The sequence below is a fragment of the Curtobacterium sp. JUb34 genome (assembly GCF_003755065.1).
Lineage (GTDB): Bacteria > Actinomycetota > Actinomycetes > Actinomycetales > Microbacteriaceae > Curtobacterium.
In genome coordinates this window covers 572000-684243 of sequence record NZ_RJVH01000001.1, presented here as the reverse complement: position 1 = coordinate 684243, position 112244 = coordinate 572000, and the positions used below count along the sequence as shown (strand labels likewise).

Here is a 112244-nt window from a genome sequence, read left to right as displayed (position 1 = left end):
GGCCCGTCATGCCGGTCGACTACGCCAAGTTCACGCTCAAGCCGTACGGCTTCTTCCGGCGGAACCCGGCCCTCAACGTGCCGGCGGCCATGGGAGCCACCGCGGCGTCGCACTGCTCGCACCACGCGTCCGGTGGTGTCGAGGCGGCGCACGACGCCGTCGCACACGACCACGGGCACGGACACTGACGTGACCGACCTGCTCGGGCTCGCCGCGATCGTGCCGGCGTCCGCCGGAGCCTGCTGCACGGTCGGGGCGTGGCGCCCCGGCCGTGCGGTCGACGTGGTGGCAGCGGTCGTGATGGTGGCCGCGATGGTGGACGGGGCCTTCGCGCCCCGAGTCCTGCCCGGCGTGCTCTGGTTCGTCGTGCTCGCGCTGCTCGCCGTGGTGGTCGCCATGGTGCACCGGTTGCAGAGCGCGTCCGGTGCGTCGGGTGCGTCGGGTGCGTCGGGTGCGTCCGGTGCGTCGGGTGCGTCCGGTTCGGACGGGAGGCCCGGGTCGGCTCCGGTGGTCCGGGTCGCGTCGGCGCACGGTCGGTTCGGGCGGTTGCACGCCGCGCTCGGGCTGCTGGTGATGGGCGCGCTGGGGGTCGGCATGGCGCACGACCCCGGCATGACCGGCATGGCGGGTGTCGGCATGCACGGACACGGTGGCGCGGTCGCCGTGACGTGGCAGGTCGTCCTCGGCGGCCTGACCACCGGCTACCTGCTGCTCACCGCCCACATGGTGCGGGACGGCCTCCGGCGTCGCGCTCGGGCACTCCCCGTCGTCGAGACGCTCGCCATGGGCATCGCGGCGGCGGTCATGGCCGCAGCGATGCTCTGACGCTGCCGGCGGTCGGCTTCACGCACGATGCGAACGATTCGGCGCGCGAAACGTACATTTCCCGAATCGTTCGTTGCGGAGAACGTTCACGTTGTGAAACAGTTCTCACGTCCGCAGGGGACGAACGGCCGCAGAAGGGCGGGATCAGACATGCACAGCACGTACTCCGGGATGCCTCGGGCGGCACGGATCGGTGGCAGCCACACCCGCATCGGTCTGACCGACCCCGCCGTCATCGACGCCTACGTCGAGCGCCGCATCGAGGACCCGTCGCTGCTCGCCGCGCGCGCCGAGCCGGTGTACGCCGACTTCTTCACCGTCCCCGCCGCGTAGCAAGGAGCGCATGATCGCATGCCGTTGACCGTCGTCCGTCGAGAGCACGTCCACCTCTACGCCCGCGAGCCCCGATCCGAGGCCGCGAAGACCGCCGTCGACGCACTGCTGCGCCTGCAGCACGCCGAGGAGCAGCAGGTCGAGTCCGCACGCATCGAGAGCGGCCTGAGCAAGAACGAGTCGCTGGCGATCCGGTACATGCTGCAGGCGCACCGGGATGGCAGGACCATGGGGCCGAAGGACCTCGCCGTCATGCTGACGGTGTCGAACGCCTCGGTCACGAAGCTCGTCGACTCGCTCGTCGACAAGGGACTCCTCGTCCGCACCGCCCACCCGACCGATCGACGAGCGCAGGTCCTCGAACCCACCGACCTCGCCGCCGAGAAGATCGACGCCTCGTACGCCCGCTTCCACGAAGCCGTGGTCGAGGTCCTCGACAACCTGTCCGACGCGGACAACGCCGTCCTCGCGGAGTCGCTGACGAAGATCAGCGACGCCCTCGCCGAGGGGCTGCCCGTTCCGGTGGACGAGTACACGGTCGACGACCGGGGCTGACGCGACCCGGCCACGGGCCTCCAGTCCTGGGGTGGTGCTAAAACCTTCCAGCGGTAAGTTGGGTGCATGACGCACCCCGCCGACGACGACGCGGCCCCGCCGCGACGCGGCGGGTACCGCAAGGGTGCCGAGCGCCGGACCCAGATCCTCGACGAGATGATCCGGATGGTCGCGGAACAGGGTGTCGACGCGTCGTCGCTGCGATCGGTGGCCGAGGCCCTCGGGATCACCCACGCCGCGCTGCGCCACTACTTCCCGAGCCGCGACGAACTGCTGCTCGCCGTCTACCGCGAGCACGAGGTGCGCGAGCAGGGTGCGCCCGACCGCTTGAAGTCGGCGATCGGGGACATGCGCGACAGCGCCTCGCGCAACCGCGCGGTACCGGGGCTCGTGCAGCTGTACACGACGCTCGCGGCCGACGCCGTGCAGGAGGGGCACCCGGCGACCCGCGACTTCATGCGGGAACGGTTCACGCGGCTCCGGGCCGACCTCGCTGCGTTGATCGAGGCGGACCAAGCCGCGGGGCGGATCCGCGCCGACCTGGACCCGGTCGACCTCGCGTCGCTCAGCATCGCGGCGTCCGACGGGCTGCAGGTGCAGTGGCTGCTCGACCCCGAGGCCGTCGACGGTGAGAAGGTGCTGCGGTTGCTCGAGCAGATCGTGCCCGCGCCGCCGGAGTGAGCGATGCGCGCGCTTCGTGCGCGCGTTTCGTGAGCAGAAATGGTCGGGTCCCGTACGGGTACCCGACCATTTCTGCTCACCAAGTGGTGCGCGTGGTGCGCGCCTACGCCGTCAGGACCGCGGCCGCGGGGTCGAAGTCCTCGGGCAGCGGCGGGATGGCGTCCACGGTCGACGTGATGTCGACGGCCGACCCCGACGCGGCGGCGTCCCGGATGCCGAGCAGCACGTCGAGGACGTGCAGCGCGACCGCACCCGAGGCTCGCTCGGGACGGTCCTCGGCGATGGCGCGGGCGAGCTCGACGACGCCGGTGCCGCGACCCCACGTGGAGCCGACCGCCTCGAGCGTCTCGGGCTCGTCCTGCCCGTAACGCCACAGCTGGGACGAACCCTCGAACGTGTTCGGGTCCGGCAGCGAGATCGTGCCGAGCGTGCCGTTGATCTCGACGAAGCCCATGCGGGGCAGCGCGTGCTGGAACGAGAACGTCGACTGGGCGGACTGCCCACCGGCGAACTCGATCAACGCGGCGTGGTGCGTGGGGACCTCGACCGGGAACGTCTCGCCGGCACGGGGGCCGGACGCGATCGTGCGACGGTCGAGCGACTTCGAGGACACGGCCTGCACGCGCGACGCGGTGCCGAACGCGTGCACGAGCGTGGTCACGTAGTACGGACCCATGTCGAACAGCGGACCGGCACCCTGGGCGAACAGGAAGTCCGGGTTCGGGTGCCACGCCTCCGGGCCGGGGACGTGGAACAACGTGGTGGCGGAGAGCGGCTCGCCGATGTCGCCACGGGCGATGGCACGCAGGGCCGTCTGGATGCCCGCACCCAGCACGGTGTCCGGTGCCGTCGCGACGCGCAGGCCCTTCGCCTTCGCGGATTCGAGGACCGCTGCCGCCGACGCGTGGTCGGTCGCGATCGGCTTCTCGCTCCACACGTGCTTGCCGGCGTCGATGATCTGCTGGTCGACCTCGGCGTGCGCCGCCGGGATCGTCAGGTTGATCACGATGCTGACGTCGTCGCGGGCGAGGAGCTCCTCGACCGTGCCGGACGCCGCGACCCCGTACTCCGCGGCCTGGGCGGCTGCGCGGTCGAGCAGGACGTCGGCGACGAAGCGGACCTCGACGTCGGCGAACTTGGTCAGGTTCTCCAGGTACTGCGTGGAGATGTTGCCGGCACCGATGATGCCGAGACCGACACGGCTCACTTGTCGTTGTCCTTCAGCCACGCGAGCGACTCGGTGATGCCCTCGAAGACGTCGCCCGAGTAGGCGTCGAACTCGACGACGCGGATGGCCTGCGGTGCGGCGGCGAGGATGCCGGACACGTTGACGTCGCCCTGACCCGCGGGGGTCTGGTTCTCGAAGGCGCGCTGGAGCGCCTCGGGCACGACGAGCGCGCTCTCGGACGAGGGCAGCGCGGTGAGGATGTCACCGTCGACCTTGCCGTCCTTGACGTGGATGGCGACGACGCGGTCGCCGAGCGCCTTCAGCACGGCGGGGGCGTCGGCACCGCCGACGGTGGCCCAGAAGGTGTCGAGCTCGAGCACCGTCTCCGGGCTGATCTGCGACACGAAGTGGTCGTAGACCGTGCGGCCGTCGACCTTGTTCGTGAACTCCCACTGGTGGTTGTGGTACCCGAACTTCAGGCCGCGCGAGGCTGCCTCGGCGGTCAGGACGTTGACGCGCTCGGCGATCTTCGCGACGTCGTCGGCGGTCTGCCAGCGGTCGGTCGGGATGAACGGGTCGATGACCGTCTGGATGCCGAGGCGCTCCGCGGCGTCCCAGATCGGGGCGGTGTCCTCGGCGTCGATCACGGCGACGTGGCCGGACGGCGCCTTGAGGCCGGTCGCGGCGAAGGCGCGCTCGAGGTCAGCGGCACGCTCGACGAACGCGTAGGGCTCGACGTTCTCGTACCCGATCTCGGCGACGCGGGCGATGGCCTTGTCGAGGTCTTCGGCGATGGCGTCTCGCAGCGAGTACAGCTGCACAGAAGTGGTGGGCATTGCAGAGGCTCCTTCGGTCCTGTCTGGGTGTCGCGACAACCAGGTGTCGCAGTCCGTCGAGGAGCGATGCTCCGCGGCGAGATCGATGACGACGCTACCCCAAAAACCACCCGGTGTGTAGTTTTGCGGCGGCCGGTGACACGGCCCCCGGGCGGAATGACCGAGCCCGCGACGTCGTCGTGGGCGTCACGGGCTCGGCCATCGCGCAGGATCCCTGCGGGATCAGCGGGTCACTTGCCGGTGCAGGTGTGGCTCGTCGACCCGGCCGAGATCCACTGCTGACGACCCACGTCCAACGTGTACATCTCGCCGCGGTAGCTCCAGCGGTACTTGCCGGACGAGATCTTCTTCCGGTCGTTCTTGTAGAACCAGGTGTTCATGGTCAGGCCCGTGGTCTTGATCTGGACCGCCTTGCGGTTGCTGCAGTCGGGCATGAGGCCGATGGGGCCGGCGTGAGCCGGTTCCGCCGTGGCCGTCATGCCGATCCCCGCGATCAGTGCAGCACCCAGCATCAGTGCGACTCGCCGAGTGGACGTCGTCCCTCGACCCTTCTTCGTCATCGTTCCTGCGTCGGACACGAAAACCCCCCTCGAGTTGTTATTCGATACCGCTTCACCCTTTCGTCCGCGCCGAGCCGTGTCAAGGGCTCGCACGTGCACGTCGTGGCCGCGTCCGCCGCGCCCGGTTCGTCGGGTCCGGTCGCGGAACCGACCCGCGATCGGGTCAGCGACCCTCGGTAGCGTGGACGCCATGCTCGACACGACGCCAGCCCCCTTCGACACCCCCGCCGGACGCATCGTCGGGACGGTCGACGGTGACGTCATCCGCGTGCTCGGGATCCCGTACGCACGGGCCGACCGGTTCGCGCCCCCGGAGCCGATGCCGCCCTTCGCCATCGAGCTGCACGCGTCGACACCGTCACCCGTGGCCCCGCAGCCGCACGCGCAGTTCGTCGACCAGCTGCTGGGCGAGGTCGAGGACATCACCGTCGACGAGCACTGCCAGCGCCTGTCGATCACCCTGCCGGCCGACGTCGCACCCGACGAGCGTCTGCCCGTGATGGTCTGGATCCACGGCGGCTCGTACGTCATCGGCGGCGGCGACCTGCCGATCTACGACGCCCGTGACCTCGTGACCGAGCAGCGCGTGATCGTGGTGTCGGTGACCTTCCGGCTCGGGGTGCTCGGGTTCCTGGGCGACGGGAACGCGATCCCGGCGAACCTCGGCCTGCTGGACCTGATCGAGTCGCTCCGCTGGGTGCGGGCGAACATCGCCGCGTTCGGTGGCGACCCCGACCTGGTGACCGTGTTCGGGCAGTCCGCCGGCGGTGACGCAGCTGCTCACCTGATGATCAGCGAGGGCGCTGCCGGCCTGTTCCGCCGCGCGATCATCCAGAGCGCACCGCTCGGGTTGTCCCGCCGCCGATCCCGGATGAACCGCGCGATGATCCGGGCCGTCGGCACCGTGCACGCCGACACCCCGCTCGACGACCTGCTCGAACGACAGGCCCTCGGCACCCGGGCGGCCGCACCGTACGGTCTCGCGGGCGGGATGCCGTTCGGCACCCAGTACGGCTTCGCCCCGTTGCCCGCCGAACGCGACCTCGATGCGGCCTGGAGCCGGGTCGCGCCGGACGTCGACGTCCTGATCGGTTCCGCGACGGACGAGACCGGCATGTACGTGCCGCTGGTCCGCGGTCTGTCGCGGGTCGCTCGGTCGAGGATCCTGCGCCCGGCACTCCGTTGGTGGGTGGTCCGTCCGCTCTCCGACGTCATCTACGGCCGCGACGTCCGACGCCTCACCGCGCGGCACCGTCGAGCCGGTGGGCGAGCGACGTCCTACCGGCTCGTCCGCGGCGTGACGACCGCGCCGACCGGTGCCGTGCACATGAGCGACCTGCCGCTGCTGCTCGGCGGCCGCGAGGCCTGGGCCGGCACCCGCTTCGTGCCCGAGCACGACTGGCCCGAGGTCGAGCGGCGCGGCCGGGCCTTCCGTGCGATCTGGGCGGAGTTCGCCCGGACCGGCGTCGTGCGGGCTCCGGACGACGAGACTCTGACGTTCGACCGGCACTGACGTTCGACCGGCCCTGATCCGGGCTCGCGCCCCCTGAACTGGCGGTCGCGCGGTGTTCCACCTGCCCGGACAATCGTCTGCATGCCCACGCCCGACGCCGAGCTCCGTGCACGCATCGTGTCCGGAGCGATCGAGGCGTACCGCACGACGGACTTCCACCGGGTCGGTCCGGACGAGGTCGCCGAGCACACCGGTGTCCCGGTCGCCGAGGTCAGCCGCGCGTTCCCGATGTGGGAACTGCTCGTCGTCGCGGTGATCGACCGGTGGAACAACGGCAGTCGACTCGCGCTGTGGCCGGTCGCCGAACGGGAGGGTGCCGTCGCGTACCTGCGCGCCCGGCTCGGGGCCGGCATCACGGACCCGGCCCTCGTCCGGCTCCGGATCGCCGTGCTCAGCGCCGCGTCGAACCCCGATCACCCCGCCGCCGGGTGGTTCCGCACCCAGTACACCCGCGCGTTCGAGGACCTCACCCTCGCCCTGGTCCGCGACGTCGTCGCTGCGCGCGAACCGCGCGGCACCTCACCCCGGCACGCCGCCGAGCAGCTCCTGGCGCTGTACGAGGGGCTGCAGCTGCAGGCGATGATCCGCGACGGCGCCGAGCCGCTGAGCGGCTTCGACCGCGCCGTCGCCCGGATGCGCGTCGGTTGGACGGCAGCGCGCGTCGACGCCTGACGACGTGGCCCGGGAGCACGGACGGGAGGCACGGCGCGGCTTGCGTGCGTCGGCTCGCCCACCTGGCATGGTCGGCCCATGGAGTACACCGACTACGACACCCGGCTCGCCGCGTACGGCGTGATCACGGATGGTGACCGGGTGCTCCTGGCGAAGCTGCGTTTCCCCGAGGCCGGCACGTGGACGCTGCCGGGCGGAGGCGTCGAGTTCGACGAGACCGTCGAGCAGGCCGTCGTGCGCGAGGTCCGCGAGGAGACCGGGTACGAGTCCGAGGTCGGCGCCCTGCTGGGTGTCCGGCACCACGTCGTCCCCGCCGAGCGTCGGATCCACGCCAACGGGCGCCCGATGAAGGCCGTGCAGGTCGTGTTCCGCGCGACGGTCGTCGGCGGTGCACTGCGCGACGAGGTCGACGGATCGACGGACGAGTCGCGGTGGCTGCCCATCGCCGAGCTCCCGCACCACCGGCACGGGCTGCTCGTGCCCGTCGCGCTGGCGTGGGCGGGCGCGCTCACCCGCTGACGTGGTCCGTCACTCGGCGACGACGCTGAGGACGTTGCCCGACGGGTCCGTGAACCAGGCGATGAGCGGCCCGCCCCCGCGGTTCACGCCCTTCTCGTCGGTCATGCCCTCGTAGTGCAGGAACGTGACGCCCTTCGCGGTGAGCTCGTCCACCGCGGCGTCGACGTCCGGCACCGGGAAGTTCAGCACCGTGAAGGCGGCCGGTTCGTGGGCAGGGCCCTTCGGGTAGACGAGGACGCCGTGGCCGTCGCCGAGCTGCAGGAAGAGCATGCCGTGGTCCTCGGTGACCTCGACCCCCAGGACGTCCTCGTAGAACGCCTTCGCCTCGGGGACATCGCGCACCGAGAACCCGCTGAACGCCTTCGTCGCATCGACCATGCGGCCAGTGAACCACCGCGGTCCGGTGTCGGCGCGCTCTGCCAGGATGGGGCCGTGAGCCACCAGGACAGCAGCGTCGACGAAGCCGTCGAGCGTGCGGTCGAGCTGGCCGCGGCGGGGCAGCGGACGGTGCTCGGCATCGCGGGTGCTCCCGGTTCGGGCAAGTCGACCCTGGCCCGACGCGTGGTCGCCGCAGTCGACGAGCGACTCGGGGCCGGCACGGCGGTCCAGGTGCCGATGGACGGCTTCCATCTGTCGAACGCCGCGCTCGACGCCCTCGGCCGACACGGTCGCAAGGGGGCCGTCGACACCTTCGACGCCGACGGCTACGTCGCCCTGGTGCGACGACTCGTCGCTGCCGACACCACGGTCTGGGCGCCGGACTTCGACCGTCGCATCGACGAGCCCGTCGCCGGCAGCATCCCCGTCGCGCCGACCACGCGGCTCGTGGTCTCCGAGGGGAACTACCTGCTCGACGACACTGAACCGTGGGCAGCGCTCGGCGACCTGTTCACCGAGACCTGGTTCTGCGCCGTCGACGACGGCGTGCGGGTCGACCGCCTGGTCGGCCGCCACATGCGCCACGGACGCGACCACGACGCCGCGCGCGCGTGGGCGGTGGAGGTCGACGGCGTGAACGCGGCGAGGGTCGCACCCACGGTGATCCGTGCCTCCAGGACGGTGCGGACGTGACCAGCAGACCGACGCGACACCGATCGAAGGAGCGACCATGACCATCGCCATCACCGGAGCGACCGGCAACATCGGAGGCGCCGTCGCACGCGCGCTCGCCGCGGACGGCGTGCCGTTCCGCATGATCGTGCGCGACGCTGCACGCGCCCCGGAGCTGCCCGGCGCCGAGGTCGCCGTCGCGACGTTCGCCGACGCCGAGGCGAGTCGTGCGGCGCTCGAGGGCGTCGACGTCCTCCTGATGGTGTCCGCGGCCGAGGCCGAGGACCGGCTCGACCAGCACCGCACGTTCGTCGCGGCGGCTGCCGCGGCCGGCGTCCGGCACGTCGTCTACACCTCGTTCCTCGGTGCGGCCGAGGACGCGACCTTCACCCTCGGGCGCGATCACTGGGCGACCGAGCAGGCGATCCGCGCGACCGACACGGCACACACGTTCCTGCGGGACAGCTTCTACCTGGACTTCGTCGAGGACCTGGTCGGCGAGGACGGGGTGATCCGTGGGCCGGCAGGGGACGGCGCCATGGCGGCGGTCGCCCGTGCGGACGTCGCACGGGTCGCGACCACCGTGCTGCGGGACCCGGGAGCACACCTGGACCGCACGTACGAGCTGACCGGGCCGGCAGCGATCACGCTGGCAGAGGCGGCTGCCGTGGTGTCCGAGGTCCGCGGCCGCACGGTGACCTACCACCCGGAGACGCTCGACGAGGCGTACGCGTCGCGGGCGCAGTGGAACCCCGAGCCGTGGCAGGCCGACGCGTGGGTGAGCACCTACACGGCGATCGCCGAGGGGGCCCTCGCGCACGTGTCCGGCGACGTCGAGCGGATCACGGGCCGGGCACCGATGACGCTTCGCGAGGTGCTCGCCGGCTGACGGGCACGTGCGGGACGGAGCGCGGCGAGCGGGTCAGGAAACGCGACGCGCGGCGATCGTGCCGACGACCCCGAGCGTCAGGACCGACACGAGCACGATGAGCAGCGGTGCCGTCCAGTCCCCGGTCGCCCCGTGCAGCGCCCCGGCGACGAGCGGCCCGGCCGAGCCGAGCAGGTACCCGCCGCCCTGCACGAACGCGGACATCCGACGGGCATCGGCGTCACTCGAGACGATCCGCACGATCACGATGAAGATCACGGTGATGCCACCGCCCTGGGCTGCGCCGCCGAGCACCGACCACAGCAGCCAGAGCTGCGGGGCGAACAGCAGCCCGAGCGGCATCGCCAGCCACAGGAACCCGACGAGCGCGATGATCACCCGCGGGCGCCACCTCGTCGCGAGCAGCGGCACGCCGAGTGCACCGACCACGGCCAGGATCTGGAACACCGACGAGCTCGCCCCGGAGGACGCCTTCGAGAAACCGATCTCGTCGTGCAGCAGGGTCGGGATCCAGGCGGTCAGGGCGTAGTACGAGAACGCCTGCCCGCCGAACGCCAGCGTGAGACCCCACGTGATCAGCCGTCGCGCCGGGCGGACCGGCTCGGCGGCGGTCGCAGCAGCGGCTGCCGCAGCCCGCTCGGCGCGGATCGTCCGGATCGCGCCGGTGTCGAGCACCTGGTCGATCGGGCCGGTGATCGGCAGGGGCTCGTCGTCGTCGGAGCGCACCGGGCGGCGCCACGCGGCCCGCGCACCCACCGCGTACGTCCAGGCGAACCCGGCGATGACCGCGAAGACGGCCCACACCGCGATGGCGATCGGCCAGCCCCACAGCGCCGCCAGGGGAGCGGTCGCCAGCGAGGTGATCATCGACCCGACGTTGAGCGCCGACGTGTAGACGCCGGTGACCAGTCCGACGCGCTCCGGCGAGGTGTCACGCCGGATGACGACGGGGATCACCACGTTGCCGATCGTGATGCCGATGCCGATCACCGCGGTGCCGACGAGCAGCGCGGCGGACGACGGCATCGAGCGCACCACGGTGCCGGCGAGCACGATGACGAGCGACAGGGACACCGCGCGCTCGGGGTCGGCCTTCGCGATGACCCAGCTGGCGAACGGCGTCGCCAGCGCGAAGCAGAGCACCGGGATCGTCGTCAGCAGCCCGGCGATCGTGGCGGTGAGGCCGAGGTCGGCCCGGACGTCGCCGATGACCGGGGCCGTCGCGACGATCGGGCCGCGGAAGTTCAGGGCGATGAGGACGATGGCGGCGGGCAGCACCCACGCGGCGGCACGCAGTCCCTGCCGCGCCGCGCCGGTCCGGCCAGTGCCGTCGGTCGCGCCCGTCACGGCAGCAGGATCGGGAGCAGGTCGAGCGGGGTGGCAGCGCTTGCGATGGTGCCCTCGGCCTCGGCGGGGGAGCCGTAGCCCCACTCGGCGAAGACCACCGGGACGCCGTGCACCGCGGCGCCCTCGACGTCGTGCACCCGGTCACCGATCAGGACGGGGCGGCTCGTGTCGAACCCGTGGGCGTCGAGGCGCCGCAGCGCTTCCTCGACGACGTCGGCCTTGCTGGACCGGACCTCGTCGTCGCTCGCGCCCGTGATGATGTCGATGTCCCCGGTGAGCCCGTAGTGCTCGAGGATGTACGTCGCCGGCGTCTCCGGCTTGCTCGTCGCGGTCGAGATCGGCAGCCCGGCGTCGTGCAGGGTGCGCAGCACGACGTCGATGCCGGGGAACATCGTCGAGTCGAGGGCGCCGTGCGAGAAGTAGTGCTCCCGGTAGACGGCGAGCGTGTGCTCCGCCTGCTCCTCGTCCATGCCCATCGCGATCCGGAACGTGTCCATGATCGGCGGGCCGACGAACGACATCAGGGTGTCGTGGTCGGGCACCGGGACGCCGACGGTGCGGAAGGTGTGCGTCAGGCTCTCGAGGATGCCCGGCGCGGAGTCGCTGATGGTGCCGTCGAGGTCGAACAGGATGGCGGAGAACGGGCTGGTCATGTCCTGCCCACCCTACCGGCGGCGGTCGACGGGACCACCCTGGTACGGACGCGGCGGGGCGGACGTGCGCCGGGCCTCCCGGTCGGGCGGAACCAGGTTCCGGACACAGCACCACGCGATTCCGCGGTTCCGTGTCCGGAACCTGGTTCCGGCGGGAGCGCTCAGAACAGGCGGGTGTGCCCGCCCTCGATGCCCCGCATCGCGTCGTAGTCGAGCACGAGGACGCGGATGCCGCGGTCCTCGGCGAGGGTGCGCGCCTGCGGCGCCACGGTCTGCGCCGCCAGCACGCCCTGCACCGGACGCAGGTGCGGGTCGCGGTTCATGAGCTCGAGGTACCGCGTGAGCTGCTCGACGGCGTCGATGTTGGCGTTGCGCTTCATCTCGACCGCGACGCTCGCCCCGGCGTCGTCACGAGCGAGGATGTCGACCGGCCCGATGGCGGTCATGTACTCGCGCCGGACCAGCGTGTGGCCGTCGCCGAGCAGTTCGATCTGCTCCGCGAGGAGCTGCTGCAGGTGCGCCTCGACCCCGTCCTTGACCAGGCCCGGGTCGACGCCGAGGTCGTGGGTCTGGTCCGCGATGACCTCGTGGATGGACACGATCAGACGGTCCTGGGTCTTCTTCTGCGTCACCGTCCAGACCTCGGTGATGCCACCGACGGCCTGCTCCTCGTCGGGCTCGCTCATCTCGATCGAGCACGGCGGGCTCATCCAGTTCAGCGGCTTGTAGCTGCCACCGTCGGAGTGCACGAGCAGCGAGCCGTCCGCCTTGAGCATGAGCAGACGGGTCGCGAGCGGCAGGTGGGCTGAGAGCCGTCCGGCGTAGTCGACGGAGCAGCGGGCGATGACGAGACGCACCCGGGAAGCCTAACGGGCGTCGCGTCCCGACCCGGACGGCGCGCTCGTCGCGCTGTCGGCGCTGTCAGCGCTGTCGGCCGGGAGGCGCGGCTCGCCCCCGCCGTGTCCGTCGCCACGCCCGCGGGTCGGCCGGGCGGCGGCGCCGGTCTCACGGGCGGCACCCGACGCGAGTCCCGCCGCGATGATGAACACGAAGACGACCAGGAGCGCACCGAGCAGTCCGACCTGCTCACCGAGGAACCCGATCAGCGGCGGCCCGGCCAGGAACGCCACGTACCCGATGGTGGCGACGGCGCTCACCTTGGCGGCTGCGGTGCGGGGGTCGTCGGCCGCGGCCGACATGCCCATCGGGAAGCCGAGGCTGGCACCGAGGCCCCAGAGCACGACACCGACGATCGCGAGCGGCACGTTGTCGATGAAGATGAGCATGCCGAGGCCGACGACCGCGACGGCAGCGCTGATCCGCAGGATCGGGACCCGACCGAACTTGTCGATCAGGGGGCTGCCGGCCACGCGGCCGACGGTCATCGCGGCGAGGAACACCGTGAGCACTCCGGCACCGGCGGCGTTGTCGAGCCCGTGGCCGTCGATCATCGCGAGCGGCAGCCAGTCGTTCGCGGAGCCCTCGGCCAACGCCATGCCGAGCACGATCACACCGATGAGGATCGTGGAGGGCTGCGCCCAGACCTGCCAGCGGGTGAGCGGCGTCGCGACCGGGCTGGTGTCGGTGGAGACCTGCTCCGCGAACCGGTGCTCGTCCTGGAACTTCGTGACGGCGACGAGCATGGCGGCGCTCGTGATGACGACCAGGACGATGAAGTGCAGGGAGACCGGGATCTCGAGTTTCTCGGCCAGGGCTCCGAGGCCCGCACCGGCGAGCGTGCCGAGGCTGAACGCGGCGTGGAACAGCGGCATGATCGTGCGCCCGCCGGCCTTCTCGGCGGCGGCTCCGGAGACGTTCATCGACACGTCGCACAGGCCGTTGCCGAACCCGAAGGCGATCAGCGCGATCCAGATGGCGGCGAAGCCCCACTCGAGCGTGACCGCGATGCCGGCGAAGACCATGCCGAGTGCCAGGCAGGCGGCGGCCACCTGCACACCACGGCGCGCTCCGAGCTTCGCGACGATGTGGCCGGCGAAGGTCAGACCGGCGATCGAGCCGACGGCCATGCCGAGCACGAGCAGACCCATCTCGAAGGTGCTCGCCCCGAGGGAGTCGCGGACGCTCGGGATCCGGCCGAGCCAGGTCGCGATGTCGAGCCCGGACAGGGTGAACACGACGAACACCGCGATGATCCAGGCCTTCGTGGTCGGGACGGTGCGGGTGGACGGCGTCGTCATGGTGGTCCCATCGTGCTTCGTTGCGTGTTCTGGTGCGTGCGTTGCGTCGATCGAATCGATTCGACCGCTTGTTCCGGCTACGCTAACCGGCGATGGACGAACCGGCAACAGCACCCGGCGCGTCGCCTTCCCGCGGCGGCGTCGCCCGTCCGTCGCGCCCGACGCTGGCCGCGGTCGCCCGCGCCGCCGGTGTCGCGCCGTCGACGGCCTCGCTCGCGTTCAGCGGCAGCGGCCCGGTGTCCGAGGACGCCAAGGCCCGCGTGCTCGCCGCCGCCGCAGAGCTCGGGTACGGCGGTCCCGATCCCCGTGCGCGTTCGCTCCGTCGAGGGCGTTCCGGCGTCATCGGTGTCGTCATGGACGAGCGTCTGAGCGATGCCTTCCGTGACCCCGTCAACGTCCTGACGCTCGACGGCATCGCCGAGGTCGCCGGGGCTGCGGGCGCTTCGCTCTTGCTGGTCCGGAGTCCGCTCGACGACGAACAGGGCGCCGGGCCGCTGGTGGACGCCCCGATGGACGCCGTCGTGCTCGTCGGGTGCAACGTCCGGATCGACCCGGCCGTCGCCGTGCTGCGGCGTCGGCAGATCCCCGTCGTCGCGATCGAGGCGGACGAGATCGAGGGGGCCGTCCCCGTCCAGCTCGACAACCGGGACGCCTCACGCCGTGCCGCTGCGTACCTGCAGGACCTCGGGCACGCAGCGGTCACCGTGGTGACGCTGCCGCTCGATGCTGCACGCCGTCGGGGGCCGATCGACGACGACCGCTTCGCTTCGGGCATCGCGTTCACGACGCTCGAACGGCTCCGCGGTGTGCGCGAGGTCTACCCCTCCGCCGTGGCGATCGAGACTGCCGGCAGCTCGGTGGAAGAAGGACGCCTGGCCGGCGTGGAGCTCTTTGCTGCCGATGGACCTCGCCCCACCGCCGTCATCGCCCAGAGCGACCTGATCGCCGTCGGGGTCATCTCGGCCGCGCTCGACGCCGGACTCCGGGTGCCCGAGGACGTCAGCGTCGTCGGCTTCGACGGCATAACGGTGGACGACAGCCTGCTGCACCGGACCCCGATCCGACACCTGACCACGCTCGTGCAGCCGTTCGTGCAGAAGGGCCAAGCGGCAGCCCGTGCTGCCCTGGCGATGCTCGAGGGGGCGGAGCCGCAGCCGGCGTCGTTCCGCTCGGAGCTGCGCGTGGGTGACACGACAGGGCCGCCGCCGACGCTGCGCTGATCCCACGCCGTCCGGAATCCGCCAGACCGGGGCGGCGGTGCGGGCTGGACTGGCTCCGTGAACAGCACGACGACAGCAGCAGCCACCCGCTTCCATTCGCTCCACCGGAACCGGCACCATCCGCTCGTCCTCGCGAACGCGTGGGACGCCGCGAGCGCTCGACTGATCGAGGCCGCCGGTGCCCCGGCCATCGCGACCACCAGCGCGGGTGTCGCATGGTCGCTGGGGTACCCGGACGGCAATGCCCTCCCGCTCAACGAAGCACTCGGCGCGATCACCCGGATCACCGCCGCGGTCTCCGTCCCCGTCACCGTGGACATCGAGGGTGGCTCCGCGGACGCTGCCGACGGGGTGGAGCGCACGGTGGACGCGGTCCTCGGAGCGGGCGCGGTCGGGATCAACATCGAGGACGGCCTGCTGCCACCGAGCGAGCTCGTCGACCGCATCACCGTGGCCCGCCGTGCCGCCGAGCGCGCCGGAGTCCGGCTGTTCGTCAACGCGCGGACCGATGTGCACCTCGCTGGGCTCGTCGCGCCGGACCGGATGCTCGCGGAGTCGATCGACCGCGCGAACCGGTACGTCGACGCCGGGGCCGACGGCGTGTTCGTCCCGGGGGTCGGCGACGTCGACACGATCCGCGCGCTCGTCGAGGCCGTCGGTGCGCCCCTGAACGTGATGGCCGGGCCGGGATTGCCGATCGTCTCGGAGCTCGCCGCACTCGGCGTCGCGCGGGTCAGCCTCGGCTCCGGGGTCGCGCAGGCCGCGTACGCCGTGGCGCGCCAGGCGGCCACCGAGCTGTTGACCGCGGGGACCTACGACTCCACCGCCCGGGGCGTCGAGTACGGCGAGATGAACGCACTGTCCTGACGAAGCGGGCCGACGATCAGCACCTCGTCTGCCACGATGATGCCCATGAGTGACCTTCACGACGTGGTCCCGGTCGCACCACCGGACCTCGATGCCGCCACCACGATGTGGACGGACTACACATCGACCCGGCCGCGGGAAATCGGTGATTACGACTACACGGTGGAGCACTTCGGTGACACGGCCCGGCTCGCTGACGAACTGCTGCGGATCGTCCTGTCCGGTGGGAAGCGTGCCACCGCCGAGCTCGTCTCCGAGTTCGCGCACCGAGGTGACCCGTTGCCCCGGATCGGGTCGCACTGGATCGCGTGCGACAGCTCGGGCACCCCTCGGATCATCATCCGGAGCACCGCGTTGCGCGTCGGTCGGTTCGACAGTGCCGATGCGGCGTTCGCGGCCGCGGAGGGTGAGGATGATCGCTCCCTCGAGAGTTGGCGACGCGAGCACCGCCGGTACTGGGAGCGCACCTGCGCTGCTCGGGGTGCGGTCTGGTCGGACCGCGACGAGATCGTGTTCGAGTACTTCTCCGTGGTCTGGCCACCCGAGCACGCCGACTGAGTGCGGCGCCGCCCGCCGTTCGGGTTTTCCCCCAGCAGTCAGAGGGCCTGCCCGGTCCCGTGAACGCCTGCGTCCCCCGAAGCTGGGAACCGCGCACCACACTCCCGGTCACCACGAAGAGGTCTCATGTCCCGCACCACCGCCCTGATCCCGCCACACACCACCGTCCCCCGGTTCCGGTTCGTCTCGGGACTGTTCGCCGCGGCGACCTGGCGGCAGTTCGCGTTCCACGCCGCGCACCTGCCGATCGCCATCGGAGCGCTGACGTGGTTCGCCCTGGCGGTCGGCATCGGGGTGCCGTCGGCGGTCACGTGGTTCGGGCTGCTCGTCACGGCGTTCCTCGTCGGCGGTTCCGCGTGGTTCGCCACGGTCACCCGTCGCATGTCCGCGGCGCTCCTGGGACAGGAGGTCGTCGCGCCGACGATCCGCCCGCGTCGCGGAGGTCCCCTGGCCTGGGCGACCACCCGGCTGACGGACGGCTCGACGTGGCGGGCGTTCGCGTACCTGCTGGTCGGCTTCGTCGTGACGACGGCGTCCTTCGCCGTATCGGTCGCGGTGCTCGTCTCGGCGCTCGGCGCGATGACCCACAGCATCTGGGGTCGTTTCCTGCCGGAGCAGACCGGTGCGGACGGGCTGGAGCACCGTGGTGCGCAGTTCCTCGGGGTGTTCGTCGACACCGTTCCGCTCCAGGTCGCGTTCGCCGGGGTCGGCCTGGTCCTGCTCGTCGCGGTCTGGCCCGCCGTCAACCACGGCCTCGGGTCCCTGCAGCGCGCGGTCATCCGTTCGATGCTCGGCGCCGACCTCCGACAGCGTCGCCTCGCCGAAGTCACTGCGTCCCGTGACGCCGCTGTGGTGGATGCGGACAGCACGCTGCGCCGCATCGAGCGAGAGCTGCACGACGGTACGCAGGCGCGTCTGGTCGGCCTGGCGATGACCCTCGGAGACGCCCGTGACCGACTCCAGAGCAGTCAGGACGCCGCCGGGTCCGGAGTGGAGGCGCTCGTCGCCCAGGCACACGCCTCCACGAAGGAAGCACTCGTCGAGTTGCGTGCGCTGGCGCGGGGGATCCACCCGCCGGTCCTCGACGAAGGGCTCGAGGCTGGACTCGCGTCGGCCTGCTCCCGCACCCCGTTCCCCGTGACGCTGCACGTGGACCTGCCCGTCCGCCCGTCGCCGGTCGTGGAGGGCATCGCGTACTTCGGGGTCCTCGAGCTGCTCACGAACGTGTCGAAGCACGCGGGAGCCACCGTGGCCACGGTCGACGTGGCGCTGGACGGGCCCGAACTCGTCGTCACGGTGGCCGACGACGGCGCGGGCGGCGCCCACGTCTCGATGCCGCGGCCCGACGGGCAGGGAACCGGTCTCGCCGGACTGCTCGAACGACTCCGAGCGGTCGACGGCACGCTCGCGGTCCAGAGCCCGACCGGCGGCCCCACCACGGTCCGGATGGCGATGCCCTCCGGGACGGCCACGTGAGGATCGTCATCGCCGACGACAACACGATCGTCCGCGAGGGACTGGCGTCGTTGTTGCAGGGGCGCGGTCACGAGATCGTGGCGGCAGTCGGTGACGGTGCGGCCGTCCTGCCCGCGCTCGCTTCCGAGCACGTCGACGTCGTCGTGATGGACATCCGGATGCCGCCGACCCACACCGACGAGGGTGTCCGGGCCGCGGTCGCCCTCAAGGCGGCGCGACCCGAGGTCGGCGTGTTGCTGTTCTCGCAGTACGCCGAGGTGCGGTGGGCGCGGACCCTGCTCGACGTCGCGAGCGTCGGTGTCGGCTACCTGCTGAAGGACCGGGTCGCCGAGGTCGCCACCTTCATCGAGTCGTTGCAACAGGTCGCGGCCGGCAACGTCGTGCTCGACCCCGAGGTCGCCGCCGCGCTGGTGCAGGCACCACGGCCGCTCCGCGACCGGCTCGACCGGCTCACCGCACGTGAGACCGACGTCCTGCGGCTCATGGCCGAGGGGCGGTCGAACGCGGCGATCGCCGAGATGCTGTTCCTGTCAGGCGGGACGGTCGAGAAGCACGTCACGGCCGTCTTCGCGAAGCTCGGGCTCGAAGCGACCACGGCGGACCACCGACGCGTGCTGGCCGTCCTGCGGTTCCTCTCCGCCTGACGACCGGGACGGGCGCCGTCGGTGGCGCTCGCCCTCATGCGTGCTTCTTGGCCTGGTGCCGCGCGACCCGGTTCCGGTTCCCGCAGCCCGCGGCCGTGCACCAGATCCGGTTGTGACGCGGCGACGTGTCGAGGTAGACCCACCCGCAGGCGTCGTCCCCGCACTGTCGGGCAGCACGGAGGTCCGAGGTGAGCAGCTCGTGTGCCAGCACGGCGATCGCAGCGCGCGGCCCGGTGAGGTCGCTCGGGACCCGCCACGACCACGAGACCCCGGTGTCGTCGTGCGCGAGCACCGACCTGGTGAGTGCGTCGACGTACTCGTGGGCGATCAGTTCCACGGCCGACGGGGACGACTCGAACACGGCCTCGTAGATCGCCTCGCGCAACGCGATGACGGCCGCGTGTTCGCGAGCTGCCGCCTCCGGAGCTCCCGACGCCATGGCCTGCAGCCCGCCGTCGCCGTTCGGCACGACGCCCGTCTGGTTGCACCACCGCACGACGTCGTCGTACGACGAGAGCGTGTCGATCGCGCGGCGGTCGTCGAGACGCCAGTGGACCGTGTCGACGAGGTCGAACCCCGCGTGACCGCCCACCTCGGGGAACGTCGTCGTCGTGCCTGCCGCAACCATGACGCCAGGCTAATGCCTGGATTTGGGTTGCGCCATTAGACCGACCCTGCCACTGTCTAATGCGTGAAAGACAATGAAGCCATTAGCACCGGACGGTACCGGCCGGCACGCCTCGGGGCGGACTTCGCCCGGTTCTGGACCGCACAAGGCGCATCGGCTGTGGGCGGCCAGATCAGCGAACTCGCGGTGCCGCTGCTGGCCGTGCTCGTGCTGCATGCTTCGGCAAGCGAAGTCGGACTGCTCGGTGCGGCCCGATGGGTGCCGTTCCTGGTCCTTGCGCTTCCGCTCGGTGTGCTGGTCGACCGCTGCCGGCGCAGGCCGATCCTGATCGCGTCGGACTTCGCCCGCGCCGTCCTCACCGTCGGAGTCGTCGTCCTCGCGTTCTCCGGTGCGCTCACGCTCCCGGTCCTCGTGCTCCTGGTCTGCCTGCTCGGTGCGTTCACCGTGTCGTTCGAGGTCGGGTACCAGTCGTTCCTCCCGACGGTGGTCGGCCGGGAGCACCTCGAGCGCGCGAACGGGCGGTTGCAGGCGACGGCGTCGGCGGCCGAGGTCGGCGGCCCGGGTCTGGGCGGATTCCTCATCCAGGCACTGTCCGCGCCGTGGGCGCTCCTCGCCCATGCCGTGACCTACCTGGTCTCGGCGTTCTCCTTGCTCGGCATCGCCGCCACCGAGCGTCCGCCCGAGCCGTCGGGCCGCAGCGCCCTCCGCGACCTCGGTGACGGCCTCCGGTTCGTCGGACGCGACCGGTACCTCGTCTCCTTGGTGGGGTTCGCCGGCATCTACAACCTCTTCGCGCAGTGGGTGATGGTCCTGTTCACCGTCCACGCCGTCCGGGAACTCAGCCTGACCGCCGGCCAGCTCGGCCTGGTCTTCAGCCTCGGAGCGATCGGAGCGGTCCTGGGGGCAGCAGCCGCGCCGTCGAGTGTCCGCCGGTTCGGCGGTGGCCCCGTGATGGTCGCCTGCGCTGCGGCCGAGTGCGTCGCCCTCGCCGCCTTGCCGGTGGCCGATGCGTCCTGGCCGGTCCCGGTGCTCATCGCGGTCCTCGTCGCGGTCTTCGCGGTCAACGGCGCGGGCACCTCGCTGTCGAGCGTGGTCGCGCTCACCCTCCGACAGCTGCGGACGCCGGACCACCTGCTCGGCCGCGTGAACGCGACCATGCGGTGGCTCTCCTACGGCGTCATCGCGATCGGCGCCGCACTCGGCGGCATCGTCGGCGAGTCTGTCGGCACCCGTGCCGGCGTCGGGCTCGGCTGCGCGGGCACCCTGCTCACCGTCGTCTGGGTGGTCGCGTCACCGCTTCGACGCGTCGGAGACCCCCGCCTCCTCGCGACCCACGACGCAGCGCCGGCTGCGCTCCACCCGGCACCGGGAAGGTCATCGCCGCCGCACCCCGAGCCCCACCACCGCGACCAGGTTCACCGCACTCCCGACCAGGAACCCCGTGGTTCCACCCGCGACTCCCGCAACGGGCCCGAGCACCGCCATGAGCACCGCCCCCACCACGAACCCGGCGACCGACGCCAGTGCGACCTGCCGTGACCGACCCGATGCGAGCAACAGCGCAGCCGGCACGAGCCCGACGGTGAACACCCACACCGCGACCATCAGGTACCGCAGGTCGGCGACGGCAGCCGTGCCCTCGGCGGGGTAGACGATCGGCAGGAACCACCCGGCGAGCAGCGCCACCAGCCCGAACACGACGGCGGACGCTGCCGCGAACCCGACGACGAGCACCAGCGCCCCGCGTGACCGCAGCGAGCCGCCATCGGTCCGGTGCGCGAACGCCGGCACGAGCACCTGGCCCAGCGCCTGCCCGAGCATCGACGCCGGCGTCGCCAGGGTGAACGCGGCCGCGTAGACCCCGGCGTCGTGTGCTGACGAGGTCACCTGCGCCGAGATCATCGTCAACTGCAGCAGCCCGTTCGAGGTCACCACCGCCAGCACGTTCCACGCCGCGAACCCGAGCACCCCGGCGGCGGGCTCGCGCGAAGCAGGCGCGAAGCCGTTCCCCCGCGGCCAGCACGCGATCGCGAACACCGTGTACCCGATGGCCAGCGGCAGCAGCACGAAGGGCTCGAGCCGGGCGACGCACGCCACCACGAGCAACCCAAGCGCCAGCACGCTCGTCACCGAGTCCCAGAGCGCGACCCGTGGCGCCCGGTCGTAGCCGAGCTGCGCACCGCGGGCGTAGCAGTAGAGGCCGTAGCCGACGACGACCGCGGCACCACCGAGCACCATCCCGGGGCCGTTGCCCCAGGCCAGCGCGATCGGCACGGTGACCGCGGCGAGCACCACGCTCGACACCAACATCGAGACCCCGAGCAGCCGGTTCACCGCGGCGTCCGACCGCCGACCCCGCAGCGCGATCGCCAGGAACCGCGACGCGGTGTTGCCCGCGGCGTTCGGCCAGAGCAGGGCGACGAAGACCGAGAGCGACAGCAGGGCGGTGGTCTGCCCGAGGGTCTCGGTGCCGAACACCCGACCGACGACGACGGTCACGAGCAGCTTCGCGACACCCTGGACCCCGATGCCGACCGTGGCGAGCACGGCCGACGACGCCACAGACGACGACGGAGCCACCGGCGCAGAGGGCGCACCAGGAGAACCAGACGTGCTCACCGCGCCAGCGCCTGTTCCACCCAGCCGCGCCGGTGCGCTCGCACCCCGAGCGTCACCGCCCGGACCCCGATGTACCCGAGGGCGAAGGCCGCCCACAACCCCGCGAGCGTCCCGCCGGCCCACCACAGCAGCTGCAGGTACACGATCAAGTTCACGCCGCCCGCGATCGCCAGGTACCGTGCATCGCCGGCCCCGATCAGTACCCCGTCGAGCACGAAGACGTACCCGGCGACGGGCATCCCGACGGCGATGAGCACCAGCACGACGGGCAGGGCGTCCCGCACCGCCTGTGAATCCGAGAACACCGGCCCGAGCACTCCGCTCACGGCCAGGGTCAGCACCCCGAGCAGCACACCACCGGCGATCCCGAGCAGCACGAGCCGTCGCGTCACCAGTCGCACCCGCTCCGGATCACGTCTGCCGAGTCCGTGCCCCACGAGCGCCTGCCCGGCGATCGCCAGGGCGTCGAGCGCGAACGCCAGCGTCGAGAAGACGGTCAGCCCGACCTGGGCCGTCGCCAGCCCGGTGGTCCCCAGCCCGGCAGCGGCCCCGACGGTCGCGAGCATCGCGATCCGCAGCGAGGCGGTCCGCAGGAACAGCCAGGCGCCCGAGCGCAGCGCCCGAGCGACACCCGAGGCGCCGGGTCGCAGCGGCGCGCCCGACGACCGCGCGGCCCGCACCGCGATGCGCACGTAGACGATGGCCATCGCCCACTGCACGATGACGGTGCCGGCGGCGGACCCCTCGACGCCCCAACCCGCCCCGTAGATCAGCAGGGCGTTGAGCAGTCCGTTCGCGACGAACCCGACGGTCGCGACGACGAGCGGGGTCTTCGTGTCCTGCAGCCCACGCAGCAGCCCGGTCGAGGCAGTGACGACCAGGATCCCGGGCAGCCCGATGAGCGAGACCGTCAGGTAGGCGGTCGCTGCCGCCGAGACCTCGGGCGACGCACCGAACAGGTCGACGAGGGGACCGGCGAGCGGCCACCCGACCAGCGCCAGCACCACTCCCAGCACGAGCGCGAGCCACATCCCGTCGATGCCCGCGTGCACGGCTCCGCGACGGTCGCCACCGCCGAGCGCGCGCGCCACGGCCGGCGTCGTCGAGTACGCCAGGAACACCAGCAGCCCGGTCACGGTCGACAGCACGGCACTCGCGAGCCCGACGGCCGCGAGGGGCGTCGCGCCGAGGTGGCCGACGAGCGCGGTGTCGGTCAGCAGGAACAGCGGCTCGACCACGAGCGCGCCGAGCGCCGGCACCGCCAGGCGCACGATGTCGCGGTCGACCGCGCGCCGCTCGGCGGTCACAGCGGGTCGCGTCGGTCGGTGCACCGACCCATTCTGTCGGCGATGCCGACCCGTCGTGGTCGGCAGGCGGGGTGAGCGCGACCCCGCGACGGACTGGAGGCCCGTGGCGGCGCCGCCACGGGCCTCCAGCCCGGCCGTCCCCGCGTTCGCGACCAGGGGTCGTTATCGTGGGGCGGGTGAAGCCGAGCAGACGCGAACGTCGTCTCCGCAACGTGCAGACGCTGATCCTCGTCGGCTCGATGCTCGGAGTGGTCGCCCTGGCGGGTCTTGCCGGCTGGCTCGGTGCTCCGCAGTGGGCGGTTCTGCCGGTCGTCAGCATCGGTTACCTCCTCTGCTGGCGGGCGACGCTCACGGCGGTGCGGCGTCGTCGAGCGATGTGGAACGACCATGCCGAGCGCTCGCCCACCGGAGCGTCGACCGAGACGGAGGGGTGAACCGATGCGCATCACCGACGACGCCGAAGTGGACGCGGCGGACACCCTCGTCTGCGCCACGGTGTAGGTCCCGCTCGTCTGGTCTCGGGCAGCGTCAGGGGCAGACCCATCCGCCCCCGAACGCCTTGTGCACGCGCCGGAGGGCTTCCGGGTTGCCCCACTCCTGCACGTGCGAGCAGTCTGCGTCCGCCTGAGCCGCGACGAGTCCCCAGTTGCCGACGTTCTGGTACGTGTACTGGTCGCCCGGCCCCGAGGTCGACGCGCCGCCGCCCTGTTGCTCCGGCAGTTGGATCTGCTCGCCGTCGGTCCGCAGCGCCTCGACCTGCACCGGTGCCGCGGTCGGGCAGGCCGACAGGGTGGCCTCGCCCGCGGTCAGCGTGAGGTACCCGTCATCCTGATCCTGGTGGGCGCAGCTCGTGATCGACAGCACAGCGGCGAGGAGCAGCCCGGAGACATCGGGTGTGCGGAGGTTCACGGGGAAGAGCCTGCCGCTGATGTGCCGTGGGCGTCGTCCCCGTTGCCCAGCCCGAGCGGAACGCTGTCCCGGTCGCGGCGTGCACCGTGACGGACAGGAGGCCCGTGGCGGCGCCGCCACGGGCCTCCCGTCCGGTGGTCCCACGTGCTCAGGCGACGGATTTCGTCCAGCCGCCGTCCTGCGTCAGTCGGCGCGCGGCTCGGCGGGGACGCCGCCGGTGGCGGCGTGCGCATCCTCCGAGGCAGCGGGCGTCGCTTCGTCGGTGCCGCGCGCCCGTCCGATCAGGTCCATCAGGTGGTAGACGACGATCGCGGCGATCGTGCCGAGGATGATGCCGCCGAAGCTCGCCTGCCCGAACGCGAACGTGAAGTCCGCGATGCCGATGATGAGCGCGATGCCGGCGGTCAGCTGGTTCTTCGGCTTCGAGAAGTCGACCCGGTTCTCGACCCAGATCCGGATGCCGATGACGCCGATCAGGCCGTACAGGGCGGTGGTCGCACCGCCGAGCACGCCGGCGGGGACCGAGGAGATGACCGCACCGATCTTCGGGGAGAGGCCGAGCAGGACGGCGGCGATCGCGGCGACCCAGTACGCGGCGGTGGAGAAGACGCGGGTCGCGGCCATGACACCGATGTTCTCGCCGTAGGTGGTGGTGGCCGAGCCGCCGCCGACTCCGGCCAGCACGGTGGAGACGCCGTCGGCGAAGAGCGCCCGGCCGGTGAGGGGCGTGAGGTCGCGGCCGGTGAGCTGCCCGACACCCTTCACGTGGCCGACGTTCTCGGCGACGAGCGCCAGGACGACCGGCACGAACGCCAGGTAGATCGCGAGCTGCGACGGGTCGAACGCGGGAGCGGTGAACGTCGGCAGGCCGATCCAGGCGGCCTCGCCGACCTTCGAGTAGTCGACCTGGCCGCCGATGAGTGCTGCCACGTAGCCGACGAGCACGCCGATGACGATCGACAGCCGGCCGATCAGCCCCTTGAACAGGACGGTGACCAGGATGATCGCGGCGAGGGTGATGACCGCGACGACCGGGGCCGCCGTGAAGTTGTCCTTCGCCGCCGGTGCCAGGTTGAACCCGATCAGGGCCACGATCGCACCGGACACCACCGGGGGCATCAGCCGGTCGATCCAGCCGGCGCCGGCCAGGTGCACGACGAGCCCGACGATCGCGAGCAGCGCGCCGACGACGATGATGCCGGAGAGCGCGAGGGGGATGCCGCCGATCTTCGTCGCGGCACCGATCGGCGCGATGAACGCGAACGACGACCCGAGGTAGCTCGGCAAGCGGTTGCCCGTGATGAGCAGGAACAGGATCGTGCCGATGCCGCTGAACAGCAGGGTCGTCGACGGCGGGAAGCCCGTCAGCAGCGGCACCAGGAAGGTGGCACCGAACATCGCGACGACGTGCTGCACGCCGAGACCGATCGTCCGGCCCCAGGTGAGTCGTTCGTCCGGTGCCACGATCGTCGTCGCGGAGACGGTCTTGCCGTCGCCGTGCAGCTTCCACGGAAGTCCCATGCGATGACCGTACCGGCAGCCGTCCACAGGTGACGACGCACACCGACCTGCTGCATGGCGTCGGTGGCTATCGTGGACCGCATGACCGACGTCGCACGTGCCTCCGGCATCCACACTGACGAACTCGACCCCGCGGTGCGCCCCCAGGACGACCTGTACCGCCACGTGAACGGCACCTGGATCGCCGAGACGCCGATCCCCGACGACAAGGCCCGCTACGGCTCCTTCACGGTGCTGGCCGAGGCCGCCGAACTCGCCGTCCGCGAGATCATCGAGCGCTCGCAGCAGGCCGCACCCGGCACCGAGGAACGCAAGGTCGGTGACCTCTTCTCCTCCTTCACCGACGAAGCCCGACTCGAGGAGCTCGCCACGGCGCCGATCGAGCCGCTGCTCGCCGAGATCACGGCCATCGAGTCCGTGCCCGAGCTCATCGCCACCGTCGGACGCTTCGAGCGCCTCGGTCTGCCGAGCTTCCTGCAGCTCTTCGTCGACAACGACCCGGGCGACCCCGAGTCCTACGTCGTGTTCCTCGAGCAGTCCGGTCTCGGGCTGCCCGACGAGTCCTACTACCGCGAAGAGCGGTTCGCCGACATCCGCACGAAGTACCGCGAGTTCGTCGCGGCGATGTTCCCGCTCGCCGGGTTCGAGGACGGCGGCGACCGCACCGAGCACGTCATCGCGCTCGAGACCGCCCTGGCGTCGAAGCACTGGGACAACGTCACAACGCGCGACAGCCAGAAGACCTACAACAAGCTGCCCTGGGCCGAGGTCGCGGCGCTCGCCGAGGGCATCGACCTGCAGGCGTGGTGGCAGGCCATCGACGCCCCGGCCGGCGCGTTCGAGACCGTCGTGGTGCGCGAGCCGTCGTTCATCACCGGCCTGGCCGAGCTCCTGCGCGACCAGCCGCTCGAGGTCTGGAAGGACTGGCTGCGCTGGCAGGTCATCCGCGGCTCGGCCGCGTACCTGACGAGCGCGTTCTCGGCCACGAACTTCTCGTTCTACGGCACCGCCCTCACCGGGGCGCCGAAGCAGCGCGAGCGGTGGAAGCGCGGCGTCTCCCTGGTCGAGGGCGCGATGGGTGAGGCCGTCGGGCGGATCTACGTGCAGGAGCACTTCGACGAGTCCTCGAAGGCGAAGATGGACGACCTCGTCGCCAACCTGGTCGAGGCGTACCGGCAGAGCATCACGGCGCTGGACTGGATGACCGACGAGACCCGTGCACGTGCCCTCGACAAGCTCGACAAGTTCACGCCGAAGATCGGGTACCCGGTCAAGTGGCGCGACTACTCGGCGCTGCCCGTGACGGCCGACGACCTGGTGGCGAACGTCCGCGCCGTGGCCTCGTTCCAGGTCGACCGCGAGCTCGGCAAGATCGGCAAGCCGATCGACCGCGACGAGTGGTTCATGACGCCGCAGACGATCAACGCGTACTACAACCCGGGCTTCAACGAGATCGTGTTCCCCGCGGCGATCCTGCAGTTCCCGTTCTTCGACGCCGACCGCGACGCCGCCGCCAACTACGGTGCGATCGGGGCCGTCATCGGTCACGAGATCGGACACGGCTTCGACGACCAGGGGTCGCAGTACGACGGCGACGGCAAGCTCGAGAACTGGTGGACCGAGGCCGACCGCACGGCGTTCGAGGAGCGCACGAAGGCCCTCATCGCGCAGTACGACGCACTCGTCCCGACCGAGGTCCCGGACGGGCACGTCAACGGCGCCCTGACGATCGGCGAGAACATCGGCGACCTCGGTGGCCTGTCGATCGCGTGGAAGGCGTACCTGCTGTCGCTCGACGGCCAGGAGCCCCCGGTCGTCGACGACCTGACCGGTGCCGAACGGTTCTTCCTGAGCTGGGCGCAGGCGTGGCAGATGGCGATCCGTCCGGAAGAGGCAGCACGCCTGCTGTCGATCGACCCGCACTCGCCGAACGAGTTCCGCTGCAACCAGGTCGTCCGCAACATCGACGTCTGGTACGACACGTTCGGCGTGACCGAGCAGGACGCGATGTACCTCGACCCCGCCGAGCGCGTCGCGATCTGGTGATGGTGGAGCCGGACGCGGCTCGGTCGTCACGCCGTCGGCGGCCGGGGGACCGCTCAGGTGGTGGCGGCCGGGCCCGCGGTCGGCACAGCGGTCGGACGGACGACCGCTTCGGCGCCACGGTCGAGGCCCTCGGTGCGCTCGCCGTCGACGGCGCCGGGGTCAGCGCCTCGGTGATCGACACGTCGTCGGGCAAGGCCCTGCTCGCGGTCGACGACACCCTGGTGCAGCCCGTCGCGAGCCTCGGGCGCGTGCTGCTGCTGATCGAGGTCGCGGCGCAGCTCGAGGACGGCCGTCTGCACGGTGACCGTCTGCAGCGCATGGCGCGGGACACCGCGACCGGTGCCGGCCTGTGGCAGTTCCTGCAGGAGCCGACGATGCAGGTGCCCGACCTGGCGACCCTGGTCGGCGCCACCGGTGACACGTGGGCGATGAACGCGCTGCTGTCGACGGTCGGCATCGACGCCGTCCGTGAGCGTGCGGAGTCGCTCGGCATCGAGCGGACCGCGCTGATCGACCGGGTGCGCGACCGTCGTGGCCCCGACGACGCCCCGGACGCCTCCGTCGCCCCGACGGGCGAGCTCGCGTGGGTGATGCGCGGGCTGGCGCTCGGCGAGGTCGTGGACGAAGCGGTCTCGAACCGGGTGCTCGGGTGGCTGTCACTGGCGAGCGACCTGAACCTGGTCGCGGGCTCGTTCGGCCTCGACCCCCTGGCGCACCGTGCGCTCGACCACGGGTTGCAGGTCGTCGCGGTCACCGGGTCGAGCACGGGCGTCCGCGCCGAGGCGGGGATCCTCCGCGGTCCGGGCTCGTCGGTCAGCTACGCCGTGACGGTGACGTTCGACGACGCCTCGTTGCAGCGGCGTCTCGCGGTCATCGAGGCACTCCGCACCATGGGTACCGAGGTGCTCGAGGCCGTGCACGCTCCCGCCCGCCGCTGACCTCGGCGGGCGCAGTCCAGCGTCGGTCCGGTGTCGTTCCGCTCAGCGGAGCAGGACGAACGACCGCAGCGGCTGCGGCTCGACGTCGTGCACCTCGACGAACCCGCGCGACTCGTAGAACGCACGCTGGCCCGGTTCGGCGTCGGTCAGCAGGACGTTCTGCCGCACGTGGGAGTACCGATGCAGGACCGCGTCGAGCAGTGCGCCGCCGACGCCGGAACGATGCGCTGACGGCACAACGAGCACGTCTTGGACGTACACGATGGTCTGGCCGTCCGAGATCGTCCGCAGCAGACCGAGCAGCTGCCCGTCGTCATCACGGGCGGTCACCACGGTGTGCGACCCCGCGACCGCTGCGCGGAGGGCCTCGGGATCACGGGTGTAAGCGGTCCACCCGACGGCGTCGTACAGCGCCACGAGCTCCGCCGTACCGGGTCGTTCGTCCCTGATCGTGAACGTCACGGCTCCATGGTGCCCGACCCGCCGATGCGTCCGCTACGACGTCGCCTGCCCCTCCGGCACCAGCGCTTGCACGGACAGCAGCGACGCATCGGCGGACGCGCACGCCTGGTAATCGGCGTTCTTCACGAACAGCGACTGCTTCGATCCGGGCGGGTACACGCGGAACCCGTCCGGGGTCTTCGGCGAGCAGTCCGCCTTCGAGTAGTTCCCGGCCTGGACGATCTTGAGCGGTGCCACGGCGGTCTGCCCGGCGGCCAGGGTCACGGTCGGGTGCGGTGAGCTCTTCTCCTGTGTCGCCGCGGCACCGATCTGGGTGCCGTTGCCGCCGCCGACGAACGAGACGCCCGGCCAGCCCTGCAGCGTGCAGGTCGTCGAGCCGGTGTTCCGCAGTGCGAGGTGCACGATGACGCTGCCGGCTGCTCCTCCGCTGCCCGGCTCGATGCTGGCGGCGAGCGACGACGCGGCGCACCTGCTGCTGGCCGCAGAGTCCGAGCCCGAGCCGTCCGACCCGGTACCGGCTGACGCCGAGGCGCCGGACGACGGTGTCGCGGAGGACGACGACGCGGACGAGGACGAGGAAGTGGACGGCGACGGCGCGGGCGCCGTGACCGTCTCGGTGGCGGAGGGGTCCCCGCCGGAGGCACAACCCGCCAGCGCCCCGACTGCGACGAGCCCGGTGACGGCGAGCAGGAACTTCGATCGGCTGCTGCGTTGCATGGTGCACAGGCAACCACCACCGGGAGTTCGAGGTTCGGTCGGCATCCAGGGACCGCGAGCACACTCCGGAGGCAGGAACCCGAGCAGCGGAGGTCGGACATGACGGGCAAGCACGAACAGGCACGTGGCGACGAGGGTCGCGCGGACGGGGTCGAGACCCGCGCAGGCGCCTTCACGGACAGCGACATCCCCGGCGAGGAGCACGTCACGACGACGGAGCCGGTCGGCGAGTTCGTCGCCAGCGACATCCCGGGCGAGGCCCGTCCGGATTCGAGTGGCCCCGACGGTGAGTACGTCGAGTCGGACATCCCCGGCGAGGCCGAACCGACGCAGGACGGCGAGACCGGCCACTACGTCGACAAGGACCAGGCCTGACGACTAGTCGATGCGCTCCGCCGCCACCAGGCGGCGGAGCGTCTCCACGCCCGCCGGCGGGCAGCGACCGGCGTCCGCCGAGGTGACCCACTCGACCTCGTCGACCTCTGCCGAGGCGACGGGCGTGGCGGCGTCCAACGGGCCTCCCGGTCGGACCAGGAACAGGGTCATCGCGACCATGGTGCCGGGCGCCTGCCCGTGGGCGGGTTCGAGGACGACGCCGAACGGGTCGACGTCGTCGGCGGTCACCCGCAACCCGGTCTCCTCGTGGGCTTCACGGATGACGGCTTCGACGTCGGTCTCGTGCGGCTCGGCCTTGCCGCCGGGCAGGTAGAGCACGTCGCGCGATCGCGCGCGCACCATCAGCACACGTCGATCACGGATCAGCAGGAGCGCACTGACACGCAGCGTGGGTGGTTGCGAGCCTGTCTGGAGGCTCAGCTCGCGTCCGCCTGGTCGTCGCGCTCCGAGACGGTCGGGTCCAGGGCGGTGCGGTCCGCGAGCGGGACGACGGGCGCCGGCAGCTCCGCCTCGGGCTCGGGCCGCACGCCGAACAGGGCGTCGATGGCCCCGACGAACTCCTCGCCACGACCGGCGCGGCCGAGCTCACGGGCCCGGACGGAGGGGCGGTGCAGCAGGACGCCGACCAGGTGCCGGAGCGCCCGCTCGGTGTGCTCGGCGGACTCGCCGTCGGCGTCGCCGCGGCGCTTGGCGCGGTCGATCTCGTCGTCGAGGATGTCGAACACGTGCTTGCGGAAGGCGACGAGGGCCGGGGTGGTCGACTGCTCGAGCGCCTGCGCCCGGAAGCGGGACACGGCGTCGTCGACCATCGCGCGGGCCTCGGACTCGGCGTTCAGCTCGGAGATCGGGGCGTGCAGGCTGATGGTCTCGAGGTCGAGCAGCTCGACGCCGTCCACACCGGCGGCGGCCGGGTCGACGTTGCGGGGGAGTCCGAGGTCGATGACGATGCGGCGGATGCCGTCGTCGAGGTCGGCCGGCGCGACGACCGGCACCTCGCTCGACGTGCAGGTGATCACGACGTCGCTGGTACCGATCGCGTGACGCAGGTCGCGGGCGGCTACGAGGTCGTGCTTCGCGGCGAACCAGGCGGCGCGGCCGGAGGGCGAGAACACCTGGATGTGCACGGCGCCGCGGTCGCGCAGGGCCGCGATGGTGGTGGCCGCGTAGCTGCCGGTGCCGATCAGCAGCACCCGGGTGTGCGCCCAGTCGGTGACGCGCGACGAGGCGAGCTGCAGGCCGAGGCGGACGAGCGACCGACCGGCGGCACCGATCCGGGTGCGGGTCTTCACGCCGCGCGAGGTGTGGGCGGCTTCCTGGAACAGCCGCTCGAGGTCCGAGGTGGTGGTGCCGTTGCTCCGGGCGTCCTCGAGCGAGCGGCGGACCTGGCCGGAGATCTCGGTCTCACCGACGACGACGGACTCGAGCCCGCTCGACACGGCGAACAGGTGCTGCACGACGTCCTTGCCGCCGAGCACACTGACCGAATCACGCAGTTCGGTGGCGTCCAGGTCGCTCGCGGCCGCCACGGCCTGCACGGTGGCGGCGACGGCGGAGTCGCGGTCGTCGCCGGCGATGTCGAGGTACGCCTCGAAACGGTTGCACGTGGCCAGCACCACTGCACCGTCCAGGACGTCGGAATCCGTCACGAGGTGGCCTGCTGCGGCCGGGGCAGCGATGCTCAGTCGCTCCAAGAGGTCGAAGCTGGCGTTGCGATGCGACGCCGTGAGACAGATGAGCACGTAGCCAATGGTAACGCGCTCGATGGGACAATCATCCGGTGACCGACGCGACGACCACATCCCTCCCCGACTCCCACCCCCTGGCATCAGGGCGGACGAGTGGTTCCCGCCTGGTGCGGGCCCTGCGGGGTGACCGTCCGGAGACCCTGCCGGTGTGGTTCATGCGGCAGGCCGGCCGGTCGTTGCCCGAGTACCGCGAGCTCCGGGTGGGCACGGCCATGCTCGACGCGTGCCTCGACCCCGAGATGGCGTCGGAGATCACGCTGCAGCCCGTCCGCCGGCACGGAGTCGACGCCGGCATCTTCTTCAGCGACATCGTCGTCCCGATCAAGCTCGCGGGCGTGGACGTCGAGATCGTCCCCGGACGCGGCCCCGTGCTCGGGTCCCCGATCCGCACCGCGGCGGACGTCGACGCGTTGGAGCCGCTCGACCCGGCCGCCCTCGAACCCATCCGGCAGGCGGTCGCCCGCACCGTCGAGCAGCTCGGGGACACCCCGCTGATCGGGTTCGCCGGTGCGCCCTTCACGCTCGCCGCGTACCTGGTCGAGGGCGGTCCCTCGAAGGACCACATCCGCGCCCGCACCCTCATGCACGCCGAGCCGGAGACCTGGTCGCGGCTGCTGGCCTGGGCGGCGGAGGTGTCGGGGGCGTTCCTGCGGGCCCAGGTGCTCGCCGGGGCCTCGGCCGCGCAGCTCTTCGACTCGTGGGTCGGCTCCCTGTCGCGCGCCGACTACGTCCGGTCCGTCGCACCGCACTCGGCGCAGGCGCTCTCCCACGTGACCGACCTGGGTGTGCCGCGCATCCACTTCGGCGTCGGCAGCGGCGAGGTCCTGGCCGACATGACCACGCTGGGCACCGACACGGTCGGGGTCGACGCGGTCGGGGTCGACTGGCGGCTCCCGCTCGACGAGGCCGTGCGCCGGGTCGGTACCGGCGTGAGCGTGCAGGGCAACATCGACCCGGCGATGCTCTCGGCCCCGTGGGAGGTCCTCGAGGCCCACGTGCGCGAGGTCGTCCGCCGCGGTGGCGCCGCCCGCGCCCACGTCGTGAACCTCGGCCACGGGGTGCCCCCGGAGACCGACCCGACGGTGCTGACCCGTGTCGTCGAGCTCGTGCACTCCCTGGGCGACGGCACGGACGGCACCGACGGGACAGCCGGAGCCGCAGCGTGACCGACGTCGTGGTGGTCGGCGGCGGGATCGCCGGACTCGTCACCGCCCGCGACCTGGCGAAGGGCGGCGCGGACGTCGTCCTGATCGAGTCGTCCGGGATGCTGGGCGGCATGATCCGCCGGCACACGGTCGGCGGTCTCGATCTCGACATGGCGGCGGACTCGTTCGCGACCCGCACCGACGCCGTCGGCCGCCTGGCGATCGAACTCGGCCTCGGCAACGACGTCGTCGCCCCGGACCCGCGCGGCGCCTGGCTGATGACCCGCGACGGTCGGACGTCGCCCATCCCCGCGACCGGGCTCCTCGGCATCCCGAGCACCCCGATGGCCGCCGACGTCCTCGCCGTCGTCGGGCAGAAGGGCGGGCTCCGCGCGCAGATGGACTCGCTGCTGCCCGGACCGGTCGGCGCCAAGGCGGAGTCCCTGGGCGAGCTCGTCCGGCGGCGCATGGGGGAGCGGGTCCTCGACGACCTGGTCGTCCCGATCGCCGGCGGGGTGCACTCCACCCACCCCGACCAGCTCGACCCGGAGCGGGTGGCTCCCGGTCTCCGCGCGGCGCTGCTCCGCGAGGGCTCGCTCGCCCGCGCGGTCCTGGCGCTCCGGGCCCGCGCTGCCGCCGGCACCCCGGTGCAGGGGATCCGCGGCGGGATCGTCCGGCTCGTGGACGAACTCGTCGCCGACACGGAGACCTACGGCGTCGACGTCCGGCTGCACACCCGGGCGACGCGGATCGAGGCACACGCGGTCGAGGTCGTCTCCGCGGACGGCACGGTCGAGCGCCTGCCCGCGCAGCACACCCTGTCGTCGGTGCCCGACCCCGAGCGCACCGCGGCGCCGGACCGCACCGGCATCGAGCTCGTCACGCTCGTCGTCGACCAACCCGAGCTCGACGCGGCTCCACGCGGGACCGGGATGCTCGTGCACCCCGATGCCCGCGCCGTGGCGGCGAAGGCCCTGACGCACGCGACGGTGAAGTGGCCCTGGCTCGCCGAGGCGGCCGCCGGGCGCCACGTGCTGCGCCTCAGCTACGCGATGCCGGCAGACGCGACCAGCGTGCACGGCGCGACGGGCCCCGACGACGCGGCCACGAGCCTCCCGGTCGACCCGGACGGACCGGTCGGCACCCGGGCGCTGCACGACGCGGCCACGCTGCTCGGTGTCCCCCTGACGGCGACGCACGTCGCGGGCGCCGCACGCGTCCGCTGGCACGGCCCGGACCTGACCGCCGCCGGTCTCGCAGCGGGTGTCGTCGGCGTCGGCGAGGTGGCCACCGGACGGGGGCTGGCCGGCATCATCGGGGCCGCTCGGACCGCCGCTGGACAGATCCTGGGTTCCTGAGCGGACCCCAGACCACCCGGGGGCTACTGTTGGTGAGACCGTCGGACGTATTCCGTTCGGCGCATGACCACCGCACACTGAACCAACGGAGGAATCGCACATGCGCGGAAAGCTCCTGTTCGTCGCCGGCGCCGCACTCGGGTACGTCCTGGGATCGCGAGCCGGACGGGCGCGGTACGAGCAGATCAAGACCGTCAGCGGCAAGGTCTGGAACAGCAACGGCGTCCAGAAGGGCGTGCACGTCGCTGAGGACTTCATCGCCGACAAGACCCCGGACGTCGCCGAGTTCATCGGTGAGACGACGAAGAAGGCCGTCCGCAAGGTCGGTCAGAAGAAGGACACCACCACCTCATGACCGACACCCGCGACCGCAAGTCGCGTTCGCTGTTCGGTCTGGTGGGCGACGTCCCGAAGCTCGTCAAGGGCCTGGTCAAGGGCGAGATCGACCTGCTCAAGGCCGAGATGCTCACCAAGGCCAAGATCTTCGGACTGGCCGCGGGGCTGCTGGTCGGTGCGCTCGTCATCGTGCTCTACGCGATCGGCGTCTTCCTGACCGCCGCCGTGATGGGCCTGGCGACCGTGATGCCGGCCTGGCTCGCAGCGATCGTGATCGCCGTGGTGATGCTGATCATCGCCGCCATCCTCGGGTGGATCGGGTGGAAGCGCCTCAAGAAGGGCCTGCCGATCACGCCGAAGCGCACGATCGACAGCGTCAAGAACGACATCAACGCGGTGAAGGGGATGGGCAAGAAGCCCACTCCGCCCAGCCAGTACGGCAGCCGCAAGCCGGACGTCGGCGGCCGGTTCTGAGCCCCGACAGCCGCACCACCGACGGAGGAACCGTGACCGATCCGCACGACGATCTCGCAGACCGCGTCGCCGCGACCCGCGCCCAGCTGTTCGACACCCTCGACGCGATCGAGGACAAGCTCAACGTCCCGAAGCAGATCGGCATCGCGGCGTCGAAGGTCAAGCGCGGGATCGACGAGAAGCCGGTCCCGTACCTGGCCGGGCTCGCAGCCGGAGTAGCGGTGGTCGGGGGTATCGTCGTGATGGTGCTCCGACGGCGGTAGACCGCCCGAGCGCGGTCCACCGGGTGCGGGGCGGCCACGACCCTGGCAACCGATAGGACAAGGATCCATGAGCTCCGACGCGCCCACGAACACCGCGCCCGCGCATTCCCCGCACGAGACCGACCCCGCGACCGGGATCGATCCCAACCTGATGACGGCCTACGCGCTCTGGGCCGTCTTCCGCCGTCCGCTCGGGCCCGTCCACCGAGTCGGTGACGACGCCGTGGCCGAGCTGGACGCCGTGATCGCGTCCGCCGCCGAGCGTGGCGTGACGACCCGGGGCCTCTACGACGTCTCCGGGTTCCGCGCCGACGCCGACGTCATGATCTGGCTGCACGGCGACGACGCGCAGGCCATCCAGGCGGTGCTGCGCGAGATCCGTCGCACTGGGCTCTTCCAGGACGCCGAGCCCGTCTGGCACGTCATGGCGATGCACCGCGAGGCCGAGTTCAACAAACGGCACACCCCCGCCTTCCTGCGCGGCAAGGACCCCGAGGCGTGGATCACGGTGTACCCGTTCGTCCGCTCCTTCGAGTGGTACCTGCTGCCCGAGGACGAGCGCTCGAAGATGCTCCGCGACCACGGGATCGCCGGCGCGAAGTACCGCCGCGTCCTCACGAACACCATCGCGACCTTCGCCCTGAGCGACTACGAGTGGATCCTGCCGCTCGAGAGTCCCGAGCTCGTCGACCTCGTCGACCTGATGCGCGACCTGCGGGCCACCGAGGCGCGCCTGCACGTGCGCGAAGAGGTCCCCTTCTTCACGGGTCGTCGCGTGACGACCGCCGAACTCCCGGAGGTGCTGTCATGACCGACACCAGCATGATCACGAACGGCCAGCCCGTCCTCGCCGCCACCCCTGCGGCGGCGTCCGGACCGGAGCACGTCGAGGTCCCGACCGCCTACGACGCGATCCTGCTCGCCGGCTTCGGTGGGCCCGAGGGCCAGGACGACGTCATCCCGTTCCTGCGCAACGTCACCCGCGGCCGGGGCATCCCGGACGAGCGGCTCGAAGAGGTCGCCCACCACTACCGGCACTTCGGCGGCGTGAGCCCGATCAACGCGCAGAACCGCGCGCTGAAGGCCGCGCTCGAGGCCGAGCTGGCGTCGCGCGGCATCGACATGCCCGTGCTCTGGGGCAACCGCAACTGGGAGCCCTACCTGGAAGGCGCCTTCACCGAGGCAGCCGACAGGGGCTACAACAAGCTCATCGCCATCGCGACGAGCGCCTACTCGTCGTTCTCCAGCTGCCGCCAGTACCGCGAGGACTACGCGCGCGTCCTGGACGAGACCGGACTGCTCGGCACCATCGAGATCGACAAGATCCGGCAGTTCTTCGACCACCCCGGCTTCGTCCGGCCCTTCGTCGACGGTGTCCGTGACGGCATGGCCCGAGCCATCGCCGAGAACGACGGGCTCGACGTCGCGACCGAGCTGCACGTGCTGTTCTCGACCCACTCGATCCCGTCGACCGACGCCGCGAAGTCCGGCCCGGACTACCGCGGCTTCGACGAGCACGGTGCCTACGAGGCGCAGCACCTCGCCGTGGCGCAGGTCGTCCTCGACCAGGCGTGGGCGGAGCTGCTCGAGCAGCCCGAGCACGCACACCTGCAGGGCACGTCGAAGCCGGCGTGGAAGCTCGTCTACCAGTCGCGCTCCGGCCCCCCGACGCAGCCGTGGCTCGAGCCCGACATCAACGACTACATGAACGAGGACCTCAAGGGCGGCTCGACGCGGGCCGTGCTGATCGTCCCGCTCGGCTTCGTCAGCGACCACATGGAGGTCATGTGGGACCTCGACGAGGAAGCCACCGAGACCGCCGGAGAACTCGGCTTCTGGTCGCTCCGCACGCAGACCCCCGGCATCGACCCGGCCTACGTGTCCGGCCTGGTCGACCTGGTCCTCGAGCGCGTCAACGGCACCCCGACCAGCGAGCGTCCGCACCTGACCGACATCGGCCCCTGGTACGACGTCTGCCGCCCGGGCTGCTGCGAGAACGTCCGCGCCGGCTTCAAGCCCGCCGCCGCCGGCGTCGCGCCGTGACCGACGGACCGACCCCGATCCGGCTCGGCACCCGCGCCAGTCGGCTCGCGGTCGCGCAGTCGCAGGACGTCGCCGACCGCCTGGCAGCGGCGGCCGGCCGGCCGGTCGAGCTCGTCACCGTCACGAGCGAGGGCGACACGAACCGCGCCTCGCTCGCGTCGCTCGGGGGCACCGGCGTCTTCGCCAGCGCCCTGCGCGAGGCCCTGGTCGCCGGCGAGGTCGACGTCCTCGTGCACTCGCTCAAGGACCTGCCGACGGCGCCGTACCCGGGCCTGACGATCGCCGCCGTGCCGAAGCGCGCGGACGCCCGTGACGTCCTCGTCGCCCGCAACGGCGCCACGGTCGAGAGCCTGCCCGAGGGCGCGAAGGTCGGCACGGGCTCCCCGCGTCGTGTCGCACAGCTCAAGGCCAAGCGCCCCGACCTGGACGTCATCGACATCCGCGGCAACATCGACACCCGCCTGGGTCGCGTGGACGACGACCTCGACGCCGTCGTGCTCGCGGCAGCCGGGCTCGGCCGCATCGACCGACTGTCGGCCGCCACCGAACTGCTCGACCTCGGCTTCTGGCCGAGTGCTCCGGGTCAGGGTGCGCTGGCGATCGAGACCCGTGCCGACGAAGCCGACACGAACCTGCTCGCCGCACTGCGGAAGATCGAGCACGCCCCGACCCGCCTGACGGTGACGGCCGAGCGCGAGGTCCTGGCGAAGCTCGAGGCCGGCTGCTCCGCCCCGATCGGTGCGACCGCCGTCGTGGACGCGGAGCTCCTCCTCGTCTCCGCCACCGTCTACAGCCCCGACGGCAGCGAGTACCGCACGGCGTCGCACGCGGCCGTGCTCGAGGGATCCGCGCAGGACCGTCTGGCCGAGGCGCTCGAGGTCGGTGGCCGCGTTGCCGCCGAGCTGCTCGACAACGGTGCCGGCGACCTGGCGGACCTCGCCGACTCGGTGAAGTAGAGCCCGCCACGGACACGCCCGCTCCCGTCGTCGTCATCCCCCGGGGTGGCGCGTGGGGCGAGCGTGTCGCGGCGTCGGCTCGGCAGCGCGGGCTCGATCCGCGGGTCGTCCCCCTCATCACGACCGAGCCACCGCTCGACGTCGCTCCGCTCGACCGTGCGGTCGCGCGCGTGGCCGGGTACGCGTGGGTCGTGGTGACCAGTGCGACGGCCGTCACAGTGCTCGCGGAACGCGTGGCGGGCCTCCCGTCCGGGGTGCGGGTGGCGACGGTCGGCGAGCCGACCGCCCGTGCCGCGCGTGCTGCGGGCTGGGTCGTCGACCTCGTGCCGGACCAGGCCTCGGCCGCCGGGCTCGTCGCGGCCCTGCCGGGCACCGACGGCACCGTGCTCTTCCCCCGCTCCGAGATCGCTGCGCCCACGCTCGTCGACGGGCTGCGGGCCCGCGGCATCGACGTTGACGACGTGGTCGCGTACCGTACCGTGGGGACCGGCGACGAGCCGATCACCCTCGACGCGGTGCCCGACGCGGTGCTCGTGACGAGCGGCAGCGTCGCCCGCGAGATCGCCCGCCGGATGACCCCGCTCGACCCCCGCACCCTCGTGGCCTGCATCGGCCCCGGAACCGCCGCCGACGCGCGCGCGGCCGGACTGCCGGTCCACGTCGTCGGACCCACCCGGTCCGCAGAAGCACTGCTCGACGCCGTCGTCGAAGCCCTGAACCCCACCGTCCCCGAACAGGAAGGCCACCCGTGACCGGCCGTTTCCCCCAGGTCCGCCCCCGTCGACTCCGCGCCACCCCCGCGATGCGACGGCTCGTCGCCGAGACCCGGCTGCACCCAGCCGAGCTCGTGCTGCCGATGTTCATCCGCGAGGGCGCGACCGACGCCGTCGACATCTCGAGCATGCCGGGCGTCCAGCAGCACTCGCTCGACTCGTTCCGGCGAGCACTCGTCGAGGCCGCGGGCCAGGGCATCGGCGGCGTGAACCTGTTCGGTGTGCCCACCACGAAGGACGCGACCGGGTCCGGCGCGACGGACCCCGACGGCATCCTCAACGTCGCCATCCGCGTGGCCAAGGAAGAGGTCGGTGACGACCTGGTCGTCCAGTCCGACCTGTGCCTCGACGAGTTCACCGACCACGGGCACTGCGGCGTCCTGGCGACCGACGGCTCCGTCGACAACGACGCGACCCTGCTGCGCTACCGCGACATGGCGGTCGCGCAGGCCGAGGCCGGTGCCGAACTGGTGTGCCTGAGCGGGATGATGGACGGCCAGATCGCCGCCGCCCGCGACGCGCTCGACGTCGCCGGCCACACCGGCACCGCACTGCTGGCGTACGCGGCCAAGTACGCCTCCGCCTTCTACGGCCCCTTCCGCGAGGCCGTGTCGTCCTCGCTCGTCGGCGACCGACGGACGTACCAGATCGACGCCGCCAACGGTCGTCAGGGCCTGCGGGAGGTCGCGCTCGACGTCGACGAGGGCGCCGACGTCGTGATGGTGAAGCCCGCGATGAGCTACCTCGACGTGCTCGCCGAGACGGCCGCCACCTCGCCCGTGCCGGTGTGGGCCTACCAGATCTCCGGCGAGTACGCGATGATCACGGCAGCCGCGCAGAACGGCTGGATCGACCGCGACGCCGCAGCGATGGAGTCGCTCGTCGGCATCAAGCGGGCCGGCGCCGACGCGATCCTGACCTACTTCGCCGTCGACATCGCGCGGAAGCTCAACCAGGAGGCCGGCCTCCGGACCTCCGGTACCACCGCCGCAGTCGCCGGCATCGCCTCGACCGGGAAGGCCCCCGAATGACCACGAACGACCAGCTGTTCGGCCGCGCGAAGAACGCGATCCCCGGCGGCGTGAACTCGCCCGTCCGTGCCTACGGTTCGGTCGGTGGCACCCCGCGCTTCCTGGTGTCGGCGAAGGGCGCCTACGTCACCGACGCCGAGGGTCGCGAGTACGTCGACCTCGTCGCGTCCTGGGGGCCGGCGATCCTGGGCCACGCGCACCCGGGCACCGTCGAGGCCGTGCAGCAGGCCGCCGCGCGCGGGCTGTCGTTCGGCGCCTCGACCCCGGGCGAGACCGAGCTGGCCGAGCTCGTGAAGCAGCGGGTGTCGGTCGACGGCGACGGCCCCATCGAGAAGCTCCGCATGGTGTCCACCGGCACCGAGGCCACGATGACGGCGATCCGGTTGGCCCGTGGTTACACCGGCCGCGACCTGCTCGTGAAGTTCGCCGGGCACTACCACGGGCACTCCGACTCCCTGCTGGCCGAGGCCGGCTCGGGCGTCGCCACCCTGGCGATGCCGGGCAGCGCGGGCATCACGGCCGAGACCGCGGCGCAGACGCTCGTGCTGCCCTACAACGACCTCGACGCGGTCCGCCGTGCCTTCGACGAGCACTCCGAGCGCATCGCCGCCGTGATCGTCGAGTCGGCCGCGGCGAACATGGGCGTGCTCGCCCCCGAACGCGGCTTCAACCGGGCGCTCGCGCAGATCACGCAGTCGCACGGGGCGCTGCTCATCGTCGACGAGGTCCTGACCGGGTTCCGCGTCGGGTCCGCCGGATGGTGGGGCCTCGAGGCGTCGAAGGTCGTCCCCGACGGTGCCGGGTGGAAGCCCGACCTGATCACGTTCGGCAAGGTCATCGGCGGTGGCATGCCCCTGGCCGCGCTCGGTGGTCGCCGCGAGGTGATGGACTTCCTCGCCCCGCTCGGCCCCGTGTACCAAGCCGGCACCCTGTCCGGCAACCCGCTCGCGGTCGCCGCCGGCATCGCCACGCTCCGCGCCGCGACGCCGTCCGTGTACGAGTCGTTGAACCGCACGGCCTCGGTCATCTCCGCGGCGACGTCGGACGCCCTGTCGGCGGAGGGCGTCGCCCACACCGTGCAGCGCGCCGGCAACCTGTTCTCGTTCGCCTTCACCGACACCGCGCCGCGGAACTACGACGACGTGCGGGCGCAGGACGTGTTCCGGTACGCGCCGTTCTTCCACGCGATGCTCGACGCCGGGGTGACCCTGCCGCCGAGCGTGTTCGAGGCGTGGTTCGTCACGGCCGCCCACGACGAGCGGGCCGTCGGACGCATCCTCGACGCACTCCCCGCAGCGGCGAAGGCCGCGGCGGCTGGTTGACTGGCCACATGCAACTCGCCGAGGCCCTCATCGAGCGCGCCGACCTGCAGAAGCGCATCGAACAGCTGCGCGGCCGCATCGCCGCGAACGCCCGCTACCAAGAGGGCGAGGAACCCGACGAGGACGCCCGCGAGCTCCTCGCCGAGGCGGAGCGGTCGATCGACGCGCTCGAGGTCCTGCTCGCCCGCATCAACGCGACGAACGCCAGCACCACGGTCGCGTCCGGGCAGACCGTGACCGCGCTGCTCGCGCGCCGCGATGCCCTGCGGCTGCGGCACGCGCTCGTCACCGGGGCGGCGGACGCCACGGCCGGCGCCACCGGCGGCTACCGCCAGCTCCGCAGCGAACTGCGGACGTTCGCCGCGCTGCCGACGGCCGAACTCCGGTCGCGGGCCGACGCACTGGCGAAGGAGATCCGGGAGCTCGACGCCGTCGTCCAGCGCACCAACTGGGAGGTCACCCTGGTCGACTGAGCAGCGGGCGGTGCGTCGGTAGACGGACCGGGGCGGGTACGGACCCGATGACCGGCGGGCAACCCGGTCCCTGTCGGCGCAGTGGGCAGCGCCATGGCGAGAGCCGTGCACATCGCAGCCCAGTACGGCGCACCAGGTACGGTGCACACCGCACCACGCACAACCGCGTACCGACCGGACCGTCGAGGGCGGGACAGGGGACAGCACCGCCCCACCCTCGACGGCTCAGGAGCAGTCGGACTTGGTGAACGTCGTGTCGAGTGTCTTCAAGGAGCCGTCGAACGCGTAGGTGTACCGCATGTCGACGTCCTCGTCGAGGAGTTCCTTGGTGTCGCTGTTCGAGCAGAGCGTCGGGCCGACCGAATCGCGGATGGCGCTCTCGGTGATCGAGGCCGGGTCGACGCTGGACGACACCGTGTAGTCGTAGTGGATGGCGTTGCCCTCGGCCTCGACACCGGTCCACGTCGTCACGGAGTCGACCTGCTTCGGCAGGTCGCTCTGCTCGCGGATCTGCACGACGGCCTTCGAGACCTTCTCCTCCGTCGAGTCACTGAACGCGGCGGTCAGCGCCTGGCGGACCAGGATCGCGACGACCACGGCGACGACGACGCCGAGCAGCGAGATGAGCACACGCTTGCCACGGGACTGCTTGGGCGGCGGCGCGTAGGGCGCTCCGGCGGCCGCGGGCTGCGCGTACGGCTGCTGGCCGGGCTGCTGCTGCGCCCAGGGCTGCTGGCCGGGTTGCTGCTGGTCGGGCTGCTGGCCGCTGTTCGGCTGCGGTTCGGACCCCGGGTAGGGCGGCGGCGTGGTCGTCATGGTGTTCCCCCTCGTTGCAGTGCGCGGCCTGACACCGTCGTCCGGCATCGGGTCCCTCCCCGACACGGGCCGCAGACACCTGAGGGACCATTCAAGCACGGGCAGGAGCGGCGCAGCGCGGCTGTCCGTCCCCCGCGCCGGCTCCGCGCCGGGTCCGCGCCGGCTCCGCGCCGTCAGGCGGAACGCCGTGCTGCCCAGCGCCCCTCGGACCGGAGGATCGCGAGCGGGAAGTCGAAGGCGTGCGACACCGCCGACGACGTGATGACCTCGTCCGCGGTGCCCCGCGCGACCACGGCGCCGTCGCGGAGCAGCATCGCGTGCGAGGTCGACGCCGGCAGGTCCTCGAGGTGGTGCGTGACCATGACGCTGCCGAGCTCGGGGTGCCGGTGCCGCAGTGCGTCGACGGTCTCGAGCAGGTGCTCGCGCGCTGCGACGTCGAGGCCGGTCGCCGGCTCGTCGAGCAGCAGCAACTGCGGCTCCGACATCAGTGCGCGCGCGATGAGGGTGCGGCCCCGCTCGCCCTGGGACAGCACGGGCCACCGGGCGTCCCGCCGTGCGGTGAGCCCGACGTCGGCGACGTGCTGCTCGGCCGCCTCGACCTGGGCCGCCGTGGGCTCCCACCGCACCATGAGGTCGGTCGTGCCGGTCAGCCCGGTCAGCACGGTCTCGAGCACGGTGAGTGGCGAGAGCATCCGGTGCCGAGGGTCGACGTGCCCGATGTGCTCGCGGAGCTCCCGGACGTCGACCCGACCCAGGCGTCGACCGAGCACCTCGACCGTGCCGGCGGTGGGGTGGCCCGTCGCGCCGAGGACCGCGAGCAGCGTGGACTTTCCGGCGCCGTTCGGCCCGAGGAGCGCCCAGTGCTCACCGCGCCGGACCGTCAGGTCGACGTCGTGCAGCAGGTCGCGCCCGGACCGGGTCACGCGGACACCGGTGGCGTTGATCAGGACGTCGGTCACCCGTCCATCCTGGCCCGTCAGCTGCGTGCGGAGCGGACCGACTCGATGTGCTGCTCGAAGTTCCGCGTCAGCGCACGTCCGGCCTCGGCGGCCGTCTCGCCGTCGCGCTCGTCGAGTGCCTCGCCGAGGATCGAGAAGAACGCCTCGGAACCGTACTGCTCGAACGCCGGGGTGGGGTTGAGCGTGAAGCGGACGCGCTCGAGCGCACCTTCGGCGGCGACCTGCACGAGGGGGTTGCCGGAGTGGGCGATGGCGAACTCGATGATGTCGGTCACGGCGCCGCTGAAGCCGAGGTCGCGGACCTTGCGGAGTCCGTCGGCACGGTCGAGCAGCTTCTGCATCGCCGCGACGTCCGCGTCGTCGTACTCGGGGACGCCCCAGCGCAGGCTGAGCTCGAAGAACCCGGCCGTGGCACGGGTCGCGGTCACCCAGTCGTCGAATGTGGGGGTGGCGACGCGGGTGTACCGGTTCGCCTCCATCTCGACGAGGCCGATGTCGACGAGCTTCGCGATCGCCTCGCGAATGGGGGTGCGACTGACTCCGAGCCACTGGACCAGCTCGTCGTCGTTCAGGCGTTCGCCGTGCTGGAGCGTGCCGTCGCGGAGGGCTGCCAGCATCTTCTCGTACACGACGTCGCGGAGCAGCTTGCGGGGTGAGTTCTCGACCGTGGACTTCGGGACCGGCATGTCATCTCCTCGTGCATCGGACTCGGTACTGGAATCCTAACGTGTCAATTTGCAAGCGCTTGTAAAATTGTGGTACAGGAGTATTTCAGCGCCGGAGGTCGACCACCGTCCGACCGTGCACGCGCCCGGCGACCACGTCCGCGCCGACCGCGATGGCCTGCTCCGGTGTGATCGTCCGGGTCACGCCCGCCAGCAGCGCGGGGTCGAGGTCGGTCGCCAAGCGCTCCCACGCCCGACGCCGGAGCTCCAGCGGGGCGTCCACCGAGTTGATGCCGAGCAGCGACACCGCCCGCAGGATGAACGGCAGCACCGTCGTGGGCAGCGCGGAGTCCTGGGCGAGCCCGCACGCCGTGACGGCACCGCCCCACCGGGTGCCGGCCAGCACGTTCGCCAGGGTGGCCCCGCCGACGCTGTCCACGGCGCCGGCCCACGTCGCACGCTGCATCGGCTTGCCGGGCTCGGACAGCGCACTCCTGTCCACGACCTCCGTCGCGCCGAGTCGGCGGAGCGAGGCCTCGTTGGCGCTCCGACCGGTCGACGCGGTCACCCGGTGGCCCCGGGCGGCGAGCAGGGCGATCGCCACCGTCCCCACCCCGCCGGACGCGCCGGTCACGAGCACCGGCCCGGCATCGGGCGCGACGAACCGTTCGAGCGCGAGGACGCTGAGCATCGCCGTGAACCCCGCCGTGCCGATCGCCGCCGCGAACGAGTCCTCGATCGTGTCCGGCAGCACCACGAGGGAACCGGACGGCACCACCGCGTGCTGGGCCCAGCCACCGTGCCGGGTCTCGCCGAGTCCGGCGCCGTTCAGCACGATGCGGTCGCCGATCGCCACGTCGTGCACCCCCGGACCGAGAGCGGACACGGTCCCGACGACGTCGATGCCCGGCACGAGCGGGTCGACCCGGGCGACACCCGGGTTCCGGGCGAGCGCGAGGCCGTCCTTGTAGTTGACGCTCGAGTACGTCACATCGACGAGGGCTTCGCCCTCGGTCGGATCGGGCAGGTCGACGTCGGCGACGGTGGGCGGGGCGGAACTGGACACGACTACGGCGCGGGTCATGCGCCGGACGTTACCCCGGGCCTCCCGGCCAGCGGTCCGTTCTTTCCCAGAACGCGAGCGATCCCTGGCGGAACCGGGCGTACCGAGTCGAAAGAAACGACCAGGTACGCCCGAAACAACCAGGTACGCCCGAAACGCCCCCGCGCTAGCCGAACATGATGGCGGCCTCGTCGAACCGGGCCTGCGGCACGGTCTTGAGCTCGCCGAGCGCCTCGTCGAACGAGACGTGCACGATGTCCGTGCCCTTGAGGGCGACCATCCGGCCCCAACGCTCCTCGACCACCGAGTCGATGGCCGCCAGACCGAGCCGCGTCGACAGCACCCGGTCGTACGCGGTCGGCGTGCCGCCGCGCTGGATGTGCCCGAGCGTCGTGGCGCGCGTCTCGATGCCCGTCATCTCCTCGATGAGCGGCGCGAGGCGCTCGCCGATACCACCGAGCCGCGGACGGCCGAAGGCGTCGAGCCCGCGCTCGGTGTGCGCGTTGTCCTCGTGGTCGGGGACGAAGCCCTCGGCCACCACGACGAGCGGCGCACGCCCGCGGTCGTAGGCGGCGCGCACCCACTTCGCGATCTGCTCCATGCTCGTCTTCTGCTCCGGGATGAGGATCGCGTGCGCGCCCGCGGCCATGCCGGAGTGCAGGGCGATCCAGCCGACGTGTCGGCCCATGACCTCGGCGACCATGCAGCGGGAGTGCGACTCGCCCGTGGTGCGCAGACGGTCCATCGCCTCGGTCGCGATCGCGACGGCGGTGTCGAACCCGAAGGTGTAGTCGGTGGCGCCCAGGTCGTTGTCGACCGTCTTCGGCACGCCGACGATCTTCAGGCCCGCGTCGGTGAGGCGCTTCGCCGCCGCGAGCGTGCCCTCGCCGCCGATCGCGACGATGGCGTCGATGCCGTGGCGCTCCAGCATGCGCTCGATGTTCTCGACCCCACCGTTCGGTCCTTCGAAGGGGTTCGTGCGGCTGGTGCCGAGGATCGTGCCGCCCTGCTTGGCGATGCCCTGGATGTCCTTGCGGCCGAGCGGGACGATGTCGCCGTCGACGACGCCGCGCCAGCCGTCCCGGAACCCGACGAACTCGTGGCCGTGGATCGCGATGCCCTTGAGGACGATCGCGCGGATGACCGCGTTCAGGCCGGGGCAGTCGCCTCCGGAGGTGAGGATGCCGATGCGCATGGGAACTCCGTCGTCGGGTGGTGCGGGTGGGGGTCGTGGGGGACTGCGACCATCATGACTGACGGTGGTTGCGCATTACCATCCCGGTGTGACCCTGCTCGACTCCGCCTCGTCGTCCGCCGGTGCGTCCGGCGACGCGTCGGGTGCTCCTGGTGCGTCCGTCGATGCGTCTCGCGTCGACACGGTGTACCGACCGGGAGGCCCGGTGGACGTCACGTCGACCCTGCGGCCCCTGCAGCGCGGCTCCGGCGACCCCGCCTACAAGGTGGTCGGATCGGTCGTGTGGCTCGCGCTGCGGACGCCCACCGGCCCGGCTTCCGTGGCGATCCGGCAGGCCGGCGGCACCATCGCGGTCTCGGCGTGGGGTGACGGTGCTGCGTGGGCGGTCGAGCACGCGCCGGAGCTGCTCGGCCGCGGCGACGACTGGGACGGGTTCGACGTCTCCGGGCACGCGTTCCTCGCAGCCGCCCGGCACAAGCAGCCCGGACTCCGATTGCTGCGCACGAACACCGTCGTCGCGATGCTCGTGCCGGCGATCATGGAGCAGAAGGTGACCTCGCGGCAGGCGTGGGGCGCATGGCGGTACCTGCTCCGCCGGTACGGCACCGCGGCACCCGGGCCGGCACCCGACGGTCTCATCGTGCCGCCGACGGCCGACGAGTGGGCGCGGATCCCGAGCTGGGAGTGGCACAAGGCCGGCATCGAGCCCGGACGCTCGGCGACGGTGATGCGCGCTGTGCGTGTGGCCCCGGCGCTCGAGCGGACGCTGACGCTCGGCCGCGGCGGCTCGGTCGTGTCCGCGCGGCTGCAGTCGATCCCGGGCATCGGGAAGTGGACGGCTGCCGAGACCGCGCAGCGCTCCCACGGCGACCCGGACTCGCCGAGCGTCGGGGACTTCCACGTCCCCGCGCTGGTCGGGTGGGCGCTGACCGGGGGACCGGTCGACGACGACGGGATGCTCGAGCTGCTCGAGCCGTGGCGGGGGCACCGGGAGCGGGTCGTCCGGCTGATCGGCGGCTCGGGGTTCCGGAAGCCGGCGTTCGGTCCGCGGCTCACGATCCAGGACCACCGCGGGCACTGAACACCGGTTTCCCGCGGGGCGTCAGGGGTGGCGGGTGCCCTCGCCGGCCAGCACGGCGCGGTAGCCCTCGCGGAACGTCGGGTACTGCGGAGTCCAGCCGGTGGACCGCAGCAACGCGTTCGACAAGCGCTTGTCACCACCGGACTGCCGGGCACCGCCGTCGCCGGTGACGGGCTCGGGAACGCCGAGTTCGCCGGCCAGGAACCGCAGCACGTCGTCCAGCCGGCTCGGTTCGTCGTCGGTGCCCAGGTAGGTCGGCGCCGGGTCCGGCACGGCTGCCAGGTGCACGAGCGCCGCGGCGGCGTCATCGCGGTGGATCCGGTTCGTGTGCGGTGAGGCACCGGGAGCCAGGCGGGCGGAACCGGAGCGGACCTGGTCGATCAGCCGCTCGCGGCCCGGCCCGTAGACCCCGGACAGGCGGACGAGCACGGCTCCGGGAGCGCGTTCGCGCAGCAGCGCCTCGGCCTCGACCAGCACCTGAGCGGTCGGGGTCCCACCGTGCGCCGGGGTGTCCTCGGTGACCACGCTGCCGTCGTCGACGTCGTACACCGCGGTCGACGACACCACGAGCAGTCGTGGGTCGGCATCCGAGGCGTTGATGCCGTCGAGCACGTTCCGCAGGCCGTCGACGTAGGTGGCGCGGTACTCGTCGACGTCGCGGCTGCCGGCGGCGAAGGCCACGACGACGACGCTCGTGTCCGCGGGGATCTCGGGGACCTCGTGCCGCAGGTCGACGCTCCGGCCGGTGATCGGCGCCGGGACCAGTTCGGCGCGGCGGCGGAGGCCGACCACGTGGTGTCCCTGTTCGGCGAACCGCAGGCCGGCCTCGGTTCCGAGGTCGCCGCAGCCGGCGATCACGACGGTGTCGTTGTTGTGCACCCGTCGACCTTGGCACGGACACCTGGTCGACGCTCCAGCGCCCGGCCTGCTGGCGCTCAGCGCACCTTCCGTCAGTCCGAGGTCGTGCGCGCGGGTTCGTCGTCCTTCGCCTCCACGCCGTCGTGACGCATCCGCACGACGCTGGCCAGGGTCGACAGCGCCATCGCGGCGATGATCACGATCAGGGAGACCCAGGTGTTGATCTCCGGCGCCCACTCGATGTGCTCGCCACCGTTCAGGAAGGGCAGCTCGTTGTCGTGCAGCGCGTGCAGGACGAGCTTCACGCCGATGAACGCGAGGATCACCGCGATGCCGTACTTGAGGTAGACGAGTCGCTCGAGCAGGCCGCCGAGCAGGAAGTACAGCTGCCGCAGGCCCATCAGGGCGAAGACGTTCGCGGTGAACACGATGAACGGGCTCTCGGTGATGCCGAAGATCGCCGGGATCGAGTCGAGCGCGAACAGCAGGTCGGTGGTGCCGATGGCGATCAGCACGATGAGCAGCGGCGTGAAGTGCCGGACGCCGTCGTGCGTGGTGCGGAACTTCATGCCGTCGAACGTGTCGGTGAGGCGGACCCGTCGGCGGAGCAGCCGGACGATGAAGCTGTCCTTCTGGTCGTCGCCGTCGTCTTCACCGCGGAGCTGCTGGATCGCGGTCCAGATCAGCCAGGCGCCGAAGATGTAGAAGATCCACGAGAAGTTCTCGATGAGCTGGGCGCCGACGAGGATGAAGATGCCACGCAGCACGAGCGCGATGATGATGCCGAGCATCAGCACCTCTTGCTGGATCTTCTTCGGCACCGAGAACCGCGCCATGATGATGACGAAGACGAACAGGTTGTCGATGCTCAGGCTGTACTCGGTGAGCCAGCCCGCCAGGAACTCGCCAGCCGAGTCGCCGCCGGCGAACACGAGCATCAGGACCGCGAAGACCAGCGCCAGCCCCACGTAGACGCCCACCCACGTCGCTGACTCCCGCAGGGTCGGCACGTGCGGGCGGCGCGCGACGATGAGCAGGTCGGCGAGCAGGATCGCGACGATTGCGATCAGCGAGCCGACTTCGAACACGACGGGGAGTTCGGGCATTGCGGCCTTCCTGGCTGCAGGTGGGACGGTGGATGAACAGCCTGACAGATCCGAACGCATCCGTGAGCCGGATCGTTCCTGCCGGTGAACGATCCACCGGGCAACCTCGTTGACGGGGTATGGGACTCCGCACACGCACCAAGGTCATCATCGGCATCTCCACCGGCGTCGTGGTCATCGCGGCCGCCGCCGTCATCGCCGGCCCGTCCATCTACGCGAACACCGTCAACGGGCAGGCCGCTGCGGCCCCCTCGTTGCAGGCGACGTCGTCCGCCAGCCTGGACGCGGCGGACGCCGATGGCACCTGGACCAGCCAGAGTGGTTCGTACGCCGGCTACCGGGTGCACGAGGTCCTGCAGGGGAATGATGTGAACGTGGTCGGACGCACGAAGGACGTCGAGGGCACCGCCGAGGTCGACGGCGGCTCCCTCGCGAAGGCGACCGTCACGGTCCAGGTCGCGAAGATCTCCACCCCCGAATCCGCGCGCGACGCCTACTTCCGGGACACCGCCCTCGAGACGGACCGGTTCCCGACGGCGACGTTCACCCTCACGAAGCCCGTCGACGTCTCGAAGGCGCTCGACGGCAGCAAGCAGGACGTCACCCTGACCGGCACGATGGACCTGCACGGCGTCACGAAGGCCGTCACCGCCGACGCGCAGGTCGCCGTCGGCGAGGGCGGAACCGTGCAGGTCGCCGGTTCGGTGCCGATCACGTTCGCCGACTACGGCGTGAAGGCCCCCTCGCTCGGCTTCGTCACCGTGGACGGGAAGGGCTCCGTCGAGTTCTCCCTCGACCTGCAGAAGTGACCGTGACGAGCCGTTCCGCCGACGAGCTGCTCGCGACGCTGTACCGCGAGCACGGTGACGCGCTCACCCGGTACGTCCGGCACCTGACGCGGGACGGCTCGGCGGTCGAGGACGTCGTGCAGGAGACCATGGTCCGCGCCTGGCAGCGACCGGCGGTGCTGGAACGCGCGCCGGACAGTGCACGCGCCTGGTTGTTCACCGTGGCGCGCAACCTCGTCGTCGACGATGCCCGGTCCGCCCGGAACCGCCGAGAGCTCGGCACGGAACACCCGGTCGACCGCGCCGAGTCGGACCGCACCGACGCCGTCCTCGACCGCATCGTCGTGGCCGACGCGCTCGCGTCGCTCTCGCCGGACCACCGTCGCGTGGTGGTGGACGCCTACTGGCTCGGCCACACGGTGCCGGAGATCGCACGACGACACGACATCCCCGAGGGCACCGCGAAGTCGCGGTTGCACTACGGGCTGCGAGCCCTGCGGCTCGCACTGCAGGAACGAGGAGTGACCCGATGAGCGACGACCGCTACGCAGAATGGGATGCGGCGTACGTGCTCGGGTCCCTGTCCCCGGACGAGCGGCTCGAGTACGAGCGGCACCTGGAGACGTGCGACCGCTGCACGGCCGCCGTCGCCGAGCTGGTCGGCCTGCCCGGTCTGCTCGCCAAGCTGCCGGCCGACCAGGCGATCGAGATCGCGGAACCGGACGGGAGGCCCGACACCGGTTCCGAGAGCACCCTCGCCTCCGTCGCGCACCGCGTTCGACACCGGCGCCGCCGTCGCCGGGTCTGGGTCGCCGCCACCGCGGGGCTCGCGGTGGTCGCCGCCGTGCTCGGCGGGCTCGCCGTCGGCACGGCAGGGGACCGCGGCACGGTGCAGGCCGGACGCGACGTCTCGGCATCGGCGACCGCGGACCGGTACGACATGACCGGCGCCCAGGGACTCGACGTCGACCTGGCCGTCAGCGGCGAACAGTGGGGCACCCGCTTCGACTGGGGCTGCTCGTACGGCGGCAAGGAGTGGGCGGCGGACGGCTCGGTCATGTACGACCTGGTCGTGGTGCGGTCCGACGGCTCCACGCAGATCGTCGGCTCGTGGACGGCCGCCGGCGAGGACGCGAAGGGGCTGTCGGCGTCGACGGACATCCCGCGCGACGACATCGCGAGCGTGCAGGTGCGGCTCCGCGGCGAACAGGGCGCCCTCGCCGTCGTCGACCTCTGACCGACCCCGTCCGTCCCGCGCTCCGCCCTCCGCCCCGAGGTTCCGAAATCTCGGCATCTGGGCGCGACTCACGGCGGTTCGTGGAACCTCGGCGTTCCACGGGCGGCGAGTCGTGGAACCTCGGCGGAAGCGCCCGGGTGAGTCCTCGGCGGACGCGCGCGGGCAGTCAGCCGGAGACGGCGTCGTCCGACACGTCGGGGCCGATCGCGTCCTGGACGCGCGCACTGACGGACCGGAGCGTGTCCGCGTCGGTCCCCACGGGCCTCCAGAACAGGTCTTCCAACGCACCGGTGTGCGCACGGATGCCGGCGAGGACCGCGCGACGGCCGTCGGGGGTCATCTCCACCCAGCTGCCGCGGCCGTCGGTCGGGCAGTCGGCGCGGCTGACCAGGCCACGGGAGACCATGCGCGTGACCTGGTGGCTGACGCGCGACTTCTCCCAGCCGATGCCGGCGGCGATGTCGCGGACGCGCAGCCGGTGGTCCGGCTCCCGGTGCAGGCCGATCAGGATCTCGAACTCGGGGATGGAGATGCCGGCACCCGCCTGGACGGCCTGGTCGAGCGCTCGGTCGAGGCGTCGCCAGACGTCGTGGTAGGCGTCCCACGTCGCCCAGTCGTGGCCGTCCTTGCCCTGCGTCGACATTCCTTCAGCGTATCCACGGTGGGGGCCGACCGACCCCGTCGCCGCGGGTTTCGTCCGTCCGGATGACCCGAACGGGGCGCTGCGGACCGATCCGGCCCGCCCGTACGATGACCGGGCCGTGCAGCGCTCGGCCCGACGAGACAGGAACCCGCATGACGAACCCCTCCGCGCCGCCGCCGACGGCACCCATCCGCCCGACGAACACCCTGGCGATCATCGCGCTGGTGCTGGGTTTCGCGGTCCCCATCGGCGGGGTCGTCGTGGGGCTCATCGCGCTGCCGCAGCTGCGGCGGACGGGTGAGGCCGGACGCGGTCTCGCGATCACGGGAATCGTCGCGGGCGCGGTCATCTCCGTCTTCTCGGTGTTGCCGGTGCTGCTCATGCTGCCGGAACTGATCCGGGTCTTCGGCTGACTTCATCCGTCCGGATGACTCCTGGCCGACGTGCGGCGCGCTCCAAGGTGAGGTCGGAGGTGCGGCATACGATCGGAGCATGCCGAGCGCCCGCCTCCAGGACTGCACCGACGATGCCGTTGCGCTGGTCCGCCGGTGGCTGGCGGCGTCCGCCGGGGCGAAGCCGGATGCCGGTGCCGCTCGGCTCGCCGAAGCCCTGCGGGACGAGCGTGGCCTCGACTTCACGCGCAGCTTCGTCGACAAGGTCATCCGCCCCGAGGACCCCCGGGTCGCCGCCCGCAACCTCGAGCAGGTCAGCCGCGACGTCCCCGACTTCCTCGCCTGGTACCTGCGCGGTGCGGTGACGCTCGGCGGTGGGTTCGCGACGATGGCGCCGTGGGCGGTCATCCCGACCGCTCGCCGGATCCTGCGCCGGATGACGGGTCACCTGGTCATCGATGCGAGCACGGCGAAGCTCGGTCCGGCGCTCGCGAAGGTCGGCGGACCGGGCACCCGACTCAACGTGAACCTGCTCGGTGAAGCCGTGCTCGGCAGCGCCGAGAGCGACCGCCGGCTGCAGGGGACGATGGACCTGCTCGCCCGCGACGACGTCGACTACGTGTCGATCAAGGTCAGCTCGGTCGTGCCCCAGATGTCGATGTGGGCGTTCGACCAGACGGTCGAGCGGGTCGTCGACCGACTCGTGCCGCTGTACCGGTTGGCGGCAGCCCCGCTGGCGTCCGGCGGCCAGGCGAAGTTCATCAACCTGGACATGGAGGAGTACCGCGACCTCGACGTCACCCTCGCGGTGTTCCGGACCCTGCTCGACCGCGACGAGTTCGCGGGGCTGCAGGCCGGCATCGTGCTGCAGGCCTACCTGCCCGACGCCGCGGGAGCGCTCGAGTCCCTGACGGCCTGGGCGCAGGAGCGCCGGGCCCGGGGCGGCGCTCCGATCAAGGTGCGGCTCGTCAAGGGCGCGAACCTGGCGATGGAGCACGTCGACGCGATCGTGCACGACTGGCCGCTCGCCACCTGGGGCAGCAAGCGCGAGACCGACAGCGCCTACCTGCGCATGCTCGACGCCGCGCTGACCCCGGAGCGCACCGACGCCGTCCGGATCGGTGTCGCCGGGCACAACCTGTTCGACCTGGCGACCGCATGGGTGCTCGCCCAGCGCCGCGGGGTGACCGACGCGATCGACGTCGAGATGCTGCTCGGCATGGCGTCCACGCACGCCGACGCCGTCCGCGCCGACGTCGGCCAGATCCTGCTCTACACACCCGTGGTGCAGCCGGACGAGTTCGACTCCGCCATCGCGTACCTGGCCCGGCGGCTGCAGGAGAGCGCGAGTCCCGAGAACTTCATCGCCGCAGCGTCCGACATCGACCACGACGCCAGCGTGTTCGACCGTGAACACGGCCGGTACCTGGCCTCGGTCGCGGCCATCGACGAGTCGGTACCAGCGACGCACCGCACCCAGGACCGCCACCGGGCGCTCGGCGAACCCGTGCTGCGCGACGCGTTCCGGAACGCCCCGGACACCGATCCCTCCGTCCCCGCCAACCGCGCGTGGGCGCTCGACGTCCTCCGCCGGGTGCCACGCTCGCAGCTCGGCGCGCAGACGATCCGCGGGGCCAAGGTCGCCGACCGCTCCAAGCTCGAACGGATCATGGCCCGCACCGCCCAGGCCGGCGTGAACTGGGGGCGGCAGGACCCCTCCGACCGCGCCGAGCTCCTCGACCTGATCGGGCACGAACTCGAGACCCGCCGCGCCGACCTGATCGAGGTGATGGCGGCGGAGACCGGCAAGACGTTCTCCGAGGCCGACACCGAGGTCACCGAGGCCGTGGATGCCGCCCACTACTACGCCGAACGAGCCCGTCGCCTCGGCGACATCGAGGGCGCCCGCTACGTCCCACCGCGCTTGACCGTCGTCGTCCCGCCGTGGAACTTCCCCGTCGCGATCCCCGCCGGCGGGGTGCTGGCGGCGCTCGCCGCGGGCAGCGGTGTCGTCCTCAAGCCGGCACCCGAGGCGAAGCGGAGCGGTGCGCTGCTGGCCGACGTGCTCTGGGACGCCGGTGTGCCGCACTCCTTGCTGCAGCTCGTCGACCTGGCCGAGGACGAACTCGGCCGAGACCTCGTCGGGCACCCCGCCGTGGACCGCATCATCCTGACCGGTTCGGCCGACACCGCGCGGTCGTTCCGTTGGTGGCGCGCCGGACTGCCGCTCAGCGCCGAGACGAGCGGCAAGAACGCGATCGTCGTCACACCGAGCGCCGACATCGACCTCGCGGTGCAGGACATCGTGCAGTCCGCCTTCGGGCACGCCGGCCAGAAGTGCTCGGCGGCGTCCCTGGTGGTCCTGGTCGGCACGGTCGGCGAGAGCGAGCGCTTCCGTCGGCAGCTCGTCGACGCCACGCGCACCCTCCGGGTCGCCTGGCCCGACGACCCCACCGCCCAGGTCGGCCCGGTCATCGCGGAGCCGGAGGGCAAGCTGCGGCAGGGTCTGACCGAGCTCGGGCCGGGGGAGTCCTGGCTCGTGCAGCCGACGGCCCTCGACGACTCCGGGCGGCTCTGGTCGCCCGGCATCCGCGACGGCGTCCGCCCGGGCAGCGACTTCCACCAGACCGAGTACTTCGGTCCGGTGCTCGGCATCATGCGCGCCGAGACGCTCGAGCAGGCCATCGCGATCCAGAACGGCACCGACTACGGCCTGACGGCGGGCATCCACTCGCTCGACGCCGACGAGGTCGCGGACTGGCTCGCCAGCGTGCGCGCCGGCAACCTGTTCGTGAACCGCGGCATCACCGGCGCGGTCGTCGGCCGGCAGCCGTTCGGCGGCTGGAAGCGGTCGTCGGTGGGCACCGGCACGAAGGCGGGCGGTCCGATGTACGTCGCGACGCTCGGGCGGTGGGAGCCGGTCCCGCGCACCGTGCACAAGAGCATCCAGCTGCACGGGCTGCCGCCACGCGTGACCGCGGTCATCGAGGCCGCGCGCAGCGGACTGTCGTTCGAGGAGTTCGACCAGGTGCGCGCCGGTGCGCTCAGCGACGTCCGGGCGCGCGAAGAGCTCTACGGCGGCTCGCACGACCTGTCGGGGCTCGTGGTGCAGCGCAACGTGCTGCGCCACCGCCCGCAGTCCGTCATCGTGCGGCAGGCCGAGGACGCCTCGGCGGGTGACCTGGTGCGATCGCTCGTCGCCGCCACGGCTGCCCGCGCCCACGTCCTGCTCAGCACCGCCCGTCCGTTGCCCGGCCCGCTCACCCAGCTGTTCGCCTCGAGCCGGTCGCCGCTGGACGTCGTCGACCACCTGGTCGAGTCCGACCAGGACTTCCACGCCCGGGCGTCGTCCGGTGCCGTGTTCCAGGCGAACTGGACGAGCGGCGAGGACGACGAGCCCGTCGACGCGCTCGGGGACATGCTCGCGCAGGGCCAGGACCGGCCCGTGCACACGGCGTTCGGTGGTCCCGGGGCGCGCATCCGGCTGATCGGCGGCGACGCCCTGGCACTCGAGGAAGCCCTCGGGGCGAGCATCGACGTCGCGATCCACGACGCCCCGGTGGTCGAGGCCGGGTTGATCGAGATGCTCCCGTTCATCCGTGAGCAGTCGGTCTCGATCACCGCCCACCGGTTCGGCGACGTCGACGCGGACTTCGCCGACCTGCGCGTCTGACGTCCCCGGCTCGGGTCAGTCCTCGACGTCGCCGGCCTCTTCGTCCTCGACGCCGGTCTCGTCCATCCGGTCGCGCAGGTGGTCGGCCATCGCCCCGGCACCCTCGCCGTGGTGGTCGTGGTCGACCTGTTCGATCAGGCCGTGCAGCTTCTCGTGGTTCGTGGCCTCGGTTGCGCCGTCCATGACGGGCTCGGTCTGCTCGTTGTCGCTCATGCCGCGGACGCTACGCCGTGGTGGCTGCGGACCGGTAGTGCAGTTCCACGGCGCCGCCGGTGAAGGGCGTCGTCCCGACCAGTTCGAACACCGGGGTCGGTGCGGCGACCGGCAGGAGTGGTGCGCCGGCACCGAGCGCCACCGGCATCACGGTGACGCGGAGCTCGTCGAGCAGCCCGGCCTGCTGGTACTGGGCAGCGAGCAGTCCACCGCCGACGACCCAGACGTCGCGCTCGCCGGCTGCCCGTTCGAGGTCGGCCTGGTGGTCCGCGACCTCGCCCGAGACGAAGTGCACCTCGGCACCGTCCGGTACTGGCAGGTCGCGCGTGGTGAACACCCACGTCGCCAGGTCCGGGTACGCCCACGTGTCGTCGTGCTCGAGCAACCACTCGTACGTGGTCGAGCCCATGACGATCGCGCCGATGCCCGCGAAGAACCGGTCGTGGTGCTCCTGGAACGGCTCGAAGCCGAACTGCAGCAGCCAGTCGAGGTCGTCGCCGGGTGCGGCCACGAAGCCGTCCAGCGAGGACGCGACGGAGTAGGTGGTGCTCATGTCCCGGACGCTACCGAGCACCTCTGACAGGCGTCAGCGGCGACCGCCACGTCCGACGACGGCCACCTCGGCGACGGTGAGTGCCGCAGCGATCCACACCTGCTGCAGGGCGAACCGGCGGCGCTGCGGGTCGAGGGCGAGCGGGACCATCGTCGCGCCGTGCGCCGCGTCGACGAGGGCGCTGAGCGTGTGTGCGTTCCCGGTGCCGGCGCGTGCGACGAGTGCGGCCTGCGCGAGCTGCCGGACGCCGAGCACGCCGTGCAGCACGGCCTGGTCGCGTCCCCGGAACGAGCGGCTCAGATGCCAGAGCCCGAGGACCGCTCGGCCCAGCTCGACCGGCGACGCCCCCGCTCGTGCACGGCGCGTCATCGTCGTCGTCCTGCCACGAGTGCGACGGCTCCGACTGCACCGATCGCCGCCCCGATGATCCCGTTGCCCATCCGCCGGTGCTCCACCCACCAGGTCTGCGGCGACCAGGCGTGTGCCGACTCGTCGAACACCCCGTGCGCACCGTGGTCGCCCGGCACCGGCTCGTACAGGTTGTCCTGCAGCTCGAGGCCGTCCTTGTCCGGCGCCTGCTGCCCGGAGACGAGCGTCTTGGCGGCGTACCAGTCGGCGAAGCGTCCGCTGATCCGGTTGCCGAGGATCGTGTACACCGTCGACTCCCCGACCCAGGTGCGACGGCGAGGGCGCTCGGCCACGGCGGCGATCGCGCGGGCGCCGACCTCGGGCTGGTAGATCGGGGCGACCGGCTGCGGGTGGTGCGGCAGCTTCGACTTCACCCACCCGAACTGGATCGTGTTCAGCGCGGGCATGTCCACCCGCGAGACCTTCACCTTGCTGCCCTGTTCGAGCAGCTCGGAGACGACGGACTCGGTGAACCCGACGATCGCGTGCTTCGCGCCGCAGTACGCGGCCTGCAGCGGGATGCCGCGGAAGCCGAGCGCGGAACCGACCTGGACGACGTGCCCCTGACCACGGGGCACCATCCGCGAGAGCGCGGCGCGGGTGCCGTTGACGAAGCCGAGGTAGGTGACGTTGAGCGCCCGTTCGAAGTCCTCTGGCGCGGTGTCCAGGAACTTGCCGAACACTCCGACCATCACGCCGTTCACCCACAGGTCGATCGGCCCGAGTTCCTGCTCGACGCGGTCCGCCGCCGCCTCGACCGCCGCACGGTCGGACACGTCGGCGACCAGGGCCAGCCCGCGACGTCCGGCGGCCTCGACCTCGGCGACCGCGGCGTCGACGCCCTCCTGCCCGCGGGCGAGGACGGCGACGTCCCACCCCCGTGCGGCGAGCTCCCGGACGGTCGCCCGTCCCAGTCCTGCGGATCCACCGGTCACCACTGCCACTCGAGTCATGGCTCCCTTGTACCTGCGGTCGGCCGTGCACCACTCAGCCGGTGTCCCCCGAAGAGACGGCCCTGGACCAGGCCGGCACCGACCGGCCATGCTGGCCACGTGGACGCCCGCGACCCCGAGACCGACGGCACCGCCGAGGAGGCACCGCCCGGCTGGGTCCTGAACACACCGACCCGGCTGCGTGAGGTCTGGACGTACCCGGTGCTCGTCCTGCTCCTCGCTGCCGCACACGTCGCGCTCGGCATCGCCTTCGGTGGTGCGCTGGCGCTCGTCGTCGGGGTGTCCGCCGCGGTGGTGACGATGGCCGGTGCCGTTGCCCTGTTCGTGACGGGTCGGCACGCGTACGACGAGCAGAGCCGCGACGCCTCGTGGCGGTGCCACGTCACCCGCGTGGTCGTGGCGGTCGGGAGCGTCGGCATCGTCTCGGTCACCACCCTGACCGTCGGGTTCCCCTTCGGCGCCCTGTTCGGTGCGGTCGCCGGCGTTCCGACGGCGTTCCGCTTCGCTCGCTCGGTGCCGCGGATCGATCACCTCGTCGTCGCGTGGACAGCACTCGCGGTCGCCGTGTGCTGCGTCGTCCTGGCGGTCCTCGGCCTGACGCTCGCTGATCTCCCCGACTCCCGGAGCACCTTCTGGACGTTCGGTGCGGCCTTCGGGGTGATCAGCGCTGTTGTGGCCGTGCACCAGTTCGTCGTCGCGCGTCGGTCACCCCACGACTGATGCCCGGCGGCCTCAGCGTCCCCGACCGAACCGCGTCGTGACCCCCGGCGAGTAGAGCACCGAGTCCGGCTCGAGCTCGGTCAGCCCGAAGGGCAGCCCGGCGGCCCCGACCAGGTCGTCCCGCAGCGACACCACCGAGGCCCGGTGCAACGGCCACGCGTCGTGCTCGTTCGGCCAGAAGCGTGTCCGACCGGCCCGGTGCACGTGCATGCCCCACCGCGCGGTGAGGAACGTCTCGAGCGCACTCGGCTCGGCGAGCTCGTCGCCGACCCGCACGTCGACCAGGGACCGCAGGTGGGTCCCGTGCCGCCGCATCGCGTACCCGACGCGGCCGTCGCCGCTCCGTGACTCGGCGTCCGCCCACCAGTAGGGCAGCCCGGTGGCCACGCGTGCGCCGAGCGTCGGCAGGAGCTTGCCGGCGTCGAGCGACAGGAACACGACGCCGTGCTGGCCCTGTTCGTCGACCGTGTAGACGCGGACGTTCACCTCGACGAAGTCGCCGATCGAGCCGGTCCGCCCGAGCGCCCCGAGGGGCGGGAACCGGGTGTCCTCGAACCGGAACGCGATGAGGCCCACCCAGGTGGTCACCCCGTCGTCGGTCCCGTCGAGCGCCATCGTGTCGGGCCGGGTGCCGGCCGGCAGCAGCGGGGCCACCGCTGATAAGTCGACGCGCCAGTGCACGAAGACGACGTCGAGCCAGTCCTGCGAGATCCAGGGGCGGCCCGGCAGGCCGGGGGCGACGGCCTGGAGGCCCGGGGTGCTCTGGGTGGGTCGGGTGTCGGTCACGATGTGGTCGCCTCCGGTTCGATGTGGGCTGCGACGGGTGCGTCGTCCCACCCCTGCTGCGGGGTGTCGCAGGTGCCGCGGAACACGTACTGGGAGGGCCGTTTCCGCTCGCTCGACGTCCAGTCGATCGCGGGGCGTCGTCGTTCCGGCGGCAGGTACCCGATCCGGTAGACGGCCATCAGCTCGAGCGACTCGGGCACCCGGAGCAGCCCCTCGATCTCCGCCCAGGCGCCCGGGGTCTCCATCGGGAAGGACACGAACTGGATCCCCAGGCCGAGCTCGGTCGTCGCGAGCCAGATGTTCTCCATCGCCGCGCCCATGCTGAACACCGAGTAGAAGCCGGACAGCTCCTCCTTCCGGTACTCGTGGCGGTCGAGCATCACGCCGAGCAGCAGCGGCGACCCGGCGACGAGCTTCCGGTTCTCCTCACCGAGGCTCTGCGGTACCCGGAGCGTGTTCATGAGCAGCTGCCCGCGCTTCGTGAACACCTGCTTCGTGAACGGCCGGAGCGGCCCGGGCAGCTTGTCGAACAGCATGCCGTCGCGCCGCTCGTCCATCTCGGCCTGCGAGAACCGGAAGTACGGCTTGTACCGCTCGAAGAACGTCCCCTCGGCCATGGTGCGGGTCATCGAGCTGCCGCTGATCGCGGCGACGCGGTCGATCGTGTCGCGCTCCTCGACCAGCACGAAGCGCCACGGCTGGCTGTTCAGCTGCGACGGGGCCCGGCCGGCGAGCTCCATGAGGAGCCGTTGGTGTTCCTCGGACACCGGATCGGGCAGGAACGCCCCGTTCGTGGTCCGGCGGCGTCGGATGGCCTCGAAGAGCTCCACTGCTTCCCCTCGTGTCTCGTCGTCACGGTCGACGCCGCACCAGCAGCGCCCCCAGGTAGGACGGCGCGGCGGCCACCGCGGTCTTCCAGTGTGCTCCGGAGCGCGGGTTCGTGCGTGGCGCGAGTGCGAGGGGGACGAGTGCGGGCAGCAGGAACAGCGCCGAACGGTCGCGGGTCCACAGGGGGGTCGTCGCGGCGGCCCCGGTGAGTGTCGCCGTCACGACGAACAGTCCGTGGTGCACGACGCGGAGCTTCTTGGTCCGGATCAGCCGGACGGCGACCGCGGTGCCCCAGAGGCAGTTCGCGACGTAGGCGACGCTCGCAGCGGTGACCAGCCGACGGGCCGGGCGCGATCCCGTGGGCGGTGATCCGCGCCTCCCGGTCGTGTTCCGTGCCATCTGCCGGACGTTACGCGGTGTCGCGACTGACCAGCTTGGAGAGCACGATCGCAGACCGCGTGTGGTCCACCTGCGGTGCGAGGCGGACCTTGTCGAGCGCTTCTTCCAGCGCGGACAGGTCCTTCGAGCGCATGTGCACGACGGCGTCGGCGCTCCCCGTGACCGTGCCGGCGTCGATGACCTCCGGCACGGTGTCGAGCAGGGCCCGGAGTTCGTCGGGGGAGACGGTGCCGCGGCAGTACAGCTCGACCCAGGCCTCGGTCCCGCGGTCCTCGACGGCGGGGTCGACCTTGATCGTGAAGCCCTGGATGACACCGTCGCCGACGAGCCGGTCGACACGGCGCTTGACGGCCGATGCCGAGAGTCCGACCACCGACCCGATGTCGCCGTAGCCGGCGCGGGCGTTGTCCCGGAGTTGATCCAGGATGCGGTGGTCGAGCGAATCCATTGCACCCATCGTACGCGGACTTCTTGCGAGGTCGGCAGGTCGGACGCACGAAACGTGCGTCACCCGAACGGGTGCCACGGCGCTTCGCCGCCGGTGCTGCACTTGCCGGACGGTCTGTGTCAGGATCGTCGTGGCGTCGACCTGGTCCGCTACGGCGAGTGAGCCTGCATCTCGCCGGAGCACCTCTCCTTCGTTCCGTTTCGGTTCCTGGCAGGCTCGGGCCCCGGTCCCTTCTCAGGAGGACTGATGTCGAACACCGCACCCTCGACCACCGATGCACCGGCCCGTACCGCCACCAAGCGGACGATCCTGATGTGCAAGCCGGACTTCTACACGGTGAGCTACCGGATCAACCCGTGGATGCACCCGGAGGAGCCGACCGACACGTCGAAGGCCGTCGCCCAGTGGCAGACGCTCGTCGACGTGTACGAGCAGCTCGGCTTCGACATCTCGTACATCGACCCCATCGACGGCCTGCCGGACATGGTCTACGCGGCCAACGGCGGGTTCGTCCTCGATGGCATCGCGTACGGCGCGAAGTTCCAGTACCCCGAGCGCCAGCCCGAGGGCCCGGCGTACATGGACTGGTTCCGTCAGGCCGGCCTGACCGTCGCCGAGCCGGAGCAGACCAACGAGGGCGAGGGCGACTTCCTGCTCATCGGCAACACGATCTACGCAGGCACGGGCTTCCGGTCGGACAGCACCTCGCACGACGAGCTCGCGACGATCTACGGCCGCGAGGTCGTCACCCTCAAGCTCATCAACCCGAGCTTCTACCACCTCGACACCGCCATCGCCGTGCTCGACCCCGAGCCCGCCGCTGACGGCACCAGCAACATCGCGTACCTCGAGAGCGCCTTCGACGAGCCCTCGCTGGCGATCCTGCGCGAGCGCTTCCCGGACGCGATCATCGCCACGGAAGAGGACGCCGCGATCCTCGGCCTGAACTCCTACTCCGACGGGTACAACGTCGTGATCGCCGCCCGGGCTGTTCGGTTCGCCGAGCAGCTGAAGGAGAAGGGCTACAACCCGATCGGCGTCGACCTGTCCGAGCTCCTGCTCGGCGGTGGCGGCGTGAAGTGCTGCACGCTCGACCTGCACCCGGTCGGCACCGGCACCTCGGTCGCGCGTTCGCTCGGGGTCAGCTGATGGCGGCGGCAGCGTCGCTCGGGGTCAACACCGCGGCGGCGCTCGCCGTCGAGGACCGCGCCCTCGCGCACAACTACAGCCCGCTGCCCGTCGTCATCGCGTCGGGTGCCGGAGCGACCGTCACCGACGTCGACGGCAAGCAGTACCTGGACGGCCTCGCCGCGTACTCCGCGGTGAACTTCGGCCACGGCAACCCCCGGCTGCTCGACGCCGCACGGGCGCAGCTCGACCGGGTCACGCTGACGAGCCGGGCGTTCGTGAACGACCAGCTCGGGCCGTTCGCGACCGCACTGGCGGCGTTGACGGAGACCGAGATGGTCCTGCCGATGAACACCGGTGCCGAGGCCGTCGAGTCCGCGATCAAGGTGTCCCGCGCCTGGGGCTACCGGGTGAAGGGCGTCCCCGCGGACCGCGCGACCATCATCGTGGCGTCCGGCAACTTCCACGGGCGCACCACGACGATCATCTCGTTCTCCGACGACCCCTCCGCCCACGACGACTTCGGGCCGTTCACGCCCGGCTTCCGCACCGTGCCGTACGGCGATGCCGAGGCTCTGCGTGCGGCCATGGACGAGACCGTCGTCGCCGTCCTGCTCGAGCCGATCCAGGGCGAGGGCGGCGTGGTCATCCCGCCGGCGTCGTACCTGCCTTCCGTCCGGCAGGTCTGCGACGAGTTCGGTGCGCTGTTCGTCGCCGACGAGATCCAGTCCGGTCTCGGCCGCACCGGTCACACCCTCGCCGTGCAGCGCGTCGGGGTCCGCCCCGACCTCATCACGCTCGGCAAGGCGCTCGGCGGCGGGATCGTCCCGGTGTCCGCGGTCGTCGGCTCGGCGTCCGTCCTCGGGGTGCTGCGTCCCGGTGAGCACGGTTCGACCTTCGGCGGCAACCCGCTCGCCGCGGCCGTCGGGGCCGAGGTGGTCGCGATGCTCGGCGAGGGCACGTTCCAGCAGCGCGCCCTCGACGGCGAACCGTTGCTGCGCGGACTGCTCGACGACCTGCTCGATTCCGGGGTCGTTGCGCACCGCGTCGCCGGACTCTGGGCCGGGATCGACATCGACCCCGCGCTCGGCACCGGCAAGGAGATCTCGAAGGACCTGGCCGACCGCGGGCTCCTCGTGAAGGACACCCACGGGTCGACGATCCGCTTCGCCCCGCCCCTGGTGGTCACCGACGACGAGCTGCGTACGGCGATCGGGACGCTGGCGGACGTCCTGGCCGCGCGCGCCTGACCGTTCGGTCCGCGCGCTCGGCGCCACGCGTTCGCTCGCGCGCGAGTTTCGTGAGCAGAAATGGTCGGGTCGCCACACGGCACCCGACCATTTCTGCTCACCAAGTGCGGCTCACACCGCCCAGCGCGCCGCCAGCTCGTCCATCAGGCCGTCCAGCCGCTCGTCGATGACCTGCTCCTCCGGGTGCGCCTCGTACCAGGCGATGACCTCGCGGACCCCCTGCCGGTAGGGCGTGCGCGGTCGGTACCACGGCACGAGCGACCGGATCTTGCTGTTGTCGAACACCGAGCTGTTCGCCTTGTCACCGAGCAGCGCCGCACCCCACTCCGGATCCACCGCGTTGATCGCGTCCGCCGGCACGTGCACGATCCGCAGGTCGTCGACGCCCGCCGCTGCCGCGATCTCGTGCGCGATGGCGTTCCACGTCGGCGCCTCGTCACTCGTGATCGTGAATGCCTCACCGATCGCCTCGGCACGGTCGAGGAGCCCCGTGAACCCGACCGCGAAGTCACGGCTGTGCGTCAGCGTCCAGAGCGAGCTGCCGTCCCCGGTGATGATGATCGGCTTGCCGGCTCGCATCCGCGCCACGGCGGTCCACCCGCCGGTCAGTGGCAGCTTCGTTTCGTCGTAGGTGTGCGACGGCCGCACGATCGTCACCGGGAAGTCCTGCTCCCGGTACGCCTCCATCAGGAGTTCCTCGCACGCGATCTTGTCCCGCGAGTACTGCCAGTACGGGTTCTTCAGCGGCGTCGACTCCGTGATCGGCAGGTGCGTCGCCGGCGTCTGGTACGCCGAGGCCGAGCTGATGAACACGTACTGCCGCGTCCGCCCGGCGAAGAAGTCGATGTCGGCTTGCACCTGGTCCGGCGTGAAGGCGATCCAGTTCACGACGACGTCGAAGTGGCGGTCGCCGAGTGCGTCCGCCAGGGCGCTGCGGTCCGACACATCGGCCTGGAGGCGCGTCACACCCTCCGGGATCGGCCTGCCCCCGGTGGTCCCACGGTTCAGGACCGTGACGTCGTGGCCCTGTTCCGTCGCCTCCCGCACGCAGGAGGCGCTGATCACGCCGCTCCCGCCGATGAACAACACGCTCGCTCCGGTCATGGATGCTCCCTCGCTCTCCGCGGCGCAGCACTGCGCCGTCCCATGTGATCCTGCACCGTCCGGGCCGACTACCGTCACGGGTCGAGCCGCATCGACGCGGCCACGACAGGAGTGACACGCACATGGAGTACCGCTACCTCGGCAACTCGGGCCTCAAGGTCTCCGAGATCACCTACGGCAACTGGCTCACCCACGCATCCCAGGTCGAGAACGACGCGGCGATCGCCTGCGTCAAGGCCGCCCTCGAGGTCGGCATCTCGACGTTCGACACCGCCGACGTCTACGCCAACACCGGCGCCGAGACCGTCCTCGGCGAAGCCCTCAAGGGGGAGCGGCGCCAGTCGCTCGAGATCGCCACGAAGGTGTTCGGGCCGACCGGGCCCAAGGGGCACAACGACACCGGGCTGTCCCGCAAGCACATCCTCGAGTCGATCGACGGCTCGCTCGGCCGCCTGCAGACCGACTACGTCGACCTGTACCAGGCGCACCGCTTCGACCTCGAGACCCCGCTCGAGGAGACGATGCAGGCGTTCGCCGACATCGTGCGCCAGGGCAAGGTCCTGTACGTCGGCGTGAGCGAGTGGACCGCGGACCAGCTGCGTGCCGGCGCCGCCCTGGCGAAGGACCTCGGGTTCCAGCTCATCTCGAACCAGCCGCAGTACTCGGCGCTGTGGCGCGTCATCGAGGAAGAGGTGGTGCCGACCTCGAAGGAGCTCGGCATCTCGCAGATCGTCTGGTCCCCGATCGCCCAGGGGGTCCTGACCGGCAAGTACAAGCCGGGTCAGCCGCTGCCCGAGGGCTCACGCGCCACCGACGACAAGGGCGGCGCGGACATGATCAAGCGGTTCATGCGCGACGAGGTGCTGTCCTCGGTGCAGGAGCTCGAGCCGATCGCGAAGGAGCTCGACCTGTCGATGGCGCAGCTCGCCGTCGCCTGGGTGCTGCAGAACGAGAACGTCGCGAGTGCGATCATCGGGGCGTCGCGTCCGGAGCAGGTGCACGACAACGCGGGTGCTGCCGGCGTCACGATCCCGGCGGAGCTGCTCAGTCGGATCGACGATGCCCTCGGTTCCGTGGTCGAACGCGACCCGGCGAAGACGAACGACAGCAGCCCGAAGACCCGCGAGGCCTAGCGCCGCCCCGGGTCAGACGGCTCAGACAACGGAAAAGGCCCCCTGCCGAAGCAGGGGGCCTTCACCGGTGGCTGGACACGGCATCGATCCGTGGACCTTTCGATTTTCAGTCGAACGCTCTACCAACTGAGCTATCCAGCCGTGGCGACCCTGACGGGACTTGAACCCGCGACCTCCGCCGTGACAGGGCGGCACGCTAACCAGCTGCGCTACAGGGCCATGTTGAATTGCTGTGGTGTTGCTCAGTACTACTTGCTCGCTCACTCGGAGAGTGACCCCAACGGGATTCGAACCCGTGCTGCCGCCGTGAAAGGGCGGTGTCCTAGGCCACTAAACGATAGGGCCGCAAGTGGTGCTTCGCGCTACCGATGGACAAGCATACGGATGCCTCGGGGGGTTCGCAAATCGGGCCCCGTTCCCGCGGAATCCCCGGCGTGTCGCGCCCGTCCGGCATGGGGTGTCGAGGTTGCGGTGCGAGCATCGTCGTCGGCTCCGCGCCCCTCGTCCGAGGGGCTGCGGGGCTGCGACACCTGTTGTTACTGTTGCGTCTGTTAACAGTGTTACGTGCGTGAGCCTTGCCGCGCTGTTACGAAATCGAGATACATGTCGACCTCACCTTCGCTCTCCCTCCGCAACCGCAGCCGCCTCGTCGCCGCCGCGGTCGCCGTCGCGCTCGCGGGCAGCACCCTCGCGGTCCTCGCCCCGGCGACGTCGGCCAGCGCCGCGAGCTACCCGAGCTGGTCCGAGGTGCAGAAGGCCAAGTCCTCGACGAGTGCCCAGCAGGCGAAGGTCACCGAGATCAAGTCGCTCATCTCGACGCTGAAGACGGAGGCTGCTGCCAAGCAGAAGGCCGCGCAGGCCGCCGGCGAGGCCTACCAGGCCGCACAGAACGAGTACGACGAGGCAACGCTCGAGCAGAAGACGCTCCAGTCCCAGGCGGACGACGCCGAACAGACCGCCGCCCAGTCCGAGGAGCAGGCCGGCCAGCTCGCCGCGCAGCTCGGTCGCGCCAGCGCCAACGACGTGACGACCGACATCCTCACGCACCCCTCGGACTCCGGTGACCTGCTCTACGAGCTCGGCGCCATGTCGAAGCTCAGCGAGCAGGCCGACGGCATCTACTCGCAGGCGTCGCAGGACCGCGGCACCGCCCAGGCGCAGGCCGACAAGGCGGACAAGGCCAAGGCGGCCCTGGGCGACCTCGCCGACGCGGCCCAGTCGAAGATGCAGCAGGCCCAGGGTGCTGCCGACGCGGCACAGACGGCGGTGGACGCCCAGAACGACAACGAGTCGCGGCTCGAGGCCCAGCTGACCGCCCTCACCACGAAGCAGCGCGGGGTCGAGGCCGACTACCGCAAGGGCGTCGCCGCCGAGAAGGCACGACAGGCGCGCATCGCCGCGGCTGCGGCCAAGGCAGCCGCGAAGGCCGCGGCGACGAGCCAGGGCGGCACCGGCGGCGGGACGGCCAACTCGGCCGGGTGGGTCCGGCCGGCCGGCGGCTTCCAGACGAGCGGCTACGGCATCCGTGTCGACCCGTACACGCACTACACGGCACTGCACGCCGGGGTCGACCTCGCTCCCGCCTGCTACGCCCCGATCTACGCCGCCCACGACGGCACCGTGACCTTCGCGGGCAACGGCGGCGGGTACGGCAACGAGGTCATCCTGGACAACGGCGGCGGCATCTCGACGGCCTACGGGCACATCGTCGACGGCGGGATCATGGTCGCGAACGGCCAGCACGTCTCCGCCGGGCAGCAGATCGCCAAGATCGGTTCGACCGGCTGGTCGACCGGGTGTCACCTCCACTTCGAGACCCGGGTCAACGGTGCTGCCGTCGACCCGGTCCCCTTCATGGCAGCGCGGGGGATCTCGGTATGAGCATCAGCGCAGCCGGGATGCGTTGACCCCGCCATGATCCTGTCCGCTCGCTCGTTCTCCTGCGGGATCGCCACCGTCGCCGTGCTCGGCATCGGGCTGTCGGTCGTCGTCGCGGGACCCGCCCAGGCCGCGCCGTCGGCGCCGTCCTGGGACGACGTCAAGGCCGCGAAGTCGGATGCCGCCGACGCGCAGCAGACGGTGGACGAGCTGAGCGACCGGCTGTCCTCACTGCAGGACGCCGCGGACCGCGCAGGCATCGTCGAGCAGCAGGCCGGGCAGGCGTACGCCCTCGCCGCATCGCAGCAGCAGGAGGCGAAGGACACCCTCGCCGACCTGTCCGCGCAGTCGAAGCGCGCGAAGGACAAGGCGGACGACTCCGCTGGTCAGGTGGCCGCGCTCGTGGTCGAGCTGTCCCGCACGGGCGGCGGCGACCTGTCGACGACGATGCTCACGGACGCGTCCGACTCCGGGGACCTGCTCTACCGCGTCGGCACGATGTCGCACCTGTCCGAGCGATCGGCGACGATCCTCGCGCAGGCCCGCTCCGACCAGAAGACGGTGGACTCGCTCGCCGACCAGCAGGCCGTCGCCACGACGGCGCTGAGCAAGGCGACCGAGGCGACGAAGACCGCCTTCGCCACCGCCAACGACGTCTCGGCCGACGCCCAGGCCCGGGTGCAGAAGCAGCAGGACCAGCAGGACGAGGTCCTCCGCCAGCTCGCGTACCTCAAGGGCACGAGTGTCGCGACGGAGAGCGCCTACTGGAGTGCGCAGCAGGCCAAGGCGGCGGAGACCGCCCTGGCGGCCCAGACGAGCGGCGGCAACAGCAGCAGCAGCACCAACAACAGCAGCGGCAGCGGCAGCACCACCAACAACAACAACAACGGCGGCGGCACCAACAGCGGCACGAACCCGAGCACCGGCTCCGGTACGAGCCCGAGTACCGGCGGCGGCACGACCACCCCGTCGCGTCCGAGCACCCCGTCGAAGCCGAGCACGCCGGCCGCACCCGCACCCGCGCCTGCGCCCGCCAAGCCGAGCACGCCCACCCCCTCGAAGCCGAGCACCCCCGCGCCCACCACCCCGGCGCCGGCCCCGAGCAGCCCCTCGAAGGCCGCCGGTGCGATCTCCTACGCCCGCGGGCAGCTCGGCAAGCCCTACGTCCTCGGCGGCGCCGGCCCGAACACCTGGGACTGCTCCGGCCTCGTCATGATGGCGTACAGCTCGCAGGGCATCGCGACCGGCGGGCACAACGTCGTCTGGCAGTACAACTACTTCGGATCGATCGGCCGCCTCGTGCCGCTCTCGCAGCGCCAGCCCGGCGACATCCTCTTCTACTCGTCGAACGGAACCGCGTCAGGCGGTTACCACGACTCGATCTACACCGGCAACGGGATGATGGTCGAAGCGGCCCGACCGGGTGTCGGCGTGGTCGAGCGGGCGGTCTGGACGCCGAGCCAGCTCCTGCCCTACGTCGCCCGCCCGAGCGGCTCCCTGTAGCCCGCGCCCGGTCGTTCCCAGAACGGCTGCGGTAGCAAGCGAGATCGGGCATACCTGCCCGGATCAAAGGGCCAGGTACGCCCGATCCCACCAGGTACCCCCCCGACCCCGCCCAACAGAACGGCGCCCGCCCTCCGATGGAGAGCGGGCGCCGTTCGCGTGCGGAGCGTCAGTGACCAGCGGGCACGTACGCGGCCTGGCCGGCCTGCACGATGGCCTCGGCCTCGGCGGCGTCGCCCCAGCCCTCGGCCTTGACCCACTTGTTCGGCTCGAGGTCCTTGTAGCGCTCGAAGAAGTGCGCGATCTCGGCCTTCGTCTGCTCGTCGACGTCCGAGATGTCCTGGATGTGCGTCCAGCGCGGGTCCTTCGCGGGGACCACGAGGACCTTCTCGTCCTTGCCGGCCTCGTCGCTCATCTTGAAGACGCCGACCGGGCGCACCTTGACGCCCACGCCGGGGAACGTCGGGAACTCGAGGAGCAGCAGCGCGTCCACGGGGTCGCCGTCGTCGGCCAGGGTCTTCTCGAAGAAGCCGTAGTCGGTCGGGTAGACGAACGACGTGAACAGCACGCGGTCGAGGTAGACGCGACCGGTCTCGTGGTCCACCTCGTACTTGTTGCGGCTGCCCTTGGGGATCTCGACGACGACGTCGTACGCGGCCATGTCTGCACTCCTGGTGTGTCGGTGGGGCTGTCGGTGGTCCCGAGAGCGCGGCTAACGTTACCGGGTGAACTCTCCGCGTCCCCGGCTGGACCCTGCCGTCGCCGAGACCCGCCTGGCGGTCCGCGACCTGCTCGCCACCGCGCTCGACGACGGGGTCGTCGCCGTGGGCGACCTCGTCCTGGTCGCGCTGAGCGGCGGACCGGACTCGCTCGCGCTCGCCGCGGCCACCGCGTTCGAGGCGGGCAAGCAGGGGCTCCGAGCCGGGGCAGTGGTCGTCGACCACGCGCTCCAGGCGGGCTCCGAGGCCGTCGCGAGCCGCGCCTCCCGGCAGGCATCCGAGCTGGGACTCGACCCGGTGACGGTCCGCAGGGTCACGGTCGGCTCCGACGGTGGTCCGGAGGGCGCCGCCCGGGAGGCCCGTCACGCGTCGATCGCGGACGTCGCGTCCGCCACCGGGTCGCGTCTCGTGCTGCTGGGGCACACCCTGGACGACCAGGCCGAGACGGTGCTCCTGGGCCTGCTGCGCGGCAGCGGGCCGGACAGCCTGTCGGGCATGCTGCCGCTCGCGCGGCGGGAGCCGGGGCCGGCGTACGGCCGCCCGCTGCTCGCGGTGCGCCGGCACACGACGCGGCAGGCCTGTGCCGCAGCCGGGCTGGCGCCGTGGCACGACCCGCAGAACGACGACGGCACCTTCGCCCGGGTGCGCGTGCGGAACGCGCTCATGCCGGTGCTCGAGCGCGAGCTCGGTGCCGGGGTACCAGAAGCGCTGGCGCGGACGGCCGACCAGCTCCGAGAGGACTCGGCGGCACTCGACCACTTCGCCGAGGAGATCGCAGAGGACATCGCCGAGCACACCGAGGCCGGCATCTCGCTGTCGGTGCGGGCACTCGCGGCGAACCCGCCCGCGCTCCGGCAGCGGCTCGTGCGCCTGGCGGTCGAGAGCGAGTTCGGGGTGACGCTGTCACGGGTGCAGACGCTCGAGGTCTGCCGGCTCGTCACCGAATGGAGCGGACAGGGACCGATCGACCTGCCGGGTGTCCGGGCGTCGCGATCCGGTGACCGCCTGTCGTTCAGTGCCGGTTAGGCTGGACCGGTGGAACTCTCCGACGTCCAGGCAGACCTGTCCGAAGTCCTCTTCACCCCCGAGCAGATCGACGACAAGCTCGCCGAACTCGCGGCGGTCGTCGACGCCGACTACGCGGGTCGCGACCCGCTGCTCGTCGGTGTCCTGAAGGGTGCCGTCATGGTGATGGCGGACTTCTCGCGCCACCTGAAGATGCAGGCGCGCATGGACTGGATGGCGGTGTCGTCGTACGGCTCCGGCACGAAGTCGTCCGGTGTGGTGCGGATCCTCAAGGACCTCGACACCGACCTGCACGGGCGCGACGTCCTCATCGTCGAAGACATCATCGACTCTGGTCTGACGCTGTCGTGGCTCAAGCAGAACCTGCAGTCCCGCGGTGCCGCGAGCGTCGAGATCGTCGCCCTGCTGCGCAAGCCCGAGGCCGCCAAGGTCGAGGTCGACGTGAAGTACGTGGGCTTCGACATCCCGGACGAGTTCGTGGTCGGCTACGGCCTGGACTACGACGAGCGTTACCGCAACCTGCGCGGCGTGGGCGTCCTGGCGCCCCACGTGTACTCGTAACCCGTCCAGGGGGCACGTGCCTCGGGTCGAGTTCGCCCGCAGAGGACACCCATTCTCGCCACAGAATCGCGGCCGTATGCTGACCTGCACGCAACTTCGGCAGAGAAAGGTGTCGGGCACTCGCGCCCGGATCACATGAACTTCAAGCGCATCTTCCGCGGCCCGTACCTCTACGTGCTGATCGCGCTGGCGGGCATCTTCATCGGCTGGAGCGTCATCAGCCAGGGCAGCACGACCGAGGTCAGCACCCAGAAGGGCCTCGAGCAGCTCGCCGACAGCAAGGTCTCGTCCGCGATCGTCAACTCCACCGAGCAGCGGGTCGACCTGACGCTCCGTGACGGCGACAAGCAGGAGCAGTTCTACTACTCCACGCCCCGCGGCGAAGAGGTCATCCAGGCCGTCAACGACGCCAACCTGCCGAAGGGCTACGACGACCGTGTGCAGCAGGGCAACTGGTTCCTGTCGCTCCTCGGTGTCCTGCTCCCCTTCCTGATCATCGGTGCCCTGTTCTGGTTCCTGCTCTCGAGCGCCCAGGGCGGCGGCTCGAAGGTCATGCAGTTCGGCAAGTCGAAGGCCAAGATCAACAACAAGGAGAACCCGCAGGTGTCGTTCGCCGACGTCGCGGGCTCCGACGAGGCGATCGAGGAACTCCACGAGATCAAGGAGTTCCTGAAGGAGCCGGCGAAGTTCCAGGCCGTCGGCGCCAAGATCCCGAAGGGCGTGCTGCTGTACGGCCCTCCCGGGACCGGCAAGACCCTGCTCGCCCGCGCCGTCGCCGGCGAGGCAGGCGTGCCGTTCTACTCGATCTCCGGTTCGGACTTCGTCGAGATGTTCGTCGGTGTCGGTGCGAGCCGTGTCCGTGACCTCTTCGAGCAGGCCAAGGCGAACTCGCCGGCCATCGTCTTCATCGACGAGATCGACGCCGTCGGACGCCACCGCGGTGCCGGCATCGGCGGCGGCAACGACGAGCGCGAGCAGACGCTCAACCAGCTGCTCGTCGAGATGGACGGCTTCGACGGCAAGACGAACGTCATCCTCATCGCCGCGACGAACCGTCCCGACGTGCTCGACCCCGCGCTCCTGCGTCCGGGCCGCTTCGACCGTCAGATCGGTGTCGACGCCCCGGGCATGGCCGGCCGCAAGCAGATCCTCGAGGTGCACGCGAAGGGCAAGCCGCTCGCCGCGAGCGTCGACCTCGAGCTGCTCGCCCGCAAGACGCCGGGCTTCACCGGTGCCGACCTGGCGAACGTCCTGAACGAGGCCGCGCTGCTGACCGCCCGGTCGAACGCGCAGCTCATCGACAACCGCGCGCTGGACGAGGCCGTCGACCGCGTGATGGCGGGCCCGCAGCGCCGGACCCGGATCATGTCCGACCAGGAGCGCCTGATCACCGCGTACCACGAGGGCGGCCACGCCCTGGCGGCTGCGGCGATGCGGCACACCGACCCGGTCACGAAGATCACGATCCTGCCGCGCGGCCGTGCCCTCGGCTACACGATGGTGCTCCCGCTCGAGGACAAGTACTCGGTCACCCGCAACGAGCTGCTCGACCAGCTCACCTACGCCATGGGTGGTCGCGTCGCCGAGGAGATCGTGTTCCACGACCCCACCACCGGCGCCTCGAACGACATCGAGAAGGCCACCGGCACCGCGCGCAAGATGGTCACCGAGTACGGCATGAGCCAGGCCGTCGGGTCCGTCAAGCTCGGGTCCGGGTCGAGCGAGCCGTTCGTCGGCCGCGACATGAGCGGCGGGACCGGTCGCGACTACTCGGAGAACATCGCCCAGACCGTCGACGCCGAGACCCGTGCGCTGCTCGAGGCCGCGCACAACGAGGCCTACCAGGTGCTCAACGACAATCGCGACATCCTCGACCGCCTGGCCGGCGAGCTCCTCGAGAAGGAGACGCTCGACGCCCCGGAGCTCGTGGAGATCTTCAAGGACGTCCGCAAGCTGCCGGAGCGCCCGCAGTGGCTCTCCAGCGACAAGCGTCCGGTGAGCAACCTGCCCGCGATCGACGTGCCCGGGCAGGCCGCCGCCACCGCAGCGGACCAGTCGGACAGCGAGTCGACCTCGAAGCCCCGTCGTCGCCCCTTCGGCAACCCGGGTATCGCCCCGGCGTAGGGGGCCGGCATGACCGACCTGCCGACGAGACGTGCTCGTCGGCTCGACACCCGCGGCGGTCCGACACCGGACCGCACGCGGGTGTTGGGCATCCTCAACGTGACGCCGGACTCCTTCAGCGACGGCGGGCTGCACCAGGCCTACGACGCCGCCGTGCAGCACGCGCGTGACCTCGTCGCCGCGGGTGCCGACATCATCGACGTCGGCGGGGAGTCCACGCGGCCGGGCTCCGAGCGCGTGCCGGTGCCGGTCGAACAGGAGCGCGTCCTGCCGGTCGTGCGGCAGCTCGTCGCCGAGGGCATCCCGGTGAGCGTCGACACGATGAACGCCTCGACCGCCGAACGGGCCGTCGAACTCGGCGCCGCGATCGTCAACGACGTGTCCGGCGGCCTGGCCGACCCGGACATGGCCCGCGTGGTCGCGTCGACCGGGGCCGGGTTCGTGGTCATGCACTGGCGCGGCCACAGCGACCGGATGTACCGGAACGCCGAGTACGTGCACGCCGTCGACGAGGTCCGGCGCGAGGTCGAGATGCGGGTCGCCGAGCTCATCGTCCTCGGCGTGCGACAGGAACAGGTCGTCATCGACCCGGGCCTCGGCTTCGCCAAGCAGGGCGTGCAGAACTGGGAGATCCTGGCCGGGTACGAGCGGTTCGCCTCGATCGGCCTGCCCGTGCTCGTCGCCGCATCACGCAAGCGGTTCCTGGACGGCGTCGGCAGCCCCGAGGGCGCCCCGCCGAAGGACCGCGACCTCGCCACCGCCGCCATCAGCCTGCTCGCCGCCGAACGCGGCGCGTGGGGGGTGCGCGTGCACGACCCGGCACCGACCCGTGCCGTGCTCGACGTCTGGGACGCCTGGAGGGCAGCTCGCTCGTGAACGACACCATCCGCCTCATCGGGGTCCGCGCGCGCGGCCACCACGGGGTCTTCGACCACGAACGCGCCGACGGTCAGGACTTCGTCGTCGACGTCGCCGTGGAACTCGACGCCCGCGCGGCCTCGGGCAGCGACGACCTCGACGCCACCGTGCACTACGGCGTGCTCGCCGAACAGGTCGTCGCCGAGATCGAGCGCGACCCGGTGGACCTCATCGAGACCCTCGCCGAACGCATCGCGGCCGCTGTGCTGACCCACCGTGCGGCCCTGGCGACCGAGGTCACCGTGCACAAGCCGCAGGCACCCATCACCGTGCCGTTCACCGACGTCTCGATCACCATCCGGCGTGCCCGCGGGGCGACCGTGCCGGACGAGGGAGCAGCGTGAGCCGCGTCGTCGTCGCGCTCGGCGCCAACCTCGGCGACCGGGGGAGCACCCTCCGCGCCGCTGCCCGCGCGGTCGCCGCGCTGCCCGGCGTGCACCCGGTGGCCTCGAGCCACGAGGTCGAGTCGGTCGCCGTCACGCTGGACGGCCGCGACGACACCAAGCCGCGGTACCGCAACGCCGTCGTCGTCGTCGACACCGACCTCGAGCCGCAGGCGTTCCTCGACGCCCTGCACGGCATCGAGGACGAGCACGGCCGGACCCGTGACGTCCGCTGGGGCGACCGGACCCTCGACCTCGACGTCGTCGCCGTCGACGACCTGCGCATCGACACCGCCACGCTCACCGTGCCGCACCCCCGCGCCGCCGAGCGGGCCTTCGTGCTCGCACCGTGGCTCGACGCCGACCCCGCGGCCGTCCTGCCCGGCGTCGGCCCGGTGGCCGACCTGCTCGCCGCCGTGGGGGACGACACCGAGCGCGTCGACGAGCCGCGCCTGTTCGCGGACGTGCGCCGGGCCTCCCGGACGACCGCGGTCCCCGCGACCTCCACGGAAGGGAACGTGACCAGCGCGTGAAGCCGACCCGTCTCTCCACCCTGTTCAGCATCGCCGTCGTGACCGCGGTGGCGGGCTTCGCGTTCGACGCGGTGCTGGCGTCGCGCCAGTCGCCGACGCTGCTGCTCGCCGTACCGCTCGGCATCACGCTCGCGTTCATCGGGGTCGCCGTCGTGCTCATGGCGCGTCCCGTCCGCCGGCACGCCCGCGACGGCGCCGGGCGGCAGCGCCCGGTCGACCCGCTCTACGCCACCCGCGTCGTGGTCCTCGCGAAGGCCTCGAGCATCTGCGGCGCCCTGTTCGGCGGCTTCGCGATCGGGCTGGTCGTGTACCTCCTGACCCGCTCGGTGACGCCTTCGCTAGGCTCGACCCTGCCGAACGTGGTCGCCGTCGGGGGCGGGATCGTGCTGACGGTCTGCGCACTCGTGGCAGAGCGCATGTGCATCGCACCCCCTGGTGACGACGACGAGCCGGGCGACCCCCGCAACGGCACGACGGCGAACTGACCCGAGTACACCCCCTGGAGGCCCGCGATGGCGCGTGAACGACTCGACGAGCCGGGGCTCGGCCTGACCGGCATCGACTGGACCAGGGTGTCCGCCAAGCTCGTGTGGACCGAACTCATCACGACGCTGGTGATCGGGCTCGTGGTGACCGCCGGCCTGGTCCTGATCGGGATCGTGAACGACGGTTTCGGCTCGGGCGCCGGCACGGTCTGGTTGCTCATCGGCATCGTGGTGCTCGTCATCACCCTGGTCACCGCGGCCCTCACGCCCCGCCGTGTCCGCGCGATCGGCTACGCCCTGCGCGACGACGACCTGGTGGTCCGCCGTGGCTTGATGTGGCAGCGCTTCACGGCCGTGCCGTACGGCCGGATGCAGCTCGTCGACGTGGCCAGGGGTCCGCTCGACCGCGCACTCGGTATGAGCGAGCTGAAGTTCGTCACCGCTGCGGCCGCCACGAACGTCCGCATCCCCGGCATCCCGGCCACCGACGCCGACGAGCTGCGCGACCGGCTCGTCGAACTCGCCGAGTCCCGCCGCGCCGGGCTGTAGGGGGTCGCGGTGACCTTCCGACCCGGCCCGCCGCCACCCACCCCGCCCACACGCGGGAACGCCGCTGCGGCCGCGCCCCTGACCGACGGCGAGTGGCACCGCCTGCACCCGCTGACCCCGCTGCTCAAGGGCGGGATCTTCCTGATCGTCATCCTCGGCTACGTGCTGAACAGCCTGCGCGACCAGCTCGTCGAGTTCTTCATCCCCGGCGGCGAGCAGCAGGACGGCGACCCGGTCCGCTACGTGTACGAGCACGGCGTCGTCGGCTGGGTGCTGCTCGGCGTCGCGGTGTTCCTGCTCGTGCTGATCGGGCTGTTCTACCTGTCCTGGCGGATGCACGAGTTCCGGGTCACCGGCGAGATCGTCGAGGTCCGTTCCGGCGTGCTGTTCCGGAACCACCGCAAGGCCCGACTCGACCGGATCCAGGGCATCAACATCTCGCGGCCGCTCATCCCGCGGGTGTTCGGCACCGCGAAGCTCGAGATCGCGCAGGCCGGCAACGACGCCAACGTCCAGCTCGCGTACCTGGGGGTGCGGGCCGCCGACGACCTGCGGTCGCGCATCCTCGTGCTCGCGTCCGGCGCGAAGGACGACGACCGCGGCAGCGGTCCGGCGCGTGCGTCGAACGGCCTGCTGCAGGACCGCGTCGACGAGATGTTCTCGCCGGAACTCGACCCCGCCGCCGTGCACGCGACCCGGATCGTCAAGGTCAAGCCCGGACGCCTGATCGCGTCGATGCTGCTCTCCGGCACCACCGTCTTCATCCTGCTGGCCGTGGCCGCGATGATCGTCAGCGTCGCGCTCACCGGCGAGTACGGGATCCTGTTCGGGCTGTTCCCCGCGGTGATCGGTGCGGGGAGCTACTACGTCCGCAAGTTCTCGCGGTCGTTGCAGTACACGATCGCCGAGACCCGCGACGGCATCCGGATCGGGTTCGGGCTCGTCTCGACCTCGAACGAGACGCTTCCCCCCGGCCGCATTCACGCCGTCAGTGTCGCGCAGCCGCTGCTCTGGCGCCCGTTCGGCTGGTGGGACGTCCGGATCAACCGCGCGACGAACGCCGGCAACGGTGCGTCGAGCAACCAGCAGGCGTCCGCGATCGTGCTGCCCGTCGGCACCGCGGCCGACGTCCGCGAGGTCCTCGACATCATCCTGCCCGGCCTGGTCGGCACCGTCGTCGCCGGCCCCGAGGCGTCCCAGGAGGCCCTGCGGGAAGGCTCCGCCGAGGCCGTCAGCGTCGTCGACGACAGCCTGACCACGAGTGGTGACCAGGGTGGCTTCGTGCACTCCCCACGCCGCGGTGCCTGGCTCCGACCGTTCGCGTTCCGACGCAACGGGTACCGGTTCGTGCAGGGCGCCGTGCTGCTGCGGCTCGGGGCCGTCTGGCGGTCGCTCGTCATCGTGCCGCTGCCCCGGGTGCAGAGCGTCAAGGTCGAACAGGGCCCGCTCGAGCGTGCCTTGCGTCTCGCCGCCGTCCACGTCCACACCGTCGCCGGTCCGGTCTCGGCCCGCGTCGGTGCGCTCGACGCGCGGGACGCACAGCGCCTGTGGTCGGAGACCACCCACCGCGCCGTCGAGGCCGCTGCGGTCGACACGTCCCACCGGTGGCGCGAACGGGAGGCCCGTCCCGCGTCCGCCACGCACGCTGCGGACGTGCCGTGGCCCGAGACCAGTGCCCCTGCCGGGCCCGACGCCGACCACCGGCCCGGCACCGTGCCTCCCGGCCCGGGGTGGAGCGACGTCCCGCCGTCCGGAGCCGTGCGGTGAGGGCCGGGCGCCTGGGCGTCGGCGTCGTCGGCGCCGGACGGGTCGGACCCGTGCTCGGAGCCGCTCTGGCGAACGCGGAGCACGCGGTCGTCGGCGTCACCGCCGTGTCCGCCGAGGGGCGCGACCGTGCCGAGGCCATGCTGCCCGGCGCTCCCGTGCTCGCGACGCCGGACCTGGTCGAGCGGAGCGAACTCGTGCTCCTCGCCGTGCCGGACGACCAGCTGGCCTCGCTGGTGCAGGGCCTGGCGGACGCCGGCATCTGGCAGCCCGGCCAGCTCGTCGTGCACACCAGCCCGGACCACGGTGTCGGCATCCTCGCCCCCGCGATGGCGGCGGGTGCGATCCCGCTCGCCATCCACCCGGCGATGGCGTTCACCGGCACGAGCGTCGACCTGTCGCGGCTGCGAGACGCCTACTGCGCGGTGACCGCACCCTCGCCGGTGCTGCCCATCGCGCAGGCCCTGGTGGTCGAGATGGGCGCCGAGCCGTTCGTCGTCGCCGAGGGGGACCGGCCCGCGTACGCCGACGCCGTCCGCGCCGCCGTGAGCTTCTCGACCGCGATCGTGGACCAGTCGGCGGGAACGCTGTCCGGCATCGGCGTGGACCACCCCGGCCGGGTGCTCGGTGCGCTCGTCCGCTCCGCCGTGGACAACGCGCTGACGGCGGCCGACGGGCAGTCGACGCTGTAGCGAGTCCGGGGCGGGAGCGCGGCGCGGGTAGCATTTCCCCCGACCCCCACGACCATCGGAGCCGCACCCGCATGACCGACGAGACCGCCACCACCGACACCGCGATCGCCGACGCCGCCGCACTGGCCGAGCAGGAGACCAGCGAGCAGCGACAGGTCCGGCTCGACAAGCGCGCGAAGCTGCTCGAGTCCGGCATCGAGGCGTACCCCGCCGAGCTCCCGATCACGACGACGATCCCGGCGGTCCGCGAGCAGTACGCGCACCTCGAGACGGGTGAGGAGACGCAGGACGTCGTCGGCATCGCCGGCCGCATCGTGTTCTCGCGCAACACCGGCAAGCTCTGCTTCGCGTCGCTGCAGTCCGGCGACGGGTCCCGCATCCAGGCGATGGTGTCCCTGGCCGAGGTCGGTGACGAGTCCCTCGCGCGCTGGAAGGAGTTCGTCGACCTCGGCGACCACGTGTTCGTGCACGGCCGCGTGATCTCCTCGCGCCGCGGTGAGCTGTCGATCATGGTCGACGAGTGGGCGATCGCGGCGAAGGCGATCCTGCCGCTGCCGAACCTGCACAACGAACTCAACGAGGAGACGCGGGTCCGTCAGCGCTACCTCGACCTCATCGTCCGCGACGAAGCGCGCGCCACCGTCCGCGCCCGCGCCGCCGTGATGTCCTCGCTCCGCCAGACCTTCACGGCGCACGAGTACCTCGAGGTCGAGACGCCGATGCTGCAGACCCAGCACGGCGGCGCCTCGGCCCGACCGTTCGTGACGCACTCGAACGCGTTCGACACCGAGCTCTTCCTGCGCATCGCGCCGGAGCTCTTCCTGAAGCGTGCCGTCGTCGGCGGCATCGACCGGGTGTTCGAGATCAACCGGAACTTCCGCAACGAGGGCGCCGACTCGTCGCACTCGCCCGAGTTCGCCATGGTCGAGGCGTACCAGGCCTACGGCAACTACGAGCAGATGGCCGACCTGACCCAGGAGCTCGTGCAGAGCGCTGCGCGGGCGGTCACCGGTGGCTCGCTCGAGGTCACCCTGCCCGACGGCAGCACCTACGACCTCGGCGGCGAGTGGCCGCGCATCGACATGTACGGCTCGCTGTCCGAGGCCGCCGGGCGCGAGATCACCCCCGAGACCCCGCTGTCCGAGCTGCAGGAGCTCGCTGCGGCCGAGGGTGTCGAGGTCGCGCACGCCACGCACGGCAAGTACGTCGAGGAGCTCTGGGAGCACTTCGTCATCGACTCGCTCGACCGCCCGACGTTCGTGATGAACTTCCCGGTCGACACCTCGCCGCTCACCCGCGAGCACCGCACCCGTCCCGGCATCGTCGAGAAGTGGGACCTGTACGTCCGCGGCTTCGAGCTCGCGACCGCCTACTCCGAGCTCGTCGACCCCGTCGTCCAGCGGGAGCGCTTCGTCGAGCAGGCGAAGCTCGCGGCCGGCGGCGACCCCGAGGCGATGCGCGTCGACGAGGAGTTCCTGCGGGCCCTCGAGCACGCGATGCCGCCGTCCGGCGGCATGGGCATGGGCGTCGACCGCCTGCTGATGGCGATCACCGGCCTCGGCATCCGCGAGACGATCCTGTTCCCCTTGGTGAAGTAGCCCGCACACAGTTCGGCGGCGCCGGGGCGGGGTACGATGCTCCGGTGCCGCATGGAGTCGTGACCGGGATCATCTTCGCCCTGACGCCGACCATCGTCGTCGGCCTCATCTTCTGGTTCGTGATGCGTGCCATCATGCGGGCCGACCGCACCGAGCGTGCCGCCTACGCCAAGGTCGAGGCCGAGGAGCGCGCCCGCTTCGAGCGCGAGCACGGCGTCCCCGCGCCGGCACCGGCATCCGCCGAGTAGCTGCGCCGCCACGCTGCCGCACCCCGCAGGCTGCTGACCCCGCCCTGGTCACCAGCCTGGACTCCTGTGCGCCCTCGATCGGTCACGCACCGTTCACCTCGCCGTCGCGCGCCCGGGTGAGCATCGTCCGCATGGCAACCACACACCCCTTCACGGGTCGCAGCCTCGTCGGCGACATCGAGAGCGAGTACGACGAGTTCGACCGAGACGCCGACCTCGAGGCGTCCAAGCGCCGGGACGGGTGGCTCGAACCCTCCTGGTGACCCCCACCCCTTCGGTTTTCGGGGTACGACCACCGGATCGCACTGATCCGGGCGGACGTACCCCTTTTGCATGTCCAGAAGGCGCGGTACGGCGGGGTACAGATTCGGAAACGCGTGAGAAACACCCTTGCAACGCCGGAAACATCACGTCACACCCTTGATCCGCCGCAGTTCGGGGGACCACACTGACGGCAGTGCTGTACCCCACGGGGGACGGTATCGACCGCGAATCACGGAGAAGCCTGAGAATCATTCCGATCGGTTTGTGGGGTACACCTCCGGACCGCTTTACTCATCAACACCCCCAAGCACGACCCCCCAGCACCACCGCACGAAGCCATCACCGCCGAACGCAGGGAGCAACACCATGACGATCGCAACGGCTGCACCGAGCACCACCCGCCGCGCCACCACGAAGAAGGCAGCGGCATCCAAGACCCAGGGCGCCGAGTCCACGACCACCTCCCTCGACACCGAGGTCGAGGCCGACGAGCAGCTCGCCGGCGTCCGCGGTGCTTCGGTCGACCAGGTCGGCGACTACCTGCGCCACATCGGCCGCCTCTCGCTCCTCACCGCCGAGGAAGAAGCGCAGATCGCCCGCCGCATCGAGGTCGGCCTCTTCGCCGAGGAGAAGCTCGCGACCGAGAAGGGCCTCGCGAAGACCCTGCAGCGCGAACTGCGCTGGCTCGTCCGCGACGGTGAGCGCGCCAAGGAGCGCATGATCACCTCGAACCTCCGCCTGGTCGTGAGCATCGCCAAGCGCTACTCGCAGCGTGGCCTGCCGTTCATGGACGTCATCCAGGAGGGCAACCTCGGTCTCGTCCGCGCGGTCGAGAAGTTCGACTTCACGCAGGGCTACAAGTTCTCGACCTACGCCACCTGGTGGATCCGCCAGGCGATCTCGCGTGGTCTCGCCGACAAGGCCCGCACGATCCGCATCCCGGTGCACACCGTCGAGCTGATCAACAAGATCTCCCGCACCGAGCGCGACCTGACCGTGGACCTCGGCCGTGCGCCGATGCCCGACGAGGTCGCCGCCGAGCTGAGCATGACCGTCGAGGAGCTCGTCGACCTCAAGGGCCGCTCGCACGAGCCGGTGTCGATCCACACGGTCGTCGGTGACTCGGACGACAGCGAGCTCGGCGACTTCATCGAGGACGAGGACGCTGCGTCCCCGAACGAGCTCACCGAGACCACGCTCCTGCACCGCGACATCCGTTCGATCGTCGCCGAGCTGCCGAGCGAAGAGGCCAACGTGATCCGCATGCGCTACGGCCTCGACGACGACAAGCCGATGACGCTCGACGAGATCTCGAAGATCGTGCACACGACCCGTCAGGCCGTCAGCCGAGTGGAGTCGCGCGCCAAGCTGCGCCTGTTCGCCAAGGCGGTCTCGCAGGACATGCAGCTGTACCTGACCGACTGAGGTCAGCAGGCTTCGGCCGGCGTCCGCGTCGGCAGGGGAACCCGGGTCGTTCTGTGGGAAGGCGATCCGGTGGGGTGATGGGAAGGCCCGCTCGAGCACTGTTCGAGCGGGCCATTCGCCGTTCCGGGGCGGAACGGTGCCCGGGACCGCTACTGGTCGAGTTCGCGACCGAGCTTCTGCCGCAGGTCGCTGGGGATCAGTTCGATGAGCTGGTCGGGCCGCACCGGCAGGTCGAGCAGGCTGAGCTTCACCCGGCCGGTGCGTCCGTGCCGCTCGGCGTCGAGCCGGACGACGCTGCCGGCGTCCTTGCGGAGCCGGACGTCGATCTGCGCCCCGGTGGCGACCTCGCCGACGACGAGCCCGTCGACCTCGAGTGCAGCGCTCCTGGTGCCCTCGGCGATGTCGAACCGGTAGCGCTCGCGGGCGGCGAGCACCACGGCGCGGTCGATCCCCGCCATCGGTGCGACGGGCGTCACGACGGACCCGGAGAGTGCGGGGGAGAGCACCGGGCCACCGGCGGCGTAGTTGTACGCGGTGGAGCCCGCCGGGGTTGCGGCGACGATGGCGTCGGCGCGGTAGTACCCGTAGCCGAGGCCGCCGACGCTGAGGTCGGCCGACACCTGGCCGGAACCGGGACGCCGCACGATGGTGAGGTCGTTGAAGGCCAGGTAGTCGGTGCGCGCGCCGCTCCAGGACAGGCGGGCCTCGAGCGCATGGTGCGGCTCGAGCTGGTACTCGCCGGCGGACAGTCGGTCGAGCGCGGCCTCGAGCTCCGGCGGCTCGATCTCCACCAGGAACCCGACGTTGCCGTAGTTCACACCGAGCACCGGCACCGGACGCTTCGCCACGAGTCGCATCGCGCCGAGCATGGTGCCGTCACCGCCGAGGGCGACGACGAGGTCGACCCGTTCGGTGAAGTCGTCGTCCTCCACCGCGGTGATGCCCCCACCGATGCGCTGGGCGTCGGCGCGGCGGGCGACGAGTTCGCCGAGCCCGGACGCGTTCCAGCGCTGCAGGGTCGTGACGGACTCCTGCACGTTCTTGGTCGGGTGGACGACGAGGCCGACGACGGGCTGATCCATGACCGGATGGTACCGAGCCGTGCTGAACCGAGGGGTGTGCAATTGTCATTGCATGCGATATTCTGAATACATGCAGATCGCTCAGCTGTCCGTCGCCCTGCCCACCGTCCGCCAGGGCCGCGAGATCGTGCTGCTCGCCGACCTCGAGTCCCACGAGACGGGCTTCGGCTTCGTCGACGCGGAGCACCTCCTGCTCGCCGCCGTCACACTGTGCAGCGGGATGCCCCGCTTCCGCCCGGCCCTCGACGCACACGGGGTGAGCCCCGAGGCGGTCCGCGCCGAGATCAGCGTCTTCGTCGGTGCGCGGGCGTCGTGCCCCGACGAGCACGACCGGGTCGCCTGCACGCCGGCGGCGGCACGGGTCCTCGCCCGGGCCGCCGTCCTCGCCGGCCCCGCCGAGCGCGTCCGCCCGGTGCACGTCCTGCTCGCCGTCCTCGACGGGGTCGACGACCCCTTCATGGGGTCGGCGCACGACGTCATCGACGCCCTGGGCGTCGAGCCGCGCCGCTTCCGGCGTGCCCTGCGCCGAGCAGCGCGTCGCGCCTGAGTTCGCTCACTGCGCACATCGCGCAGTGAGGTCACGCCCACGGCGAACAGGGGCAGCCCCCACGGGGAGCGCTGGTTACTCTCGGAGTACGTGACCGGACTCAGACGAGACCGGACCAGCTGTCGGCTCCGTCAGAAAGGGCCAAGGGAGAGCACATGTTCGAGAGATTCACCGACCGAGCCCGTCGGGTTGTCGTCCTCGCTCAAGAAGAAGCGAAGATGCTCAACCACAACTACATCGGCACCGAGCACATCCTCCTCGGCCTGATCCACGAGGGCGAGGGTGTTGCCGCCAAGGCGCTGGAGTCGCTCGGCATCTCGCTCGACGCCGTCCGCGAGCAGGTCCAGGACATCATCGGCCAGGGCCAGCAGCAGCCGACCGGGCACATCCCGTTCACGCCGCGTGCCAAGAAGGTGCTCGAGCTGTCCCTGCGCGAGGCGCTGCAGCTCGGCCACAACTACATCGGCACCGAGCACATCCTGCTCGGCCTGATCCGCGAGGGCGAGGGCGTCGCAGCCCAGGTCCTCGTGAAGCTCGGCGCGGACCTGAACCGGGTCCGCCAGCAGGTCATCCAGCTCCTGTCCGGCTACCAGGGCAAGGAAGCGGTCGCCGTCGGCGGCGAGCAGCAGCAGAACGGCCAGCAGCAGGGTTCGCAGGTCCTCGACCAGTTCGGCCGGAACCTCACCCAGGCCGCTCGTGACGGCAAGCTCGACCCCGTCATCGGGCGCGAGAAGGAGATGGAGCGGGTCATGCAGATCCTCTCCCGCCGCTCCAAGAACAACCCCGTCCTGATCGGTGAGCCCGGCGTCGGCAAGACCGCGGTCGTCGAGGGCCTCGCTCAGGCGATCGTCAAGGGCGACGTGCCCGAGACGCTCAAGGACAAGCAGCTCTACTCGCTCGACCTCGGGTCGCTCATCGCCGGGTCCCGCTACCGCGGTGACTTCGAGGAGCGCCTCAAGAAGGTCACGAAGGAGATCCGCACCCGCGGCGACATCATCGTCTTCATCGACGAGATCCACACCCTCGTCGGTGCCGGTGCTGCCGAGGGCGCGATCGACGCCGCCTCGATCCTCAAGCCCCTCCTCGCCCGCGGTGAGCTCCAGACGATCGGTGCCACCACGCTCGACGAGTACCGCAAGCACTTCGAGAAGGACGCCGCACTCGAGCGTCGCTTCCAGTCGGTGCAGGTCAACGAGCCGTCGCTGCCGCACACGATCAACATCCTCAAGGGCCTGCGCGACAAGTACGAGGCGTTCCACAAGGTGTCCATCACCGACGGTGCGATCGTCTCGGCCGCCAACCTGGCGGACCGCTACGTGCAGGACCGCTTCCTGCCGGACAAGGCCATCGACCTGATCGACGAGGCCGGCGCACGCCTGCGGCTGTCGATCCTGTCGGCGCCGCCGGAGCTCCGCGAGTTCGACGAGAAGATCTCGACGGTCCGCGGGCAGAAGGAAGCCGCCATCGAGGAGCAGGACTTCGAGAAGGCCGCCTCGCTGCGCGACGAGGAGAAGAAGCTCCTGGGTGAGCGTCTCCGCCTCGAGAAGCAGTGGCGTGCCGGTGACGTCGCCGCGTCCGGCACCGTCGACGAGGGCATCATCGCCGAGGTCCTGGCGCAGGCCACGGGCATCCCGGTGTTCAAGCTCACCGAAGAGGAGACCTCGCGTCTCGTCTTCATGGAGAAGGCGCTGCACCAGCGGGTCATCGGTCAGGAAGAGGCCATCTCGGCCCTGTCCAAGACGATCCGCCGCACCCGCGCCGGCCTCAAGGACCCGAACCGCCCCTCGGGCTCGTTCATCTTCGCCGGGCCCACGGGTGTCGGCAAGACCGAGCTCGCCAAGGCGCTCGCCGAGTTCCTGTTCGACGACGAGGGCGCACTGATCTCCCTCGACATGTCGGAGTTCGGTGAGAAGCACACCGTCTCGCGTCTGTTCGGTGCTCCTCCCGGGTTCGTCGGGTTCGAGGAGGGCGGCCAGCTCACCGAGAAGGTGCGCCGCAAGCCGTTCTCCGTGGTCCTGTTCGACGAGATCGAGAAGGCCCACCCGGACATCTTCAACTCGCTGCTGCAGGTGCTCGAGGAAGGCCGTCTCACCGACGGTCAGGGCCGCGTGGTCGACTTCAAGAACACCGTCATCATCATGACCACGAACCTCGGTTCGCAGGGCATCGCCGGTGGCCCGGTGGGCTTCCAGGTCGAGGGTGACTCGGCCGTCGGCTACGACCGCATGCGCGGCAAGGTCAACGAGGAGCTGAAGAAGCACTTCAAGCCCGAGTTCCTGAACCGTGTCGACGACACGATCGTGTTCCCGCAGCTGTCGCAGTCCGAACTGCTGCAGATCGTGGACCTGTTCGTGAAGCGCCTCGCCGACCGTCTGCTCGACCGCGACATGACGGTGGAGCTCACGCTCCCCGCCAAGGAGCAGCTCATCAAGGTCGGGTTCGACCCGTCCCTCGGTGCACGCCCGCTCCGTCGCGCGATGCAGCACGAGGTCGAGGACCAGCTGTCCGAGCACATCCTGCAGGGTGAGCTCAACGCCGGTGACCACGTGAAGGTCGACTTCGTCGACGGTGCGTTCCACTTCGAGACCGGGCGTCAGCCGGGCCGCGAAGAGGTCCTCGCCGGCGCAGCCGCGGTCGAGACCGCAGCGGACGCGCCCCAGGGCGAGATCGAGTCCTAGGACCCGACACCAGACAGACGGGAGGCCCGGTGCCAGCTGGCACCGGGCCTCCCGTCCGTCATCGTGTCGGTCCAGATCCCGGATCGCCGATGCGCGCGTCCCGCGTCCACGGACCCCCGTCCGGGGGTACGGTGGAACCAGCGCGCGAGACGTTCCCCCCAACTCCTCGCGCGTCGCACTCGATCGGTTCCCCCCAACGGATCGAGTCGCTGCCGGCCCCGGTCTGTTCGCAGACCGGGGCCGTTGCACGTCCGCTACGCGATGGCGGGCAACGTCTCGACGAAGTGGCGGACCGCGTCCTCCCAGCGCTCCGGGTCCTCGTTCCACTCGAGCGTGTGCGGTGCCGTGCGGAAGGCGACGGCGGTGGTGTGCGGGCGTGCGGTGATCGCGGCCACGTCGTCCGCTGCGACCAGTGCATCGGCCTCGGAGTGGACCACGAGCGTCGGCGTCGTCGCGTCCTGCCAGGCCGTGGTCGTGACCGGTGCCGACGCTCCCGCCAGGCGGGACAGCACCGGGGTCGTCGCGATGCGCGCAGCGACGGTGCCGACGAAGGCGGGCAGGCGTGCCCCACGGACCGCTCCGCGGAGTGCCGACGCGACGTCGAGCAGCGGCGAGACGGCCACGATCCCATCGACGTCGACCCGGCCGGCGGCGACCGAGCAGGCGAGGGCGCCGGCGGACCACCCCTGCAGCACCACGCGGCGGGCGCTTCGGGCGCGGGCGGCGCGGACCGCGGCGACGATGCGGTCTGCAGCCCCCGGGTCGAGCGACCGGAGCGGCAGGTCCGTTGTGTCGAGGACCTCGGACGTCGCGCCGAGGCCGCGCCAGACACCGACGCCGCGGAGGACCTGCCGCGGCCCGAGGGACTGGCCGTGCACGTGGACGACGTGGGTCGTGGCGGCCTCGGGCTCGGCGCCGGGGACGTCGGCCGGCCCGTCGTACCGCAGGGCGTCCCAGGCCCAGTCACCGGTCGCCACGGTGCCGGTGACGCGGCGGCGGATGGTGTCCCCGCTGGGGCCGGTCTCGGTGCTCGCGGCGACGAGGGCACCGACCTGGACGCGGGCGTCGTCGCGCTGCAGGTCGTACGTGCCCGGCAGGCGGGTGTCGCGCGTCGCGACGAGTTCGACCTCGGTCCCGGTGCTGCTCCGCACGGTGGCGGTCGCCGTGTACGGGGCGGGGAAGAGCAGTCGTCGGGCGACGACGGCGCCCAGTCCGAGCGTCCCGACCGTGCCGACTGCCATTCCGAGTGCGGTTCCGAGTGCGGTCGTGCGTCCGGCTGTCATGAGAGCTCCCTGAGTCGTGCGGTGGTGAGGGTCGCCGCAGCCGGGACGTCCTGCCCGGCCTCGCGTGCGCGGTCCTCGATCTCGACGGCCAGCCGGTGCAACCGACTGCGCCACTGGCGACGCTGCCAGGCGATCGTGAAGTAGAGCCCGGTGTGTCCCGAGGCCGCCTCGAGCCGCCGGAGCTCCGGCTCCAGGCTGCGGAACCGGTGTCGGGTGTCCCGCCAGTCGCGGAACTCGCGTGCCGCGTCCGGCAGCACGCCGCCGGCGGCACCGACGGCGAGCAGCACCATGGACAGCAGGAACACCGGGGCGTACACGGTGGACAGCACCCGGACCGCGCCGTCGACACCGGCGACGTGGACGGCGTCGAGTGCGATCGCGATGACGGCGAGCAGGACCAGCCCGACGGCCCCGACGACGAACAGCCAGTACATCCGGCCGAGGCCGTCGCCGCTCCGGAACCCGCGCAGGACGGCGGTGGCGGATCGGGCGATGACGACCGCGATGTACGTCATCTCGACCGCGGAGTACAGCGCGGTCGGCAGTTGGTCGCCGTAGACGGTCATGAACTGTGCCGTCGGCGTCGGTGCGTCGACCAGCGAGAAGAGCACGACGAGCGCGAGGAGCACGACCACGCAGGCGATGATCCGGCTTGCGCGCAGCAGCTTCGCGGAACGCGCAGCGGCCTCCACCGACTGCGCGAGCGCGAACATGCCGCACACCATGAGGCACCGTCCGACCAGGTCTGCGATGTTGGGCACGTGCGTGACGCCCGCGAGGAACGTGGTGACGTCCGGTTGGTTGATCGTCAGGCCGACGGCGACGAAGCCGCAGCACGCCATGAGCCAGGTGACGCTCGCCGACTGGGTCCGCACCAGCAGCAGCCGGACGACGAGCACCGTCAGGATGACCCACACCGGGATCGATCCCCAGACGTGCAGCGTCACCGGAAGATCCCGGGCTCGCGGTCGTCCGGGTCGAGCAGCCCGATCCGGAGCGCGAGCTCGTCGGCGACGAGTTCGACCGCCTGCTCGTGCGGGGTGTCCAGCGACCGCGTGAACGCCGTCCGGCCGGTGAGCAGCCCGGTGTAGGCCTGGTGGTCGCAGCCGGGGTCCGCCAGGAACACGTGGGCGAGTTCGTGGAGCACGCACGCCACGCGGGAGCGCTCGGACAGGTCCGGACGGGTCTCGAGGAGTGCGTGGTCGGCGCGCTGGATGAACCGTGCGGAGAGGTCGCCGGGCAGGTCGGCCGTCCGCAACCGGATCGGCTTGCCGAGGGTCGACTCGGCGCGGGCGAGGAGGGCGGGCAGCGTCAGTCGCCGGGGGAGCCCGAGCCGCCGCACGCTCCGCCGGGCGACTGCCTGCCGGCGCCGGGCGCCGAACCGCTCGCGCACGCCGGTCACGGCGCGGACCCCGACTCGTCGAGCCGCCGGAGGTGCTCGGTGAAGTCCCGGATCTCGTCGGCGGAGGCGAACTCGCCGAGGCGTCGGGTCGCGAAGGCCACGACCTCGCGTTTGCGGAGCTCGAGGACGAGTTCGAGCTGCGCCTGCACCCGCTCGGGCACGTCGGTGTTGCCCGCCGCGTCGGTCAGGTACTCCGCCGGGACGCCGAAGTAGCCGGCGAGTGCTGCGAGCAGGCGCTGGTCACGGACGGCCGGGCCGTTGCCCCCGAGCATGTAGCCCCACCGCGGCCGGCTCATCGACGCACCCTGTGCCTCGATCTCGGCTGCGATCTCCTTGTAGGACGGTCGCTGCCCGGCATTCGCCTCGACGACGTCCATCAGCAACTGCAGCTTCCGGGAGAGTTCTCGCCGGTGTGCATCGTCGTCGTTGTACTCGATCATGTCTCCCCGCCCTGTACATCTGTCTCAGACATGATAAAACTGGACCAGCGCGACGGCCAGTGTGACCACTCTGCCAGGCTCGCGCCGGACCGGCAGGTCGGCATGTCGTGGGGGGATGCCGAACGAAACCGGTGCACGGACGAAACGGGAGGCCCGGTGCCAGCTGGCACCGGGCCTCCCGTTTGTCCGCCTGCGGACGTCTCAGGCCGTGATCACGCCTGCACGTCGCCGCGCCAGCCCGTGTCGGTCGGAGCGGACTCGACGCGCTCCTTGTAGTTCTGCAGGTCCTTCTTGATGGCGTGGCCACCGACGCCGACCGCTGCGCCGAGCTTCTCGAGGAAGCCGGACGGCTCCCAGTCGATCTGCGCGGTGACGCGCGTCTCGTTGTCGGACAGCTTGTGGAAGGTGACGACACCGGCGTGGTCGGTCTCGCCGTCCTTGACGGTCCAGGCCACCCGCTCGTCGGGGTGCTGCTCGGTGATGACGGCACGGAACTCGCGCTCCTGGCCGGCGACCTTCACGGTCCAGTCGGTGGTCTTGTCGTCGACCTGGACGATCTTCTCGACCTCGTCGAGGAAGTGCGGGAACTCCTCGAAGCGGGTCCACTGACCGTACGCTGCGGAGACGGGGACGTTGACGTCGACGGTTTCGATGATCTGAGGCATGGTGTGGACGGTAGGCGGCTCAGCCTGTGCACCGTCCAGCGGGGTGTCCCCCGGGAAGGTCCGCTGCCGCTCGTCCGGGCGCGGCGTTCGGTTGCGCTCCGGCGCGGTCTAGGGTTGTCGAGATGACAGAGCACGGGAAGCACGCGTTCGACGTCCGTGACGAGCACGGGATCCTCGTGCGACCGGCACTCGCCTCCGACGTCCCGCACATCCAGCGGCTCATCGCCCCCTACGTCGACCGACGCATCCTGCTCGGCAAGGAGAACGTCGCGCTCTACGGCTCGATCCAGCAGTTCCGGATCGCCGAAGGACCCGACGGGGTACCGATCGGCTGCGGCGCCCTCGCCGTCTTCTGGGACGACATCGCCGAGGTCCGCACCCTCGCGCTCGACGCCGACTGGATCCACAAGCGCGTCGGACACCGGATGCTCGAGGCGCTCGAGCACGACGCCCGGGAACTCGGCGTCGCACGGATCTTCTGCCTGACGTTCGAGGTCGACTTCTTCGCGAAGCACGGGTACCTCGAGATCGGTGAGCAGGTCGTCGAACCCGCGGTCTACGCCGAGCTGGTGCGGTCGTCGGACGAAGGGGTCGCGGAGTTCCTCGACCTCGCCCGGGTCAAGCCGAACACCCTCGGCAACACCCGCATGCTGAAGATCCTCTGACGCTTTCGCGCGGCACCCGGCGGGGGTCCCGCACCGGGTGTCCGGGGTTGTCTACCCTGTGCGCATGTCGTCGTTGCGTCACCCCGTCGGGCCCGAGAAGCCGGTCGTGTACTGGCGCCGTCGTGCAGCCGTACTCGGAGCGCTCGTGATCATCGTCGTGGTGGTCGTGCTCATCGTCGTCGGACGGGGGAGTGCGTCGACTCCGACGGCAGCACCCACGTCCTCGCCGTCCGCCTCGGCCGGTGGTGCGTCGTCCGCTGAGCCGTCCCGCTCGGCGTCGGCGCCGCCCTCGACCGCTGCCGCTGCCGCTCCCGACGGTTCGACGTGCAGCAAGGACCAGGTCGTCCTGACACCCGTGCTCGACAAGGAGGCCTACGGCCCCACCGAGGATCCGAAGATCGCGATGTCGATCAAGAACACCGGCACCAACTCGTGCCACCTCGACCTCGGCTCAGCGCAGCAGGTGCTGACCATCAGCTCGGGCGAGGAGCAGTACTGGTCGTCGAAGGACTGCCAGACCGGCGGCACGAACCAGGACGTCACGATCAAGTCCGGCCAGACCCTGACCACGCCGACGATCGCCTGGGACCGGACCCGGTCGTCCACCACCACGTGCGACGCGTCCCGCCCGGCGGTCTCGGCCGACGGGGCCAGCTACCACCTGCAGGTCGCGGTCGGGAACCTGAAGTCGAAGACCTCGGTGCAGTTCATCCTGCAGTAGCTCTGGCGCCGCGCGGGCTGGCGGTCTCGGGCCGGGGCGTCGCTGGGAACAGCAAACGGCCCCGCCGTCCAGAGGACGACGGGGCCGTTCGAAGCTGATGTGATCAGCCGAGGACGGTGATGTTCTCCGCCTGCGGGCCCTTGCGGCCCTCGGTGATGTCGAACTCCACCTTCTGGTTCTCCTCCAGCGACTTGTAGCCGTTGCCGGCGATCGCGGAGAAGTGCGCGAAGACGTCAGCGCTTCCGTCGTCCGGGGCGATGAAGCCGAAGCCCTTTTCGTTGTTGAACCACTTGACGGTACCGGTAGATGCCATGATGGCGTTTCCTTAGCTTTCTTGCGTTCCGCCATGGTGCGATCGCACCTGCGGAGCCCCGACGTACGTCGACGGGGGTGATGCGCCACGCGGGCAGGTGCCGGCGGGACGGGTTCGGGGTCAGGCCTGATGGCCAGTGACCCTGGTAGTCCGAGTTGAGGGGCAAACCACCTCGCCCGAACGTTGAGCGCCGCCGAAGCGGTTCCATCAGGCTAGCGTGCTCAGGGCCGACTGGCTACCCGTGCGTCACTGAACGACGAAAATCTGGTGGAATTGATCAGATGGCAGACAAGGAACAGCGCTTCCGGAGCGAACAGCTCGAGGAAGCCCTCGCGAAGCAGGACGTCGCTGCGGTGGCGTTCGCGCTGCGCAACGACATCGTGATCGTCCCCCGGCTCGTGACCGGCAAGAAGGACATGCAGGTGCGGGTGTTCGGGCGCGAAGGCTCCGAGAAGCGCATCCTGCTGCTGTTCTCGTCGGCCGACGCCTACACGGCGATGGTGCCGGACGAGAAGATCCGGCAGGTCATGGTCTACGACGGGCCGCGGCTCGAAGAGTTCCTGAGCGCCCACCTCGACATGCTCGAGGGCGTGTTCTTCGACATCGCCGGGCCGAACACCATGCAGGCGACGCCCGAGGACCTGTTGGCCGCATTGCGCGCTTAGGCGATCAGAACGCGCGGTCGAGCTCGCGCTCGCGGGCGGACTGCGTCATGGAGAACGCCACTCGGAGTGCTTCGCGCAGATGCCCGGAGTCGGCGCCGAGGACGGTCGTGAAGCCGAGTCGGCTCGCCTCGTTCACGCGCTGCTTGGTCCCCGTGGCCGGACGGATCTCGCCCGCCAGGCTGATCTCTCCCACGGCGGCGAGCGTGTGCGGGTACGGACGGTCCCGCGCCGCGCTCGCCAGCGCCAGGGCGATCGCCAGGTCGGCGCCGGGCTCGGTCAGCTTCATGCCGCCCACCGTGGAGACGTAGACGTCGGCATCGGAGAGCTTGAGACCGGCTCGGCGTTCGAGCACCGCGAGCAGCATCGCCACGCGTGAGGCATCGACACCGTTCACGACCCGGCGGGGCTGCGGAGCCGAGCTCGGGACGATGAGCGCCTGGACCTCGACCGGGAGCGCCCGGCGCCCCTCGAGCGCGACGGTCACGCACGTGCCGGAGACCGGGGTCGCGTTCTTCGACATGAAGAGGCCGCTCGGGTCCGGGACCTCGTGGATGCCGTCGCCGCCCATGTCGAAGCACCCCACCTCGTCCGTGGGGCCGAACCGGTTCTTCAACGCCCGGACGAACCGGAGCGCGGTCTGCCGGTCGCCCTCGAAGTGGCAGACGACGTCGACCAGGTGCTCGAGGAGGCGTGGCCCGGCGATCGTGCCGTCCTTCGTGACGTGGCCGACGATCAGGACCGGGAGGGCGCGGTCCTTCGCGATCCGGATCAGGGTCGAGGCGACCTCGCGCACCTGCGACGTGCCACCTGCGATGCCGTCGATCGAGCTCGACGAGATGGTCTGCACGGAGTCGGCGATGAGCAGGTCCGGCTTGACCTGGTCGATCTGGCCGATGATGACGCCGAGGTCGACCTCGCTCGCCAGGTAGAGGTCGTCGTGCATCGCGCCGGTGCGCTCGGCACGCAGCCGGACCTGGTCGACGGACTCTTCCGCACTGACGTAGAGGACACGCTTGCCGGAAGCGGCCGCCCGTGAAGCGACCTCGAGCAGGAGCGTGGACTTGCCGACGCCCGGCTCGCCGGACAGTAGGACCGCGGCACCGGGCACCACCCCGCCGCCGAGAACCCGGTCGAACTCGCCGATGCCGGTCTGCCAACGCTGCACCGTGGTGCCGCGGGCTTCGGTGATGGGGCGGGCCGCGCGGGCCCCGGTGACGGCGACGGCCGCCGTGCCCCGGGTGCTCGCCGAGACCGCCGAGGAGTCCTCGACCGTGCCCCAGGTCTGGCACTCGCCGCACCGGCCGACCCACTTGACACTGGTCCAGCCGCACTCGGTGCATCGGTAGAGGGACTGCGGGCGCGCCATGTCGTCGAGGCTAGGCCGTGCCGCCGACATCACCGGAGCGGTGCACCGGCTCGTCGGGCAGGGCGATCGAACCCGTCATCCGGTTGCGGATCCGTTCGACGGGACTCGGTCGGTTGGCGTGGTCGAGTGCCTCGGCGCCGTCGGTGTCCTGCTCGGCCCGGGCGTTCGCGACGGCGCCAGCCTCTCGCCCGAGGTTCTCCGCCTCGCGCGCGGACAGGTAGTGCCGGATCGCCGCCACGGTGTCGACCCGGGCGTCCACCGCGGGCTCGAACGCGCTCGCCCAGACCTCGTACCCCCGGTCGTTCGGGTGGAACAGGTCGCCGTAGCTGTTGAAGAACGTGCGGCGGACCCCGACCCGCTTCGTGATGGTGTGCAGCGGCGCCACCGTGAGCCCGAACTCCGCGGCCACCCGGTGCACGATCTCGTTCGCCACCGCCACCTTGCGCTCACGGTCCGGCACGAACATGCACGGCAGCTCGGCAACCACGGCATGCGACGGCAACGCGCCGTAGATCGCCCGGATGTTGCGTTCGAACTTGTCCGGATCGAAGTCGGCGATGTCGTTCGCCCCGATCGACACCGTGCAGATGTCGGGCGTGTACTGCCGGAGCTTCGGCAACTGGTCGCGCTTGGCACCCCACGTCGTCGAGCCCGAGACGCTCAGGTTCACGACCCGCACCGACTCGTGGGAACGATGCCGGATGCGCCGAGCCAACAGGCCCACGTACCCGCGCGACGGGACCGTCGCGCCGACGCCCTGCGCCGCCGAGTCACCGATCGCCACGTACAGGAGCTGCCCCTCGTGCTGCTGTCGCTCGTGCCACCAGTCCGCATGGATCGGCAACATGTCGACCACCCGTTGCGCAGCCGCCCGTTGGCCCTTGACGCCGGCCCGGGCCCCGACGGCAGCAGCGCCGAGGACACCGGCCCCACCGAGGACGGACGTCAGGAGTGCGATGAGCGTGCGGGTCTTCATGTCGTGGACGGTACGCCCGCAGGCCGAGTCGACGACGTGGGCGGTCTGTGGGTGGGGGAAGAGCCCTGGGGGTGGCCGCCTGTGGAGGGCAGGCCGACGTCGGGTGGCGTGGCGGGCCTCCCGGATCGTGTAAACTCTTTCCCGGTACCGTGTCCGAGCGGCCGAAGGATCATGTCTCGAAAACATGTGTGGGGGCAACTCCACCGTGGGTTCAAATCCCACCGGTACCGCCATAGAAAACCCCCGTTCACGCGGGGGTTTTCTTCTTTTGAGGAGCGTCTTTGGTGCGTCTCTGGTGCACTCTCCTGTGTGCACGACTCCGCGCCGTGGCTGCCTCCTCTTTGGCAGCGGGGTAAGCCACGGCGCGTCGGATCTGGTGTGCCAGGCCCACTCGCCTGTAGAACACCTACGCCCCGATATCCGCGCCGAGTCGCCACGACGCTGGTGACAACCACACTGAGCGCTCTAGCTGGGGCCGCTATGACGCAGTGGGCACTGAGACGCTCTACACCTCGGGCTCGCGCACTGGAGCGCTGGCTGAAGTTCTCTCGAGCTTCAAGCTGCCGCTGGGGACCGGAAGCGCCCTCGAGGTCGACGCTGCAGCGTTAGGACTCACACTCGAAGAGTTTCTCGTTGACGTTGCGGCTGACTGGGAGGAGCGATCCTTCATGCAGACCGGTGCACTGCCCCGATCCTGGAGAGACGACCGCGCCGCATTGCTGATCCGCCAGCCCGCGGAGGGCTGGCTGGTCGACGTCGAGCATCCCGACTCGATCAGTGCACTCGAGCCGATTCTCACAACGCACCTCCTTGTCGGCGGCTACGCCACCTTCACGACCGCCGCGCTGCGCAGCGACGATCGAGCCCTCACCACCGCGATCGCCGACATCGTCCACGACGCCAGCCTCGATGACGGGTCCCATCCGATGGGCATCCACTTCGGTAGCAAGTTCGGCGGCGGTCTCCAACGCCAAGCATCCCCGCGCCGCCGTCGGATCCACCCGCGGTGCCGCCAAGGCGCGCAAGGCAGCGACCAAGGCGATGGGCTCCACCCGCGAGCGTGGGGAGCGGGATCGTTGAGCGGTCCGAAGCCGTTCCTCGACAAGCACGACGACGTCGCCGACTGGACTGCGATCCCGCGCAACCACGAGGTCTACCTCTACCGCGAGGGCGAGCTCTTCATGAACGAACCTGTTCGCATCACCCAGTCGGACCAACACGCGCTCTGGTGGGGAACCCCGGCGGACCTCGACGCCGGTGTGGCTCCGACGAGGATCGTCGCGGACTCCGACTAGGAGCACCCGGACGAAGGCTGGCAGATCTGCCGAATCCCGGGATAACGCATCAACCACGAGAGGCCCCTCCTCAGTGGAGGGGCCTCTCGTACGTGTGGGCCTCGTCGACGCTGGGAGAGCTGATCGTGGCACACCTAGGAGAGCCCCCAGCATCGGTCGGTGCTCGGGCTCTCCTTGGCCCGCAGTGTCTATCGGCGTGGAGACGTTCGCCGCTTGTGGCGAAGGATCAGAGCGTCACCTGCGATGAGAGCAAGCGCCGAGGCCGCTCCGAGGATGGCGAGCAACCACCAACTGGTGTCGGTGCGGAATCCGATCAGGCCGAGGACGATGATCGGTACCGCGATGAACTTCAACAACATCGAATCGACCGTACTGCAGTTCTTCCGAGCGGTCTTCTCGAAGCGTTTCCCGCCACCGGGGCCGATCTTGGTCTGGTAGCCGGAGTTGCTGGCGTACTTCTTGTTCGAGCAGATCTTCGCGATGCTCTGGAAGATCTCCTTCACCGTTGGACCTCCCGCAGCGGTGCAGAGGACCGCGGGGATCCTCGCGGGTGCCGCTGGGAGCTTGGTCCCGCCTGAGCAGATGGCGACAGCGCTGAGTCCTGCGATCGCTGTCGCGGCCGTGGCGACCGCCACCATCTGCGCTCCGCATCGGGAACGGACCGCGGAGCTGAGAGGAGGTCGGCGACGCTTCCTCGCAACGGCCGAAGGGGCGGGCGTCCGTCATGCGTGCGGCAGGCGGTCGGCCCGAGCTGATCAAGGCGATCCGCCCGATCTTCCGCGGGTCCCCTCGCGCTGGTGAGACCCGTGGGAAGGTAAGTGGAGCCGCGGTGCGAAGGCGTGCTGTGTACGGCCAGTTCCGCACTCGCCGCGGTGACGAGCAGGAGGTAGCCCCCGGCAACCGTTTGGATGCAAAATATGGCATGATTAGATCATGGATACCAAGACTCGGAAGTACGAACATTACCTGCGTCACGCTATCGAGGTAGCAAGGAGTGCTCGCGCTCACGGCAATCACCCATTCGGTGCCGTGCTCATCGCACCCGACGGCTCAGTCGCCCTCGAGGCGGAAAACTCCGTTACGACGGAGAGTGACGTCACAAACCACGCGGAAACGAACTTGGTCAGCAAGGCGTCGCGCACTATTCCTCGCGATCAGCTTGAAGATTATACGCTCGTCACGTCCTGTGAGCCCTGCGCTATGTGCTCTGGTGCCATCTACTGGTCCGGCATCGGTACGGTCGTCTACGGGCTTTCTGAGACAGGCCTTCGCGAGCTGACCGGCGATCACCCGGACAACTCCACCCTCAAGCATCCCTGCAGGCTTGTCTTCGCCGATGGTGGTCGTAACATCACTGTTTCTGGTCCCCACTTGGAGAGCGAAGCGGCGGCCCCGCATCAGGGGTTCTGGAGCGATTAACCTGTCGACAGCGCGCAGATAGCCTCGTCCGCAAGCTGCTCCCCCCGACCAGTCCAAGACTCCAAGCTCACGCGCTACGATTCGAGCGTACATTTAGACGACGTTGGATATTTCTGTCCGTGTCTACTCGAAAGAGGCTCAAGGTGACTGACCAGGCTATCCCCAGGGAGCTCGTAAACTTCCGTGCGGTAACGGGCGTCACCGCAGATGGACAACGATTGCGGCCGGGCAGCCTCTACCGATCGGCGGGGCTCGATCAGATTGGTGCTCCTGGACGCTTGCACCTGCACGACCTTGGCGTATACACCGTCCTCGATCTCCGTACCGCGGAGGAAATGTCCCTGCGGGCAAATGATCTGGCCGGTCTTGGGATCGCCGAGGTGCGAGTCCCCCTGGTAGTAGACCTCGACGGCAGTGCCACGAAAGCAGTACGCGAAAGCACTGATCCGCTTCTAACGCTTGAGTGGTTTTATGAAGACATCGTCGAAAACGCCGCTGACGGGCTGCGGGAAGTGTTCGACACCCTCACCCATGTTGAAAGTCCCGTCGTGCTTGTCTGTACCGCAGGCAAGGATCGCACCGGGGTCGTCGTAGCGCTCCTTCAGCTCGCTCTCGGTATCCAGCTCAACGACGTGATCGCAGGATATGCAGAGAGCGAAGCGCAGCTCAACGCGGACTGGATTGCGACAGTCATCGAACGATTCGAATCACTGGGCATGACCATCCCCCCGGAAGCGACCGGAATTTTTACAATGTCGCCGCCATCAGTGATGCTACGACTGGTCGAAACCATCACAGATCGCTATGGCAGCATGGCGCAGTACTTTGAACACATCGGAATCAGCCACCGCGTCCAGACGATTCTGCGCGGCGAGTTCCTCGAAGACCATGAAGCGAGCTAGAGCATGCAGGTGACATAGAGTCGCGTTCGATGTTCAGCGAGCGGCAGTCAGGCTCGACCGTACCCACGCGCTACGCCGTACCCAAGCGGTACGTCGGTCCCCGCTGGGTGCCATGCGGCGGCGGCGGCAGTGGCAGCAGCACTCTGGCGCTGACGTGTGAAACTTTCTGCGCTGACCGATGAGCAATTTGGTATATTGGGCGCATGCCTGTGCCGAAGCCCAAACCTGATAGTCCTTCCCGAAAGCTGCTTCGAGATGTCGTCTACGAGCGCATCCGTGCGGAGATCCTCAGCGGCCAGCTCGAAGCCGGGGAGCGGCTGAGTGACGAGGCGCTCATTGAGTGGCTCGACGTATCGCGCACTCCCATCCGCGAGGCCCTGAGTCGCCTCACTGCCGATGGACTTGTCGAGATGCGACCCAATCGATTCACGCAGATCCCGTTCCGGTCGCCCGAGGCGTATGCACGCGCGGCGGAGTACATGCACATGATTCGGCGCTTCGTCCTTGAACACCTCGATCGCGTCCCGGCTGACGAGCTCCACCAAGGCCGGCTGGCGATGGAGTCGCTCCTGCCCCGGTTGCGCGAGCACGACCGAACGGCCCAGGTCGAGTTCAACGAGCGGTATGGAGTCCTCGCGGCCCTGGTGCAAAATCCGCTCATCGCGGAGGCGGAGCAACGCGTGCGCGGTCAGGCCCAGTTCCACCTCCAGCATGACGATTCCGAGATCAACTGGGGCAACATCCTTGCCCACGCTGAAGCCTTAGCTGGTGCGGATAGGACGTCGCCAAGAAACGATTAACTCTCAGCGGGGCCGAACTGGGCGATGAGTGAACGGGACCATTCATGTAGCGCTGCGATCGCAGCAGTCCGGTCATCAGTGGCGCACGCCGACCGGAAGGCGATGAAGGGGTCCCAGTCGTCCCGGCCGGGTCGAGAGTGGGGAAGGGTTTCTCCGCTCTCGACCACGGTTAGGTACAGCTGCAGCTCCGCGACGTAATCAGCTGCCACATTCGCAGCTGCGCGATTGGGTGCTTCCCGGATCAGGCACGCGACTCCTGACAGGTACGTGTCGATGTCGTCGTCACCGTCGAAGGCCTCTGCGAGCTCAGCGAGAGAGACCGCTGAGTCGTTCACCATAAGCTCAGCGAGTTGCCCCACAACCGCAAGACGCTGCTGCATATCATTTTCCGGCCGTTCAGCAACCGTTGTTCGCGAGTTGCGCTCCACGACCACATGCCGCATCCACGAAAGCCTCATCACGGCTTCCCGTACGGGGGTCCGCGACACCTCCAACTCGTCGGCGATGGTGTCGACGAAAATGCGTTGTCCTGGCGCCATCTGCCCCTGCAGGATTCGACTCAAGAGGACGTCGTACGCCTGATCGGAGAGTAAGCGGCGGTCCATTAAGGACTGTGCGTTCTGCGTCAAGTTGGTCTCCATCTCTAACTGGTAAAACCTCGACTCGACTGCCCATTCTGGCAGATATTGAGTGTCAGGTGTTCAAATGTAGTATTTACTCAAAGCTCACGGTTTCGCACCGTCCTTTGCTAGGGCCTTTGGGTTGGGTTCGACGACGTCTCTTGCCCGTGCCTCGGGTGACCGCGGGAGCTTGCGACTATTGGGCCAGCTCACGATGCCAATTCTCGGTGCGGGCTCACCTAGATGGAGCCGCTCGGCCGGCTTGCCGACTCAAGGGGCTCTACCGGATCCACGTGCGGCCGCCGCGTCCCCTGGTACCGGTAGTTGTATGAATAGGCGTCTGAGCGGCTGACTCTCACCATCGTCATGATTGATCCGAGCGCCTTCGTCCCAGCGTCGCGGAGCGCAGCCGACGCGCCCTCAAGCTGCTTCCGAGTGGTCCGCCTCATTGCGGCCACCACAATTGCGCCGCTGCTAATCCCGGCAAGGATCGCCGCGTCGGTGACAGGCAGTAGCGGCGGTGCATCAATGATCACGACGTCGACGAGTGATTCAAGTTCCCGGAGTACCGCCTCCATGGCGGCGGATCCAAGAAGCTCTGTGGGGTTCGGCGGAACCTGACCTGAGGGCACGACCTGAAGTTCGCCTTTGCCCCACGGCTGCAGTGCGTCCTCAAGTTCCATCCGCCCGATAAGGACATCGGTGAGCCCCGCGGCGGCCTCAAGGCCCATGATTTCTGCAATGCGGGGCCGGCGGAGATCGCAGTCGACCAACGCGATCTTCATGCCGCTCTCCGCGAGCGCGATCGCCATGTTCGCGGCCGTCGTGCTCTTGCCCTCGCTGGGCACAGACGACGTCACCACGAAGCTGCGGCGACTCCCACCCACGTCGAGAAATTGAAGGTTCGTCCGCAGCCGACGGAAGGCTTCCGCTCGAGGGCTCATTGAGTCGTGCAGTACGACCAACGGCTGGTCCCGGACCGACTTATCGAAGGCGATCTCCCCGATCGCAGGGGCCCCGATGACAGATTCGACGGCAGCGCGGCTGTCCAGGCGCGTGTCCAGCGCAGCTCGTAGCACTGCGATCCCCAGGCCAAGAGTAAGCCCGAGCGCCAACCCGCCGGCGAGATTGACGGCCACTCGAGGTGACGTCGGATGCGTGGGCGCGATGGCAGGCTGGATGGTTTCGATGCGGAACGGGCTGACGCCGTCAGCGGTCGGCTGTTCCAGCTCTGTGGTGATGACCTTTGAAAGGCTCGACCCGACGCTGTTTGCGATCCGTGCCGCCTGATCAGGGTCAGGATCGACGACCGAGATCGTCACAATCACGCTGTCAATCGGCGTCTGCGCGCTGACGCGCCGCGCGAGCTCGATGGCTGACTCGTGAAGTCCAAGTTGCCGAATGACCGGCTCCAGCACTCGCGCACTCTTCGCGACATTCGCGAATGATTGAACCTTCTGCTCGGCGGCAGTGCCACCTTGCGCGAGCTCGGATGAGTTAGTGGCACCTGTGACAGATACGTACACCTGTGTGCTCGCCTGGTACTCCGGCACTGTCACGTAGGCGAGCGCCGCGCCGGAGCCTGCGCCCAGTAGGGCGCCGACCATCATTGCAATCCACCCACGGCGCAGGAGGTGCGCGATCCGTTCGATGTCCATCGTATCCAATCAACTGAAGAACTCAAAGTATGTCAGATACTTTGTCTATACGCCAGTGGGTGTCATGGTCAGCCGGTGGTACAAGTCGATGTGCTGATCGACCATGCGGTCGACGGAGAGATGGGCACGCACCGTTGCTGCGTTCCGGGCCCAGAGTCGCTCGACGCAGTCGTAGTTTTGGGTGCGCTCGAGTGCCAGGTTGAAGAAGCGTTCGGTGTCATTGATGTCCGGGAGCTCCCACCCGATCGGGACCTGGTCCGAAGAACCGCTCACGTTGAACAGCAGCACGGGGAGACCAGTAACTGCAGCCTCGCTGGTCACCGTTGAGAGCGCTTCGCGGTATGACGGCAGGACGAGGAAGTGGGACTTCGCCATTTCGTGACCGATCTGGTCACGGGTCCGAGTGCCGAGGTACTCCACCAGATCGGTCAGCCCGAGGCGCGCTGCCTCGGCCATGAGCTCTGGGCGGAGCGTCTCGCGATGCGAGATGATCCGGAGGCGAACGGGCTGGCCCGCACGCAGGAGGCGATGCATGAGCTCGAGCGCGAGATGCAGCCGCTTGAATTCGACTAACTGTCCGACGTACAGCAGCTGGAGTGGCTCGTCGCCTACTGGGCGGGAGCGTCGGGCCACGTCAAAACGCTCGACGGCGAGCCCAGACGGGATGATGTCGATCTTGCCGGCAGGGACACGTCCGCCGAGTCTTTGGCGCTCATCATCAGAGAAGACGACGACGCTGTCCGCGCGGCGTTCAATAAGGTTTCGAACGACTCGGAACTTCCACGGTTTCCACCCGCTGGTGTGATGCGTGAAGACGATCTTCGTCCGTCCCGACGGGCCGCGGTTCGGCAGGAGCGCTCGAACGCAAGCGTTTGTGAGGTGATTGAGGTGTACGACGTCGTATCGGCTCCAATCGCCGCGAAAGTGCGGAGCAGCGGTGGTTACGTCGACGCCAGCCGCGGCCAACCCATCAGCAAGGAGAGTGTCCGGAGTTTCGGCCATGTGCGTGGCGCGGTACTCGTCGCTTTGGCTGAAGATTCCAGAAAGCATGAGGAGTTTCATCGGGAGCCTTTCGAATCTGACCAATGGCGGCCAGGACCAGGGGAGGGAGTGCGAAGTTGAGGATGTTCTGTTCGATGACGCTGGTTCCGGTAACTCCGGCTTGCGCAATCCAGATTGTGAGGATCGTCGCACCGTAGAGCCCGAGCGGAGTGCGAAGATTTCGGCGAAGACCATCGGCCACAGCAAACATGACGCCTGTCAGTATCGCGATAATCACCACGCCGACGATGCCGAACGAGAGCCAGCCTTCAAACCAAGTCGGGAGCAGCTGATCTTTACCCACATAGCTGTGATAGGCAATATTATTGTATACGGCCATGCCAGATTGACTCCTCGACACATCCGGTGCGCCCGGGAGTGGAGAGAGCAATGACAGCGCGAAGCTCCGTATTCCAAACGGCGACGCTTGCTCGACGGTTGGCACGATTGCACTCAATTGCAGGGGCGAGCCTGCATAGCTGAGGACTGACCGCAGAACCGACGGAACGTCCAATGGTGCGGAGTCGAGCCCCGACCGGCCTACCCACAGCGATGAGCGCAACGATCCGACGACGACGAAGAACGAACCAAGGAGCGCAATCCCGCCAAAGGAGGCGGAAAGTCGGATGGTTCGCATAGAGCGCTCGAAGAACACGAGTACGAGCGCAATTACTGCGTAGGCCACGGTCCCGCGATTTAGTCCGTATGACGCGAGCGCAAAGATGGCGGATATGAGCAGTACGGGCACGATCGGCCAGATACGCCGCTTCTCCTGGTACCGCTTCCAGATCACCATGACCAGGCCGACAACGAGTAGCGGGCGCAGGTACAACGATGCGAGGAGTAGTCCAGAAGCGGCGATGACATCATTTGATTGGAGCGCATCGACGTCGCCGGCCAGAAACCCGCTGACGGCAGAAAATGACGGGAATCGAAGGGCGAGCCCAATGAGACCAAGGAGAATTAGAGCCGATGGAGGTATTCCGCCCGAGGTGAGTTTCTCGCACGTCGCCGGTAAAACTGCTGCGCGGCCTCTGCGGCGGCTCTGTTCGACCGTAGCCAGGGTGACCCGAGCGACGACGACTACGATGAAGAACAAGTTTCCGAGCAACAAGACGGAGCGCGCATCCGCCCATGTCCCCAGGCGATAGTAGAAACCGGAGTCAGCTGGTCCGACGTATATCAAGATGACCGGCGCGACACATCCACGAAGCGTCTCCCACATGATGAACAGCATGAGCGCGTCGACGCGAAGACCGGTTCGCAATGTCAGCAACGTTACTGTCGACAGAAGGATAAGCGCACTCTGAAAAAGTGTCGGTAGCGTGAGAATGGCCCGGTCACCTCCGACCACCGCCGGAGCGAGTGCCGCGAGGGTCATCCCGACCACGGACGTCCCTGCCACGATCACGATGAGCGATCGACGGCTCGCGTCGACTGGGTCCACTCGGTTGGTACCGTCGGTAGTTCTGCTCATTGCGTCGTGCCGGTGCCGGTGAATATGACGGATCGTCGTCGCCCACCGATGAGCCGGACGGTGACCCCGGCGGCGTTTCCAGACGCGAACACGAGGACCATGCCGATCAGCCCCCCTCCGGTGCCCCATACGATGCCGACGCCCGCAGCAGTGACGATGAGCGACACAACATCTGCCACGACCCAGGTACGCCAGCGGCGCCGTGCGACGCAGATGTAGCCGATACCAATGAGGAGAGCTCGGAGAACGGTCGCGGCAAGCATCGCTATGGTGACGGGAAGGAGCCCGGGGTACCCATGAATGAGGTTCGGGAACCCGAGGACCAGAACGGTGAATGCCAGAACTGCCGCGACGACAGACACCCCGGCGAGCATGATCAAGAATCCCTTGGGGCTCCACCTGCGATCAGCTGGGGCGTCTTCGCGAAGCTGGCCAATGACCGTCTTGCCGAAGTACACCGGCGCCAGGGTGACGACCGAAGCGAACCGGTTCGCGAGACCGTAGACCCCGAGCGCCCCTGGTCCGCCAACGAGCTGAATTCCGAAGAGCAGTATCCACGCGCCGGCTTGACCTGTGATGTTGGCGATGATGCCCGCCACCATGCCTTCGCGGGGGGGAGCGACACTGATGTCAACGGGGGGTCCCCACCGTCCTGCCGCGACGGCGGCGGCCGCTATCACCGCTAGGAGGGCGAGATCGGCGACGATCAAGCCGAAACCCCCGCCGATGGGTCCGAACAGCACCGCTCCGGAGAAGGCTGCAGCCGCTCCGACGAGTGCACGGGTGGCATCGATGACGGACGCGCCGAAATACCGGCCACTGCCAGCGACCACCGCGACGACGGCATCGCCGACCGGCAGCGCACCGCTACCGAGCCCGAGGGCCGCGAGGCCGACGAGCTCCGTCGCTGTTGGCCACACCCCCGTCACGAGTACAGCTCCGGCAGGAACGATCACCATGGCGCACACGGCGCCGATTGTGAGCACCCGAAGCCGTCCGCGCAGCATCACTGGGATCATGACCAGCACGGGAACGTCTTGCACGCCGGGAACCCGTGAGGTCGCGGCGTTGACCGTCACAGCGCTTGTGGATCCGAGGATGCTTGCGGTCCCGACCACGAGCGATTGCAGCACGACGAAGTGGCCGTACTGCGCCGGCGTCACAAAGGTCGCCAACAGCGTGAGCATGAGGAACTGCCCGCCGCGACCGCCGATGCTCGGGGCCGTCACCGCGAGCAGATGCACTGTGCGCGCCGCGGTGGCACGGGTGCGGGCAAGGGTGGTTGACATCGAGGGAGCTTCCGGGTCGGGGAGGAGCAGACCAGTAGAGTAGGCATAAACCTGTCTGATATGCAATACTCATCATCGTTGACGCATGTGTGTAACCATGTCAACGTTAGGAGTCGTTGTGTTCGCCATCCAGCCTGAAGCCCCCGCCACTGCTTGTTCGTGTGGCGCAGCGAGGCCGATCGATCCCGCGGAGCTTCTGGGGCCGCGCGATGTCGGGCCCGAGTTCGAGGTCCTGGGCGCCAAGGCGCTTCGTGGGCGCCGTGTCCTAGTTACGGGCGCTGGCGGGTCGATCGGTAGTGAACTGTGTCGGCAGATCATGCGGTTCGAGCCCGCGGAACTGATAGCTGTGGATCGAGATGAAACCGCTCTGCAGCAGGCGCAGCTCGCGATCTCCGGGCACGGCCTGCTCGACACGCGCGAGGTCGTCCTCGCCGACATCCGCGACGCTGACGCGATCGTCGAGATCTTCCTCGAGCGGCGCCCCGACGTCGTCTTCCACGCGGGCGCGCTGAAGCATCTCCCGATGCTTGAGCAGTACCCCCGCGAAGCGTGGAAGACCAACGTTCTCGGGACGCTCAACGTGCTTCGCGCATCCCAGCTCGTCGACGTCGACACGTTTGTGAACATCTCGACCGACAAGGCCGCGAATCCAACCAGCGTTCTGGGCCATTCGAAACGACTCGCTGAACGCCTCACAGCGTGGTTCGGCGCAACCACGGGCAAGGGCTACGTGTCGGTGCGCTTTGGCAACGTGCTGGGAAGTCGGGGCTCGATGCTCCCGCTCTTCGCAAGCCTGCTCGAGCAAGGCAAGCCCCTCACGGTCACCCACCCGGACGCAACTCGCTACTTCATGTCGATCGCAGAGGCGTGCCAGCTGGTGATTCAGGCAGGCGCCTTCGGCCGTGCCGGCGAGGTGCTCATCCTTGACATGGGAGAGCCGGTTCGAGTCCTTGACGTGGCGCGGCAGATGATCGAGCGCTCCGGACGCGATGTCGAGATTGTCTTCACCGGGCTCCGCGCCGGGGAGAAGCTTCACGAAGAGCTGATCGGAACTGGCGAGCGTGCGCACCGACCAGTACACCCGCGCGTGTCTCACGCTATTGTGCCTCCACTGGATCCCACCACAGCAGACCGTGAGTGGCGATACGACGCGGCTGCGACGGCTACCGCGTCCGCACAGGCCGAGCACTATCCGGTGGCATCGTGACCCCGACGGTCTCGGTCGTCATCCCCACCGTCTGGCTCAACGAACATTTCCAGCAGGCTCTCGAATCGATCCTCACGCAGACACTGCGTGACATCGAGATCGTCGTCGTACTCGATGGCATAGCTGACATCGACCATGTCATCCCCGATGACAGTCGCATCACCGTCGTTCAACACGCTGTCCGCCGCGGGACGCCAGCAGCGCTTAACTCCGGAGTCGCTGCTGCCCAAGCGCCCTTCATTGCACGGCTCGATGCCGACGACGTGGCGTCCCCTGAACGGCTTGAGCGCCAAGTTGCTGAGTTTCGAAGCCGGCCCGATCTTGTCCTGCTCGGCTCCTACGCCGCGGTCATCGATTCGTCTGGGGCCCCCACCGGGCTTGTTGAGGTGCCGACCGCAGCGATCCCCGCCGCGCTCCTACGGCGCAACGCGTTCGTGCACTCCAGCGTGATGATCCGGCGCGGCGCGCTGGAACTCGTGGGCGGCTACGACGAGCGGTGCAACCGGATGCAGGACTACGACCTCTGGTTGAGAATCGCCCGCGTCGGTCAGATCGCGAACATACCCGACGTGCTGGTCGCGTACCGCGTTCACGACGGAATGCACAGCAGGGTAACGAGTCCGATCGGCCCAGCAGCACGGTGTGTCTTGGCGTCACGAAGTCGGCTCGCTCGCTCCCTCGGCCGCTCCGCAGCGAGCCAGCATGCCGAGAACACGCTGTGGACGGTGGCACAGCTGCTTCGACATGCCCGTCTCCGGAGGCCGCGGTACCTCACCGCCCGATAAGCCACTCCAACCCTGAACAGAAGGGCACCAGACTTCATGCTGCTTCTTCGCCCTCGCCGCGGCACGCTCATTGTCACGACTTCGGACATCAGCCTCGACATCCTCATGAACGGTGCCTTGCAGGATCTGGCCACGGTTCCGGAACTGGCACCCGTCACCATCGCATCCGCCGACACAGGACGTCTCGAACGCGTCGCAAGGCGCGAAGGTGTTCACGCGCATGCTCTGCCGGTCGTTCGCGACCCATCCATACTGCGAGATCTTCACGCGCTCGTCGCCACGTTCAGGCTGCTGATCCGCGTTCGACCATCCCTCGTGATCTACGGCACCCCGAAGGCCGCGCTGCTCACCGCACTCGCGGCAACGCTCACAATGACGCCCGGACGCGTGCAGATCTTGCACGGCCTTCGCCTGGAAACCACCCAAGGGCTTGCCCGACGAACCCTGGTACTGCTCGAACGGCTGGTGGCACGCATCTCCACGGTGACCGTCGCCGTCAGCCCAAGCCTTCGCGCTCGATCGAGCGAGCTCGGGATCCCCGTCAGCCGGATGCGCGTGCTTGGCCCCGGCGCGTTTGTTGGCGTCGATCAACGTCGTCGTGCGCGCCTCGGAGCGGACGAGATTGTCCGTGCGCGGCGTCGTATCGAGCTCGACGTAGACCAGTCGGTTCCCTTGATCGGATTTGTGGGCCGCCTCAACGCCGACAAGGGGATCGTCGAACTCGTCGACGCCGTCGCCCGGCTGCGGCGCTGCGGAGCCAACACGGAACTTGTCCTCGTGGGCCCAGATGAAGGCCTTGGTGCGCTCCCCGAACGCACACAAGCACTCCTCGCCATGCGCTGGGTCCGCCGCACCGGCGCCGTCCCTGACCCGGCTGAGTACATCGCAGCAATCGATGTACTTTGCCTGCCCTCCCACCGAGAAGGGCTCGGCACAGTGCTGCTCGAAGCGATGGCCACCGGCATTCCGGTCGTCGCTACTCGTGCAACGGGGATTGTCGATGTCGTAACTCACGAGCGCACCGGACTTCTCGTCGAAATCGGCGACGTCGCAGGGCTGGCATCCCAGCTCGAACGAGCCCTCACAGACGAACCGCTGCGCTCCGCGCTCACTACTGAGGCGTCCGCAATGATCTCTCGCGCCTTCACGCAGGAAACGGTGCGCCGTCGCTACCGCCACTTCTATGTCGCACTCCACCGTGCCGTACGAACACGGATCGCCCGCCCGTAGGCCAAGTACGTCACGGGGACTCACGCGCATCAGGGCTGTTCATTGCTGTACGGATGTTATAGGGTAGAAGTAAATATATTCTGCACTGACGTGTTTAGCGTCCTCTCGATTGGAGTCCGGTGAACCGGGTCCACCTCTCCGCCCCAGACATCTCCATTGCTGACCGGTCGGCTGTTGCGCGGGCGATGGCCTCGGCTTGGGTCGCTCCAGTGGGCCCAGAACTGAACGCGTTCGAGTCAGAGATGGCCTCGCGCGTCGGAGTCCGCCATGCAATCGCGGTCGCATCAGGTACCGCCGCCTTGCACCTTGGCCTCATCGCGGCAGGTGTCCGCGCTGGAACCGTCGTCGTGACATCGACCTTCACGTTCGCCGCAACGGCGAATGCGATCACCTACACCGGTGCTCGCCCTGTTTTCGTCGATGTTGATCCGCATACCGGCAACATCGACCCGATGCTGCTCGACCGCGCGTTGTCCGAGCTCCGCGCGGGCGGTGTCGTCGTCGCCGCGGTGATGCCGGTCGACATTTACGGCAAGAGCGTCGACTACGCTGCAGTTCTTGAGGTGGCCGACCGACATGGCGTTCCGGTAGTGGCCGATAGCGCGGAGGCAGCAGGCGCCTCGTACCGGGGACGCGCCGTCGGGTCATTCGGCTTCGCCGCCGCGTTCTCGTTCAACGGCAACAAGATCATGACCACATCGGGCGGTGGCATGGTGCTCACCGACGACGCGGCGGCCGCGTCCAAGATCCGCCAGCTCGCAACGCAAGCCCGACTCCCTGTGCCGCACTACGAGCATGCCGAGATTGGGTACAACTACCGCCTCAGTAACGTGCTCGCCGCGCTCGGCCGGAGCCAGCTTGCCCGACTCGACGGCATGATCGCCCGTCGCCGAAGAACCCGTGACCGCTACCGCGAACTCATCAGCTTGTTCCCCGGCGTCGAGATTCTTGGCGGCGCCGACGACCTCGAGGACAACTGCTGGCTCACCTCTATCGTGGTGGATCCGCGTTCCGACCACAACGTGCGGCACATCCTTGCCGACCTCAACGCTGACGGCATCGAAGCGCGGCTGCTCTGGAACCCGATGCACCGGCAGCCGGTGTTCGCCGACGACCTCGCCTTCGTCTCGGGCGTCGCGGACACCCTCTTTGCCTGCGGACTCTCGCTCCCGAGCGGCTCCGGTATGACCTCCGACCAGCTCAATCATGTCTGCGTTTCACTCAGCACCTCCCTTAGGAGGCACCGTGACGACGCCTAATCCCGGACCTCGCGCGAAACGGGCCGTCGATGTCGTCGCTGCCAGCGTCGCTCTCGTGATGTTCGCGCCCCTCATTGCAGCGATCGCGCTCGCTGTCTTAGTCGCGCTCGGCCGGCCCGTGCTCTTCCGCCAGGAGCGCGCGGGACTTGGCGGACGCACCTTCAGCATCCTGAAGTTCCGAACGATGCTCGATCCTGCACTGGAGAAGGGGTTGGTGACGGACGAGCAGCGGCTCACCCGCTTCGGCAAGTTCCTTCGATCGACAAGCCTCGATGAACTCCCGGGGCTCGTGAACGTGCTCCGAGGCGAGATGAGCATCGTCGGCCCGCGGCCGCTCCCCATTGCGTATCTCCAGCACTACTCACCAACAGAGGCTCGCCGGCATGCGGTCCGGCCTGGCATCACCGGCCTTGCCCAAGTGCGCGGCCGGAACCTAGCGTCATGGGACGACCGACTGCGCTGGGACGTTGAGTACGTCGATACGGTCGGTTTTCACACTGACCTGCATGTGGTCGCTCGCACCGTTGCGGTCGTCATTCGTCGAAGTGGCATCTCTGCAGTCGGTCAGGCAACATGCGAGTCCCTCATCATGCATCGAACCGCCGCCGCGCAGTCACGCCTGGTGCACCATGCCGGCGACCCACTGACAAACGCCAACACGTGATTCACCGTTCACCCCTCACATCGAAGGACCAGCACCGCTCGGTCGAGCACGTTGTTGTTGTTGGTGCAGGCGGGTTCGGACGGGAGACCCTCGACGTGCTCGATGCGGATCCGTCCGCGCCGACTGTGCTCGGTGTTGTCGACGACGCCCCTCGCGCGATCGACCTCGACCGACTCGCGGCACGCCGAGTGCGCTACCTCGGTACGCTTCGAGAGTGGTCAGCAACGGCACCACCGGAGGTGCAATACGTGCTGGCAGTCGGTGCCCCTGATGTCCGCCAACGCCTCGTGGCCGCAGCACCCCTTGCCGGCCGTCAGGCCGCGACCGCCGTTCATCCCTCCGCGACTATCGGGTCTCAGGTCAAACTCGCAGCTGGCGTTGTCATCTGCGCTGGAGTGCATATTTCGACCAATGTGCAACTCGGCGCACACACCCATGTCGGTGCTGGTGCGATCCTCGGACACGACACGGTGACCGCACCGTCTGTCTCGATCAACCCCGCAGCGGTCGTATCAGGATCGGTGTCGATCGAGACGGGCGTGCTGGTCGGCGCGGGAGCGACAATCCTGCAGGGCATCATCCTCCGCTCGAACTCCACCGTTGGAGCAGCGGCATGCGTCACACGCGATGTCGACCCAGGCGCCGTCGTCAAGGGCGTGCCCGCGCGCTGAGCTGAAGCAGCACGAGACGACGGCAGATA

121 protein-coding genes, 4 tRNA genes and 1 pseudogene (1 of these 126 cut by a window edge) are annotated in these 112244 nt (G+C 70.1%); 74 read left to right on the top strand and 52 right to left on the bottom strand.

Annotated features, from left to right (window positions below; all coding sequences use genetic code 11):
* The 5 genes from EDF63_RS03285 to EDF63_RS03265 all read left to right on the top strand — a co-directional run.
* Positions 1-188 carry the end of a primary-amine oxidase gene (locus EDF63_RS03285; RefSeq protein ID WP_123311169.1) on the top strand. 1846 nt of this gene lie to the left of the window's left edge, so 188 of the gene's 2034 nt are visible here — the last part of the coding sequence; its start codon lies off the left edge, out of view; its stop codon occupies positions 186-188.
* A gap of 1 nt (position 189) precedes the next feature.
* A complete protein-coding gene (locus EDF63_RS03280; protein WP_123311168.1) occupies positions 190-825 on the top strand; it encodes a hypothetical protein in 636 nt (211 codons plus the stop codon).
* Between the two features lie 150 nt (positions 826-975).
* The gene (locus EDF63_RS03275; protein WP_123311166.1) at positions 976-1158 is read left to right on the top strand and encodes a hypothetical protein; all 183 of its coding nucleotides are present in this window, start codon (positions 976-978) and stop codon (positions 1156-1158) included.
* 18 nt (positions 1159-1176) lie between these two features.
* Positions 1177-1713, top strand: coding sequence for a MarR family winged helix-turn-helix transcriptional regulator (locus EDF63_RS03270; RefSeq protein WP_123311164.1), 537 nt, complete (start codon positions 1177-1179; stop codon positions 1711-1713).
* 66 nt (positions 1714-1779) lie between these two features.
* Positions 1780-2394, top strand: a complete 615-nt coding sequence (locus EDF63_RS03265; RefSeq protein ID WP_123311162.1) for a TetR/AcrR family transcriptional regulator — start codon at positions 1780-1782, stop codon at positions 2392-2394.
* 103 nt (positions 2395-2497) lie between these two features.
* On the opposite strand, the gene EDF63_RS03260 is transcribed toward EDF63_RS03265, so the two are convergent.
* The 3 genes from EDF63_RS03260 to EDF63_RS03250 all read right to left on the bottom strand — a co-directional run bounded on the left by EDF63_RS03260 (position 2498) and on the right by EDF63_RS03250 (position 4976).
* The gene (locus EDF63_RS03260) at positions 2498-3601 is read right to left on the bottom strand and encodes a Gfo/Idh/MocA family protein (protein WP_123311160.1); all 1104 of its coding nucleotides are present in this window, start codon (positions 3599-3601) and stop codon (positions 2498-2500) included.
* Positions 3598-4398, bottom strand: coding sequence for a sugar phosphate isomerase/epimerase (locus tag EDF63_RS03255; protein ID WP_185021267.1), 801 nt, complete (start codon positions 4396-4398; stop codon positions 3598-3600). The genes EDF63_RS03260 and EDF63_RS03255 overlap by 4 nt, the downstream gene beginning before the upstream one ends.
* A gap of 230 nt (positions 4399-4628) precedes the next feature.
* Positions 4629-4976 (bottom strand): hypothetical protein, encoded by a 348-nt coding sequence (locus tag EDF63_RS03250; protein ID WP_148061705.1) that lies wholly within the window; start codon positions 4974-4976, stop codon positions 4629-4631.
* Positions 4977-5148: 172 nt separating this feature from the next.
* On the opposite strand from EDF63_RS03250, the gene EDF63_RS03245 reads away from it, so the two are divergent.
* The 3 genes from EDF63_RS03245 (at position 5149) to EDF63_RS03235 (ending at position 7662) form a co-directional block, all read left to right on the top strand.
* A complete protein-coding gene (locus tag EDF63_RS03245) occupies positions 5149-6471 on the top strand; it encodes a carboxylesterase family protein (RefSeq protein WP_123312190.1) in 1323 nt (440 codons plus the stop codon).
* A gap of 81 nt (positions 6472-6552) precedes the next feature.
* The gene (locus EDF63_RS03240; RefSeq protein WP_123311154.1) at positions 6553-7143 is read left to right on the top strand and encodes a TetR/AcrR family transcriptional regulator; all 591 of its coding nucleotides are present in this window, start codon (positions 6553-6555) and stop codon (positions 7141-7143) included.
* A 78-nt stretch (positions 7144-7221) separates the two neighbouring features.
* Complete coding sequence (locus EDF63_RS03235; RefSeq protein ID WP_123311152.1) at positions 7222-7662, top strand: NUDIX hydrolase; 441 nt, start codon at positions 7222-7224, stop codon at positions 7660-7662.
* Between the two features lie 9 nt (positions 7663-7671).
* On the opposite strand, the gene EDF63_RS03230 is transcribed toward EDF63_RS03235, so the two are convergent.
* A complete protein-coding gene (locus EDF63_RS03230; protein ID WP_123312189.1) occupies positions 7672-8040 on the bottom strand; it encodes a VOC family protein in 369 nt (122 codons plus the stop codon).
* Positions 8041-8094: 54 nt separating this feature from the next.
* Between EDF63_RS03230 and EDF63_RS03225 the strand changes: the two genes are divergently transcribed.
* Complete coding sequence (locus tag EDF63_RS03225) at positions 8095-8733, top strand: nucleoside/nucleotide kinase family protein (RefSeq protein WP_123311150.1); 639 nt, start codon at positions 8095-8097, stop codon at positions 8731-8733.
* A gap of 37 nt (positions 8734-8770) precedes the next feature.
* On the top strand, positions 8771-9601 hold the full coding sequence (locus EDF63_RS03220) for an SDR family oxidoreductase (RefSeq protein WP_123311148.1): 831 nt from the start codon (positions 8771-8773) through the stop codon (positions 9599-9601).
* 33 nt (positions 9602-9634) lie between these two features.
* Here EDF63_RS03220 and EDF63_RS03215 read toward each other — a convergent pair whose 3' ends face one another.
* The 4 genes from EDF63_RS03215 to EDF63_RS03200 form a co-directional block, all read right to left on the bottom strand.
* The gene (locus EDF63_RS03215; RefSeq protein WP_260232958.1) at positions 9635-10948 is read right to left on the bottom strand and encodes a CynX/NimT family MFS transporter; all 1314 of its coding nucleotides are present in this window, start codon (positions 10946-10948) and stop codon (positions 9635-9637) included.
* Positions 10945-11601 (bottom strand): HAD hydrolase-like protein, encoded by a 657-nt coding sequence (locus EDF63_RS03210; RefSeq protein WP_123311146.1) that lies wholly within the window; start codon positions 11599-11601, stop codon positions 10945-10947. The genes EDF63_RS03215 and EDF63_RS03210 overlap by 4 nt, the downstream gene beginning before the upstream one ends.
* A 161-nt stretch (positions 11602-11762) precedes the next feature.
* Positions 11763-12458, bottom strand: a complete 696-nt coding sequence (gene nucS, locus EDF63_RS03205; protein WP_123311144.1) for an endonuclease NucS — start codon at positions 12456-12458, stop codon at positions 11763-11765.
* A 9-nt stretch (positions 12459-12467) separates the two neighbouring features.
* Positions 12468-13799, bottom strand: coding sequence for an MFS transporter (locus EDF63_RS03200; protein ID WP_260232957.1), 1332 nt, complete (start codon positions 13797-13799; stop codon positions 12468-12470).
* A 92-nt stretch (positions 13800-13891) separates the two neighbouring features.
* Here EDF63_RS03200 and EDF63_RS03195 point away from each other — a divergent pair, with 92 nt between their 5' ends.
* The 5 genes from EDF63_RS03195 (at position 13892) to EDF63_RS03175 (ending at position 18564) form a co-directional block, all read left to right on the top strand.
* The gene (locus EDF63_RS03195) at positions 13892-15019 is read left to right on the top strand and encodes a LacI family DNA-binding transcriptional regulator (RefSeq protein ID WP_123311142.1); all 1128 of its coding nucleotides are present in this window, start codon (positions 13892-13894) and stop codon (positions 15017-15019) included.
* 57 nt (positions 15020-15076) lie between these two features.
* On the top strand, positions 15077-15886 hold the full coding sequence (locus EDF63_RS03190; RefSeq protein WP_123311140.1) for an isocitrate lyase/phosphoenolpyruvate mutase family protein: 810 nt from the start codon (positions 15077-15079) through the stop codon (positions 15884-15886).
* A 45-nt stretch (positions 15887-15931) separates the two neighbouring features.
* Positions 15932-16444: an ASCH domain-containing protein gene (locus EDF63_RS03185; RefSeq protein ID WP_123311138.1), complete on the top strand. Its 513-nt coding sequence runs from the start codon at positions 15932-15934 to the stop codon at positions 16442-16444.
* Between the two features lie 126 nt (positions 16445-16570).
* Complete coding sequence (locus EDF63_RS03180) at positions 16571-17920, top strand: sensor histidine kinase (RefSeq protein ID WP_123311136.1); 1350 nt, start codon at positions 16571-16573, stop codon at positions 17918-17920.
* Positions 17917-18564: a response regulator transcription factor gene (locus EDF63_RS03175; protein ID WP_123311134.1), complete on the top strand. Its 648-nt coding sequence runs from the start codon at positions 17917-17919 to the stop codon at positions 18562-18564. Before EDF63_RS03180 ends, EDF63_RS03175 begins: the two co-directional genes overlap by 4 nt.
* A gap of 34 nt (positions 18565-18598) precedes the next feature.
* On the opposite strand, the gene EDF63_RS03170 is transcribed toward EDF63_RS03175, so the two are convergent.
* Positions 18599-19192, bottom strand: a complete 594-nt coding sequence (locus EDF63_RS03170) for a CGNR zinc finger domain-containing protein (protein ID WP_123311132.1) — start codon at positions 19190-19192, stop codon at positions 18599-18601.
* Positions 19193-19255: 63 nt separating this feature from the next.
* Between EDF63_RS03170 and EDF63_RS03165 the strand changes: the two genes are divergently transcribed.
* Positions 19256-20731, top strand: a complete 1476-nt coding sequence (locus EDF63_RS03165) for an MFS transporter (RefSeq protein WP_123311130.1) — start codon at positions 19256-19258, stop codon at positions 20729-20731.
* A 1076-nt stretch (positions 20732-21807) separates the two neighbouring features.
* Here EDF63_RS03165 and EDF63_RS03160 read toward each other — a convergent pair.
* Positions 21808-23118 (bottom strand): MATE family efflux transporter, encoded by a 1311-nt coding sequence (locus tag EDF63_RS03160; protein ID WP_123311127.1) that lies wholly within the window; start codon positions 23116-23118, stop codon positions 21808-21810.
* A gap of 176 nt (positions 23119-23294) precedes the next feature.
* Between EDF63_RS03160 and EDF63_RS03155 the strand changes: the two genes are divergently transcribed.
* On the top strand, positions 23295-23552 hold the full coding sequence (locus EDF63_RS03155; RefSeq protein WP_123311125.1) for a hypothetical protein: 258 nt from the start codon (positions 23295-23297) through the stop codon (positions 23550-23552).
* Between the two features lie 94 nt (positions 23553-23646).
* On the opposite strand, the gene EDF63_RS03150 is transcribed toward EDF63_RS03155, so the two are convergent.
* Positions 23647-24027 (bottom strand): hypothetical protein, encoded by a 381-nt coding sequence (locus EDF63_RS03150; RefSeq protein ID WP_123311123.1) that lies wholly within the window; start codon positions 24025-24027, stop codon positions 23647-23649.
* 183 nt (positions 24028-24210) lie between these two features.
* Positions 24211-25548 carry a uracil-xanthine permease family protein gene (locus tag EDF63_RS03145; RefSeq protein WP_123311121.1) on the bottom strand — a complete coding sequence of 446 codons (1338 nt, stop codon included), beginning with the start codon at positions 25546-25548 and terminating at the stop codon, positions 24211-24213.
* Between the two features lie 81 nt (positions 25549-25629).
* Here EDF63_RS03145 and EDF63_RS03140 point away from each other — a divergent pair, with 81 nt between their 5' ends.
* The gene (locus tag EDF63_RS03140; protein ID WP_123311119.1) at positions 25630-27594 is read left to right on the top strand and encodes a M13 family metallopeptidase; all 1965 of its coding nucleotides are present in this window, start codon (positions 25630-25632) and stop codon (positions 27592-27594) included.
* Positions 27594-28532, top strand: a complete 939-nt coding sequence (locus EDF63_RS03135; RefSeq protein WP_123311117.1) for a serine hydrolase — start codon at positions 27594-27596, stop codon at positions 28530-28532. The genes EDF63_RS03140 and EDF63_RS03135 overlap by 1 nt, the downstream gene beginning before the upstream one ends.
* Before the next feature lie 42 nt (positions 28533-28574).
* Here the strand turns inward: EDF63_RS03135 and EDF63_RS03130 are convergent, their stop codons facing one another.
* The gene (locus tag EDF63_RS03130; RefSeq protein ID WP_123311115.1) at positions 28575-28994 is read right to left on the bottom strand and encodes a GNAT family N-acetyltransferase; all 420 of its coding nucleotides are present in this window, start codon (positions 28992-28994) and stop codon (positions 28575-28577) included.
* Between the two features lie 33 nt (positions 28995-29027).
* A complete protein-coding gene (locus EDF63_RS03125; protein ID WP_123311113.1) occupies positions 29028-29711 on the bottom strand; it encodes a DUF4232 domain-containing protein in 684 nt (227 codons plus the stop codon).
* 99 nt (positions 29712-29810) lie between these two features.
* Between EDF63_RS03125 and EDF63_RS03120 the strand changes: the two genes are divergently transcribed.
* Positions 29811-30086 (top strand): hypothetical protein, encoded by a 276-nt coding sequence (locus EDF63_RS03120; RefSeq protein ID WP_123311111.1) that lies wholly within the window; start codon positions 29811-29813, stop codon positions 30084-30086.
* A 3-nt stretch (positions 30087-30089) separates the two neighbouring features.
* Here EDF63_RS03120 and EDF63_RS03115 read toward each other — a convergent pair whose 3' ends face one another.
* Entirely contained in the window at positions 30090-30494 is a 405-nt protein-coding gene (locus tag EDF63_RS03115; protein WP_260232995.1) for an NUDIX domain-containing protein, read from the bottom strand.
* A gap of 29 nt (positions 30495-30523) precedes the next feature.
* Positions 30524-31846 carry a glutamyl-tRNA reductase gene (locus tag EDF63_RS03110; RefSeq protein ID WP_123311109.1) on the bottom strand — a complete coding sequence of 441 codons (1323 nt, stop codon included), beginning with the start codon at positions 31844-31846 and terminating at the stop codon, positions 30524-30526.
* Between the two features lie 38 nt (positions 31847-31884).
* On the opposite strand from EDF63_RS03110, the gene hemE reads away from it, so the two are divergent.
* From hemE to EDF63_RS03050, 12 genes are all read left to right on the top strand, one after another.
* Entirely contained in the window at positions 31885-33018 is a 1134-nt protein-coding gene (gene hemE / locus EDF63_RS03105) for a uroporphyrinogen decarboxylase (protein WP_123311107.1), read from the top strand.
* Positions 33015-34355 (top strand): NAD(P)/FAD-dependent oxidoreductase, encoded by a 1341-nt coding sequence (locus EDF63_RS03100; RefSeq protein ID WP_123311104.1) that lies wholly within the window; start codon positions 33015-33017, stop codon positions 34353-34355. The genes hemE and EDF63_RS03100 overlap by 4 nt, the downstream gene beginning before the upstream one ends.
* 100 nt (positions 34356-34455) lie before the next feature.
* The gene (locus EDF63_RS03095) at positions 34456-34710 is read left to right on the top strand and encodes a hypothetical protein (protein ID WP_017887727.1); all 255 of its coding nucleotides are present in this window, start codon (positions 34456-34458) and stop codon (positions 34708-34710) included.
* Positions 34707-35165 (top strand): phage holin family protein, encoded by a 459-nt coding sequence (locus EDF63_RS03090; protein ID WP_123311102.1) that lies wholly within the window; start codon positions 34707-34709, stop codon positions 35163-35165. Before EDF63_RS03095 ends, EDF63_RS03090 begins: the two co-directional genes overlap by 4 nt.
* A gap of 32 nt (positions 35166-35197) precedes the next feature.
* Entirely contained in the window at positions 35198-35428 is a 231-nt protein-coding gene (locus EDF63_RS03085; RefSeq protein WP_111083767.1) for a DUF3618 domain-containing protein, read from the top strand.
* 67 nt (positions 35429-35495) lie between these two features.
* Complete coding sequence (hemQ, locus tag EDF63_RS03080) at positions 35496-36239, top strand: hydrogen peroxide-dependent heme synthase (protein WP_185021266.1); 744 nt, start codon at positions 35496-35498, stop codon at positions 36237-36239.
* Positions 36236-37471, top strand: a complete 1236-nt coding sequence (locus tag EDF63_RS03075; protein ID WP_185021265.1) for a ferrochelatase — start codon at positions 36236-36238, stop codon at positions 37469-37471. Before hemQ ends, EDF63_RS03075 begins: the two co-directional genes overlap by 4 nt.
* The gene (gene hemC / locus EDF63_RS03070; protein ID WP_123311100.1) at positions 37468-38427 is read left to right on the top strand and encodes a hydroxymethylbilane synthase; all 960 of its coding nucleotides are present in this window, start codon (positions 37468-37470) and stop codon (positions 38425-38427) included. The genes EDF63_RS03075 and hemC overlap by 4 nt, the downstream gene beginning before the upstream one ends.
* Complete coding sequence (locus tag EDF63_RS03065; RefSeq protein ID WP_123311098.1) at positions 38316-39179, top strand: uroporphyrinogen-III synthase; 864 nt, start codon at positions 38316-38318, stop codon at positions 39177-39179. The genes hemC and EDF63_RS03065 overlap by 112 nt, the downstream gene beginning before the upstream one ends.
* Positions 39176-40231 carry a porphobilinogen synthase gene (gene hemB / locus EDF63_RS03060; RefSeq protein ID WP_260232956.1) on the top strand — a complete coding sequence of 352 codons (1056 nt, stop codon included), beginning with the start codon at positions 39176-39178 and terminating at the stop codon, positions 40229-40231. Before EDF63_RS03065 ends, hemB begins: the two co-directional genes overlap by 4 nt.
* On the top strand, positions 40228-41553 hold the full coding sequence (hemL, locus tag EDF63_RS03055) for a glutamate-1-semialdehyde 2,1-aminomutase (RefSeq protein ID WP_123311094.1): 1326 nt from the start codon (positions 40228-40230) through the stop codon (positions 41551-41553). The genes hemB and hemL overlap by 4 nt, the downstream gene beginning before the upstream one ends.
* Before the next feature lie 8 nt (positions 41554-41561).
* Entirely contained in the window at positions 41562-42026 is a 465-nt protein-coding gene (locus EDF63_RS03050; protein ID WP_123311092.1) for a DIP1984 family protein, read from the top strand.
* 225 nt (positions 42027-42251) lie between these two features.
* On the opposite strand, the gene EDF63_RS03045 is transcribed toward EDF63_RS03050, so the two are convergent.
* The 5 genes from EDF63_RS03045 to EDF63_RS03025 form a co-directional block, all read right to left on the bottom strand.
* Complete coding sequence (locus EDF63_RS03045) at positions 42252-42842, bottom strand: hypothetical protein (protein WP_123311090.1); 591 nt, start codon at positions 42840-42842, stop codon at positions 42252-42254.
* A 173-nt stretch (positions 42843-43015) separates the two neighbouring features.
* Complete coding sequence (locus EDF63_RS03040) at positions 43016-43801, bottom strand: ABC transporter ATP-binding protein (protein WP_123311088.1); 786 nt, start codon at positions 43799-43801, stop codon at positions 43016-43018.
* A gap of 17 nt (positions 43802-43818) precedes the next feature.
* Positions 43819-44487: a GntR family transcriptional regulator gene (locus EDF63_RS03035; RefSeq protein ID WP_111083777.1), complete on the bottom strand. Its 669-nt coding sequence runs from the start codon at positions 44485-44487 to the stop codon at positions 43819-43821.
* A gap of 85 nt (positions 44488-44572) precedes the next feature.
* Positions 44573-45550, bottom strand: coding sequence for an MDR family oxidoreductase (locus tag EDF63_RS03030; RefSeq protein WP_123311086.1), 978 nt, complete (start codon positions 45548-45550; stop codon positions 44573-44575).
* A 145-nt stretch (positions 45551-45695) separates the two neighbouring features.
* On the bottom strand, positions 45696-46724 hold the full coding sequence (locus tag EDF63_RS03025; protein ID WP_123311084.1) for a 6-phosphofructokinase: 1029 nt from the start codon (positions 46722-46724) through the stop codon (positions 45696-45698).
* 94 nt (positions 46725-46818) lie between these two features.
* On the opposite strand from EDF63_RS03025, the gene EDF63_RS03020 reads away from it, so the two are divergent.
* Entirely contained in the window at positions 46819-47805 is a 987-nt protein-coding gene (locus EDF63_RS03020) for a DNA-3-methyladenine glycosylase family protein (protein WP_395871500.1), read from the top strand.
* A 21-nt stretch (positions 47806-47826) separates the two neighbouring features.
* On the opposite strand, the gene EDF63_RS03015 is transcribed toward EDF63_RS03020, so the two are convergent.
* Complete coding sequence (locus tag EDF63_RS03015) at positions 47827-48684, bottom strand: NAD-dependent epimerase/dehydratase family protein (protein ID WP_123311082.1); 858 nt, start codon at positions 48682-48684, stop codon at positions 47827-47829.
* 71 nt (positions 48685-48755) lie between these two features.
* Positions 48756-49769 carry a TerC family protein gene (locus EDF63_RS03010; RefSeq protein WP_123311080.1) on the bottom strand — a complete coding sequence of 338 codons (1014 nt, stop codon included), beginning with the start codon at positions 49767-49769 and terminating at the stop codon, positions 48756-48758.
* A 119-nt stretch (positions 49770-49888) separates the two neighbouring features.
* On the opposite strand from EDF63_RS03010, the gene EDF63_RS03005 reads away from it, so the two are divergent.
* Genes EDF63_RS03005 through EDF63_RS02995 form a run of 3 tightly spaced genes read left to right on the top strand, consistent with a single transcriptional unit; the run spans position 49889 to position 51794 of the window.
* Positions 49889-50578, top strand: coding sequence for a YceI family protein (locus EDF63_RS03005; RefSeq protein WP_123311078.1), 690 nt, complete (start codon positions 49889-49891; stop codon positions 50576-50578).
* The gene (locus tag EDF63_RS03000; RefSeq protein ID WP_123311076.1) at positions 50575-51090 is read left to right on the top strand and encodes a sigma-70 family RNA polymerase sigma factor; all 516 of its coding nucleotides are present in this window, start codon (positions 50575-50577) and stop codon (positions 51088-51090) included. Before EDF63_RS03005 ends, EDF63_RS03000 begins: the two co-directional genes overlap by 4 nt.
* A complete protein-coding gene (locus EDF63_RS02995; protein ID WP_123311074.1) occupies positions 51087-51794 on the top strand; it encodes a zf-HC2 domain-containing protein in 708 nt (235 codons plus the stop codon). The genes EDF63_RS03000 and EDF63_RS02995 overlap by 4 nt, the downstream gene beginning before the upstream one ends.
* Positions 51795-51960: 166 nt before the next feature.
* On the opposite strand, the gene EDF63_RS02990 is transcribed toward EDF63_RS02995, so the two are convergent.
* Positions 51961-52437: a MarR family winged helix-turn-helix transcriptional regulator gene (locus tag EDF63_RS02990; RefSeq protein WP_123311071.1), complete on the bottom strand. Its 477-nt coding sequence runs from the start codon at positions 52435-52437 to the stop codon at positions 51961-51963.
* Positions 52438-52589: 152 nt separating this feature from the next.
* On the opposite strand from EDF63_RS02990, the gene EDF63_RS02985 reads away from it, so the two are divergent.
* Positions 52590-52850: a DUF4190 domain-containing protein gene (locus EDF63_RS02985; RefSeq protein WP_185021264.1), complete on the top strand. Its 261-nt coding sequence runs from the start codon at positions 52590-52592 to the stop codon at positions 52848-52850.
* A 79-nt stretch (positions 52851-52929) separates the two neighbouring features.
* Positions 52930-56502, top strand: coding sequence for a bifunctional proline dehydrogenase/L-glutamate gamma-semialdehyde dehydrogenase (locus tag EDF63_RS02980; protein ID WP_123311067.1), 3573 nt, complete (start codon positions 52930-52932; stop codon positions 56500-56502).
* A 15-nt stretch (positions 56503-56517) separates the two neighbouring features.
* Here the strand turns inward: EDF63_RS02980 and EDF63_RS02975 are convergent, their stop codons facing one another.
* From EDF63_RS02975 to EDF63_RS02960, 4 genes are read right to left on the bottom strand one after another with little or no spacing between them, the layout of a single operon-like run.
* A complete protein-coding gene (locus EDF63_RS02975; protein WP_123311065.1) occupies positions 56518-56715 on the bottom strand; it encodes a hypothetical protein in 198 nt (65 codons plus the stop codon).
* Between the two features lie 10 nt (positions 56716-56725).
* Positions 56726-57268: a dihydrofolate reductase family protein gene (locus tag EDF63_RS02970; protein ID WP_123311063.1), complete on the bottom strand. Its 543-nt coding sequence runs from the start codon at positions 57266-57268 to the stop codon at positions 56726-56728.
* 33 nt (positions 57269-57301) lie between these two features.
* The gene (locus EDF63_RS02965) at positions 57302-57637 is read right to left on the bottom strand and encodes a hypothetical protein (RefSeq protein WP_123311061.1); all 336 of its coding nucleotides are present in this window, start codon (positions 57635-57637) and stop codon (positions 57302-57304) included.
* Positions 57634-58629 (bottom strand): SDR family oxidoreductase, encoded by a 996-nt coding sequence (locus EDF63_RS02960; RefSeq protein WP_123311059.1) that lies wholly within the window; start codon positions 58627-58629, stop codon positions 57634-57636. Before EDF63_RS02960 ends, EDF63_RS02965 begins: the two co-directional genes overlap by 4 nt.
* Before the next feature lie 99 nt (positions 58630-58728).
* Between EDF63_RS02960 and EDF63_RS02955 the strand changes: the two genes are divergently transcribed.
* A complete protein-coding gene (locus tag EDF63_RS02955; RefSeq protein WP_123311057.1) occupies positions 58729-59349 on the top strand; it encodes a hypothetical protein in 621 nt (206 codons plus the stop codon).
* A 12-nt stretch (positions 59350-59361) separates the two neighbouring features.
* Here EDF63_RS02955 and EDF63_RS02950 read toward each other — a convergent pair whose 3' ends face one another.
* The 4 genes from EDF63_RS02950 to EDF63_RS02935 are packed head-to-tail and all read right to left on the bottom strand — an operon-like array spanning position 59362 to position 61810.
* Positions 59362-60135 (bottom strand): YqjF family protein, encoded by a 774-nt coding sequence (locus tag EDF63_RS02950; RefSeq protein ID WP_123311055.1) that lies wholly within the window; start codon positions 60133-60135, stop codon positions 59362-59364.
* Positions 60132-60965, bottom strand: a complete 834-nt coding sequence (locus EDF63_RS02945; protein ID WP_123311053.1) for a nitroreductase family protein — start codon at positions 60963-60965, stop codon at positions 60132-60134. Before EDF63_RS02945 ends, EDF63_RS02950 begins: the two co-directional genes overlap by 4 nt.
* Before the next feature lie 22 nt (positions 60966-60987).
* Positions 60988-61362 (bottom strand): hypothetical protein, encoded by a 375-nt coding sequence (locus EDF63_RS02940; RefSeq protein WP_123311051.1) that lies wholly within the window; start codon positions 61360-61362, stop codon positions 60988-60990.
* 10 nt (positions 61363-61372) lie between these two features.
* Positions 61373-61810: an Lrp/AsnC family transcriptional regulator gene (locus EDF63_RS02935; RefSeq protein ID WP_111083794.1), complete on the bottom strand. Its 438-nt coding sequence runs from the start codon at positions 61808-61810 to the stop codon at positions 61373-61375.
* Between the two features lie 246 nt (positions 61811-62056).
* On the opposite strand from EDF63_RS02935, the gene ddaH reads away from it, so the two are divergent.
* The gene (gene ddaH / locus EDF63_RS02930; protein WP_123311049.1) at positions 62057-62959 is read left to right on the top strand and encodes a dimethylargininase; all 903 of its coding nucleotides are present in this window, start codon (positions 62057-62059) and stop codon (positions 62957-62959) included.
* On the top strand, positions 62959-64188 hold the full coding sequence (gene rocD / locus EDF63_RS02925; RefSeq protein ID WP_123312183.1) for an ornithine--oxo-acid transaminase: 1230 nt from the start codon (positions 62959-62961) through the stop codon (positions 64186-64188). Before ddaH ends, rocD begins: the two co-directional genes overlap by 1 nt.
* A 111-nt stretch (positions 64189-64299) precedes the next feature.
* Here the strand turns inward: rocD and EDF63_RS02920 are convergent, their stop codons facing one another.
* Positions 64300-65292 (bottom strand): SDR family oxidoreductase, encoded by a 993-nt coding sequence (locus tag EDF63_RS02920; RefSeq protein ID WP_123311047.1) that lies wholly within the window; start codon positions 65290-65292, stop codon positions 64300-64302.
* A gap of 122 nt (positions 65293-65414) precedes the next feature.
* Between EDF63_RS02920 and EDF63_RS02915 the strand changes: the two genes are divergently transcribed.
* Positions 65415-66425, top strand: a complete 1011-nt coding sequence (locus EDF63_RS02915) for an aldo/keto reductase family protein (RefSeq protein ID WP_123311045.1) — start codon at positions 65415-65417, stop codon at positions 66423-66425.
* Positions 66426-66493: 68 nt separating this feature from the next.
* On the opposite strand, the gene EDF63_RS02910 is transcribed toward EDF63_RS02915, so the two are convergent.
* The 3 genes from EDF63_RS02910 to EDF63_RS02900 form a co-directional block, all read right to left on the bottom strand.
* Positions 66494-66566, bottom strand: a tRNA-Phe gene (locus tag EDF63_RS02910).
* A 1-nt stretch (position 66567) separates the two neighbouring features.
* Positions 66568-66644 (bottom strand) — tRNA-Asp (locus EDF63_RS02905).
* 53 nt (positions 66645-66697) lie between these two features.
* A tRNA-Glu gene (locus EDF63_RS02900) sits at positions 66698-66770 on the bottom strand.
* A 258-nt stretch (positions 66771-67028) separates the two neighbouring features.
* On the opposite strand from EDF63_RS02900, the gene EDF63_RS02895 reads away from it, so the two are divergent.
* Positions 67029-68306, top strand: a complete 1278-nt coding sequence (locus EDF63_RS02895; protein WP_123311043.1) for a M23 family metallopeptidase — start codon at positions 67029-67031, stop codon at positions 68304-68306.
* A gap of 33 nt (positions 68307-68339) precedes the next feature.
* Positions 68340-69806: an NlpC/P60 family protein gene (locus tag EDF63_RS02890; protein ID WP_123311041.1), complete on the top strand. Its 1467-nt coding sequence runs from the start codon at positions 68340-68342 to the stop codon at positions 69804-69806.
* 169 nt (positions 69807-69975) lie between these two features.
* Here the strand turns inward: EDF63_RS02890 and EDF63_RS02885 are convergent, their stop codons facing one another.
* Entirely contained in the window at positions 69976-70467 is a 492-nt protein-coding gene (locus tag EDF63_RS02885; RefSeq protein WP_111086931.1) for an inorganic diphosphatase, read from the bottom strand.
* A gap of 64 nt (positions 70468-70531) precedes the next feature.
* Here EDF63_RS02885 and tilS point away from each other — a divergent pair, with 64 nt between their 5' ends.
* From tilS to EDF63_RS02820, 14 genes are all read left to right on the top strand, one after another.
* Positions 70532-71551, top strand: a complete 1020-nt coding sequence (gene tilS, locus EDF63_RS02880; protein ID WP_123311039.1) for a tRNA lysidine(34) synthetase TilS — start codon at positions 70532-70534, stop codon at positions 71549-71551.
* A 9-nt stretch (positions 71552-71560) separates the two neighbouring features.
* Positions 71561-72112 (top strand): hypoxanthine phosphoribosyltransferase, encoded by a 552-nt coding sequence (gene hpt / locus EDF63_RS02875; RefSeq protein ID WP_111086933.1) that lies wholly within the window; start codon positions 71561-71563, stop codon positions 72110-72112.
* Between the two features lie 135 nt (positions 72113-72247).
* A complete protein-coding gene (gene ftsH / locus EDF63_RS02870) occupies positions 72248-74236 on the top strand; it encodes an ATP-dependent zinc metalloprotease FtsH (protein ID WP_123311037.1) in 1989 nt (662 codons plus the stop codon).
* A gap of 9 nt (positions 74237-74245) precedes the next feature.
* Entirely contained in the window at positions 74246-75112 is an 867-nt protein-coding gene (gene folP, locus EDF63_RS02865) for a dihydropteroate synthase (RefSeq protein ID WP_185021087.1), read from the top strand.
* Positions 75109-75498 carry a dihydroneopterin aldolase gene (gene folB / locus EDF63_RS02860; RefSeq protein WP_123311035.1) on the top strand — a complete coding sequence of 130 codons (390 nt, stop codon included), beginning with the start codon at positions 75109-75111 and terminating at the stop codon, positions 75496-75498. Before folP ends, folB begins: the two co-directional genes overlap by 4 nt.
* Positions 75495-76070 carry a 2-amino-4-hydroxy-6-hydroxymethyldihydropteridine diphosphokinase gene (gene folK / locus EDF63_RS02855; protein WP_123311033.1) on the top strand — a complete coding sequence of 192 codons (576 nt, stop codon included), beginning with the start codon at positions 75495-75497 and terminating at the stop codon, positions 76068-76070. Before folB ends, folK begins: the two co-directional genes overlap by 4 nt.
* Positions 76067-76555, top strand: a complete 489-nt coding sequence (locus EDF63_RS02850) for a DUF3180 domain-containing protein (protein WP_123311031.1) — start codon at positions 76067-76069, stop codon at positions 76553-76555. The genes folK and EDF63_RS02850 overlap by 4 nt, the downstream gene beginning before the upstream one ends.
* A 27-nt stretch (positions 76556-76582) precedes the next feature.
* On the top strand, positions 76583-77104 hold the full coding sequence (locus tag EDF63_RS02845; RefSeq protein WP_111086938.1) for a PH domain-containing protein: 522 nt from the start codon (positions 76583-76585) through the stop codon (positions 77102-77104).
* A gap of 9 nt (positions 77105-77113) precedes the next feature.
* A complete protein-coding gene (locus EDF63_RS02840; RefSeq protein ID WP_123311029.1) occupies positions 77114-78871 on the top strand; it encodes a PH domain-containing protein in 1758 nt (585 codons plus the stop codon).
* Complete coding sequence (locus EDF63_RS02835) at positions 78868-79560, top strand: Rossmann-like and DUF2520 domain-containing protein (protein WP_222659121.1); 693 nt, start codon at positions 78868-78870, stop codon at positions 79558-79560. Before EDF63_RS02840 ends, EDF63_RS02835 begins: the two co-directional genes overlap by 4 nt.
* Before the next feature lie 71 nt (positions 79561-79631).
* Positions 79632-81158: a lysine--tRNA ligase gene (gene lysS, locus EDF63_RS02830; RefSeq protein WP_123311025.1), complete on the top strand. Its 1527-nt coding sequence runs from the start codon at positions 79632-79634 to the stop codon at positions 81156-81158.
* Positions 81159-81202: 44 nt separating this feature from the next.
* Positions 81203-81406, top strand: coding sequence for a hypothetical protein (locus EDF63_RS02825; RefSeq protein ID WP_111086942.1), 204 nt, complete (start codon positions 81203-81205; stop codon positions 81404-81406).
* Between the two features lie 131 nt (positions 81407-81537).
* Positions 81538-81669 carry a hypothetical protein gene (locus EDF63_RS18910; protein WP_258373406.1) on the top strand — a complete coding sequence of 44 codons (132 nt, stop codon included), beginning with the start codon at positions 81538-81540 and terminating at the stop codon, positions 81667-81669.
* A 367-nt stretch (positions 81670-82036) separates the two neighbouring features.
* On the top strand, positions 82037-83095 hold the full coding sequence (locus EDF63_RS02820) for a sigma-70 family RNA polymerase sigma factor (RefSeq protein WP_123311023.1): 1059 nt from the start codon (positions 82037-82039) through the stop codon (positions 83093-83095).
* A gap of 149 nt (positions 83096-83244) precedes the next feature.
* On the opposite strand, the gene EDF63_RS02815 is transcribed toward EDF63_RS02820, so the two are convergent.
* On the bottom strand, positions 83245-84177 hold the full coding sequence (locus EDF63_RS02815) for an NAD(+)/NADH kinase (protein WP_123311021.1): 933 nt from the start codon (positions 84175-84177) through the stop codon (positions 83245-83247).
* A gap of 70 nt (positions 84178-84247) precedes the next feature.
* Between EDF63_RS02815 and EDF63_RS02810 the strand changes: the two genes are divergently transcribed.
* Together EDF63_RS02810 and EDF63_RS02805 are read left to right on the top strand one after the other, a co-directional pair.
* Positions 84248-84724: a Clp protease N-terminal domain-containing protein gene (locus tag EDF63_RS02810; RefSeq protein WP_185021263.1), complete on the top strand. Its 477-nt coding sequence runs from the start codon at positions 84248-84250 to the stop codon at positions 84722-84724.
* 155 nt (positions 84725-84879) lie between these two features.
* Positions 84880-87402 (top strand): ATP-dependent Clp protease ATP-binding subunit, encoded by a 2523-nt coding sequence (locus tag EDF63_RS02805; RefSeq protein WP_123311017.1) that lies wholly within the window; start codon positions 84880-84882, stop codon positions 87400-87402.
* Between the two features lie 254 nt (positions 87403-87656).
* Here the strand turns inward: EDF63_RS02805 and EDF63_RS02800 are convergent, their stop codons facing one another.
* The 5 genes from EDF63_RS02800 to EDF63_RS02780 all read right to left on the bottom strand — a co-directional run bounded on the left by EDF63_RS02800 (position 87657) and on the right by EDF63_RS02780 (position 91192).
* Positions 87657-88643, bottom strand: a complete 987-nt coding sequence (locus EDF63_RS02800; protein ID WP_123311015.1) for a hypothetical protein — start codon at positions 88641-88643, stop codon at positions 87657-87659.
* Between the two features lie 38 nt (positions 88644-88681).
* A complete protein-coding gene (locus EDF63_RS02795; protein WP_123311013.1) occupies positions 88682-89632 on the bottom strand; it encodes a hypothetical protein in 951 nt (316 codons plus the stop codon).
* Positions 89629-90087: a hypothetical protein gene (locus EDF63_RS02790; protein WP_123311011.1), complete on the bottom strand. Its 459-nt coding sequence runs from the start codon at positions 90085-90087 to the stop codon at positions 89629-89631. The genes EDF63_RS02795 and EDF63_RS02790 overlap by 4 nt, the downstream gene beginning before the upstream one ends.
* A complete protein-coding gene (locus tag EDF63_RS02785; RefSeq protein ID WP_123311009.1) occupies positions 90084-90527 on the bottom strand; it encodes a hypothetical protein in 444 nt (147 codons plus the stop codon). The genes EDF63_RS02790 and EDF63_RS02785 overlap by 4 nt, the downstream gene beginning before the upstream one ends.
* 212 nt (positions 90528-90739) lie before the next feature.
* Entirely contained in the window at positions 90740-91192 is a 453-nt protein-coding gene (locus tag EDF63_RS02780; protein ID WP_123311007.1) for an SRPBCC family protein, read from the bottom strand.
* Positions 91193-91314: 122 nt separating this feature from the next.
* Here EDF63_RS02780 and EDF63_RS02775 point away from each other — a divergent pair, with 122 nt between their 5' ends.
* Positions 91315-91857: an amino-acid N-acetyltransferase gene (locus tag EDF63_RS02775; RefSeq protein ID WP_181437672.1), complete on the top strand. Its 543-nt coding sequence runs from the start codon at positions 91315-91317 to the stop codon at positions 91855-91857.
* 64 nt (positions 91858-91921) lie between these two features.
* Positions 91922-92578, top strand: a complete 657-nt coding sequence (locus EDF63_RS18595) for a hypothetical protein (protein WP_185021262.1) — start codon at positions 91922-91924, stop codon at positions 92576-92578.
* Between the two features lie 103 nt (positions 92579-92681).
* Here the strand turns inward: EDF63_RS18595 and EDF63_RS02760 are convergent, their stop codons facing one another.
* Entirely contained in the window at positions 92682-92891 is a 210-nt protein-coding gene (locus EDF63_RS02760) for a cold-shock protein (protein WP_017887662.1), read from the bottom strand.
* 281 nt (positions 92892-93172) lie between these two features.
* On the opposite strand from EDF63_RS02760, the gene EDF63_RS02755 reads away from it, so the two are divergent.
* Positions 93173-93556 carry an SseB family protein gene (locus EDF63_RS02755; RefSeq protein WP_123311003.1) on the top strand — a complete coding sequence of 128 codons (384 nt, stop codon included), beginning with the start codon at positions 93173-93175 and terminating at the stop codon, positions 93554-93556.
* 4 nt (positions 93557-93560) lie between these two features.
* Here EDF63_RS02755 and radA read toward each other — a convergent pair whose 3' ends face one another.
* Together radA and EDF63_RS02745 are read right to left on the bottom strand one after the other, a co-directional pair.
* The gene (gene radA / locus EDF63_RS02750; protein ID WP_185021261.1) at positions 93561-94922 is read right to left on the bottom strand and encodes a DNA repair protein RadA; all 1362 of its coding nucleotides are present in this window, start codon (positions 94920-94922) and stop codon (positions 93561-93563) included.
* A gap of 10 nt (positions 94923-94932) precedes the next feature.
* Positions 94933-95898 (bottom strand): SGNH/GDSL hydrolase family protein, encoded by a 966-nt coding sequence (locus EDF63_RS02745; RefSeq protein ID WP_185021260.1) that lies wholly within the window; start codon positions 95896-95898, stop codon positions 94933-94935.
* A 143-nt stretch (positions 95899-96041) separates the two neighbouring features.
* On the opposite strand from EDF63_RS02745, the gene EDF63_RS02740 reads away from it, so the two are divergent.
* Positions 96042-96131 (top strand) — tRNA-Ser (locus EDF63_RS02740).
* A gap of 255 nt (positions 96132-96386) precedes the next feature.
* Positions 96387-97193: a hypothetical protein gene (locus tag EDF63_RS02735; RefSeq protein WP_123310997.1), complete on the top strand. Its 807-nt coding sequence runs from the start codon at positions 96387-96389 to the stop codon at positions 97191-97193.
* 188 nt (positions 97194-97381) lie between these two features.
* On the opposite strand, the gene EDF63_RS02730 is transcribed toward EDF63_RS02735, so the two are convergent.
* On the bottom strand, positions 97382-97696 hold the full coding sequence (locus EDF63_RS02730) for a hypothetical protein (RefSeq protein WP_123310995.1): 315 nt from the start codon (positions 97694-97696) through the stop codon (positions 97382-97384).
* Between the two features lie 430 nt (positions 97697-98126).
* Between EDF63_RS02730 and EDF63_RS02725 the strand changes: the two genes are divergently transcribed.
* From EDF63_RS02725 to EDF63_RS02715, 3 genes are all read left to right on the top strand, one after another.
* A complete protein-coding gene (locus EDF63_RS02725; protein ID WP_123310993.1) occupies positions 98127-98612 on the top strand; it encodes a nucleoside deaminase in 486 nt (161 codons plus the stop codon).
* A gap of 143 nt (positions 98613-98755) precedes the next feature.
* Complete coding sequence (locus EDF63_RS02720) at positions 98756-99514, top strand: tyrosine-protein phosphatase (protein WP_185021259.1); 759 nt, start codon at positions 98756-98758, stop codon at positions 99512-99514.
* Positions 99515-99717: 203 nt separating this feature from the next.
* On the top strand, positions 99718-100314 hold the full coding sequence (locus tag EDF63_RS02715) for a GntR family transcriptional regulator (protein WP_123310989.1): 597 nt from the start codon (positions 99718-99720) through the stop codon (positions 100312-100314).
* Here the strand turns inward: EDF63_RS02715 and EDF63_RS02710 are convergent.
* The 5 genes from EDF63_RS02710 to EDF63_RS02695 all read right to left on the bottom strand — a co-directional run bounded on the left by EDF63_RS02710 (position 100311) and on the right by EDF63_RS02695 (position 106399).
* Complete coding sequence (locus tag EDF63_RS02710; RefSeq protein ID WP_123310987.1) at positions 100311-100955, bottom strand: GntR family transcriptional regulator; 645 nt, start codon at positions 100953-100955, stop codon at positions 100311-100313. The two genes, EDF63_RS02715 and EDF63_RS02710, sit on opposite strands and share 4 nt — an antisense overlap.
* A 218-nt stretch (positions 100956-101173) precedes the next feature.
* Positions 101174-102592: a polysaccharide biosynthesis tyrosine autokinase gene (locus EDF63_RS02705; protein ID WP_123310985.1), complete on the bottom strand. Its 1419-nt coding sequence runs from the start codon at positions 102590-102592 to the stop codon at positions 101174-101176.
* 45 nt (positions 102593-102637) lie between these two features.
* Positions 102638-103654, bottom strand: coding sequence for a glycosyltransferase family 4 protein (locus tag EDF63_RS02700; RefSeq protein WP_185021258.1), 1017 nt, complete (start codon positions 103652-103654; stop codon positions 102638-102640).
* The gene (locus EDF63_RS18590; protein WP_185021257.1) at positions 103563-105014 is read right to left on the bottom strand and encodes an O-antigen polymerase; all 1452 of its coding nucleotides are present in this window, start codon (positions 105012-105014) and stop codon (positions 103563-103565) included. Before EDF63_RS18590 ends, EDF63_RS02700 begins: the two co-directional genes overlap by 92 nt.
* Before the next feature lie 92 nt (positions 105015-105106).
* Positions 105107-106399 carry a hypothetical protein gene (locus EDF63_RS02695; RefSeq protein WP_123310981.1) on the bottom strand — a complete coding sequence of 431 codons (1293 nt, stop codon included), beginning with the start codon at positions 106397-106399 and terminating at the stop codon, positions 105107-105109.
* Positions 106400-106571: 172 nt separating this feature from the next.
* Here EDF63_RS02695 and EDF63_RS02690 point away from each other — a divergent pair.
* The 6 genes and pseudogenes from EDF63_RS02690 to EDF63_RS02665 form a co-directional block, all read left to right on the top strand.
* Positions 106572-107606: pseudogene (locus EDF63_RS02690) on the top strand (UDP-N-acetylglucosamine 4,6-dehydratase family protein); the annotation flags it as partial.
* Positions 107603-108391 (top strand): glycosyltransferase, encoded by a 789-nt coding sequence (locus tag EDF63_RS02685; RefSeq protein WP_185021256.1) that lies wholly within the window; start codon positions 107603-107605, stop codon positions 108389-108391. The pseudogene EDF63_RS02690 and the gene EDF63_RS02685, both read left to right, overlap by 4 nt.
* Positions 108392-108427: 36 nt before the next feature.
* The gene (locus EDF63_RS02680) at positions 108428-109621 is read left to right on the top strand and encodes a glycosyltransferase (protein WP_123310975.1); all 1194 of its coding nucleotides are present in this window, start codon (positions 108428-108430) and stop codon (positions 109619-109621) included.
* A gap of 119 nt (positions 109622-109740) precedes the next feature.
* Complete coding sequence (locus tag EDF63_RS02675; RefSeq protein ID WP_221180516.1) at positions 109741-110880, top strand: DegT/DnrJ/EryC1/StrS aminotransferase family protein; 1140 nt, start codon at positions 109741-109743, stop codon at positions 110878-110880.
* Positions 110867-111544, top strand: coding sequence for a sugar transferase (locus EDF63_RS02670; RefSeq protein WP_260232954.1), 678 nt, complete (start codon positions 110867-110869; stop codon positions 111542-111544). The genes EDF63_RS02675 and EDF63_RS02670 overlap by 14 nt, the downstream gene beginning before the upstream one ends.
* Positions 111541-112215 (top strand): NeuD/PglB/VioB family sugar acetyltransferase, encoded by a 675-nt coding sequence (locus EDF63_RS02665; protein ID WP_260232953.1) that lies wholly within the window; start codon positions 111541-111543, stop codon positions 112213-112215. Before EDF63_RS02670 ends, EDF63_RS02665 begins: the two co-directional genes overlap by 4 nt.
* The last annotated feature ends 29 nt before the right edge of the window (positions 112216-112244 follow it).

Coding starts and splice junctions, on each gene's coding strand:
- EDF63_RS03125 (WP_123311113.1), bottom strand. CDS start 29,711: ATGCAACGCAGCAGCCGATCGAAGTTCCTGCTCGCCGTCACCGGGCTC.
- EDF63_RS02760 (WP_017887662.1), bottom strand. CDS start 92,891: ATGGCATCTACCGGTACCGTCAAGTGGTTCAACAACGAAAAGGGCTTC.
- EDF63_RS03145 (WP_123311121.1), bottom strand. CDS start 25,548: ATGGGACTTCCGTGGAAGCTGCACGGCGACGGCAAGACCGTCTCCGCG.
- EDF63_RS02845 (WP_111086938.1), top strand. CDS start 76,583: ATGGCGCGTGAACGACTCGACGAGCCGGGGCTCGGCCTGACCGGCATC.
- EDF63_RS03170 (WP_123311132.1), bottom strand. CDS start 19,192: ATGGTTGCGGCAGGCACGACGACGACGTTCCCCGAGGTGGGCGGTCAC.
- EDF63_RS02680 (WP_123310975.1), top strand. CDS start 108,428: ATGCTGCTTCTTCGCCCTCGCCGCGGCACGCTCATTGTCACGACTTCG.
- EDF63_RS03240 (WP_123311154.1), top strand. CDS start 6,553: ATGCCCACGCCCGACGCCGAGCTCCGTGCACGCATCGTGTCCGGAGCG.
- EDF63_RS02695 (WP_123310981.1), bottom strand. CDS start 106,399: ATGTCAACCACCCTTGCCCGCACCCGTGCCACCGCGGCGCGCACAGTG.
- EDF63_RS03005 (WP_123311078.1), top strand. CDS start 49,889: ATGGGACTCCGCACACGCACCAAGGTCATCATCGGCATCTCCACCGGC.
- EDF63_RS03270 (WP_123311164.1), top strand. CDS start 1,177: ATGCCGTTGACCGTCGTCCGTCGAGAGCACGTCCACCTCTACGCCCGC.
- EDF63_RS02705 (WP_123310985.1), bottom strand. CDS start 102,592: ATGGACATCGAACGGATCGCGCACCTCCTGCGCCGTGGGTGGATTGCA.
- EDF63_RS03050 (WP_123311092.1), top strand. CDS start 41,562: ATGCAACTCGCCGAGGCCCTCATCGAGCGCGCCGACCTGCAGAAGCGC.
- EDF63_RS02895 (WP_123311043.1), top strand. CDS start 67,029: ATGTCGACCTCACCTTCGCTCTCCCTCCGCAACCGCAGCCGCCTCGTC.
- EDF63_RS02800 (WP_123311015.1), bottom strand. CDS start 88,643: ATGGCAGTCGGCACGGTCGGGACGCTCGGACTGGGCGCCGTCGTCGCC.
- EDF63_RS02805 (WP_123311017.1), top strand. CDS start 84,880: ATGTTCGAGAGATTCACCGACCGAGCCCGTCGGGTTGTCGTCCTCGCT.
- EDF63_RS03075 (WP_185021265.1), top strand. CDS start 36,236: ATGACCGACACCAGCATGATCACGAACGGCCAGCCCGTCCTCGCCGCC.
- EDF63_RS18595 (WP_185021262.1), top strand. CDS start 91,922: ATGTCGTCGTTGCGTCACCCCGTCGGGCCCGAGAAGCCGGTCGTGTAC.
- EDF63_RS02820 (WP_123311023.1), top strand. CDS start 82,037: ATGACGATCGCAACGGCTGCACCGAGCACCACCCGCCGCGCCACCACG.
- EDF63_RS03230 (WP_123312189.1), bottom strand. CDS start 8,040: ATGGTCGATGCGACGAAGGCGTTCAGCGGGTTCTCGGTGCGCGATGTC.
- EDF63_RS02990 (WP_123311071.1), bottom strand. CDS start 52,437: ATGTCGACGCAGGGCAAGGACGGCCACGACTGGGCGACGTGGGACGCC.
- EDF63_RS02710 (WP_123310987.1), bottom strand. CDS start 100,955: ATGGAGACCAACTTGACGCAGAACGCACAGTCCTTAATGGACCGCCGC.
- EDF63_RS02745 (WP_185021260.1), bottom strand. CDS start 95,898: ATGAAGACCCGCACGCTCATCGCACTCCTGACGTCCGTCCTCGGTGGG.
- EDF63_RS02755 (WP_123311003.1), top strand. CDS start 93,173: ATGGCAGACAAGGAACAGCGCTTCCGGAGCGAACAGCTCGAGGAAGCC.
- EDF63_RS02815 (WP_123311021.1), bottom strand. CDS start 84,177: ATGGATCAGCCCGTCGTCGGCCTCGTCGTCCACCCGACCAAGAACGTG.
- EDF63_RS18910 (WP_258373406.1), top strand. CDS start 81,538: ATGGCAACCACACACCCCTTCACGGGTCGCAGCCTCGTCGGCGACATC.
- EDF63_RS03210 (WP_123311146.1), bottom strand. CDS start 11,601: ATGACCAGCCCGTTCTCCGCCATCCTGTTCGACCTCGACGGCACCATC.
- EDF63_RS03095 (WP_017887727.1), top strand. CDS start 34,456: ATGCGCGGAAAGCTCCTGTTCGTCGCCGGCGCCGCACTCGGGTACGTC.
- EDF63_RS02780 (WP_123311007.1), bottom strand. CDS start 91,192: ATGCCTCAGATCATCGAAACCGTCGACGTCAACGTCCCCGTCTCCGCA.
- EDF63_RS03220 (WP_123311148.1), top strand. CDS start 8,771: ATGACCATCGCCATCACCGGAGCGACCGGCAACATCGGAGGCGCCGTC.
- lysS (WP_123311025.1), top strand. CDS start 79,632: ATGACCGACGAGACCGCCACCACCGACACCGCGATCGCCGACGCCGCC.
- EDF63_RS02980 (WP_123311067.1), top strand. CDS start 52,930: ATGCCGAGCGCCCGCCTCCAGGACTGCACCGACGATGCCGTTGCGCTG.
- EDF63_RS03235 (WP_123311152.1), top strand. CDS start 7,222: ATGGAGTACACCGACTACGACACCCGGCTCGCCGCGTACGGCGTGATC.
- EDF63_RS02940 (WP_123311051.1), bottom strand. CDS start 61,362: ATGGCACGGAACACGACCGGGAGGCGCGGATCACCGCCCACGGGATCG.
- EDF63_RS02985 (WP_185021264.1), top strand. CDS start 52,590: ATGACGAACCCCTCCGCGCCGCCGCCGACGGCACCCATCCGCCCGACG.
- EDF63_RS02890 (WP_123311041.1), top strand. CDS start 68,340: ATGATCCTGTCCGCTCGCTCGTTCTCCTGCGGGATCGCCACCGTCGCC.
- folP (WP_185021087.1), top strand. CDS start 74,246: ATGACCGACCTGCCGACGAGACGTGCTCGTCGGCTCGACACCCGCGGC.
- rocD (WP_123312183.1), top strand. CDS start 62,959: ATGGCGGCGGCAGCGTCGCTCGGGGTCAACACCGCGGCGGCGCTCGCC.
- EDF63_RS03090 (WP_123311102.1), top strand. CDS start 34,707: ATGACCGACACCCGCGACCGCAAGTCGCGTTCGCTGTTCGGTCTGGTG.
- EDF63_RS02810 (WP_185021263.1), top strand. CDS start 84,248: ATGCAGATCGCTCAGCTGTCCGTCGCCCTGCCCACCGTCCGCCAGGGC.
- EDF63_RS03010 (WP_123311080.1), bottom strand. CDS start 49,769: ATGCCCGAACTCCCCGTCGTGTTCGAAGTCGGCTCGCTGATCGCAATC.
- EDF63_RS02700 (WP_185021258.1), bottom strand. CDS start 103,654: ATGAAACTCCTCATGCTTTCTGGAATCTTCAGCCAAAGCGACGAGTAC.
- EDF63_RS03035 (WP_111083777.1), bottom strand. CDS start 44,487: ATGCCGGTCCCGAAGTCCACGGTCGAGAACTCACCCCGCAAGCTGCTC.
- EDF63_RS02935 (WP_111083794.1), bottom strand. CDS start 61,810: ATGGATTCGCTCGACCACCGCATCCTGGATCAACTCCGGGACAACGCC.
- EDF63_RS02715 (WP_123310989.1), top strand. CDS start 99,718: ATGCCTGTGCCGAAGCCCAAACCTGATAGTCCTTCCCGAAAGCTGCTT.
- EDF63_RS03200 (WP_260232957.1), bottom strand. CDS start 13,799: ATGACGACGCCGTCCACCCGCACCGTCCCGACCACGAAGGCCTGGATC.
- EDF63_RS02785 (WP_123311009.1), bottom strand. CDS start 90,527: ATGATCGAGTACAACGACGACGATGCACACCGGCGAGAACTCTCCCGG.
- hemQ (WP_185021266.1), top strand. CDS start 35,496: ATGAGCTCCGACGCGCCCACGAACACCGCGCCCGCGCATTCCCCGCAC.
- EDF63_RS03140 (WP_123311119.1), top strand. CDS start 25,630: ATGACCGACGTCGCACGTGCCTCCGGCATCCACACTGACGAACTCGAC.
- EDF63_RS02960 (WP_123311059.1), bottom strand. CDS start 58,629: ATGACTCGAGTGGCAGTGGTGACCGGTGGATCCGCAGGACTGGGACGG.
- EDF63_RS02975 (WP_123311065.1), bottom strand. CDS start 56,715: ATGAGCGACAACGAGCAGACCGAGCCCGTCATGGACGGCGCAACCGAG.
- ftsH (WP_123311037.1), top strand. CDS start 72,248: ATGAACTTCAAGCGCATCTTCCGCGGCCCGTACCTCTACGTGCTGATC.
- EDF63_RS02965 (WP_123311061.1), bottom strand. CDS start 57,637: ATGACGCGCCGTGCACGAGCGGGGGCGTCGCCGGTCGAGCTGGGCCGA.
- EDF63_RS03255 (WP_185021267.1), bottom strand. CDS start 4,398: ATGCCCACCACTTCTGTGCAGCTGTACTCGCTGCGAGACGCCATCGCC.
- EDF63_RS03030 (WP_123311086.1), bottom strand. CDS start 45,550: ATGACCCGCGCCGTAGTCGTGTCCAGTTCCGCCCCGCCCACCGTCGCC.
- EDF63_RS02775 (WP_181437672.1), top strand. CDS start 91,315: ATGACAGAGCACGGGAAGCACGCGTTCGACGTCCGTGACGAGCACGGG.
- EDF63_RS03185 (WP_123311138.1), top strand. CDS start 15,932: ATGAGTGACCTTCACGACGTGGTCCCGGTCGCACCACCGGACCTCGAT.
- EDF63_RS03195 (WP_123311142.1), top strand. CDS start 13,892: ATGGACGAACCGGCAACAGCACCCGGCGCGTCGCCTTCCCGCGGCGGC.
- hemL (WP_123311094.1), top strand. CDS start 40,228: ATGACCACGAACGACCAGCTGTTCGGCCGCGCGAAGAACGCGATCCCC.
- EDF63_RS02995 (WP_123311074.1), top strand. CDS start 51,087: ATGAGCGACGACCGCTACGCAGAATGGGATGCGGCGTACGTGCTCGGG.
- EDF63_RS02915 (WP_123311045.1), top strand. CDS start 65,415: ATGGAGTACCGCTACCTCGGCAACTCGGGCCTCAAGGTCTCCGAGATC.
- radA (WP_185021261.1), bottom strand. CDS start 94,922: ATGGCGCGCCCGCAGTCCCTCTACCGATGCACCGAGTGCGGCTGGACC.
- EDF63_RS02970 (WP_123311063.1), bottom strand. CDS start 57,268: ATGAGCACCACCTACTCCGTCGCGTCCTCGCTGGACGGCTTCGTGGCC.
- EDF63_RS02920 (WP_123311047.1), bottom strand. CDS start 65,292: ATGACCGGAGCGAGCGTGTTGTTCATCGGCGGGAGCGGCGTGATCAGC.
- EDF63_RS18590 (WP_185021257.1), bottom strand. CDS start 105,014: ATGACCCTCGCGGCACTCGCTCCGGCGGTGGTCGGAGGTGACCGGGCC.
- EDF63_RS03120 (WP_123311111.1), top strand. CDS start 29,811: ATGACGGGCAAGCACGAACAGGCACGTGGCGACGAGGGTCGCGCGGAC.
- EDF63_RS03045 (WP_123311090.1), bottom strand. CDS start 42,842: ATGACGACCACGCCGCCGCCCTACCCGGGGTCCGAACCGCAGCCGAAC.
- EDF63_RS03275 (WP_123311166.1), top strand. CDS start 976: ATGCACAGCACGTACTCCGGGATGCCTCGGGCGGCACGGATCGGTGGC.
- EDF63_RS03180 (WP_123311136.1), top strand. CDS start 16,571: ATGTCCCGCACCACCGCCCTGATCCCGCCACACACCACCGTCCCCCGG.
- EDF63_RS03135 (WP_123311117.1), top strand. CDS start 27,594: ATGGTGGAGCCGGACGCGGCTCGGTCGTCACGCCGTCGGCGGCCGGGG.
- ddaH (WP_123311049.1), top strand. CDS start 62,057: ATGTCGAACACCGCACCCTCGACCACCGATGCACCGGCCCGTACCGCC.
- EDF63_RS03245 (WP_123312190.1), top strand. CDS start 5,149: ATGCTCGACACGACGCCAGCCCCCTTCGACACCCCCGCCGGACGCATC.
- EDF63_RS03025 (WP_123311084.1), bottom strand. CDS start 46,724: ATGCGCATCGGCATCCTCACCTCCGGAGGCGACTGCCCCGGCCTGAAC.
- EDF63_RS02885 (WP_111086931.1), bottom strand. CDS start 70,467: ATGGCCGCGTACGACGTCGTCGTCGAGATCCCCAAGGGCAGCCGCAAC.
- EDF63_RS03265 (WP_123311162.1), top strand. CDS start 1,780: ATGACGCACCCCGCCGACGACGACGCGGCCCCGCCGCGACGCGGCGGG.
- EDF63_RS02725 (WP_123310993.1), top strand. CDS start 98,127: ATGGATACCAAGACTCGGAAGTACGAACATTACCTGCGTCACGCTATC.